This window comes from Dyadobacter sp. HNCC25DJ185 (genome assembly GCF_056895195.1).
This window is the reverse complement of sequence record NZ_JBXHAR010000009.1, coordinates 1-115,343: the sequence shown is the minus strand read 5'-3', so window position 1 is coordinate 115,343 and position 115,343 is coordinate 1. Positions and strand designations below refer to the sequence as shown.

Sequence of the window (115,343 nt, the reverse complement as noted above, 5' to 3'; positions counted from 1 at the left end):
TTTCCCTGAATTTCGATGCGACTGGATATGCTGTTATTTTCCGAGAACAAGTAGGGAACTGATTGATTCGGATCAAAATAAATCAGATTGAGCTTTTGTAGATAATTTGGTTTATTGTCATATGTATGATAGATAGAAGCCGCCAGAGACGCCTTTCCGGTAGTGCCTGAGTTATAGGTCTCCTGCTTGATGAGGTTACTTCTATTGTCATAGAAAAACTTATCTGACCGCAACGGCAGAATAACATGTTCAATTCCCGAAGGGTCCACGCGGGTTTTGACAACCTGCATTGAATCGGGATTTTTATTTTTGCTGTAAAAAATTTACAAGCTAAAATCAGTTTATCACTTGGACCTCCATTAATGTCGTACTGGCGACCGTAAGATTTTATCGTCTGCAGATGGTCTCCATCATAGCCATATTCGGCAAACAATGTGTCACCGAAGGTGTATTTTTCATTACCAACTACTCTGGTTAGACGTCCCTGACCGTCGTGATCATACTTCACTTGAATTTCTTTGGAGCCAGCTGTTGTGGCGCCGATAAGGCTTTTAGTATTGTCGTATACAAAATATATCGGTACTGAGTTTTCCATAAACGAAAGAAGCCGACACTTTTCAGAGCCGTTGGACGGAGCGGTTTCATTAGTGCAGGATATTGCACAGACTGACAATAAAGCTGTTGCAATAACAGACACGGACAGAATTGTTTTCATCTTATTCATAGTGTGAATTATTATTTGAAGTTTATTTCTAATTAGTTATTTGCTGTTTGAATAAGTATTTTCCCTATAAGGACCTTTCGTTAATAGCTCACTTAGGAAATCGAAGTTTGAATGTGCCCATAGCGCGGTCAAATGATCGTTTATTTTGGTCTGGTATATTATAGTATCCAAATCTTAGATCTCCTATTCTTGTTTCTTTCCAATTCTTTCCCGCGTTAGTTTTCGAAAAAACAGTTGTGTCGGAAGGAAAAAGAGATTTATTTTTGCCTTGTAGCCCTATTGCATGATAATTAATTGATGCTATACCGATCGCACTTGAAAGATAAATCATAGAAGAATCTCGATACCAGTAGCGATGCTCTTCCCCTTCTCCACCTGTGGAAATTCGCACTAGCTTGGAGCTTGACGGGATAGTCATTGATGCAAGATATGTCCCACGAATCGAGTGGTACCTGAATTTTACTTTGTGATCCCTTTGAACTTGAATGCAGGAGACCATTATGATTATCAGGGAAATAGAAGCTGAAATTTTCATATAGGGAGCAATTTTATTTTTTTAATGTTAAAGTAACTATTCAAATTTGCCCTCTGTTTTCAAGTCTTTTATTGAATATTGTATGCTATCAAGAGGCGACTCTATTTTTGTTTTATACCAATTTTTCCAGGACCATTTTATGACTTTTATTGAATCACCTACTACTTTTGATTTATATATTTCATCTTCATCGCAATACCCAATATATTTCCTGAATTTGGAGGAATCTGTAAGATAATAGGTTTGTATGCTACCCATTAAAACGCCGCCATCGAAGGGTTCAAATCGTTCTTCATATATCCCACCTCCCACTAAGTGCGTTTTTAATGAATTTTTCTTCCCGAAGAAGAAATAGGTATGGCATTGCTTCGCCAAAAAGCAAAAAGAAATAAATAAGAGAGTATTAATGATTATTTTTTTCATGTTCGGCGTAGTTCATCCCAAAAGTCGTGTATTGATAATCGTCAGGTTCATCTCCGTATGGAGCTTTTAAGCCAAAATAAGAGCTATATTCTCGGGTTGCCTTACTCCACTCTCCTATAACGTAGTCCTTCCCATACTGTAAAATGCCTGCTGCATACCAGAGTGTATTACTAGAGTAGCCGTCACCTCCTACATATTTTCCTGTATATCCATAATTTAAATTGCCAATATCTGAACCATCCTTGAACCTGATTTGTCTTTGAGCTCCTCCCATGGAATAATTAAATGTGAAGGATGTCTTTGTATTATTGTCTTTTTCGTATGCTGCAGTGGATCCAAAAATATTGCCTTTTTGAGCATTTGCATTTTTGTAATCCCACTTTCCACCAGGCCTTACCGCGTTTGCAAAACCGAATGCCCCCATCGCCTGTGCAGCTCGTTTATTATGATTTAGTAAATTAGGCAGTATTTGACTAATGTCTATTGATTTTCCAAACTCGCCTATTTGGGTGAGTTTCCCCTTTCTTCCCTGCTGATAAATGATATTATCGCCACCATACTGTCTCTGAACAACGCCTCTATTATTGACAATCGTAGTATCTCCCAATGGATCGGTAAAGCGGACAGGATTGTTGTTCATAGCCACATATAGGCTCATGGACTGATCTGGCTTAGGGTCGATTTGCATCCAACGGCCAATAAGCGGATCGAATCCTCTGAAATGCGCCTGATAAATTCCGGTTTCTGTCTGTCGCTCGATGCCATTATACAAATACCGGTTCACCCAATTCTGCACCTTCGGCAAAGCCCCGTCGCGATTGATACTTAACCCAAACGGATAATAGTCCGTCCCCTGCAAAACCTGTCCTTTGTCGTCAAAAACTACCCTGACATTCCCGAGATGATCTTTAAGAGTATATTCAAACTTCAAAACTCCCTTCCTGAAAACCGCCTGGCCTTCACTCAAACTTACACGGTCTAAAACATGAGCAGCCCCAACTTGCCGATATTCGAAGTGGCCTGCATATTTGAATGTGACCGTATCGGCAATGTACTTATGCTTCGTTCCCGCCGCATCATAATCGTAAGTCAATGTCTTGCCTCCAATGGTGACCGTCTTGGGCAAATTCAGGTAATTATAAGTGAAAGTCGCGTTTCTATTTCCATCGCTGGTCATATTTCCATTTGCATCGTAGCTATAATTGCTAAGTCCACTTTTCGCACCCAGATTGCTGCCGGAGCCATCATTCAGGGACGACAGCCGGTTGCCGAGGTAACCATAAACCAGATTATCTACTACCGCGCCGCTTCTGGTCAATGTCTTCAGGTTTCCATTTTTGTCGTAGGTAATGCTTTTCTCGGTTTCCAGATAACCATTAAGGCCTGTAGAGCCTAGTAACCTGTTTGCTCCGTCATAGCTGAAGCTCAGCCCCTTTGTAAATGCTGCTTCATCTTTGTCGCGCCATTGCATTTGGCTAATGTTTCCATTTGTGTAACTGTTCCCGTTGTCATAAGCCAGTCCGTACCCAAAGAATGGGAGATCGGCCCCGTTCGCTTCTTTTTTGTAAACGGTTTTCCCGTCAGTGACCCAGCCACGAATGTTATAGGTGTAGTCAGTTCGTCTGAGGTAATTGGTGCCGTCAGCGGAATGAAACCACTTACTCTTCAATTGTCCCAATGCATTGTAGCGTTGCGCAAGTGTAAAAGCCTCCGCGACGTTCGCTCCACTGGTAACTTTTTCCTTGATGCTCAAAAGCCGGTCGGCATGGTCGTAAGCAAAGGTTGCCAAATGGACATTGGTAATATTGCCAGGTAAAAGTTGCTCCGTTTTCTGCTCATCGGTTACCGGCGCAAGGTCGTATCTGTATTTCGTCGAAACCCGTTCAATCGCGCCTGCGCCCAGATCGTACAGTTCACGGGTTGTCTGGATGGTCCTATACTCGGCGTCATAATAAGTGACGGCCGTGAGCCAGCTTCCTGCTCCGCCGCTCCCCGGGAGCATTCTCGTCCGTCCACCGGTGGTTTGGCCCTTCACATTCAGGTTATTGGAGGGGTAGTACATTGAAGTATAAGACAGGTTTCCGGCCTTGGAAAAAGCATAGTCATCATAAAATGCAATGGTCAGGAGATTTGCTTCTGCAGCATTTTTGGGAGCAGTTTTATCCAGGGTATAACCCGCCGTGACACTATCGCTCCTTTCCTCATGATGTTGTGTATTGGCATCCACGACAACGGACCAGCCCGTCCGGGTAGCGGCTGATGTGATTTCACCTGTTATCACAGGCCTGTCCAGTGCATCGTATTTCGTAAATGCCCAGACACCGCGCTGCTGCTGGTTGGGGTCGCGGGACAGAGCTTGTCTGCCGTACTGATCATAAACGTATTCTGTTTTGCCACCTCCCGGAATGTTCTTAGCGATCATTCTGCCACGGTCGTCGTAATCATAGGTGAAAGCATGGTCTGTGAGCGAAGCAGCGTCCTGATAGTTAGGCTGCAACACTGCGCGGAGCAGGCCCAGATCATCGTAAACATAATAAGTTGAAAGTGTGGCCTGGCCGGAAGCGATAACCTGCCTGCAGATCATTTGGCCCAGCATGTCGGTGTATTCGCTGGAAACATTGCCTTGTTCGTCGGTAAATTGTGTGTGGATGAGTGCACCCGCTGCGTAATTGCCAATCAATGCAATGGTGTTGCCTGCCGGGTCATAGTCATATCGTTTTACCTCCGAAGCGGTGTTGACCTTGTATTTGACCGTGGAATTGGCACTTTTATTCCCAGGTTCCCGCTGGTTCGATACCCGGCTCAATGATGAGGGTTCGAAAAATGTTTCATGATAGGGTTTTCCCAAATCAGCCGCTTCAAGACCTGCATTGTTGGCCGTGTACCAACTGGCAGCCGCGGAAGGTGCATTGGACTGATACGCCCCATTTCCACCGGAAACATACGGCAGATATTTCTTGATAATCCTTCCCGCTGCATCATATTCAACTGGTTCTACGAAATCCTGGCCTGATGGGCTCTGACCGACAGTCACGGTTTGAACAGGCCTGCCCAAGCCGTCAAAGTACCGGACCTGGGTAACCACTTTGCTGATATCGTCGGGATTGGCACCGGATTGTTTGTAGGTTTTCTTGATGATATAGTTACGGGTATTGGTCTGCTGTGCGTGTACATACGGGAAGAAGATGCAAAGTATGCATGCGAAAAGGGTATTTTTCATCTCTGTGATTTTAGTGTGCAAATGTTTACTGTTTTACAATGCGATGGCTGCTGATGCTGCCGTCCGAGTAAGTGATCTGTACCATGTACAAGCCCGATGCGATCGATCTGATGTCGATACTTGCTTTCCAAGGTGTATGCAATACCTGCTTTCCACTGACATCATAAATGGAGATACCGGCGATTCTTTCGGGAGCTTCCGTACTGATATTCAGTTCGTTGGTTACCGAAAGCGGGTTAGGATATAGCGTAACCTTGCCACCCTGCCCGAAAACCACGTTTCGGATACGGCTGAACGCATAAGTGCTATCCAGGCGGTCCGCCGCGCGGTCGACCATCTTCAGCCTGTAAAGATTTTCTCCTTGTAAGGGATGCTCGTCCACGAAGGAGTAAGTCTGCTCTTCCTTGCTTTCCCGATGGGACGGGACAGAACCGATCTGCTGCCATTGCTTTCCATCGGAGCTGCGCTGAATATCGAAGCGGTCGCTATTGGTTTCATTGGTCGTTACCCAGGATAGATAGGCCTGCTTTTCCCGGGCTGCTGCGAGGAATTCAACCAGCGTGACCGGCAAAGCCGATTCGGCTATGAGCAACAATGGCGGCGGTGAAACAGCGCCAGTGGCGCCAATGGACGGGCACTCAACAACCTGACCTGCATCATTATAGCAATAGTAAACACGCACAGGACCAGCAGCATTATTAGAGCGCTGATTTTTGAGCCGGTTGAAATTATCGTATTCGTAAAAGACCAGCTTGCCATTCGCGTCCTGCATGGTTTCAGCACCAATGGCGGGCTTGTAGTCGTAGACGGCTGACTGACTGATCGCCGCACCATCGGCAACTGTGCTCTTTTTTAGCATATCTGCCTTTCCAGCATCTGCCAGGCCATAGTATTCCAGCTTATTTACCAGCCCGTTCTGCTGTTTGTAGGTAAGCAGGTTGCCCCGCGCATCGTAGGAAAGGAATTCAATATCGGTATTGAAAAAAGATGCGCTGGCCAGCTTGGTCTGTACTTTTTGCGGTTGATACGATCCCGAGAAAAGGTCATATGCAATAGAAGTCGTTTTGATAGCCATCGGCGCTGCTTCGGTGCCCGTATACTTGAATATCTCCCGGACCGGGCCAATGATATTTTTGGCAACCATGGCTGTGCTGATCGGATCGGCTAGGTTGGGAGGGTACTTGTACCAGCTCTTAATGTTGCGCCCGCGACTATCATTTTGGCTGGTAATATAAAGTTGTCCATTGGGCCAGTAGGTGTAACCTAGCACAGAAGGGGCAACTGCCGCTGCATTGTCCTGATCGTAAACGTAATTTACAGTTTCTGTTGTAAGATACTTGCGGCAATCGATCAGATAGGCTGTGCCTTCAAATACGGCGTTCTGCGTGCCGCACAGAAACGTAACTTGAGTCTTTACGGACCTTGCCGAGTATTCAGGTAGTCCGCCAACCAGATTATATATATGGGTGGTTTTAGAGGCAATGTTTCCGTTTTGAAAAAAATGCTCTTCTGACAATTCTTTCCCCCGCATGAAAGCCTTGTTATTGTAAGGCTGATAAGGTGTTGTACTTGGTTGTAGGAAACCTGCCGGTGCTTCATCGCGGTAGCCGTTGTCGAAGTTAGAATATTCATGTACAGTCCACCCCTCTGTTGACGACCGCTCAATGACCTTGGAATAACCAATGTGCGATCCCATGGAGTTTTCGGAAGCGGGCAATACAGACTGGGTGGAGAATATCTCCTGCTCAACGGTGATGTTGTCCGCATCTGGCAGCGGTTTGTAATCAGGCCAATAGTATTGCGCCTTTCCCCCTAAAATACCGCTTGATAGTGCAGTTGCCGAAGTGTCCGGACTGGCGGGATTAAAGGACGCTAAATAGTAATACTTTTTAATGACCATCGGGTTTGCCAGACCTGGATCGTAACTGTGAATTTCCTTGATCCGTAATCCGCCTGCCATCTGATTAGATGCATAAGAATCTTCTCCTTCCCATCTTCTCAATTTCACTTCTTTTGCATACTTGTGCGGCTCAAAACGAAATTTTGTGATTCCACCGGTAGGGTATTTGATCTGTAACAATGATCCGACCCTGTACATATCTTCATTTGGGTCAGGGCTACGGTAAGTGCTTCCATAGGTGCCCATGGCATTGAAGTCGTTGCCGGTATTGATCAATTTGCCATTGTTGAAGCCCCAATGATCGGTGTGCGATTTGCAATATCCTGGAAGGGTAAAGCCATTGGTAAAGTAGGTAAATTCATAGGGAGGGAGCTTAGTCAAATTGTATCCGGACTTTTCCTGGACTTTCTGAAGCATCAGCCTTTCGGTTGCAAGGTTGTTGTAAGTCAGTTCAAATTCCTTAATGGTAACGCCGCCACCATTTTGAATCTGAATTTTATCCAGCTTCCGCCATTTGAGTTTGGAAAGCAGCTGCGTCAGTGTAGGATTTCCGCAACCGTTGGGGTAATTATTGGGAGCTGGATAGTAGCAGTCATATAAGAATGTCAGGAAATCCAGCTTGGAATAATTATCAAGAATTTTTTTGTTTACGTAAGTCGTGAACAGGTCATCAGTGAAGCGCAGTTCGGTGCTTTCGCTGGATAGGAACTTTACCTTAAAATTGTCTGCTGCGATCTCTTTGAGATAGATCGGTGAAATCAGTTTTCCATTATAAGGGCCATATTGTCCTATCAGTGAAGACCAGTTTTCGCAACCAAACCATTGACCTCCATTAATTCTGGATAGCTTGTTATATACGGAGAAGTACATTTGATTCACCAAATCCCCTCTTTCATAAGTGAAGTTGATGGTTTGTCCGGTTTGGCGTTTGATTGATTTCAAATACCATCCATTACAAACCCAGGTATCTGTGCCCTGCTCAAAAAAGTCGATGCTGTATTCCATATACGCCACGTCGCTTCCTCCAAAAGTGTATTCGGTACCATACTCATCTGTAATTGTGAATCCCTGAAAGTGCTCCATATAATGGCCCAAAACAGACCATGGATTACCGTTTTTGACGCTTCCGGGTGGTGTAAACGGCGTGAACAAATGAATGTTCTGGGTTGCAATGCGTTCTACTTTTACATGTCGTTCACACTGAACTTTCCATTTCCCGTCGCTTCCCAGATAAAATTTACCTGACAAGCCCGGGAGATTAAAAACGTACTCGTCCGGTTCCGTATCGATGAAGCTGCCTGTCTGAGAATTCGGGTCTACTTTGGAGATGGTGAGGGCCGTTTTTTTGATGGTGTCGGGTAAAGCCCAGTTCGGCCCATTGTTAACAGGATAGTTGAAGCGATAACCCAGCTGCTCGAGCGCAGTGCCGGGAATGTTAAACTCGTCGGGGCCATCCTTGATGGTCCTGGTAATGGAATAGTTTGTCGATAATCCAAAGTTGAGACCCGTCCACCCGGGATGAATATCGGGCCTGATCCCTGCAGCATCATAATTTAGAGAAATAGGGATTTGAACATTGCCATCGGAAATACTATAAAGATCAATATTGATGGATGCCTTACCAGTGTACGGAGACACTGCGATTTCACCGTATGAGCCCAATGTTGCAGCATTAGGGCTTTGGACCGTTTTAGGCGCTTTGGGGATATTTTCCTGAGCTAAAAGTGTGAATACAGGGCTGTCGGGAGCCTTGATACTGTCGATTACGGGTGATTTTATCTGGGCGAAACTCTGGCTTGTAATGATTAAAAGAAGGCAAATTCTGACATGGGATTTTGTTTTCATGCTGATGACATTCGGATAGAGTTGGGACATAGAACAACTATCCTGACCTGAAAGCCAATGCGTTTAAGCGATGAAGAACGTGAGCAGAGGTACCTCTTTATAGTTTCCTGATAATGATACTAGCAGTAATGCTTTCGGAGCTGTCGCCGTACCCGAGGGAAAGGTGCACGGCAATGGCCGATTCGCTGTTTGCTGGCTCGTGCGTGATCTCGGCAAACCTATGTATTTTGTTTTCTGAAGATTGTAGTACAAAAGGTGTATTTATTTAAAGGAATTTTAATTGGCTGATAAGCAGTAAGGTAGAAGAATGTTGTCCGTTCAATAAATGATTTCGCCCTGTCGATCGCTGGTTCTGTTGGCGGCACATGCCTGCAACTTTTAGTAACCCCAGCTAAACCGTTTAAATTTATTCACGTTTTGTATGTATAATAAAAACCATTTTACATACATTTACGTAATTAATGCCGGATATGAAGGATCCAAAACAGCAGCATCATCCGCCCGACTGGGCGCAGCGATTTGTGGAATGGTATTGCAAGCCCGGGCTCGTGGAGGACCTGACAGGGGACCTCAACGAATATTTTGACCGGAATGTACGGTCCGTCGGCCCGCGTCGTGCGAAGCTGATCTATGTGATCGATGCCTTGAAGTTCTTCAGAATTTATACCGTGCGAAAACCAACATTAGCCGACCTTTTTATCAACTGGATCATGATCGGAAACTATATCAAAACGTCGGGGCGCAGCCTGATGCGCAACAAAATGTTCTCGTCCATCAATATAGTGGGCCTGTCCATCAGTATGTCTGTCGGGTTACTGCTGATTGCGTTCGTGCTGGACCTGCGTTCGTACGACAGGTTCAACAAACATGGTGACAGGATTTATCGTATCACCAACGTAGCGACTTTCAAGGGCGAACAGGGAGGTAAATATGGGTCCACATCGATAAAGACAGGTAAAGTGATCCGGGAGAAGGTTTCCGGTATCGAAGAAGTGGCTATTATGCGCAGTGATTTTTCGCAGGATGCAAAAGTGGGTGACCATGTTCTTCCCGTCAAGGGTTTCTGGGCAGAACCGTCGCTGTTCAGGATGTTTACCCTTCCAATGCTGGAAGGAAATCCAGAAACAGCTTTGCGCGATCCCTATTCGGTCGTTCTTACCGAGACGGCCGCGAAAAAGCTGTTTGGCAATCAGTCGGCGCTCGGCAAGTCGGTCAGGTTCGATACGCTCGATTACCAGGTAACCGGTATCATGAAGGATGTTCCCTTCTTCTCGCATATCAAGTTTGAAGCGCTGGTATCGTTGTCGACGGCCCGGCAACTCAACAAGGATGACAAGAATTTTGAGAAATGGGGCAGCATGTGGTCCAACTACGTATATCTCCTGTTACCCGAAAATGCCGATCGAGCTTCCACTCTGGCTTCTATCCAATCGCAGCTCGACACGATTGCAAAAGAGGAAAATCTTGCCGAGGAAAACATAGAGATTCAGCTCGAACTTCTGCCTTTGTATGATATTGTTGTCGGAGAAACTCTCCATTCCGGCTCCATGAGTGGCTCCGTGAACCCTCACGTGTCAACAGTGGTACTGTGGGTACTGGGCGGGCTTGCTTTGGTTGTGATATTGTCGGCGTGTTTCAATTATACCAATCTTTCGATCGCGCGCGGCATGCGCCGCTTCAAGGAAGTAGGTCTTCGTAAGGCAATCGGTGCCGGGAAGGGCCAGGTACGTCAGCAGTTCCTCGCGGAGGCGGTCATGATCTCCCTGGCAGCGCTTTTTCTTTCATTCTTCCTGTTTCTTGCCCTGCGGCCGCAGCTGATCAGGATGGCCCCGGAGCTGCAGCGCACAGTGAAACTCGACCTCACGCCCGCTACGGTCGTCGCTTTTATCGTCTTGGCGATCCTCGTCGGGATGATTGCCGGCTTCATGCCTGCCACATTCTTTTCGAAAACCAGCGCGATCCATGCGCTTAAGAATGTTTCGACAGTTAAAGTATTCAAACATGTAACACTCAGACGCGCCCTGGCCGTAATCCAATACACGGTCACATTGATCTTTATCACAACAACCGCCATCGGCTATGTGCAATACAAAAACATACTTGCATTTGACCTGGGGTTCAGCACAGAAAATATCCTGAACATTGATACGCAGGGTAATAAACCCGATGCATTTCTCAAGGAACTGAGCGAAATCCCCGAAGTAACCGCACTTTCCCGATCCTTAATCATCACCAGCGTAGGGAATGCCTGGGGCGGTTATATAAAGTACAAAGATTCCCGCGACTCAGCGCTGGTTATGACCAATCATGTAGATGAAAACTATTTGCCGCTGCATGGGTACAAACTCATTGCCGGGGAGAATTTTATCGCACGGCCCGCTACGGCCGAGGCTGCCAGCGAAGTGATTGTGAACCAGCAGTTTTTGAAACGGTTCAACATTGCCAACGGAGATCCCGCGAAAGCGATCGGGCAGGTCGTATCATTCAGTAACTTCAAAGTACATGGACGTAAGATGAGCATCGTTGGTGTGATCAAAGACTTTCACTATGGCAAGGTCGACAATCTGATCGGGCCGGTTGCATTGATGCCCTGGGCGCCAGGGGACAGGGCAATTATCAATGCCAAAATACAGAGTTCCGATATGCCGGCGACATTGGCCAGGATCGGGTCGATATGGAAAAAGATCGATCGGGTTCACCCACTTGAGGCCGAATTCTATGACGAAGCCATAGCAGACGCTTACAGCGAGTTTTCCTCCATGATCAAGATCATAGGTTTCCTGTCGCTCCTCGCGATTTCTATTGCCTCGATGGGTTTGTTCGGGATGGTGGTGTTCACTACCGAGACAAGACTGAAAGAGATCGGTATCCGTAAAGTGATGGGTGCCAGCTCAGGCAGTCTTATCTATTTATTGAGTCGCGGTTTTCTGTTGCTCCTGTCGCTATCGGCATGCATAGCCCTGCCGGTAACTTATCTTTTTTTCAATCAATTCGTGCTCACAAAATTCCCTTATCATACACCTGTGCAAATCGGTGAGCTATTCATTGGGTTGCTGGCGGTGCTGGTCATCGCAATCATGATGATCGGGTCTCAGACACTGAGGGCTGCGCGGAGTAATCCTGTGGAGGTTCTTAAGAGCGAGTAGGGGAGCAGCCGATCTGTATAGCTTTTGCCGACATTATCTGAACAGGTCGATTACATTCGAAATCCATTCTCTTTTTTCATCATTTTTATTGCCATTCAGCTTCTTCAAGTCGGTAATCAGGTTCAGATCAATTGTCGTCCATGTAAGGCTTCCAAAGGACGAGGTTGACCTCTACTGGTTTATTTCCGCTAAAACGGCCCGGGTTCATGAACGTTGTTTTTCTAAGTTCCGGAAAATTCGGTCACCGATTTTTATCCAGCCCTTATTCATCACCAGATAAGGAATAAAGTTGCGCAAACCCTTAAATCCACTGTGTTCCAGGATCAGCGAAGTTCCCCCGTCTTCCGGTTTTAGCGTCCAGGTTACCTTCGAATCCAGGCTGATCTTCCCCTTCCAGCCGCCTTTCCAGCTATAACTTAGGCGCTCAAAAGGAACAACTTCCAGCACCTGGCAGTAAATTTTTCCATCAAACCCGAACTTCGGGCGCGGTAATGCGGTGAAGGTAAAACGGTGACCAACCACTGGCTGAAAATCGTTTGGCATCAGCCATTCCGTTAACAACACCGGATCGGTAAGGTAATTCCAGACGACCTCCGGCGAATGGATGTAGAACCATTCGTGATGTATTGTACGCTGCATGATAGGTAACTTTTAGGTTACGCAAATGTAATGTGTAACTTTCGAATTACCTATTGGGGGATGATATTTTTGAGTCGCCCGTGTTTATTGGTTGGCATTAAAATCATTTGGATACGGAAAACCTGCTCTGCAGGCTGTAAAGCTGAACTGCATTCAGGAGGTATCGACGAATCGGATTTGCTCATAGTCGTTGCTGAATATCCGGTGTATGTGTATATTTTGGGAAAAGTCCAGCCCTTGCTATCCTTTGAAATATGGTGTGGTCAAATGATAAACTGACAATAGCATCACAAACAGAAATTTTCTTGGATTCTGTCAAAGAAGTTTGCCCTTCATTTACCGAACCTGAGCTTTCACTCTTTGCATCAAAGCTTAGGTTCACCGAATTACGCAGAAAGGACCTTTTCTTGAAATCCGGCGAAACTCAAAAACTGCTGGGCTTTGTCACAAAAGGGTTGATCCGCTCTTTCTATATCGACCAGGATGGAAATGAAAGGACTGTGGGTTTTTATCCAGAGGGGGACTATGCCACGCATTACCCTGCTTTTATTACCCAGCAACCCAGCCGGTATTCTATCCAGTGCTTAGAGCCAACTACATTTGCCTGCCTGTCGTTTGAAGACCTACAATGGATTTACGGGCAATCTCAAAACTTTGAAAAATATGGACGGTTAGTCGCCGAAGAAGTCCTCGCGCGGCAGCAGGCCCGTATCGAGAGTTTTGTTTTTCAGACCGCTGAGGAGCGTTATCTTGGCTTTATAAAGCATTACCCTTCCTTATTCAACAGGATTTCGCTGTCCCATCTTTGCAGCTATCTCGGCATAGAGCGACAATCCCTTACCCGTATTCGTCAGAAAATTACCCACAAGTAGTTTTTGACACATTTGTGTCAGGCACGCCTTCCCTTTGCAGTCCACCTTTGTAGTGTCAAAATCAATATGATACTGCAATGGAAAAGAAAATATCACCTGCACTCGGACTGGCAAACCAGGCCGCTGCACTCATTAACTCAAAAAGGAGTTTCAAGATCCACTTAGTTGTTTTCGTCGTCACAACCCCGGTTATCTGGCTCGTGTGGTACCTCACAGGCAGCCATGATCCATGGCACATCTGGGCAGTAGCGGTATGGACAAAAGGACTGCAGATGCATTTCTTACGAGCCGTCTTGCTCAAATCGAAAATTTTTCTAAACCTGAAATTATGGATCAGCAAAAGATATTCAGGCGCGTGGTGACCGTGATTTTCCTCACACTTTTTTAGTGATTTACTTCCTTCTCCTGCGGCTGCCGGCCGTGGTAAATTTGGCTTAGAAAACAGCATAACTATTTTAATATAAGTATAAAAATGACAACCTCTATTTTCGAACCGGCGCCAGTCGGTTTGCTGCAATTGAAAAACCGCATAGCTATGGCCCCGATGACAAGGGCGAGAAATGCGGATGGCATTCCTGATGACAGTAATGCCTTGTACTATGCGCAACGTTCGGGTGCAGGACTGATCATTACCGAAGGAACGGCGATTTCGGATACGGCAAAAGGCGTGCTGTACATTCCCGGATTATATACACAGGAACAAGTGGAAGGCTGGAAAAAAGTAACCAGGGCGGTACATGAAAATGGCAGTACGATATTTACGCAGCTCTGGCATGTAGGAAGGGTGTCCCATACATCGAACCAGCCCGGTGGTGCGGCACCTGTCGGCCCCTCCGAAATTCAGGCAGCCACTTCTTTTGCCTGGGGATATGATGAGAAAGGAAACGAAGGATTCGTGCTTTCTTCAAAACCTCGGGCCCTTTTGACCGATGAAGTGAAGCAGGTGGTGAAAGATTTTGCCAATGCAGCCAAAAATGCGATGAAAGCTGGTTTTGACGGTGTAGAGCTGCATGGTGCCAATGGTTATCTGATCGAGCAGTTCCTGAATCCATTTGTAAACAACCGTACGGATGAATACGGCGGAAACATAGAAAACCGGTCGAGGTTCTTATTGGAAGCCGTTGATGCAAGCATAGCGGCTATTGGTAACGACAAAGTGGGCATCAGGCTTACCCCTTATGGCGGCCTGGGTGATTTGCCTCACTATGACGAAATAGAGGCTACATATCAGTATCTGGCAAAAGAGCTAGCAAAAAGGAATATCGTTTATATCCACCTCATGGATCAGCAGTCTAAGGGCAGCCATGCGCTGCCGGAAGGTTTTATAGAGCGTTTTCGCTCCTGGTATGATGGGGTGATCATTCTCGCAGGCAGTATGGACCGAAAAAAATCTGAGCAGCTGATCAATGCTGGAACGATTGATATCGCCGGATTCGGAGAGCCGTTTATCGCCAACCCGGATTTGGTTGACCGTTTGCAAAACAATTGGGAACTAACCCCGCCGGACCGCAGCCTGCATTATGGCTTAGGTAACCATGGCTACACGGACTGGGAAACATATCAGCAAGCTGCCCTGGTCTAAACAGAAATCAAACCAGTTAACATGAATCAACAATGATGAAATACAGAAAATTGTACACTGGGAGCTGCCTGACCGCAGCTTCCTTGTGTGTTTCACACCTGTCTATGGCACAGGTATCATCCGGTGCGGGCGAGTCGCCCAAACAAGCTACTACCTATTTGTTGCCTGATGGTAAAGTATTTCCCGGCGAAAAACTGGACAGTTTGAACAAAGCCTGGGGCGGGGTTTCGTTTTCACATAACGCGGAGGATGATGCGAAGGGCATTGTTCACCTGGTCAGGATAACCGAAGAAATGAAGCGACAGTTTGAAGAAGCAAATACCCGAAGAGAGCAGGCCAAAGCATCTATGCTGAATAAACCGGCTCCTGACTTTAAATTGAAAGATCTTCAAGGAAATCTCTGGAATTTACAGGAGTTGCGTAGTAAAATCGTGGTACTCAATTTCTGGTTTACATCCTGTGCCCCGTGTGTCCAGGAAATGCCGGAATTAAACGAATTGGTGAAGGCTTATGAGGGCAAAGATGTCGTCTTTCTGGCTTTGACTTTTAACAGTGAGGACCAGGTCAGGACATTTCAAAAGAAACGCAACTTCAACTATGCATTGTTGCCGAATTCAGGCGAGGTCGATCAAAAGTACCAGGTCGGCTCATGGCCAACCAGCATGGTAATTGACCAGGCTGGTGATATAAAAATGATCATGAATTCGAGTCCGAAAGTACGGGAAGAGATCGCGTCTGCTGTCAATTCTCTGCTGTAAAATCCAGACACGTAAACAAGAGAGGCGTATAACGGTAGTTGTTATACGCCTCTCTTCGATTGGGTATTCACTTACCTGGCAAGCTGATCATGGATAAAGCTTAACTCTTCTTTGCTTAGGCTGATCTCGGCAGCGTGGGCGTTGCTGATCGCCTGTTCTTTGTTTCTCGCTCCTGCCAATACCGCGGTGATGCCCGGCTGCAGGGTTGTCCACCTCAGTACCAATTGGGAAAGCGATACTCCTTTTTCCAGGGCAATTGGCTCGATCCGTTCCAACAGGTATCTTACTTTTTCAAGGTCGAATTGAGCAAAGTAGTCGTTACGGTGGTCGCCGGATTTCAAGGTATCTCCCTTAAAAAATTTACCCGTCAGCAAGCCTCTTTCCAGCGGGCTGTAAGCGATAATACCGATATTGGCTTTGATGGCGGTCGGGATCACTTCCGATTCAATTTCCCTTTTCAGCATGCTGTAAGGCAGCTGATTGGACGCCAGTTGGATGGTTTTCTGAGCTTCCAGCATCTGAGCATTGCTATAGTTGCTTACACCAGCCGCCAGGATTTTCCCCTGATCGATCAGAAGCTGTAAAGCCTCCATCGTTTCGTCGATAGGCGTCGAGGAATCAAACCAATGAAGTTGTAACAGATCGACATAGTCAGTCCCCAGCCGCTTTAAGCTCTCTTCGGCTTCCTTGATCACATTGGCTTTTGAGGCAAACTTGTAGATAGGATAAATTTTACCTTCATTTTCAATGTCGAACATAAAATCCCCTTTACCGTTGTTACTGCCATCCCAGACCATCCCGAATTTGGTCAGTATCTGTATTTTCGAGCGGTCCATTCCTTTGATCGTTTCGCCAATCAGTTTTTCGCTGAGGCCAAGCCCGTAGAAAGGTGCCGTGTCCAGGGTGGTAACGCCGTGGCTTAGTGAAGCCGTGATCGCCTCCTGCGCTTCTTTTTTCTCTGTTCCGGCCCACATGGTGCCACCGATTGCGAAGCTGCCGTAGGTTATTACTGATAAATGAAGATCAGTGTTTCCCAATTTTCTGTATTCCATACGATTGAATTTCTATTGTTGGTATTTGACTTTTAATATCCGGTTCGATCAACGTTTTACGAGCCATTGTTCCACCGCTCTCGAGAAGTCGGCTACGTCAATGGGGTGTCTGCTGGTGATCAGGTTACCATCCGTCACCACCGGTGCTTCCTCTACGATACCGCCGGCGTTTTTCAGATCGACCTGGATATTCCAGTAGCCGGTCAGTTTCTTCCCTTTCAGAATGTCCGCAGATGCCAGCACAACAGGAGCATGGCAAATGGCAGCAATGAGCTTCCCGGATTTATTGAAATCCTGGATGAAGCGGATCACGTCTTTGTCGTAGCGAAGGTTATCCGGGTTCCAGGCACCGCCTGGAATAAATACCGCATCGTAGTCGCCTACTTTGACCTGGTCCGCCGTGCGATCCACTTTTACCCAACCCACAGGTTGCAGGTACTGTATCGCCATGATATGTGTTTGGGCCATTTCTGGTTGGATAAGGCCATATCTTGCAGGCGCGGGGTTGTATTTGGGAGCAACAATGTCGACCTGGGCGCCCAGTTCCCGGAAGTACCACACCGGCCCAAGCAATTCGATTTCCTCAAAACCATCTGCGGCGATTACCGCGATCTTTTTGCCCTTCAAAGCCGACTTGTCTTTTACCGGGGTAAAAAAGAAGGCCCTGAGTGCTTCGTTTCCAGGCGCATTGAGTAGTTGCGATACCGGCATGTTGACAACTTCCGTGTGGGATGCCAATTGATTTAATACTTCCAGTTCATGTGATTTGATTTGCCCGGCACTTACTTTAACCTGGGCATTGGCGTTCAACAGAGCAAGCGTGCTGATGACACCTGTCAGTACAATTTGATTAACCGTTTTCATTTTTGAGTTTTTGATTGTTTGTAGTATTTATGAATTGTTTTACCCTGTTATTCCCGGGTAAGGGGTGCAAATTCGATCAGTCTGTGAATGCCGGCTTGGAAGGGTTGTTTTTTGATACTGGTTTCCAGATAGTCAATCACCGGCAGTATGGGAGGGAATTTCAAATGGTATTGAAAAGCATCTTCGCCCCTGAACTTTTCATACGTCACAAATTGGGTGCTGTCTTCTTCAAGCTGGGAAAGCTGATAGGTGACGACACCGGGCTCACCACGGAATTGCGGCATGGCGGTATGATATACCTTTTTAAAGTTATCCTCCGTCCCGGCTCTGGCATCCACGAAAAGCATGATCGTGATCGGCTTATCATTCTTCTTCGGAACAGTGCGCCACTGCTGTTTGGAAAGTGGTTCCAGGTCTTTCGCATAAATGACTTTTGCAGGTTGGACCAGCACTTTTTTCGACATTGATTCGATTATTCTGAACGGTGGTCTTTTGCTGTTTTCTTCGAATTCATTCCTATTTTCCCACCTTTCGATGATCCACATGACGGAACGATTTTCCTCCTCATAATATGCCTCAGATAATATATTGCCTTTCTGACGCAGGGAGTGACGAACGTACTTCCTTGCCATTTTGCGGAATGCAGCCCGATGTTGCCGTTTCACTTCATATCGGGTTAATCTCGCCACTGTTTCAGAATGCTTCGCAATCGGTTCTGCTGCTGAAGCGCCCTTTAAATCCTGTGCTACCAGACCCGCATGGATCATGCAGCATAACATGGCTATACCGAGCACGACGGGCATTTTTGCAATTGAAAATATTTCTGTTGTTTTCATGGGTGTTTTATTTCTATCGAGGGATTTAGCGCGACCAGTCGTAGGGCCAACTGGTCGTGCTAACTTTTGCGCTATTGCTTAACACCCGTTTCCTGTCCGATTTGGAGCAAAAGATCAGACACTGCGTGAGGCTGAGCCAGAAAGGGAGAATGGCTTGTATTCACCTGATAAACTTTCTTAATGCCCGCCGCGGCAATCATTTTGTCCTGAAACCCTGGCGTAATCACGATGTCCTGCAGGGTTTTGATGTACACCTTTTCTACCGATCCGAAACCTGCGCTGGTCAGTGTTACCGTGTTGCCAAATGGAATCGCCGGCTCTGCCCGATAGTTCGCAAGAACCTGATCTTTTGCGGCTTGGCTGCCATCATTAATGAAAAGGTAAGTCAGTTGATCGCGTTTTACATCGAGTGTTAGTTTGTCGTCGGATTGAGTCAGCTGAGGTCCAAGTTTCGAATTTGGGTCGCCCATCGAAAGTTCGCCAAGGCTTTGTCCGGAGGCAGGTACAAATGCGCCTATATATACCAGCCGGCTGATTTTCTGAGGAATCTTCTCGGCGACACTGGTTACGACCATTCCGCCCATGCTGTGTCCTACCAGGATTACTTTGCCATCCATTTTTGAGATCGCCTCGATCACTTTATCGCGGTAAACATCCAATGACAGCTGATATGTCGGCGTTTTGTCGGCGCCGTGACCAGGGAGTTCAACGACCACCACTTTGTTACCCTTATTGGTCAGGTCCGACTTCACAGCGTCCCATACGTAAGGGGCTTGCCATGCGCCGTGTACCAGCACGTAGGTGTTTGGATTTGCAATCACATTGTCGTCATCAGTGGAACATGATGCAATGGCAGATACTGCGAACGCTGCAGATAGCAGCGATAAAATTGTTTTTTTCATTTTGTTTTTAAATTGAGTTGTTACATAAAATGGTTAAAGCAACCTCCTGATCGACTTGGGTTAATGGAGGTTGATGATGCAAAGTTGGGCTATGAAAGGAAGGTATACCTGACACAAATGTGTCAAAATGAGTACGGGCATTTTTGAAAAAATCAATAATTCTGGTGGGATTTTAACATGAAGACAAAAGGTAACCCTACCCATTAGACGTTGGGTCGAGTATGCACTTGGCGGTCAAATTTGTTTATGCTATTTCTTAAAATAGTCGGCTGTGCCATTGATCCAATCTTCCCGACGGGGTGCAAAGAAATCGAGGTCAATGGTCCCTTCTTCCAGACTTGTAAAACTATGGGGAACATTTGACGGAATGAGCACAGTTTCACCGGCCTTAATAATCATCGCGGTATCTCCGATAGAAGCTTTTACGCTGCCTTTCAATATAAACGAGTATTGCTCATTTGGGTGACTATGCACAGGGACTGATGCGCCCTTTTTCATGACGAAATAACCAAACGTACCATTGGATCCGGACTCGGACCGCAGTGTAATTCCATCGGAAATTGCTTTTGCTTCCATACGTTCAATAACCAGGTGTTTCAGCTGCTGGGCTTTTGCATTTACCCGCCCGAATAAAAGGCAAAACAGACAGGCTGGTACTGTTAAATTTGCTTTCATAAGCATTCATATTTAGGTGAGAAAAAGATAAGCTAATGCAATGCGACGAGCGGAATGATCGCTAAAATTCAAAGATTTCGTCCAGCTCAACGATATGTACTCCTTGTGTGAGCGTCTTGGGTGCCTTAGCCATTTTTCCGGCGAGCGTCGACGTCGATATAGGCCGGTATTTCCTGAACAAACCCAAGCGGCTTAGAAAATTCAACGGGCCGGCAATGAGGCGTTCTCCCATCCGATCGGTATGTTTCCGCAACAAGAACCCCGGCTTAAAAATGATATACTGATCAAATGCAAGACTGGCAATTTGCTCTTCCAACTGACCTTTGATCCTCAAATAAGACACATTACTTTTTGACAAAGCGCCGTAGGAGGAAAGCAGTACCACCCTGGAAATTCCATTTCTTTTAGCAATGTGCGCGAACTTGACCGGGATTTCATAATCGATATGCCAGTGTTTCTCCTTAGAGCCAGCTGCTTTGAGGGTGGTCCCCAGGCACGAGAACCATACATCTCCCCGGATTGCCGCCGCCGCCTCTTCGATCTTCTCAAAATCAACAATGAGCTCGGATAGCTTGGCATGAATCACACCGGTAGGCCGCCGTACGAACGCCACCACTTCTTTGTACTCAGGATCCTGCAATAAGACATTCAGGAGATCCATACCGGTGGCCCCCGTTGCTCCAATGATCAACGCTTTCATATTTTACCAATTTTTGCTTTACAAACTGAATGGACAGGGTGTTTCAGAATTTCACATGGACGCAGGCCGGTGGCTCATCGGGTAGAGTCTGCTCAGCGTTTCGCGGCTGATACCAAGATATTCCGCGATATATTTTTTGGGGACCTTTTTTACGATATTGGGATAGAGGCTTTCGAATTCTTCATAGCGTTGACGTGGGTTATTGGAAAGTAAAGAGATAATCCTGTGCTGCTGCACCGAATAGCCTCTGGTTACCTTCATCCTGAAAAAGTGCTCCATTTTGTGCAGTTGTGAAGCCAGCTTTTCCTTTGCCGAAAGCGTAAGGCAAAGCACTTCGGCGTCCTCCATGCAAACAATATTGATCTTTGATTCTGCATGATCGAAAAAGGCATTGTAATCCGAAAGCCATGAATTTTCCGGTGCAAATTGTAGAATGTGTTCCTTACCTGCGCCGTCGACGTAAAAAGCCCTGAAAATTCCTTTGGTAATCCAGTAATCACAGGTTACAATATCCCCGACCTGTATCAGGTATTGGTGTTTCCTGACTCTTTTTCTGGTCAGGAATGTCTTGACGTATTCAAACTCATCGTCACTTACCGGTACGATTTCTTCGATATGCTTTCGCAATGTGTCCATGATTTCAAGTTTAACTGTTCGTTTAGCAGGGTTGATTTTATACCGTCAAAGAGGTACGCTTTCACCTTTATTAATCAAATGCTATGCCAAACATCAAAACATTGAAAATCAAAACTTTAAATATTATCCTAAGGGAATTCTAACACGATATTTCGCCATTTACTGAGAACTGAAAAGTAATAAAGCAAGTCTGTTTGAGTGCCTTCGAGAAGATTGTAATTTAAAGATACTCAATACAAAATCAGCCGCTTAGGAAGCTCACAACAACATTACTATCCGGCATTTCTTCTTCGTGATCCATTGGGCCGGCCCATCCGACGAAAGTCCGTTTGGGGGTAGAGATAGAGCAGCTCTCTATCCAAATGGCTGCAAAGGCCATATCAAGGTGCCAGACTTTTTCGGATCGGCCACTCAAGTCTTTTTCTGCGATCTCGATCATAGTGGTGGGCGCTAGGATCAACACGATGTCTTTCTGAAGAGCGTCTGCTCCAACTCCTCGTCGCGTTGCTTGAGAGCCCGTTGCGGTGCTAACCACAAGTATACCATCAATTCATACGTTGTTGTTCGGCTTCGAAAGCTGTGGTGCGTGCCTTTGACGACTTCATTTTGGTGTTGCCCAACGTGACTGTATAAGATACACGTAGCACTCTAGGCTCATTGTAATACGAGGTCTTTTGAATCTGGCCTAGCAGTGGATTGTCGGATACATAAATGGAATTGCGCGTCCAGAAAATGTCGGTGATCGTCAGGTTTAATTTACTGTACTCGTTGATTGCTTTTTGCACACCGGCCGACACTACACCGGCAGCCTTGCGAACGCTTAAGCCAACTGTTACAGGAGAAGCATACACGCCCGATACTTCAACCGTAATTTTTCCCGGCAACGTAAAGGTCTGGTTCAGAGTAAGCCTGGCCGAGAACTGTTTCAGTTCGATAGGTATACCAGCATATACATGGTTGGTCTTTTGGTAGGTGAGCAGGGCGTTACTTTGCGTACGCCACCAGGAAGTGACTTTCCAGGGCCAGCTTGCAGTGAAGGCGTACAGTTGGAGCAGATCTACATTGTCGGAGTAGATGTATGTTTTACCCTCCTCGCTGTTGTAACGGCTTTGATTGCCAGCAATGGCATTCCGGTCCCTGCTATACTTGAGCGTGAGCAGCAGGTCGTTATAGGCATAGGAGGCCTGCACCCCATCACTGATAGTGGGTTTGAGTTGCAGGTTGCCCCAGTAATAGGTAAAGGGGTCCATAAAAATAACAAATGGAGCGACGCTGGTGTAAGCGGGCCGGGTGATGCGCCGGCCATACGAAACTTGTAACGAGCTGTTGGGCGTAGCCTTCCATGTATAAAAAAAGGTCGGGAATAGTTTCCAGAAGTTGAGGTGGAATAATCGCTGATCGCTGGCGGTCATTTCCATATCGGTGCTTTCAATTCTGAGTCCTGCCTGAAACTGGCCTTTCGGTCCCGCTTTGCCACGGGCGTTCACATAGACCGCGTGGGCTTCATCGTGCAGCCGATAGTTCTGGGTAAACCAAGCATCGGCTATCCATGCGTCGCCTACCTTGTTTTCGAGCGACACTTCATTGCTCAGGTGCGAGAAGGTAGACTTGCCCCCCAGCTCCAGTTGCAGCTCGTTCCACTTCTTTTCATAGTCAACTTTGATTACCCCCATGCGTATGGGCGTTTCCTTGCCTGTACGTACCAACTCCTGCACTTCTTGATTTGCGGCCGCATAGTGATAGGTGTTGATAAAATCATTTGGGTTATGATCATGGTAGTAGAGATAGTCCAGATCAAGGTTAAGCCGCCCGCCCTTGGTAAACCGATGATTCAAGTTCACATTGCCCATCAAATGCTTCCAGTGATTCACTTCTCTGTCGTATAAATGGATATTTGCTGAATCCCGTCCGTTGAGCGTCACACGTGACTGATTGAACGATTCCATCCGCCAGTAATCGCTGAAACCAGTTACCAGCACATTGATTGACGTCTTTTTGGTCATGTTCCAATCAACCCCTAGGCTGGCCCGGTGTAACGGCCACCTGGCATACCGGTCGGTAATAGTGTTAGAATACAGATTGGGCGTAAGTAACTGCCGTTCGTAGTTCCATTGCTGCCACCGGTTGTCTTGAACCAGCGAGTAGTTGGCTGTAAGTAATAGGTTTTGGCGTTTATGGTTGATGGCAAACGAACCGGTCGGTTTCCAGAAACCACTTACGTCGGCGTAGCCGATACCAACCATAGCCGTGCCGTTGGTGCCCAGTTCTGTCTTTTGCTTTGTCACGATGTTGATGATGCCCGCATCACCTTCTGCATCGAACCGGGACGACGGATTACTGATAAGCTCTATTTTTTCAACCCCGGCCGCGGTGAGGCCCTCCAGTTGCTGCACCACTATATTTAGCGGTAGTCGTTGCAGCTTGCCGTTGATCATTACCTGCACGCCCTGTTTACCATTCATGCTCAGGCTACCACTTTGCCGGTCTACAGAAATGCCGGGCGAACGCTCCAGCACATCCAGCACCGTATTGCCAGCCGAAACAACATTATTTTTCAGGTTGATCACCAACTTATCGAGTTGCTGTTCAAACAGCGGTTTATCAGCCTTAATGATCACTTCGTTCAAGGCCGTAGCGGTTTCGGTTAACACAATGGTTTCCAGCTTTTTGGTCTGAACGATGTCCTGACGCAACATTGCTCCCGAGTAGCCCACCATGCGTACCGAAAGCAGATACGAACCTGCCGTTAGCCCCTCCATCTGAAAGCTTCCCTCGCTGTTGGTGACGGTTCCTGTTATCATCGTCGAATCGGTCGGTGCTAACAGCAGCACATTAGCGTATGGCAGTGGCCGGTTCCGGTTATCCGTAATCTTACCCGACAGCTTGATCTGGGCATACAGAAGGCCCGGCAAGAAGCATAGAAAAAGTATGCATTTAATTTTCATGATACTTATGCTTACTGCTTTTGAAATACTGTTCTTGAATACACATCTTCCACAATCAGCCATTGGTCTTTTACCTTGAGCAGCACCAGGTTGTCATGGTAAGCATGTGTTGTGTAGGTAAACGTGACCTGTGCGATGGTCGTGGTGGCCGTATAGTCGAGCAGTCGCACTTTAGTGACATAATCATGCGTTTGCCCTGGTTTATTCCGGGCGATGTAGTCAGCATTAGGCGTGGTTGTGATGTCTTTTGTTTTTTCATCAACACTCTTGATATTAGCCATCGGATGAAAAGCACTTTTCATTTTGTCGATGTTTCCGCTGTTACGCCCTTCTATGTAATTGTTTATCGCTAATAGGATTTGTGCTGGTTCGGAGGGTGATTCAGGGCGGCTGCTGATGATTGCTAACATTTGCTCGGCCACCCACGGGGCCGAAGAGGCAAATGAGCCGGTAACCAGTCGGTTGGGAATATCGGCAACTAAGGTCAGCTCCTTATCCGAAGCCGTTTCTTTGGTGCTCACCACCAGGTTGGCCCCGCGCCTGGCTAGTACTTCCTGCATGTCAAAAGCGAGCAGCTTGCCATAGTTGGAAATAGTCATCCAGGCCAGTTCTGCCCAGTGCGGAAAACAGGTTATCCGTTTTCCGGCGACCAAGTAATTGCCGGAGCTGAGTTTGACATCGATAAGTGACGCTACCCCATGCCCGGCGGTACCGATAGTACCTCCGTTTTCATAAATAGTAGCTGTAAGATTAGCTATCCGCTCATCAGGGACAACATCAAAGTATTGCCCATGACCACCCGGATAAAAGACAGCAGCATAGGCGTCGGCCTGCACCTCGCCCGGCTTCAGTGTGGCACTTGTCTTCGCTACGAACAGCTCACTTTGCTGGATGGAACGCAGGACTTCAGGCACCTCACCCGCCCAATAAATAGCCGCCTTGCCGCCTTTGGGGGTAACAATGTCCACCTCAAAACCTTTGTCGATAAAATACTGGAACGGATACGCGATTTCCTTTAGAAAGGTGCCGCTAACGTTGGTACCTACGGTATCTCGGTTAGTCGATACAATAAGTATTTTCTTCGGCTGGGCATGGCTTACCATTGACGTTACTATTATTAGCACGACCAGCAGCGTTGTGTTCAACTTTAAATTTTGGTTCATCGTTTTTTGTTATTTTTGGACAAAAGTCGATGAGTCTCAGGAGTCAGTATACTATTTTAGCTGAGCCGTAAGTTTAACAAGACCAACGACTTGGCAAAGGCGTTTTGCTGGTTGTCGTGCAAACGTGCCGTTCGTCGGAAATCGCCGCCGGTTGCGCGAAAAAATTGATTGATTAAGTTGCCCTTTTATCATCTTTGGTGTATGACGACATTCGTTCCTTCATTACCAACCCAGCAGTCTATCTTATCCCCTGATCTTACTGTCGGCTGGATAGCCCGTCTGCTGGCCCACCGTATTGCCTATCATGTAGTTTTTTGGGCGTTCGTGTTCGGATTCAATGCGGCCTATATTGCGTTTATCGGTGAGGATCGTGACACGGCCTTATACAACCTCGGTCTGCGCCTTCCGTTTATTTTGGCCTGTTGCTATATCAACCTGTATTACCTGATGCCGCGCTTTTACAACACCGGCAATTTCGGGGTGTATGCTTTACTGGTTTTCGGGCTGCTCTTCTCGCTGAACGCCGTCAACCTGTACATATTAGAGTTGTTTGTCGACACGCCTATTTGTCCGACAACTTTCGAGGCCGATGCAACCTTCAATGGAAGTAATTATATCTACAAGGGTTTCTACCTGGTGAGTATTGTGGGATTAACCAGTGGTATCAAACTATCGAAGAATCAGCTAACAGAACAACAAAAGGCGGAAGCCATCCAAAAAGAAAAATTGCAAACCGAATTGTCGCTGCTGAAGTCGCAGATCAATCCACATTTCTTTTTTAATACACTAAACAACCTGTATGCGCTCACCCTGAAGAAGTCGGAGCAGGCCCCTGACATGGTGTTGAAGCTCTCGGATTTGATGAGTTACAGTCTGTACGAGTCTGATGGACTGACGGTGAGCCTTGACAAAGAAATCGGCCATATCCGTAACTATATCGAACTGGAAACAATGAGGCTGGCCACGAAGCTGAAGCTGAATTTTATGGTGAATGGATCCGTGGAGCATCAGGTGATTCCGCCGCTGCTGTTCCTGCCCATTATTGAAAACTGCTTTAAACATGCGGCTACCAACGTGCCCGGCGGGGTAATTACTGTGTCGATCACCATTACACCCGACACGATCCTGCTGGAGACCCGAAACCCCGGCGGTCCAATGGCTACTGCACTGACCCAAAAAGGAGGTTTGGGCTTGTGGAATGTGCATCGCCGATTGCAGTTGCTGTATGGTTCCAACTATCGTTTCGAAACAGGTTTCCAAAGCGAAACATTTTCAGCCACTCTCCAAATCCCGCTGGTATGGCACGTTGTGTAATTGTCGATGATGAGCCATTGGCTATCGGCATCCTGGAAACGTACCTGAGTCAGCTTAAAGAAGCCACTTTGGTAGCTACGTTTACCGATTCGGTGGAGGCATTCTCTTTTTTACAGCGTAACCAGGTCGATGTTGTCTTTCTGGACCTGAATATGCCCATGCTTAATGGTATGGAGTTGGTCAAGAGCCTCACCACCAAACCAGCTTTTATCATCACCACGGCCTATCGCGAATATGCCGTAGAAGGCTTTGAACTGGATGTGGTGGATTACTTGGTAAAGCCCATTGCGTTTTCCCGCTTCCTGAAAGCTATCAACAAGGTGATGCAAAGCCGTGCACCTGTCGACCCCGTATCAATTCCGATGCCCGTAGATACTTGTCATACCCTTTGGTTGAAAGTAGATAAGAAACTGATGCCAGTCACCGTCGACAGTATTCTGTACATTGAAAGTTTGAAGGATTACATCCGTGTGGTGACTCCCTCACAAAAATTAGTCAGTTACCATTCGCTGCAGGCCATTCTGGATAAGCTCACGGCAGCCCAGTTTGTGCGTATACATAAATCGTATATAGTACAAGTGAGAAAAGTTAACTCTATCGAAGGAAACATGGTTCACATCGCAAATGAGGTACTACCTATCGGCAGAAGCTTTCGGAGCGATCTACTTGCAAGGATTGAGGGAAAACGTTAAGCAGTCAGCGTATGCTACGGGGCCGCCGTACGAACGCCACCACTTCTTTGTACTCAGGATCCTGCAATAAGACATTCAGGAGATCCATACCGGTGGCCCCCGTTGCTCCAATGATCAACGCTTTCATATTTTACCAATTTTTGCTCTACAAACTGAATGGACAGGGTATTTCAGAATTTCACATGGACGCAGGCCGGTGGCTCATCGGGTAGAGTCTGCTCAGCGTTTCGCGGCTGATACCGAGATATTCGGCTATGTATTTTTTGGGGACCTTTTTTACGATATTGGGATAGAGGCTTTCAAATTCTTCATAGCGTTGCCTCGGATTATTGGAAAGTAAAGAGATAATCCTGTGCTGCTGCACCGAATAGCCTCTGGTTACCTTCATCCTGAAAAAGTGCTCCATTTTGTGCAGTTGTGAAGCCAGCTTTTCCTTTGCCGAAAGCGTAAGGCAAAGCACTTCCGCGTCCTCCATGCAAACAATATTGATCTTTGATTCTGCATGATCGAAAAAGGCATTGTAATCCGAAAGCCATGAATTTTCCGGTGCAAATTGCAGAATGTGTTCCTTACCTGCGCCGTCGACGTAAAAAGCCCTGAAAATGCCTTTGGTAATCCAGTAATCACAGGTTACGATATCCCCTACCTGGATCAGGTATTGGTGTTTCCTGACTCTTTTTCTGGTCAGGAATGTCTTGACGTATTCAAACTCATCGTCACTTACCGGTACGATTTCTTCGATATGCTTTCGCAATGTGTCCATGATTTCAAGTTTTAATTTTTGCTGAATGCGGAATGAATTGCCACGTATGATACATTGCTGCTATAAATATCTCAGATTCAGTGGCGCCGTCAGCAGAACCTCAACTTCTTCCAGCATCGGGGCAATTTCGTCGATCACGATACGCTGAAAATGTTCTGAATTCTGGTGACTGTTTAGCGATGCTTTGTCGGCATAACCTTCACAAAATATCAGCATATCCGGGTTGGTCTGACTTTGATATAAGTCGTAAAACAGGTTTCCGGTTTCATTTTCAATCTTTTGGGAAACTTCTGTCAACAAATGTAGCACGGAATCTAAATGGCCTTTTTTGACTTGCCATTTGGCGAACAGGATGATTGGGTTCGTATTCATTTTTTTTAAGGGTGAGTGGTTTATGTGATAGATAGTACTCTTAACAATCAAATGCCATACCATATACTAACCATCTCATTATTAATATATTATATGTATCTCTAAGGCGATTCTAATACGATATATCGCCATTTTGTGAGTGCATTTTTATAAATCCAAACAAGAATCTAAAAACCAAGTTGCTTTCCATAATGCTTAATATCAATTAGAATCGATGAATTAGAATATTGCGCCAAATTATCAATGAAAAATCCAGTTTATCTATTTGACCTATTTTAAGAAGATTGTAATTTAGAGAGGGATATCATTCTATTCATTAACTGGCAATTTGAAATACATAATTCATAAACACGCGGAAAAAATTGAGAATGCGAATTGGGTATTAGTTTAATATTCTTTGTTTTCAGTCACCAAAATTTTCTTTTCGAAAACATATTCAACAGTAATTCTTAGGATTATGACTTTCAGGAGAACTTTATTAATTGGTATTTTCTGCACCCTGATAAAATGGGCTGGTGCACAACCGACAACAGAAGGCCTGGGTGTAAAGGCGCATGACTCCTATGATCTTCCATCTCTTTTAAATGATTTAGATAAGGTGAAAGAGGACACGGCGAAAATTGAATTGCTTTTGAAAATTAGCAGTAAGTATCATTTACGAGGTTTGAAGCTTACACTGGACAGCGCATTGATATATAGCCGCAAGGCCGCTCTTCTTAGTAAAACCCTGAATTATACCAAGGGATATAACGAGGCAACTTTCCTGACCTGCAAATCGCTTTTAAACAAGAAGGACTTCGATGCTGCAAAGCAAATACTTCGGGAAGTTTGGGGTGAGCAATACATCCGATTACTTTTGGTCTTAACTGAATTTTATATCAATGATAAGGATGCTTCACCGAAAGTGTTACGCAATGCGGCACCATACCTGGAAAAGGCATCTAGTTTGAGTGCACGTTACCAATCCAGACATTGGATGACAGAGAGCAGCATTGCTGAAGCCAAGTACCATTTTCGATTAGGCGAGATAACCAAGGGCACGAATTGTTTCAAGCGTGTCATCAGGGAATATGAAAAAATAGGTGATAAGGCGGCACAAGCACACTGGTGGCAAGAATTAGGTCGGTACATGCCAGCTATGGATAGTACATACACAATACAAATTACCGCATATTCAAGAGCGGCTGCACTTTTTCGGGCGGTTGGAAATAAGGAAGAGGAAGCTGAGAGTGAGTATCTCGAAGCATTTGTTCATTCTTGTTATAACCGGCCTGACCTTGCAGAGAAATTATACCTGTTGTCGATGAAAAAGCTTCAGGCTGCCAACGTTAAAAAGTTCTATAAGCACTATCAGGTAATTTCCCGATTTTATCAGCAACAAGGCAATTTGGGGGAGGCGTTGCGGTACGCTTTACAGAGTTTGGATAACCTGAATTCTTACAAAGACAGCAGCCAACTGATTAGGCTGTATTTGTATATCGGAAATGTCTATGCCAGTATGGGCGACTTCAACAATAGTGTCAAATACTACCACAAACTCGCGCTTTCTGAAAGACTTTTACATGGACAGCCCACTTATGGCTATTTAAAACTTTTGATAGATGCTCAGATTAAAGTGGGGAAAGCAGCAGAGGGACTCCAATTCCTTAAATATTTTTTAAAAACTGTAAAATCTCCGGATTTAGCATTTCACAAACAATTGGTAGCAGTGATGTTTGGAGATTGTTATGTCGCTCTGAAGGACTTTAAGAAAGCAGAACATTATTACCTTGAAATGATACGTCTGAACAAACAAGTCGAATCCTCAGAACAATTTTATTGGGCAAACCATAAATCGGTTGCCGGTGCTGAAGCTTACCTGACCATTGGAAGGTTTTATACAACTATAGGGAAATTTGATCTTGCTGATCATTATCTCAGAACTGCTTTAGTTTCCAAGGGCCTGACTCCCGAGTTCGAGATGGATTGCAGACGCCTGATCTTCAAGGTAGATTCAACGAATGGCAATTACTTTGCATCCATTGGGAACTATCAGCGATATGTATCGATCAAAGATTCAATAGCGCGAGCTACCAAGGATAAAGATTTTTCTATCTTAAAAGCCAATTTTAAGACCGCTCAGAAGGAAAGCGAAAATAAACTGTTACAAAAAGAAGCCTTATTGCAAAAGAGGCAACTGGAATTCTCAGCCCGCACCGAAAAATTCACATACGCCGGACTTGCCGCTCTATTTTGTCTTCTCGGACTATTGTATAATGGTTACCGACTCAAGCAAAATAAAAATTTGCAACTCGAAGAACAGCAGAAAACCATCAACATCAAAAATGCCTCGCTTATCCGGCTGGTCAATGAAAAAGAATGGCTGCTCAAAGAAGTACACCACCGTGTCAAAAATAATCTGCAGGTTGTCATCAGCCTTTTGAATTCCCAATCCGCTTACCTTAAGGAAGATGTGGCCGTCAATGCGATATTAGAAAGCCGCCACCGGATCCAGGCGATGTCTATGCTGCATCAGAGAATTTACCAATCCCAGAATATGAGCGGTATTGCAATGCCCAGTTATATCCATGAACTCGTGCAGTACCTGGACGACAGCTTTCATTTGGGCAAGCGCATTATTTTCGCTGTGAGCGTCGAGGATATCCAATTGGATCTGGTGCAGGCGGTGCCGGTCGGGCTAATCTTAAATGAAGCCATTACCAATTCGCTTAAATATGCTTTTCCCGATCGGCGGGAAGGAGAAATCAAGGTTAGCCTGAAAAAAATCTGTGAGGGAAGCCTGCTGCTCTCCGTTGCTGATAATGGCATTGGGCTCTGCCAGGATTTTAATATCGAGGAAATCAAATCTTTTGGTTTAAAACTGATCAAGGGCCTTACTGAAGACCTGGAAGGCGATTTCACCATCATAGGTCAGCCTGGTACAACGCTGCTGATTGAATTTGACTACAAATTGGTCATGGGGAAATACCAGGAAGAATCATTAGGAGTCTAACATTAGATCAGAAAATATTCAGCATAACTCATCGGCTTATGACGCTCAAAGCAACACTGCTATCCGGTATTTTTTTCGCCCTGATCCAAGGGGTCGGGGCCCAACCGACGCCTGTCAGGGTTGGGGCCGAGCTGGATCCGGTTTATCATCTTTCTTCCTATCTGGATCAGATCAAAAAAGCAAAGGAGGACACGTCAAAAGTCAATTTACTTTTGAAAGCTGGGGCCATCTATTTCAGAAACGAATCACGAGGTTCCATCGACAGTGCGCTGATATTTGCCCGTCTGGCGATCATTCTCAGTAAATCCCTGAAATATGCGAAGGGATATAACAATGCAACTTACCTGGCTTTTGTATCTCATTTGAAAAAGAAAGACTTCGCCGCCGCGAAACGGATGTTCAATGACGTATATGGCGAAATGAAAGTCTGCCTGCTTGCAACTTTCGGTGAATCTTTGCTTGATAACAAGGATGCCAAACCAGAAGAATTACGCAAAGCATATCCGTACCTCCAAATGGCAAACAGCCTGAGTACACAGCTGAAGTCAAGACAATGGATGAATGGGGTTTCGATTGCCGGAGGTAAGTATCATTTTCGGTTGGGCGAAATAACCCTGGGGACGAAATGTTTTTATCGTGTGATTCGATACCATCAACAAATTGGCGACAAAGCCGGGCTGGCCCATTGGTGGGATGAACTCGGCCGTAATTTACCCGATTCCGACAGTTCTTACGCAATGGAAATCCACAGTTACGCTCAGGCTGCTAAGCTTTACCAGGAGCTCGGGGACTACAAGGCCGCGGGAGATTGCCAGTCGAATACCGCATATATATACGCTCAACATAACCGATTTGACCTGACGGAAAAGTTTTACCTGGCTGCCCTGGAAACCTATAAGTCCGCGGGTATTACAAAGAGGTTGCCTGTGGCATATCGTAGACTATCCCAATTTTACCAGCAGCAGGCTAATCTGGATAAGGCGCTGCAGTATGCCCTACTAGATTTAAGCGCCTCGAAAACCATGGGAGACAGTACCCAGATCGATTTCTCTTATGCGGCCATTGGACATTTGTATTATAACCTGGGCGACCTGCCTGCCAGCATCCGGTATTTCAAATTATCTTTCTCGAAAATGTACATCGATAACGGTCACATTTACACGGTATTAAAATCCTTGACAGATGCTCAAATCAAGGTCGGAAATGCAAAAGAAGCGCTTCAATTTCTTCAATCCTTCCTAAAAAACGAGCACTCCCCGGACTTTGCAAAAAGTAAGCAGTTGGTGGCAGCGATGTTTGGAGATTGCTACACCGCTTTGAAAAATTTCAGAGCGGCAGAACAGTACTATCTTGAAATGATCCGGCTAAATAATGATGTTGAGTATGCGGAAAAGTATGCCCCACAAAAAATTCTGACAATTGCAGGTGCAGAAGCATTTTTAACAATCGGCAGGTTCTACACCGAAAGAGGAAAATTCGCCCAGGCAGATCCATACCTGCAAAAAGCACTGGCTTCGAGAAACCTGACCCCTGCTTTGGAAATAGATAGTCGACGGCTGCTTTTCAAGGTGGATTCAGCAGCCGGTAATTACCTTGCCTCGATCGGCCATTACCAGCGCTATGTATTTCTCAAAGACTCTATCGCAAAGAGTACCAAAGACAAAGAATTTACGATTTTGAAAGCCAATTTCAGGACCGCCCAAAAGGAAAAGGATTTCAAAATCCTGCAAAAAGAGGCAACGCTGCAAAAGCAGAAATTGGAATTATCGGCACGTACAGAAAAATTCACCTACGCCGGACTTGTTGCGCTGCTTTGTCTGTTGGGTCTGTTGTATAACCGTTACCGGCTCAAGCAAAATAAAAACCTGCAACTGGAAGAGCAGCAGAAAACGATCAACATTAAAAATTCCTCCCTCATCCGGTTGGTCAATGAAAAAGAATGGCTGCTCAGAGAGGTACACCACCGCGTTAAAAATAACCTGCAGATTGTCATCAGCCTTTTGAATTCCCAATCCGCTTATCTTAAAGAAGATGTGGCAGTCAATGCCATATTGGAAAGCCGCCACCGGATCCAGGCGATGTCGATGCTGCATCAGAGAATTTATCAATCCCAGAATACAAGCGGTATTTCCATGTCCAGCTATATCCATGAACTGGTACATTACCTGGATGATAGTTTTAATCTGGGTAAGCGCATTATTTTCAAAGTCAGCATTGAGGACATTCAGCTAGACCTGGTGCAGGCGGTGCCGGTCGGTTTGATCTTAAATGAAGCCATTACTAATTCGCTCAAATATGCATTTCCGGGTCAGCGGGAAGGAGAAATTAGGGTCAGTTTAAATAAAATCCAGGAAGGAACCCTCTTGCTTTCCATTACCGATGATGGAATCGGGCTCCCAGAAGATTTTAATGTAGAGGAAATTAAATCTTTTGGTCTGAAACTGATCAAAGGCCTTACAGAAGATCTGGAAGGGGATTTTACCATGAGAGGAACCCCTGGAACAACGCTGCATATCGAATTTGACTATAAACTGGTTATGGGGTCGCACCAGGAAGCGTTGCAGGAAATAGCCATTTAGGCTTGCATTATCCGGAGACAAAACTCCAGCTGATCCCCAGTTTTTTCATTTTTGAAACCAGTGTCGCAGCGGGCAGGTTGAGGATCTCTGCCGCTCCGCCTTTGCCGGAAACCTTTCCATTGCTTTTGGTCAGCGCTGCCAGAATGTATTGTTTTTCATTCTCAGCAAGGGATTTGTTCTTCGAAACATCACCCAGTTTTTGATTTTCAGCTGTTTCGTCTTCCGGAAGGTCGATGGATGAGATTGTACCGAATGGGGTCATAATAACATGCCGCTCAATGACATTTTCAAGCTCCCTGATATTTCCCGGCCAGGAGTAGGCCAGCAGCTTTTCAAGGGCCTGCGGGCTCACCCTCTTGGGCTGGTTATAAGATAGTTTAGCATGTTTTTTCAGGAAATAGTCTACCAGACCGGGAATATCTTCCTTTCGCTCGCGCAGAGGCGCAAGCGTGATCGTAAACACATTGATCCGGTAGTACAGATCGATCCGGAACTTTCCTGCTGCGACTTCCTTGTACAGATTGCGGTTTGTCGCCGTAATGAACCGGATATCGAGCTTGATCGTGGTTCTGCCGCCAATCCGTTCCAATTCTTTTTCCTGGATTACCCGGAGCAACTTGGTTTGAGTTTCCAAAGGCATTTCACCGATTTCATCCAAAAAAATCGTCCCGCCCTGGGCCTGCTCAAATTTCCCGATCCGTCTGTCGGAAGCACCGGAAAACGCGCCCTTTTCATGCCCGAATAACTCCGATTCAATCAGGCTGGGCGGGATCGCCCCGCAATTGACCTTGATGAGCGGCTTGTTTTTTCTTTTTGAAAGTTGGTGAATCGCCTTCGCGATGCCCTCTTTACCAACCCCGGTCTCTCCCAAAATCAGCACAGACGTATCCAATGGCGCTACCTGGCTGACCAGTTCCAGGGCCTGCATTAATTTGGGACTACGCCCGACGATCTGATTAAATTCAGCCCTTGCCTCGTGTTGCCCAGGAGAAACATTGCTTTTTCTCTGCCATTGATCCTGGTGAAGGGCATGCTCGGTTGCATACTCATGCCGATAAATGGCGATATCCAGCGCCACCAGGATGTCCAGTTTTCGGAACGGCTTGATCAGGAAGCCGTCGGGCCTTGTTGCTTTGGCGGCGTCAAAGGTTGAAGGTTCAGAATTGGCGGAAATAAAAATGAAAGGGATGTTTTCGGCCGTGAGACTAGGGGCGAGGTCAATACCCGTCTGAGGTCCTTTCAGGAATATATCCAGCAAAACGATATCAGGCTTGTTTGTTTTCAGAAACTCAATGGCCGCGGTCACGGATTTTGCGACGCCGCAAACAACATGACCGGCACTTTCCAAAATCAGCTGCAGGTCATTTGCTTCAATGAATTGGTCTTCTACTATCAATACTTTCAGGCCCATGTTACCTATTCTTGTGAACATTCTAGGTACAATAAAAATACGCAATTGGCGAGGTTTTCTTTTTATCTGACAGAAGATATATTTACCTTATTTGTAGCAAAACTCCAGCGTGAATCATCCTGACAACGACAGCGGCGCCATGCTCGTCAGCTTTTGTACAGATATTGCGAAAATCACCACCCGGGCTGAGTTAGCTGCGGTGGTCGGCGAGGGACTGAGAAAGCTCGGCATAGGCAAGTACCTGCTTTCCGAGGTGAATGACGACCATGTCGCAAGTGTAACAGACGATTTATCAGGCATTCCGCTTCGGGCTGGAACCAGGAATATCGGTGTTTTGTGGACTGAACCCCATACCGTTGACGCTGAACTCCTGCAAGCCATCACATCACAGATTAGCATCGCATTCGCCTGTATCATTGCAAACGAAGAGACTGAAAAGCAGGCCGCGCAAATCGAAAACCTGAAAAAAGAACTGCTCGAAAGTCGCTCCTCGCCGGATAAAGCGTCAGAAGCCACCAGCAATGATTCGAAGATCATTGGTACAAGTGAGTCAATGCAAAAGGTGCTTAAATTGGTTTCCCAGGTGTCAAAAACACAAAGTACTGTTCTGCTTCTCGGAGAAACCGGCACGGGAAAGGAAGTGATAGCCAAAGCAATTCATCAAAACTCATGGAGGAAAGATGAGGTAATGGTAACCGTAAACTGCGCCGCGCTTCCTGCAAATTTAATTGAAAGTGAGTTGTTTGGACATGAAAAAGGGAGCTTTACCGGCGCAGCTGAGCGCAGGATCGGCAAATGGGAGCTTGCCCATAACGGCACTTTGTTCCTCGATGAAATAGGGGATATGCCCCTGGATCTGCAGGTGAAATTGCTCCGGGCCCTGCAGGAAAAGGAGATCGAAAGGGTCGGAGGCAGGACTCCTATCAAAACGGATGTGCGCGTCATTGCAGCCACCAATAAAGATCTCCAGAAGGAAGTAAATCAGGGCCATTTCCGGAGTGACCTCTTTTTCAGGCTAAATATTTTTCCCATTAACATTCCTCCGTTGCGTGAAAGAAGACAGGATATTCCCGCTCTGGCGCTCCATTTTATGGAGAAATATGCAAAGAGAAGCGGAAGAAAAATTTCCGGCATTTCCAGCAAAGTCCTTAAAAAACTTTCAGCGTATCGTTGGCCTGGCAATGTCCGGGAGCTCGAAAACCTGATGGAAAGAAGCGTGTTGTTATCATCAAAACCCATCATCAACCAGCTGCATCTGCCTGTGGGTGAGGAAAATATAGCATCGCTTTTGGAAAACACCCGGGTGAAAACAATAGACGAAGTGGACAGAGAGCATATCATGCGCGTGCTCAAATCCTGTAAAGGAAAAGTAGCCGGCCCGGGCGGTGCGGCAGAAGCATTAAAGATGCCTCCCACCACATTACACTCGATGATCAAAAGGCTTGGAATAAGAAAACAGTATCCCAAATAATGCAGGCCTCGTCCGATTGCAGACAGAAAAGGCTAACAGCGCTAATCGCCACTTAGGGACAGGTAAGTGATCAGATAGTACAACGACCAGCCTGCAAAACCAATAAGCAGTATCCAGAACAAAGCGGGAATGCTTTGCGGCGACTCGCTGCCCGTGATCAGAAATTTCTTTTGGTCCCCTTTTCCGTAAGCATTGATCATCATCGGGACAACCCCGTCGACAACCGCATTTTCTCGCATTCCTTCTATGGCAATGGCCGGCCCGTTTCTTACTTCAAAAGGAATGAGCCTGATCCCTTCCTTACCAGTCGGATCTTTGCTGACTATTTTCATAATATGCTTACCGTCAGCGATTTTTCGCGTATCTAATTCAAAATTCACAGGAGAGGCGAACACTCCGATGGGCTTTTCGTCATCATCTATAAAAATGATCACAGTGCTTTTATCTTCCATTTCAAGGGTTGGTCAAAATGAATCTTTTGATATGGTCGTTCCCGGACTCGCCCGGTTTGATCAGCCATTTTACCGAAAAGAAAAGTGTGAAAATAACAATGGCGATCGCGGTCATGATGATCACATAATCCCAATAGCTTTCCGGACCAGTGCCGTGTGTGATCCCTTTTAAAACCTTGGGCTGCCGCTGGTCGCAGACCGGGCAGGCCAGGGAAACCAGCCTGATCAAAATCAGCAAAAGGGTGAGGACGGGTTTTTTCATTGTAAAATCATTTATTGTTTATTGAACCGGCATTTGTTTGATCGCATCCATGAGCTTGCCGATTTCCTGCCCGCTGACTTTCCTGGCATTGTTGCCCCAGGAAGTCCGTTCGTGGTTCATAATGGCCGCGATTTCGTCGGGCGTCAGTCCTGCATTTTTTCCAATCGCAGGCATCACACCGTATTCCTGACGGGCATCGTATCCGTTGACGATGATGTTCAGCATGATTTCGGGATTGTCGTTCAGTACAATTTCACTGCCTTTCAACGCTGGAAATGCACCCTTAAGTCCTTCTCCCGTTGGTTGGTGACAGGCCTGGCAATGCGTTGCGTATAAGGCAGAACCGTCCGGGCCGACATTTACATGCGTTTCTTCTGCCCCTGCCTTTACTTCTTTTTTGTATAAAAATGGAGGAACTGCTCCACCAGGCAATTCGGTTTGTTTCAAAGATTGGAGGTAAGCCACAAGCTGTAACGCTTCTTTTTTTGCGACCCAGGTACCTTCCGGTTTTGTGTATTTCTCCGGCAAGGTCACAATCACGTCTTCCGGGGAAGGTTCTTTTTTTACTTCAAAAAGCCAGGGATAAGCCGGCATAATGGATTCCTTCATCACAATGCGCGGATTGAGTAAATGTACCAGATTCCATTCCTTGCTCGGCTGACGGGTGCCAATAGACGTAAGGTCCGGCCCGGTGCGTTCCGTCCCCATCAAGGTAGCCGTGTTGCGCCAAAAATCCGTCCTTTCGTTGGCAGCATAATCCGCCGCCACGCTCGGCCGCTTCCCCCACATTTGATCCATATCCACATTCCTGACCTGCTGGGTATGGCAGGCCACACAACCATTGGCCACAAAAATCGCTTTCCCTTTCACGGCATCATCGCTCAACGGCTCGAATCCCGGAAGCGGCGCATTGTTTTTCTCGTTATTGATGGCCGGTACCAGCGCTACAAATACCGTCAAAACCAAAAACAGCAAAAAGGCTGCACCAAATAATTTAGTATGGTTATCAAAAAAATCCATGTTACGGAGTGTAAAAGTAGGGGGTTTGTCAAGCGTGATTTTCCTGGGGCAGGGCTTCCAGTATGGTTTCGTGCATGTCGCTCTGGACGATCATGCGGTACATATTGTAAGCAAAAAACAAATGAGAGAGCCACATCAGGCTGCCGCCGATGGCGCGCCATAGCCAGAACGGCGCCATGAAAACGACACTGTCGATAAAAGGTTTTCCCTCCATCCACATCAGTCCGCGCAACGTGCTCCCGTACATGAGCGGAATGGTGTAAAACATCAGCCCGATCAGCGACAGCCAGAAATGCGCCCCGACTGTTATTTGCGGAGGTTCAAGGCCCGTCAGCCGGGGTACCACAGCGTAAATACCGGCCCAGAGAAAAAAGCAGATGATCCCGTACATCGTCAGGTGCGAATGTGCCACGGTGAAATCGGTAAAATGCCAGAGCAGGTTGGTGGACCGGAATGCTTCCGCCGTACCCTGCAATGAACCTGTGAAATAGAATACAATGCCGGTCAGGAAAAATGGCAGCGTGTAGCTGTCCGGCACTTTGAACCAGGCGCCTTTGAAAGTCATCACGAAGTTGGTCGTGCCGGCCACCACCGGAATAATCATGCCCGCACTGCCGACAATGGCGACGGTTTGCAGCCACCACGCAATGGAACTGAAAACGAAATGGTGCGTGCCAATGGTCGTGTAAAACAGGACCTGCGCCCAGAAAGCCAATATGCCCAAACTGTATGAATATATGGGTTTATTGAGCTGCTGCGGCAGAAAATAGTAAACAATGCCCAATGTGAAAAGCATAAACCACATGCCCACGCCTTGATGCATATAGTAACCCTGAATGATGGTTTCGCCCAGGCCATTTTGCCAAAATGGTAAGTAAGCGACAACTGTGATCGTGATCGCGAAAATGATGGAGGCCACAATGTACCAGTTCGAAATATAGATTTCTTTGGTAGTCCGGCGGGCGATGGTTTTGAGAAAATTGTATAGCGTGAGCACCAGGCCCATGGCAAAAGGCAGCATCACCGGCCAGATATATTCTCGATACTCCCCGCCGCCATTGTTGATACCCGCCATCAAACACAGCGTGCCGGAAAACACCGTGAGATTGATCAAAACCAGCGCATACCAGCCAAGATCAGTACTGAAAAGCGGCGCATTACTGACCCTCGGCACCACATAATGCCCCAGTCCCAGCATTGCCAGGGAAGCCCAGCCCCAGAAAACCGCATTGGTATGTACAGGCCGAAGCCTTCCAAAACTCAGCCAGCTCACCTGGTCCGCATCGGGCGCTACAAATTTGATCCCGACATATTCCCCGACCGTGGTGCCGAAAACAAGCCAGCATGCGGCGCAGCCGATATACCAGAGAATCAGCCGGGATAATTCCGGGTCTATTTTGGGGCGTACTTGCGCGCTCTTTTTACGGGCAACAAAGGGTAAAGCGGCATGATGCGCTACATGGGTGATGAGACCTCTTGCATCTTCCGGCAACAGCAAACCTGACAGCTCCGAATGCGTGAGCCGGTAGTCCTGCTGATTTGACGAGGTATCTTTGGCAGCGGCTACCACCAGGGCCTTGTTGCTTTTTAGTGCTTTCAGAATCTTATACACCAGCAACAGCATTCCGCAGATGATGGGAATTTCGATCAGGACAATGGTGATGATAATTCCGGTATGGCTCAATAGTGATCCCATGATTCTCAAAAATCTTGTGTCTAAAACTTGCTATTTCCAGCCACCGCCGAGCGCTACATATAAATCCGTAACGGCGTGAAACCGGTCTCTTTTGATATTAGTCAGCGTAAGCTCGCTTTGGAGTACATTGCCCTGGGCGGTGATGACTTCCAGATAATTGGCCATGCCGTTTTGAAAAAGCATCCGGGCATTTTGGGTGGCCTGCCGAAGGTTTTGTGAGCGTAGCCGGGCGGTGTTTTCCTGCTCTTTTAATTTCTCGATCCTGACCAATGCGTCGGAGGTCTCTCCAATGGCATTCAAAACCGATTTTCTGAATTCGGCTACGGCCCGCTGCTGCTCCACCTGCGCCACTTCATATTGGGTACGTAGCCTTTTTTGCTGGAAAACCGGCTGGATCACGCTGCCCGCAACCGCGCCAAACAATGACGCCGGTATGTTGAACCAGTTGCTGGCCAAGAAGGAATTGACACCGCCACTTGCCGTAATTCTTAGCGCTGGGTACATATTTGCCTTGGTCATGCCGATGTTGGCGCTGGCGGTAACCAATGCCAGCTCACGGCTTTTTACATCGGGCCGCCGGCTGACGATACCAGACGGAATTCCGGCTGATAATTGCTCAGGAAGCGCCATTTGATCAAATGTCCGATACCGTTCGATACGCCCGGGAAGTTCTCCTGTGAGTATTTTCAAAGCATTTTCCTGCATGTGGATACCCTGCTCAAACTGCGGGACCAGTTGTATGGCAAGCTGCTGCTGTGCCTGCGCCTGCTGAACTGCCAGTGAACTCACCTGGCCTGCATTGAATTGCAACGTGATCATTTCCAGTGTGCTGTCGTTTAGCGCGACGTTTTTTCGGGCAATTGCCAGTTGGGCATCCAGCATCAGCAGGTTATAAAATCCTTTGGTTACCGAGGCTACAATGTATGTCTGTACCGCATTCCGGGCCTCTTTGCTTTGCAGATAACCCGCCAGCGCAGCCTTCTGCTGGTTTCTGATCTTGCCCCAGATATCCGCCTCCCACGACAAGTTCACTGCCGCACTGTAATCCTCAATGTGGCTCGTCCCCAGAAATTTATCAAGGCTTAAACCATTCAAACTATTGTCCGACGGCCGGCTGCTATTGGAGCTGATTTGCAATGTAGCCTGTGGGAGATAATTGAACCGGACCTGTGCAGAAATCAACTGCGCGGCCTCTATGTTTTTTAGCGCAATCTGCATGTCGTAATTCTTTTCAATGGCGCTGGCGATCAGTTTCTGAAGGGTTGTATCGGTGAAAAGCGCGTCCCAGGGAAGTTCTGCGATGCTGGTTGTATCGTGATCGGGCTGGTCGCGAAAATGATCCGGCAGGGCTGTGGTGGTTTTGGGGGTATCCCTGGAAATTTTGCAGCTGCTTGCGACCAGCACAATCAGAAACAGTAGGGTTGTAATGCTTCTTTTCATCTGATTGGTTTTACAGCGCTTAATTCAAATTGATCTGCAGACGCATCGATAACACTTACAGGCTTTCCTGAAATTTTCTCCTGCAAAGCCTGGAAAACGACAAACAGTACCGGGATGATCAGAAGCCCCAGCATCACACCGGATAGCATCCCGCCTGCGGCTCCAATGCTGATCGAATGGTTACCCTGGGCGGAGGGGCCGCTTGCCGACATCATCGGAATCAGTCCAGCCACAAATGCAATAGAGGTCATCACAATCGGCCTGATGCGGAGCCGTGCTGCTTCCATGGCGGAAGTTTTCAAAGACAACCCGGCAGCCCTGCGCTGGACGGCAAATTCTACGATCAGGATGGCGTTTTTGGCCAATAAACCAATCAGCATGATCAGTGCCACCTGCACATAAATGTTGTTTTCAATGCCGGCCAGCCCAATGGATAAAAATACGCCGAGGATGCCCGTTGGAATAGAAAGAATGACGGCCAGAGGAAGAATATAACTTTCGTATTGAGCGGAAAGCAGGAAATATATAAACAGCAGGCTTAAACCAAAGATCACGGCAGACTGCCCTCCGGACGCGATTTCCTCCCGGGTTTGTCCTGAAAATTCGAAGGAATAACCGGCAGGCAACTGCTCAGACGCTACCTTCTGAATGGCTTTAATGGCGTCGCCCGAACTTTGCCCAGGCTTGGGAATGGCTGTTACGCTGATGGAATTGAACAGGTTATACCGCGAAGCGGTTTCGGAGCCGTAAACCCTTTTAAACCTGACCAATGTATTGAGCGGGACCATATTTCCCAGCTTGTTTTTGACCAATATCCCGTCCATGGAAGAGAGCTCGGCGCGGTCTTTTTTGTCTGCCTGTACCATTACGCGGTAATATTTGCCAAAGCGGTTGAAATCCGAAGCCTGTGCACTACCGAAATAACCCTGCATGGTGGCCAGGATGTCTTTGGTACCCACACTCAATTGTTCCGCTTTCATATTGTCAATTTCCATTTCAAACTGCGGGTAGTCGGCACGGAAAGTGGTAAATGCCACGCCGATTTCGGGTTGTTTCATCAACTCGCCGATGAATTGCCTGCTGATGCCGCTGAATTTGTCGAGCCTGCCGCCCGTCTTGTCCTGCAGGACGAGGTCAAGACCATCCACGTTGCTGAAACCGGGTACCGTTGGAAAGGTGAACACAAAGAAATCGGCCCCTTTGATGGTAGCTAATTTTTGGCGGACCGTATCGACAACGGCGTTGATATCTTTGACATTTCCCCGCTGGTCGGTTGGTTTCAAAAGTACAAAAGAGATACCTGCGGATGGACTGATGGATAATGTCAGGAAATTAAATCCGCCTACGACCAGTACCTCCTTCGTCGCCTCGACAGACGCTAATAATTTCTCAGCTTCGGCCATTACTTTATCGGTCCTGTCCAATGAAGCACCGGCTGGCATGGAGAGCGATATAGCAATAAACCCCTGATCTTCTGCGGGAATAAAGCCCGAGGGTGTCCGGTTTACCATCCACACCGTCGCCGCCACCACCAGCAAAAGTCCGCTCATACTTGCCCATTTGTACCGGATCAGGTAATCCAGACTCGCGGTATACCTGGAAGTAAGTTTGTCGAAACCGCAGTTAAATCCCGCAAAAAACTTTTCCTTGAATGTTACCTTCCTGACTGTTTCATTGGTTTGCGGATGACTGGATTTCAGAAAGAGAGCAGCCAGGGCGGGACTGAGCGTTAAAGCATTCACCGCGGAAATAACGATCGCGATCGCCAGCGTAAATGCAAACTGCCGGTAAAAAACGCCCGTAGAGCCTTCCAGAAACCCGACCGGCAAAAATACGGCTGCCATCACCAATGTGATGGAGATAATCGCGCCGGTAATCTCGCTCATGGCCGAGACGGTTGCCGCTTTGGGTGACAGGTGTTCATATTGCATTTTGGCATGCACGGCTTCGACGACCACAATCGCGTCATCCACGACAATCCCAATGGCGAGGATCAATGCAAACAAGGTGAGCAGATTGATGGTAAACCCAAAAAAGGACATAAAAAAGAACGTTCCCAGAATGGCGACGGGCACTGCAATGGCAGGTATGAGTGTGGACCGGAAATCCTGAAGGAAGAGGAAAACAACAATGAAGACGAGTACAAAAGCTTCCAGCAAAGTATGCTCCACTTGCGCAATGGATTGGTCCAAAGAATCTTTGGTGTTATAAATGACCATGTACCTGACATCTTTGGGGAAATCCTTGGAAGACTTTTCCAAAAAGGCCTTGACCGCAATCTGGATCTCACTGGAATTCGAGCCCGGCAGCTGAAATATGCCGATGGGGAGTGCTGTACGGCCTTTGACGCGTGATTTGCTGCCATAGGAGTATGAACCGAATTCTATTCTGGCGACATCTTTCAGTCGGAGCATGGAGCCGTCGGCATGGGCACGAATTGCAATGTTTTCGTATTCTTCCGGCTTATTCAGCTTGCCTTTGTATTTGATCACGTACTCGAAAGATTCCTCGCTGCTTTCGCCGAACTTGCCTGGGGCCGATTCCAGACTTTTGTCCTGAATGGCCGCATTGACATCGCCTGGCGTCAGATAATAGGTGGCCATTTGAGTCGGATCCAGCCATACCCGCATGGAATAATCCTGATTGGAACCAAGTATGAATGTTTGCCCCACGCCCGGTATCCGTTTAATGGCGGGTATCAGGTTGATCTGCGCATAGTTGGCCAGAAAGGTCTGATCATAGGATTTACTGTTTTCGGAATACAGCGTGAGCACCATGATCAGGCTGTTTTGTTGTTTGGCCGTGTTAATGCCTTGCTGAATCACTTCTGCCGGTAATTTGCTGGTCGCCTGCGCTACCCGGTTTTGCACATTCACGGCCGCCTGATCAGGGTCCGTTCCCAGCTTGAAATAAACCGTGATGGCGAGCGAGCCGTCATTGCTGGCCGTCGAGCTCATGTAAGTCATTCCTTCGACACCATTGATGGATTCTTCAATCGCCGGGGCAACTGATCTGAGGACCGTTTCTGCATTGGCGCCTGGGTAAACCGCGTTAACCCGAACTGCGGGCGGTGCGATATCCGGGAATTGCTGAAGGGGCAGGCTTTTGAGTCCGAGTAACCCAAGAATAACCAGGATCACCGAAATGACGGTAGCAAGTACAGGCCGGTCTATCAGTTTTGCGATCATGATGCGTCTATTTGAGTACCGAACGAGGGTTGTTATACGTCACCAACATTTCCGGATTGATGGTTTGACCTTCCTGCAAATGGTCCATGCCACGCATCACGATCCGGTCGCCCGCCTTGAGTCCTTCCTTCACCAGGTAACTGCTGCCGCTTTTGCCCACAATCTGAATGGCTAACCTGCTCACTTTGTTTTTGTCATCCAATGCAAATACAAATACTTTGTCCTGCATTTCCAGCGTCGCCGCCGAAGGGACCAGCACCGCATCGCGATGATTGAGACCAAGCCTGACCTTGCCCGTATTACCGGACCGGAGTAATCCCTGTTGGTTCGGGAAACTCGCCCTGACCGTGATCGAACCGGTATTTTTATCAAACTGACCGTCAAAAACGTCTATTTTCCCTTTTTGGCTAAAGATGCTATCGTCACTGAGAATAAGATCCACTTCTGGTACATGTTTGATTTTTTCGCTTAACGAATTACCCGGGTATTGTGCTTTGAAATGGACAAAATCCTGCTCGCTCAGCGAAAAGTAAACGTGCAGCTGAGAAACATCCGATAGTTCGGTCAAAGGAGCGGGATCGGATGGCGCTACCAGTGTGCCCTGCTTTTTCATTAACCGGCCCACATATCCGTTCACAGGCGCTCGTATCGTGGTGTATCCCAGATTGATTTTGGTCGATGCAATGGCGGTCTGTGACTGTTCGAGCCGGGCTTTGGCCATTTGCAATGCAGCTTCTGCGATTTTGAGCTGATAATCTGATATGACCTTGTTTTGTACCAATGGTTTGAGTTTATCCGTCTCGATCTGCGCATTGATCAGCGATGCTTCGGCAAGGTGCATACCCGCGATCGCGGCATTTAGCTGCTCGCGATAAGGCAGCTCATTGATCTTAAAAAGCATTTGCCCCTTCCTGACAAAAGCGCCTTCATCCACCAAAACACGATCGATATAACCATTCACCTGCGGCCTGATCTGGACGTTTGCGACGGCTTCAATGCTTGCGGGATAATCATGATAGGTCGTGACTTGACCGGCACTCAGGCTTACAACCGGTACACTTGTCGGAGGCTGCGCCGTTTGAGGTTTTTCATTACCGGAGCAGGCCACCAAAAAGGCAACTGACAAACAAGTGACGATGTCAGCTAATTTGAATATGAACCGCTTTCCCATTTCCTGACTGGATTACAGATTTTCGTTGAGTACGTAAGAAGCCACTGAATGTTTTGTCATGATACACTCCTCTCGGGAGCGGGCATGTCGAATCCGTTTAAAATCACGGCGATCAGGCAGTAGCCGCTGATCAAAAATAGGAGTTCGCCTACACCGTCTTTTCCAAGCAGCTGCACCGCATGGTTATAAGTTGAATCGGGAATAATGCGGCTGTTGACGAGCGCATAAGCCATGTCATGCGCAATGGTTTCCTGCTCGGTTAACCCGTTGGGGTGACTACCGGCTGCAAGTGAGGCGATAATGCCGGGCGAAAGGCCAAAAGCTTCGGCCATGATCTCGTGGGCATATAGCTCAAACCGCGAACCAAAAGCACCGCCGACTGTCAGGATTGCCACTTCTCGCACCGTCTTCCCAAGCGTTGCGTGGGTGTCCAGGGTCCGGAGAAAACTTAAAGCCGGGATACCAAACTGCGGAAAATGCAGCATCGGGGCAAAAGGCCCCAATAATGCACCCTGCTCGTCGATCATCACGACCTGACTCTGGCTTCTACCCACTAAACCGGCGATCTCATCATGCACGTAGCGGAGCTCAGCATTGAGTGTTTCTGGTGGTAAAGGTTTGATACGCATATAGGGTGTTAACTTATTGTAATTCATTGGTAAACTGGCCGTCAATCAGAATAAAGGCCACGCGGCAGGGTTCGCCCGACCGGTTGGCCCAGGCGTGGTTGGTACCGCGCTGGATGATGATGTCACCGGCTTTGGCCGTTGTTTCGCCCCGGTCGACGATCAATGTCAGCTCACCTTCCAGCACAATCCCGTAGTCGATGGTTTGGGTTCGGTGCATCAAAGGGTGTGCAGCTCCCTCTCCGGATGTGGACGCTTTCTCACCGCCCATAGATTTGAATTTAGCTGCCGCTTCCTCTTTGCTAAGATTCCGGATCTCTTCCCCTTCGGGTGGGAAATCAATAACCCTGATGCGCGTGCCGCCTTTGGGTGGGGCCAATACCAGGCTGGTTTCATCGGGATCTTCCGGCCTGCTGCCGACCAATGCCGGTGACTGCCAGGTACTCCAAACCTCATGAAACCTGGCACCATGCGGGCCGCCGATCATATAGGTCCGCTCAGGCGAAGCTTCCGACAGGATAATGGCTTTCCCGTCCGCATCGTGACCTGTCACAATGCGCTTGAATGTTTTTTGCTGCTCCATGCTTGTTACTTTTTAACTATTCTTTTCTTGAAAACATATACCCCCAGGTAATGGAACAATATGCCTATCGCCCAGGCGGGTGTAGACCACAACGGCCAGGGATAGGACCTGTCCGTCAAGTACCATACTGCCCATATAGCCGGAGTGACGAGGAGGAAAACGAGCAAATGGATCCTGAAACCCTTCCTCGGATCGACAGGTGCAGGTGCATCCAGGTTAGTTTGATTTCTCATAAATCTCAGTTTTTTTGGTTAACGGTGTTCCATCGGTTTGGTTTGCCTGCTTTCGAAATTTTGTCTGTACCGGCGAATGATCCATTTATACGCATCGTTTTGTTCCGGCGGGTTGATGCTGAAATGCTCCATGAACCAGGCACAGCTTCCGGTATCATGCAACATTTATAGCTAATCTTGCCTTGCAGTTACAGAAATAAATGCGGGTGATCTGACCCAATCGGAACCCAGGATTTTGGGGGTAAGAAACTTCATTCCGGTATGAATCAACTTCCTGTACAAATTTACGACATCGCACACCGTCTGGAAAAGGACGTAAATCACAAAAAAAGTGTGACCGGACTCACACTTGAGGTATTCAGATATGCATGGCAAAAGATGACGGAATTGAGGCAGCCCGATGGAAACTGTCACCTGGGCGTCAGAAAGCATTAAACGGGGTCGAAAACATTTCGACCCCGTCTAATGGCGGCTTTTATATAGTTCCCGAGATTGCTGACTAAAGATCAGTAACCGGGATTTTGCACCAGTGCGGGATTCAAAAGCATGGCCGAATTGGGGATTGGAAAAATACGTTTGTTTATGTCGGCATCCGTTTTATATCCCCATTTATTTTCAAATTTTCCATAGCGGATCATGTCGTTTCTATGCCACATTTCTGAGGCAAACTCGCGTGCCCTTTCCTCATAAATCGTTTCAAGCGTTACAGCCGAAAACGGCGTTGCCTGCCTCGCTGTCCTGATCGAATTAACCAGAGATAATGCGGTTGCCCCGGAAGTGGCGGTGCCACCTCTTTGGATCGCCTCCGCCTTCATGAGGATGGCATCGGAATAACGGAAAATGGGTACGTCGTTGTTCTGGTTTCTGTTAAGGGAAGTAGCATCCGGATGGAACTTTATATTGCGGTAACCCATATTCCAGGCAAGCTCGTCGTTTCCGACATCGAAAGAAGCAACGTCCTGTCTCAAAATAACTTCCGGCGTAATGTTGATCTGATAAGTATAGGGAGCGGAAGGATCCGAACCGGCATAAAACTGGTCATAGCCTTTCTTCGTAGTCGTCACGGTTACAGGCCTGCCGTCGTCGTAATACTGCAGACCTGTGAGCCATTCCTTATTCCTGATATCGGTTGCGTCGTTGAAATATTTGTAAAATTCCGGCAGCGTGCTTACCGCCGCATCAGGCGTAAACGGCATCTTGAATTTTGCAACCATGCCTCTCGGGACGTCATAGCGCGAATGCAGGTTAGTAGCCCTGAAAGGGAAACTATTGGTAGCCGTTGCGTCAAAAGGAATTGCAAAAATGAATTCCTTCATGGCAGGACCGTTGTCGGGATAAAACATTTTCAGATATGAAGAGGCGGGTTCCAGCGCGAATTTACCGGAATTGATGATTTCGTCACAGGCGGCGATGCACTCTGCATAACGGGAAGTTCCTGTGTATACTTCGGCATTGAGATACATCTTGGCCAGCAAAGCCTGGGCAAGGTATTTGGTTGGACGTCCGTAAGTCGAAATATCCACTGCGTCGCTCAAATCAGGAAGCGCAGCTTTGATCTCGGTTTCAAGAAATGTAAAGACTTCTGCACGTTTTGCGTTGGGGTGCGCGCTGTAATCTCCGTAAGTCGTGATAATGGGCACGTTTCCAAAACTGTCCATCATCCAGAAATAGGCAAGTGCGCGCACCATTTTGAGTTCGGCCAGGCTCTGGCTTTTGGATGTCCCTTCGGGCATATTGGTTTCCAGGATTGCAAGTGATTGGTTAACTGTCCCGATGATGGTGCTCAGCCATGTCCAGTTTCCTGTTACTGTACTGTGGTCTTTTGTCCAGGTATGCAAATGCAGGTCCTTAAACTCCGCGCCATTATACCAGTTACCGCCCTTGGCAGGAAATATGGCTTCGTCGGTACTTAAAGTTTGTAAGTGAAAAAATTCGACCGAAATATTCCCGCGGAGTGCTACATAAGCCGGACCGGCCGCGCTGATAAACTGCGATACGTCAGTAGGGAAAACATCGGGTGTCAACTCGGACGTTACGGGTACATCCAGGTCATGGCAGGAAACCAAGGTTCCCAGCAAAATCGCCGAAAGGATTGTTTTGATATATGTCTTTTTCATGAGATCTAAATTTTTGAAAATCAGAATGATACATTCACTCCTAAAAGGAAAGTTCTTGTTTTAGGATAGAAGTTGTTCGAATCTACGCCTGGAGCAAGTCCGCCCTGATTAATTTCAGGATCTACGCCAGTGTACTTCGTAATCACAAACAGGTTGTTTACGGAAGTATAGATACGCAGGTTTTTCATGCCTGAACCGATGTTTTTGAAGTTATAACCCAGAGTAGCATTGTCAAATCGCAGATAGCTTCCGCTTTCGACAAACCTGGAAGAGTACTGATACGAGTTATAGTCGGCCATGGATTCGCCTGCCGCGTCAGCCAGTATGTTGGTGTATTGCGCGGTGTTTGGCCTGAACAAATCCGCACGTGTGGCGTTGAATATCTTATTCCCAAAAGCGCCCCGCAGGAAAACATTCAGGTCAAAGTTTTTGTAACGGAAGTTGTTTGTCCAGCCGGCCAGCAGTTTTGGCTGTGCATTGCCAATGTACTTGTAGTCAACCCCGATGGAGGGGGTCGTCGTCAATTGACCATCTCCCCCGACAAACTGTGAAACGCCATCTGCGTTTTTACCAGCATATTGCAGAGAGAAAAACTGACCAAGCGGTTTTCCTGCTTTAAGGATTTCAAGCGAATGGCTCGACTGCCCCAAACCTTCCGGATAAGCAAGTAACACGGAATCACCCCCTGCAAAAAGCGGGTTTGAAAGGCTTGTTACCGTATTTTTGTTGTGGGCCAAATTCAATCCCGTCGACCATTTGAACGGGCCTTTATCGGAAACAACTACGCTCAGGCTCAGCTCTATCCCTTTGTTATTGATACTTCCCCCATTGGTCGTGATTTTGCCCGTAGGTACCAGGATCGGATCCACGCTATAGGAATAAATCATACCAGTCGTGTTTTTATTGTATAATTCCAAAGTACCGCTCAGCCGGCCGTTCAGCACAGCAAAGTCCAGTCCGAGATTGCTGGTCGCTGTTTTCTCCCACTTCAAATCCGCGTTGGCTGCCTGCGTTGGCCCAAGGGCTGCTGTAAGTGTCCCGTTGTAATAGTAAGTCCCAAGGCTTCCCGACAAAAATTTGGTTGTATATGCTCCAAAGCCTGTGGCATTACCAGTCACGCCATAACTCGCACGCAACTTAAGGTCACTGAAAATTTTCTGTCCGCCCATGAATTCTTCTTCGCTGACCCTCCATGCTGCGCCCACCGACGGGAAATAGCCCCATTGGTTGTTTTTCCCAAAAACCGAGCTGCCATCCCTTCTTACGGATCCCTGCAAAAGGTATTTGTTTCTGAAATTGTAATTAAGCCGCGCGAAGTCGGAGATCAAACGTGTCTGCTGGTAAATTCCGTCCACTCCAAAACCGATCTGGAAACCTGAAATGCCATACGGGTTGCTCAATGCCAGGTTGTTATAACTGATGTTATCAACCGGCAAATTACTGGTTGTAACCTGAAAACCTTCACCGATAATGTAATCCTGCCATGAATAACCGACAACGGCGTTTAGCGAATGATCGCCAAATTCCTTATTCCAGGTCAGGAATGTTTCAAGGATTTTACTTGAATTACGATATGAACTCCTGTTTGCCTGTCCGTTGGCGCCAAATGATTGCTGGGTATGATATCCCAATCCAGGTTCGGGATTGTCATACATGTTATTGTAATGATCCGTGAAGTATTTGTTATAATAAGTGCCTCCCAGTGAGGTAGTATTCAGGTAGGATAAATTCAGGTTATAGAGTAAACCGAACGGCAACTTCACCTCGGTAGTGAAACTTCCGGTCAGGTTATTGGTTTTGGTACTGTTCTCGCTGTTGTGGATCATGGACACAGGATTGTAATAATCTGTGTGGTCCAGATTTTCAAAATAACTTCCATCTGCATTTTTAACGGGGGAAACCGGTAAATGAAGCGCAGATTGAAGCAGAACAGTGTTACGGAAAGGAATATCCCTGGCTGTACTATTTGAGTTTGTAACAGTCAGTCCGAACTTGATTTTGTCTTTGAATGCGTATTGTTGGAGCGATAAACGTCCTATGAAGCGTTTTAAAGAGCTATTCAACATAATGCCTTCCTTGTTTACGTAGTTCAAACTGGCGCTGTAAGTGCTATGGTCATTCCCGCCGCTGAATGAAATGTTGTGATTTGTAGAAACCGCGGTTTTCCGTTGGACTGCCGATTGCCAGTCTGTGTCAGCTCCCAGGTCGTCTTTGGGAGACAGGCCAACGCCATTGTTGTCAAGAAACGTCCGCAGCTGCGCGCCCGTCATCATATCCAGTTTATTAGAAACCTTCTCAATTCCTACAAAACCATTATAAGTAACCTTCGACTCCCCTTTTTTGCCTCTTTTTGTCGTCACCATAATCACGCCGTTCGCGGCACGGTTTCCATAAATTGCCGTCGCGGCGGCATCTTTGAGAATATCGATCGAAGCGATATCGTCTGGTGCAATGGTTGCGATATCGGCACCCGGGATATTGTCGATCACATAAAACGGTCCCTGCGAACTGTTAATGGTAGACGCGCCGCGAAGTACGACAGCAGCGGGTTTGTTCGGGTCGCCATTGGCCGTGATGTTCAACCCCGGCACTTTGCCTTGCAAAAGCTGGCCTACATCTGTGATGGCCCCTTTGTTCATTTCTTCCGCTTTAACCGTAGTCACAGCACTGGTAAGTGTCTTCCGTGACTGGGTACCGTAACCCACTACGGCAACCTCGCCCAAAGTGGTGTTACTTTCTGAAAGCGAAACGGAAATGTTGCTTTGCTTGCCTACCAATACTTCCTTCGTGTCAAAACCAATGTAAGAGAAAACGAGCACGTCGGTTTCGGCAGCGTTCACCGAGAAGTTCCCGTCTGCATCGGTGGTTGTACCCAATTTACTGGCCTTAACAACCACAGTAACACCGATCAAAGGTTTGCCGTCGGAGCCGAGCACCTGGCCTTTGATGATTTCCAGGACCTGCTTTACCGGCGGGACTACCTTTGGCAGCTTTCGGGGTTGAAGTACAACCGTTTGATCTACAATCGAATAATCGAAGGGCTGGTTTTTCAGGACTTTCTTGAGTGCCTCTTCCAGATCGCTGTCTTTGATTGAAACGGTAATCCTCTCGGCCTTCGACATCAGCTCGGTTTTATACCAGAAAGAATAACCGCTCTGCCTTTCGATGTCTTTCAAAACCCTTTCCAGGGAGGCATTTTGTGCCACCAGCGTGATTTTCTGGGCCGAGCTGCTGGCGCTCACCTGTATGCAAAATCCCAGACAAAAAGTGAAGATTAATTTCATAACCAAAATGGTTTTGGTTGCCAGGAGGCGATGGTAACCGTCGGCTATATACGACGGCCTTCCCCTCTTTTGGAAAAAAGAGTTGTGATTCATAATTTTGATTTGAGTTGTTACTGAACGGTTTGAGACAATTGCGAAGTAATGCCGGCTCTTTTGAGCGGGAGCGCGCCAACGTTCCCGCTCTTTTTTAGAGGCAGCACCTTTTTTCCTACATGCTGCTGGTGCTATTTTGCCATATATTTACGGGTTGGTTTTACGGTGTCACAATAATTGATTTTCCTTCAATTCTGAATTTCACGCCACTTAGCGTCAGTATTTTCAAGACTTTGGAAACATTCCCGTTTCGCGGCAAACGCCCCGTAAAGGTTTCTTTCCCAGGGTCTCCTTCATAGGTCACCTCCACATCGTACCATCTGGAAATCTGCCGCATGATATTTTCCAGATTGTCGTCCTGGAATTGAAAGTAGCCGTTTTTCCAGGCCATTTCTTTATCGGTATCCACGTCGGCGACGACACGAATGTTGCCGGAAATGTTCCTGATCCGCGCCTGCTGCCCCGGCGACAACATGGCTGACCTGCCAGCCCGGCTTACTTTCACCGAGCCCTCTAGAAGCGTCGTTTTCAAGACATTTTCATCCGCATAGGCCATTACATTGAAGTGAGTACCCAATACGGCGATCTCCGTACTGCCTGCCTGTACCAGGAAAGGAATCGCGGCATTGTGCGCGACTTCGAAATAGACTTCTCCGGTGATTTCCACTTTACGCTCCCTGCCGGTAAAAACAGTCGGGAACCTTAAACTCGACGCAGCATTGAGCCATACTTTCGAACCGTCGGGCAACACCACGTGGTACTGCCCACCCTTCGGCGTGGTGACGGTATTAAAAACAACCGCCCCGTCGTTGCGTCCCGAAGGATCATAAATGAGCTCGTCTTTGCCGGATTTACTGATCCGGGTATTTCCCTGACTGGCCAGGCTCCCATTTTTCGCATTGTCGAGCACAATGCTCGATCCATCGCTGAGTGTAAGGATCGCCTTATTCCCGCCAGGAGGGATGTCTGCAAGCTGAACTTTGGCCGCCGGTTGTTGAGCGAGCCGTTTTTCGGACCTTTCCAGCCACCAGTATAACCCGAGCGAGAGAACCACGATTGCGGCCGCAGCCATTTTGTACCAGAGAAAACGCGCTGGTATGTTTTCCTGCGCTTCTTCTTCCATGGAAGATGCGGGAAGGATGTTTGCCAGGATCCTGTCGGAAACTTGCCCGGGCATTCTGATCCCGCTTTCAAATGTATCCCATTCGTTTTCCAGCGCGCCAGCGAGTACGTGATCAGGATTTTCTTTTATCCAGCGTGCGAGCTCTTGCTTCTCGGCTTCGCTGCACGTGCCTTCAAAAAATTTGCTCGTCAGATCACGTATCCTTTCCGTATACATCAATTATTCTAAATTATGCCAGGTCGCTTATTTTGTATTCGGCTGATGGTCGTTTTTGCCAATGCTTTATACGTCGATTTGACGTATCGCCAAATAAAAGACAAATGGGAGGTTCCGGGGGACTAGTGGGGATTAAAAAAAATAAAAATTATTTCATGAACGCCGCCGCGCATGCGAGGAAGATGAATGCATCCGCGTGGCTGCGAAGCTGCGTGCGGATTGTGGACATAGCCTGAACCAGGTGATTTTTGACGGTATTCGGGGAAATTTTGAGGAGGCTTGCTATTTCTTCGTGGGTTTTGCCTTCCTCACGACTCAGGCGGTAGATCAGTTTTTGCTGCGCCGGAAGTTTGTCAATGAGCTCACCGATCAATTTTTCGGTTTCCCTCATCGCCACCATATCCTCTGTGTGATTATGCGATGGATCGACCTGAAACATTTCGGCAATGATCAGCGTCTCGTGCGACATTCTGCGAAAATGGTTGATCACATGGTTTTTCGACATCCGAAAGAGATAGCTTCCGAAATTATCAATGTGGGCCAGCGCCTGACGATCGTTCCAGAGCTTCATAAATACATCCTGCACGATGTCCTCCGCCAGCATTTCCGCTTTGGTGAGGCCGAGCAAGTAGGCGTAGAGCTTGTGTTTGTAAAGATGAAAAAGCGAAGCAAAAGCCTGCTGATCCGCTTCAGATGAAGCCAGCAGCAACGATTTCTCTGTACTTATACTTTTTTCTGGCACACCCAATACGGAATAGAAAAACAGTAAAATACAAAATAGCAGAATTTTATTCTAAAAATGGAAGATTATTACAAATAAACCGCAGCGGATCCGGTTCTTGCCACTGGGTAGTCCGGTCTCGGGGCCTGTCCCTCACGGTCCGCTGCGTGCTTATCATAACCGTCCTGGATTTGGCATCATTAAGTTTGCCTGGCATACCGACAAGTGCGGTACCAATTCTGATGTGTTCGTAACAGAATTGATATGGAGGAATGCAAAACGGTTTCACCGAATACTTCTTCTTATCCTGCTAAGTGAGGATTGCGTGATTCCGAGATAGGAAGCCAGATAAGAAAGCGGCACACGGTGAGCCAGGCCTGGGAATTTTTCAAGAAAGGAGAGATAGCGCTCTTTCGCGTCCTCCGACATCATGGGGCTGATCTTATTCACTTTATCTGCCAAACCCTTGGCGGTTATTTTCGCAATGATGTGATCCCATTCGATGATCGTCATCGACAACTCCCTCATTGCATTTTTGGAAAAAACGATGTACGAGCAATCTGTAACAGCCTGGATATATTCAGTCGATGGGATTTCCTGATTGTAGCTATTGATGTCAGCCAAAAAATGGTTTTCCTCCATGAAATACTTTGTAATCTCATCGCCCTTGTTATTGTAATAACAAATTCTCATGATCCCTTCAGTCAAGAAAATAATCTCACGGGGTATTTTCCCGGCTTCCTGAAAATATTCGTCTTTTTTGATTTCTTTAAACACAACTTTACTGCTGATCAAGTCAATTTGCGTGGTGTTCAGATTGCCGAATTGCAGTAAATGCTTGATAAGTGCGTCCATGGCGACTATTTCATTTGGCTCATTACCATTCTGTCAAATAGTTTATCCGACAACATTTTCCTGAAAAACAGCATCAGTTTTGCTCCCGAGCCACCCACATATCTGGTTTTTGGGTTGTGCGCCTCGATCCCCTCTCTGATGAGTTTTGCAATGACGGCCGGTTCGGCAGCGTCCTTTTCGATCGTGGCGTACATTTTACTTACGCCTTTGGCCAATGGACCGTATGCCGTGTTTCCCGAAACGCTCATCATGTATTCGGAACCAAGTGCCACCATTTCTGATTTTGTGCCTCCCGGCTCGATGACAATCACATCGATCCCGAAGGGTTTTACTTCTTTGCGAAGTGCATCGCTCAAACCCTCAATGGCAAATTTACTTGCGTGATACCACCCGCCCAGGGGCAACGTTACCTTACCACCCACCGATGAAATATTGACGATTTTCCCGAAGTGATTTTTCCGCATGGTTGGCAGCACCAATTGCGTCAGGCGGGCGACACCAAAAAGGTTTACTTCCAGCTGATATTTCGCGTCGGATATCGGCATATCTTCCAGCGCACCATAATAGCCCGATCCCGCATTGTTGACCAGGATGTCTATGCTTCCTGTCTCTCCCAAAATTTGTTCAACACACGCGATAAGACTTTCTTCCCTGGTAACATCCAAAGAAATTGGCTTTATTCCGTATGCCTTCAAATCCTGCATTTTTTCAATTCTGCGGGCCGCACCATACACTTGGTAGCCATTTTGTGCCAGATCTACGGCTGTTGCTCTCCCTATTCCTGCCGAGGCCCCTGTAACTAAGACTGTCTTTCCCATTTTTTCGATTTTTATATCAGATATAGGGCAAAGGTGCCGCTATAGGAAATGGAATAATTTGTCATTTGACAAAAAGCGATCCGGTGTGTCAGCCCAGAGGTGAACGGATCATCCCTGGCATTCGGGCACTCGTTTCGTCAGGGGCCTATCAGGAGTCAACGGGTGGTATAATGTAATGTAACGACACCCGAGCCCAGCGTTTTTGATTCCAGCAATTTCAAATTACTCCTCCTTGTATTGGTGTCGAACAAACTGATCCCTTCTCCCATGATCACAGGATGCAGGGTCAGCTTGTACTCGTCTATCAGCCCGAGGTTCATCAAACTTTTGGCGAGACCGGGGCTGCCGAATATCACCAGGTCTTTGCCCGGCTGCTGTTTCAGTTTGTTCACCTCTTCTACGATGTTGTCTTTGATCAATGTCGTATTATTCCAATCCGCACTTTCCAATGTTGTCGAGAAGACAATTTTGGGAATTTCGTGCACCCATTTCGCATGTGCTGATTCATGCCCGCCTGCATTGGGGTCGTTTAAGATGGTGGGCCAGTAACCTGCCATTAAGTGGTAAGTGTTTTTGCCGTACACAGGAGCGCCCACTGTTTCTACTAGCTCCCCTGCATATTGTTGCAGCTCCCCATCATATGTCAAAAACCCAAGGCCGCCGTTGATGTCTCCGGCAAAACCATCAAGGGAAATGTGGGCAAATAAAACCAGCTTTCTCATTTTGGAATGTATTGTGTTTGTTTTGAAAGGAAATTCAGGCACAAAACTATCGCCTGAGCAACAGAATATTTATGGGGTTTCGGGACAACCAAGGGGGGCTATGGAGCCAATTATGGATGGATCTCTGCCACCTGAGCGGGGCCTGCCTGTCCCACGGCAGGCATATCACGAGACGACCAGGTGAACAACCAAAGAAATACAGATGGAGGATCATACCCTGAAACACCTGGCAGAAACAAACCCGGTACCATCCACCACGCGCAATGGAAACCCGACTAAAAAGATTCATGCCATGTCATAAAAAAAACCAATGGCTGATCAAGCGCCGCGCATTGGTCTTTCGCGGAATCACCGCGGAATTAATGGGATTTACTTTACTACCTCACTCACCAAAATGACGGGACTGATATTGGTGTAATTTGCAAAATCCGCACGGATGGCGTCCCTGTTGGGCGCAATTGCTGCTTGGTATTCGCTCAGGCTTTTTACATAAAATGTACCAATGGCCATAAAAGGCAGTGGTTGGTTGGGGATACCGCTGGCGACGCCTTTTTCAATGGTGTATTTAATCAAATTGGATCCCAAAAACCCTGCTACCATAGGCATATGCCTGGTTTCATAATATTCCATATTGAAGGTTATGCCTTCGGCATAAGGGTACATGACAGATACTTTGATGAGGCCTTTTTCAACAACAGCCGCGTTCTGTTTTTCCTGGCTAAATGCAGTTGAACAAGTGGTTAAAAGGAAAAGCGATACAAGTAGTTTCAATTTCATGGTTGGTTTATTTAAGTGATAAAATTATATCCGGCGAATTTATCTGAGGTTTCTAAATGTTGGCAGCGTATTATGCATCAGTGACTTAAATGTCGCAAATGTGTTTCAATCAACAGCCAAATATAAATTTTAGCGGGCTATTCCCGCGAGGCCAGATTCTTTTTAATGCGGCTCAGGGTTTCCGGAGCAATACCCAGGTAAGAAGCGATCAGGTTTTGAGGGACGCGCTCGATCATCTTTGGGTTTGATTCAGCCAATTGAACATACTTTTGTTCGGCAGAATGGGTAATCGAACTCATCAGTCGCCGCTCCTTTGTAACAATACTATTTTGGTAAAGTATACGGAAATAGCGATCCATAATTGGGACAGTCTCCGTTAATGCTTCATAATTTTCCCGGGATATCAGCAACAACTCCGAATCTTCGATGGCATCAATGTTAAAAACCGCTGGTTCGCCCGACAGGAAGCTGTTGAAATCGGACAACCACCATCCCTCCCAACCGAAGACACTCATGTGCTCGTCGCCTTTGTCATCTACATTGTAAGTACGAAGCAATCCTCTCGATACAAAGGCCAAATGTTTGCACACATCGCCCTCCTGCAACAAATACTGCCGTTTTCTTAGTTTTTTGGAAACAAAAAAGGCCTTTATCGCTTCTTTATCAGGGTCTGAAAGCGAAACTTTTTTCTGAATGTGCTGAAAAAGTACATCAATCATGGCTAAACTGTTTGTTGCTGGCAAAGATATGAACGCTTGATTTAGATCAAGTGCATGAGTTGACACAGGTCAATTTCCATCGCTTTCGCAACTGGTACCTTTGTGACAACAGATTAAGCTTTTCAAAATTTAATATAGATGACAAATGTTGCATTGGTGGTGGGCGCTACCGGTATTACCGGAAGTAACCTCGCCGAAAAATTGATTGAAAAAGGCTGGATTACCTATGGCCTCTCCCGTAATCCCAATCCCAATATTGCAGGCTTGAAACCTATTGCAGCCGACTTGCTCAGTACCGTCGATTTGGCAGCTAAGCTGGCCGGCGTCACGCCGACCCACGTTTTCCTTACGAGCTGGATGCGCCATGATACGGAGGCCGAAAATATCCGTGTCAACAGCGCGATGGTCAGAAATTTGCTGGCATGTCTTTCTCCCAAAAAGTCGGTGCAGCATGTTGCATTGGTAACCGGACTAAAACATTATCTGGGACCTTTTGAAGCGTATGCAAAGGCGGGTACTTTGCCCGAAACACCTGTTCGTGAGGAGCATCCGAGACTGGATCTCGAAAACTTCTATTATGCGCAGGAAGATGAAGTTTACGCGGCTGCGGACCGGGACGGTTTCAGCTGGAGTATTCACAGGCCGCATTCGGTGGTGGGCAAAGCGGTTGGCAATTTGATGAATATGGGCACTACGCTTGCCGTTTATGCGAGCATTTGTAAGGAAACGGGAAGACGATTTCAATTCCCGGGATCGGCTGTGCAATGGAACGGGTTATCGGATGTGACGGACGCGCAGCTTCTTGCCGAACATATGATCTGGGCGGCCACCACTGAGGCCGCTCACAATGAGGCATTCAATGTTGCCAACGGGGATGTTTTCCGCTGGAAGTGGCTTTGGGAACAAATTGCAGATTGGTTTGCAATCGAATCCGCCGGTTTTGATGATGTTATCCATCCTTTGGAAGAAGAAATGGCGGGCGACGCTCCGGCCTGGAAAGAGATTGCGGACAGATACAGCCTGAAAGAATCCGATATCAATCGTCTGGCTTCCGCCTGGCACACCGATCTTGACCTGGGCCGGCCGATGGAGGTCATGACGGATATGTCCAAAAGCCGCAAGCTTGGTTTCAAGGAGTACCAGGATACACGTGACTCTTTTTTTAATTTATTCGAAAAGCTGAGATCGGAGCATTTGATTCCCTAGGATTTCGTAAACCTCAGAGAGCATTGCGGAAAATAACCAGGCGTAAGGGTTGTTAAAATCAAATGCCCTTACGCCACATAAAACTTCACGCACAATAAGGTGGAAATTGCCCCATGGCCAATTAGCCCTTGGTGCGGTATAACGTCCCGTTTTCGACGACGTACAACATACCATCCAAAGCCACGATGAGCGTTACATCCTTTAAGAGCCCGCGCTCGCCCACTTGCTCATACTTACCGCTCATATCCGTTTTGTAGAGCGTGCCGTCCTTTTCGACACTCCACAGAAACCCCCGGTCGGCCACCATCGCTACCGTGCTTTCCCAATCCCCTTTTGCGCCAACCTGCTGCCAGCGCATGGCCGCGATGCTGGTTTTGTACAGCGTACCATTTTCAACGGTCCACAGGTAATCGCCCATGGACTCCAGCATGTCGGCATTGGTAAATTCGCCGTCGCCGCCAATTTGTTTCCAGGTGCCGCTTTTAGCCGTTTCGTAGAGGGTGCCACTGGTTTCGATGCTATATAGTTTTCCCTTCAGAGCAACCATTGCTTCGGTATCTTTCCAATCGCCGGTTGTGCCAACCTGCTTCCAGGCTACCGTAGTGGGGTTAGTCCGGTACAAAGAGCCATCTTCAACAGTCCATATTTCGCCGTCCATCGTTACCAATACATCGGCGTTATCAAAATCGCCTTTCTTGCCTAACTGCTCGTAGGTGCCCTGTTTATCCGTCTGGAATAAGGTCCCGTCCTTTTCGATACTGTAGAGATGACTGTTCAGGGCAACCACCGCTACGGTACTTTCCCAGTCTCCTTTTTTACCGACTTGCTCCCATCGCTGGGCATTCACTATTTGAAATACAGAGCCGATAGCGATGATCAGCAGGCTAAATGAAAGTTTTTTCAATGTGTTTGGGAGTACAGTTTGAAAGGACACCTCGGCATGAGGCAGCAAATAGTTGCACGGGCGGCAATGTAGGTAATTTTAGTTGGATGCGCTATCAGTGTCAAAAACTACTGGTTAGCTTTCACGTTATGGGGAAACCGGCCGGGCCGGGCTTTCTCCGGCTTCTCCGGCTTCTCCGGATTGAAATCCGGAGATATGAAATCGGGCGAGCCTCTGGCTCTCGCATATCCCAGGAGCCAGAGGCTTGCCCGATTTCCCTGGGGATAGTTTTTAATCTCTCACAACCATATTGCCCCGGGTCTTTCTGCTCTCACCTTATATCTGTTGCGTAACTTGCATTGCAAAGCCTGTAAATTATACGACGACTTCCCTGTGGATTTATATAAATTGCTTTTTCAAATGGGCCGGTTGCAGGTGCAATTGAGGTAAGTGATTATTTAATGAGCAATAACAGTCCCGGCAGAAAGCCGCATGATTTTACGTGTCATGGGTGAGTATAACAACGGGAGGGGCGATCGGGTTGGTTTTTGTGAGTTGGAAGTGGTATGATGAACCGGTGAGGGGTTGGTTACAAAGGAAGCTGAAATAGCGAAAATGGGCGGTCTGCGTACTAACAAAAAACAGAAAATCAATGGTATTGGGCCGGTGCAAACAGAACAAATGTTGATACTATATTAATCAAAAATTTGGGCTTTGAAGGATAATTTTCTGGCAAAATTGATGCCAGATTTTGTGTGTGAAGTAGCATTTTATTGGCTTATCCTGACAGATATAACATGGAAACCCGATTTGAAACAAGGGTTTTTTTGGAGTTAGAATATTCTAATATATTCTCAAATATTATTATTTAATTGGAAGGAGTGAGTTGTATACCAATTCTATATAGTGTCTTCTACTTGATTCGAAATTATCACGATTTAGTGCAAAAAAATCATTGTAGTATTGGCAAACTGTCGCAATGACTGATTTATTTCATCTGGATTCTCCCAGTTCAGCAAGTGGCCGGCTTTGGGGATTGATTTGTAAGTTGCTGTCGGAATTCTTGATTTGAAAATGTCAAGGTATGCCAATGCATGAATCTGATCTTCTGACCCGACCACAATGAGTACTGGCACTTTCGCTTGCTTAATTATTTCGATTTCATCTTTGTAGTCACCTCTTATAATTCCCGATAAAATTCCATCATGAATCAAGGAATCTGCTTGATAGAACGCATTGCGGACAAGATCCGGAACTTCTTTTACTGACGGACGAAATAGCATTGAAAGATAATCCTCAACGTGCTTCGAAATTGGTTTATCACAGTATGCTTTATTGAGCACATCCTGATTCCGGTACATTAGATCCGGCCGCATCGGCTTTTCAATTGGCATTGTCATACAAAAAACACCGCGGCAATGATCCAATTCCGGCAGTGCATTTAAAACAATATGTCCACCAATCGACAAACCAGCTAGAATAAAGTTTCGCAGTTCCAATTTCCAAATAGCTTCCACAATAATATTTACAAATTCCTGAAAGCAATAAGAATCATTTTTATCGGATAGGCCATGACCCGGTAAATCAATTGCAATGAGACGAAAATCAGAAAGTGCATCACTTTCAAATTGTTTTTCCCAACATTCCGAAGACATCATTCTGCCATGAATGAAGACGATTGTTTTTTCTGTTTCGCCTTTCCTGTCGAGATAATGCAGCTTCCTGCCATTAATTGTCAGTTTATGATGAACCGCAGACAATTCAGTCATAGAAGTATTTGTGACTATATAAGTTTATTTTCAATTGCGTACCGAAGTAGTTCCATTGAATTTAGGCAGTTCGTTTTTCGAAGCATGTTACGCCTGTGGGTATTCACAGTATTGAAACTTAAAAACAATTTATCCGCAATCTGCTTGCTCCCCAGCCCTTCCACTACCCACTTCAATATTTCTATTTCCCTTTTACTGAGAAGAAGTTTCTGGTCAATATCGGGATAATATTCTTTGGAAAGCAGCATTGTCCATTCTCTACTTTCTTTTTCGTATTTCTCTATCTGATGAATCACCTTCCCATTTTCCGTATAGTCAGTAATATCCCAGGTAAAACCGAAAATGGCGACAGGAAATTTTCCATCTTTCGTACTGACCATTGAATGCCTTTGCAATATCGTTCTATAAACGCCCTGGGCATTCCTGAACCGATAACTTTTGGAGAATCTCAAATGTGAAAGATTTTCTGAACCGTGCTGATCGATAATTCTCACCTGATCTGGAAAGATATGCTTGTTAAGTATATCAAAATCAAGGTATTGATTCAGCATGAACTCTAGGCCACCTTCTAAAAAGGCATCCCTAGAATGTCCCATAACCTGTTTTATACTTTGCCCGAGCATCGGATAAGTTTTGGTAGTGTAATCTAGCAAGAAAATTGATGTTGAAGAAACCTCGGCAAAAGATTGAAGAATTTGCGTTTCCTGTAGATACAAGCCATAGTCCCAAGCGCTGCTTTGAGGCTGCTTTGTCAAAATATCCAAATGATCCTGGTAAGTCAAGAGTAGTTTATTTTTCATAGGGGCGTAAGCTCGAGGTGACGAGCGGAGACAACTACAAATTACTTATAAATGAGTATTGTGGCAAGGCTACTGGTCGATTAATTTCGTCAGCTCAGAGTTGAGACTTGTATGAAAGTCTGTAATCTAAATATCATAGAATTCAATTAAAAACAAGACTAATTTTTTAGAACGAGATTTGTGTATTAAATAATTGATTATCAAGTAGTTAAATTGCGGTTTTTATAGAACATTCAGTATGCTGAATATCTGAAAACTTATCAATTGCGAATATTCAGTGAGCTGCCTCCTGTTAAAATTTTAACCGAATTTTAACCCATTTGATAGGGAAGTTTATAGTAGCCTTGGGACGGCTTGGGGATGGAAACTGAATAATGGGCCACTTTTTTTACGCCATAAGCTCACGGTGCATAGCTGACGTAGACCTCGATTATTCGAGCAGGAGTGCCCAGAGAATAATTAATGATTGCAGGATGAACCGATTGAAGCTTTGATCACCGGATGAGATCCATTTTTAGTGAAAGCAGATAGCGTTTTACCGTGTCGATCCTTTAGAAAAGTCATGACGCTCCCTCGAAATCCATAAAGTACTTGATCGAAAGACCTTGTTTGCGGTATCAAAGTGGAACCACGGTAAATTTTGTCTCTTCGAAGAGCGTGCTCTGCACACTAACAATATATACTCACGGAATTATTTTTAACATTGACTAATTGTATGAAGCTGCTCGCCATAATTATTTTATCAATCTTTTTAACCACGAGGATCTTTGGTCAGACAACTACTACTGCACAAAATACTAACTCTTTAACCAGTAATATCGATGACCCCTTCGGATTTAAGCAAAAAAAACTCATTCTGAGCCGGCTATTCGACGAGGTTCCTAAAAAGGGAATGCCTTCTGCAGCTAACCCGGCACATAGTAACAAGGTCTATGTATTTTTAGTAGGTAAAAAGAATGTAAGTACCTACGTGACAGATGTTCTTACTGCCTGTATGTATTCTGATAGCACATGGCCTTCAACCAAAGATATTAAGCAGCGTTTTGCCAATTCATTGGGCATGCAAATCGAAAAAATTGCTTTGGCTGGTTACTTTAGGGATTCTCTGGAAGCACGCAAGGCATGGATTAATTACAAAGATAAGACCTCCGCCTACAGCATTAGATTCATTCCGGTGACGTTTGACCTTGAACCTACATTTAATACTAAAAACATGTTGGACCCCACGATTTTGCCCGGAGCCATCATCTCAAAATCGGAAGTTCGGGAAACCCAAGTATTTAACTTGCCGTTCGTTGAGATTACCGAGAAATACCGTCCTAGCTTAGGAGTCATGCCAATCATTGATACTAAGACCAATTTAAACGAGCAATTTCTAATTTATCAGTATCTGAAAGACAATCCACTTATTGTAAATAGTAAAGATACAGTGATATCTACACTTACTGATTATAGAGCCTATACGCAATACGCTTTAGGGGGGGTAATGGATGGAAAATCTTATATTCTAAAACTTTGGCAAAAGGAAAAGCTACTGGCTGAAATTGTCGTTAATTTAGAAAAAGACATCCGACTGGAAGAACGAATGACTCGTCTGGCTCATCAAGTTGGCAGAATCCTAAGCGGCAACACTGGCAATTATCATATTCACAAGGAAATGAATATTGGTAATTTGATAGATGAAATGGACATTATAAAAAAAGAAATTAGAAAAAGCACTGAGATAAGTAATCTTTTCCCAAATGTTACAACACATTATGTCCCTCCCGGCTTCAGAGTTCCTTCTGGACTAATGGATCTTACTGATAGAATTAGTATTAAGCCATACTTGGAAACACCAAGTGCCAATATAATGGGGGAAAAAGTGAGGGCAATTTATCAACAAACTGACTCCAAACAGTTTTTCTTTAGTAATATCAACATCCCAAGTGAAATGAAAGAAGCTGTTGGCAAAATAACGCAGCCTACTTCCCGGCGAATTGGCTCAGCGATGAGTTACATTGCGGTAGGTGATGTATTTAAGAACAATGAAAACAATCTCGATGGAGCGGGATGCGCTTACTATTCTGCACTATTGCTCTCTCATAACTTGGCTGCGAGCCCGCTCGAAAAAGCTATTATAAAGCAATTGATTTACCAACGTCTAAAACTGATCGCTGAGGCACGTGAACAGCCATATTTGGTTACTTTGTTTGAATTGGTGTCTGATCTGAACACATCCTTTATAAACAGTACATTCGGTCAAGAAAGCCATAAAGAGTATTACAATACTCTTCGAAAAACTTCTGTTCTTTGTTTAGATGCAGAAAGTAAAGCCCGTTCCATTCGCGCAGAAAAAATAGTGGGAGCCTTACTAACAATAGCGACCGTGGCAAATGCTGCTGCTGAGGCAAGCGCAAACAAGTCTAATTATATTGATAACCAAGAGTTGACGAATCAAATAAATAATTTAAATGCTCCTTCTCAACAGTCGCAATCGATTTTCGCCGAATCTTTGAAGGATTTAAAATATGAAAATTTCGAAATAAATGATGAAAGCGGCAACGAAGTTGAACTTAACAAATTATACCTTACAATTGAAGTATTGTGGCATTTAGGGCTACGTAAGGATCAAGCCATCGTTGGAAAAAGGCTCATAGAATATGCTACCGACAAGCCTAATCTAAAACTAGCACTGGAAGAATATCTATCCGAAGGAGATGTGAATGAGCAGGCGTCTGCAATCATTGAATTTAGGGATAATTTTCAAAATATTGAGGCTCAAATAAATAGATACGAGTCATGGGGAAAAAAATTACCTAAAAAAGTACTAGCGAAATTTTGAGAATAAAATGAAAATTAAATATTTTTTTTTAATCATTATCTCATTTTTGGCAAAACCAATTTTTGGGCAACAGGATGCTTACAATGAGGCTGCTAAGGCAACAGAGGAACAAGCAAACATCACTAAATGCCCTGAACGAGCAAGATATTTGAGAGACGTTGCAAAACAATTTCGTAATGGGACTCCCCCCAAGGTTATGAATGTACCGCCTTGTCCAGAGGATGCTAACAATACTTCTGCCACTGTGGCAGCAAATCGAACGATTGCTGAACAGTTGAGCTCACAGGATAGGCTAACACGAGAGCATTTAGCCAACTTGGAAACGATGAAAGGATTAGGTTTCGACGTTCTATCAAATATCGGAAAGAATGCACAAGATAGTTTTAACAAACAGATGGAAGGAACGCAGGAGAAGGTAGATGCTATAAATAATCACGGCGATGCTGAAAATCAGCTAAGGGATACGAAGGGCATTATACGAGATGCGAAAAGTAATAATATAAGCATTGATGATTTAGGCCCTGGTAAAGAGGAAGATGATAATCGACCTTTAACCGACTTTAGAATTGAAGGTGGGAAGGTTAATGAGAATATGGAGAAAATTTTACCGGTTGACAATTCGAATGTAAGCCTCGAAAACCCAGACCTTGCTAATTCTGAGACAACTTGGAAGCTGATTACCCAATCTGATGGTACAAGTCGAATTGACTATTCAGATGGTAGAATTCAGTTTCTAGGTAATTCTGGCTCTGGTACCTATCTATCTAGCTCTCCTGAAAATGTTGTAAATATTGATACATCGATCACTGTTGGCAATAAAGGATATACAAAGAATGTTGGTCAAGTAAGCACTCCCCCTAATTTTGACCATCAAACAGGAAGTATACATTTTATCATTAAGGCAAAAATCCCACCTTGTAATATATTTGTTTCACGCGAAGGAATCCCATTAAAAGGTTGGGGGCAATATTTATTTAATACGCAAAAATCCGTAGAGTTTGATAGTAACGATTTGCCGATCGGTGTACAAACTATCAAATTTAAGGTCGAATACGCGGAAAAAGTTTCAACAAGTAATCAGGTGCTAGGCGATAAGCAGCAAAAATTGACAAATAAAGATGGCAGTGTTTTAGTAACAGAGCCTGATGGTAGTCAAAAAATAATAAGACCTGATGGAAGTATTCAATATTTAGGCAATTCCGGGCTGGGTACCTACTCGGCACAATGGAAAACCACTTCAGAAGAAACAATGATACATTACCTTGTGAGGAAGGGTGAAAATAATATTTTTGTTACCTTATAAATCAATCTTTAATTCGATAGATTATCTATGAAATTGTACCTCCTCCCCATCGTTCTATTTTTTATCATATCTCCACTTACGAGCTTTTCTCAAACAAGTAACTCAGCTGCTGTAATGGAACAGTATCAAAAGGCTTCGCAATTGTATGAAGAGAACAAACTTGCCGACTGCCTCCTACTTTTGGAACGTGCTGAAATACTAGCAAATACACAAGATTCTAAGATTCTGTATTTGAAAATAAAAGTATTGTATTCCATGTTTCTACAAGACGGTAAATATAAGAGTAATTTGGAACAGGCAATTCCTACTTTTATGGAAATCAGCAAAACTCAAAATTATCCCAGTATTAAAATTCGTGAGATTGGTGCCTTAGAACAGGAAATGAAGAATATAATAGCTTTAAAAGAAAAGCAAAAGGAAAAGAATACTAATGCTATAACAGAATTGGTAAGCGAGATAGAAAAACAAATGGTATTTGTGAAAGGTGGGAAATTTAGAATGTATTGGATACATGATATCGATTCGGGCCCCAATTTATCGATAGGAAGTAAGGTCAATATGGATCCTTTTTATATTGGAGGTTTCGAGATCACAAACAGGCAATGGGAAATTGTAATGGGTAATATTCCAAGCAAGAATAGTGAATGCATGAATTGTCCTGTCGAAAACGTAAGTTGGGATGATACTCAGGAGTTTATTGAAAAAATTAATCAAGTATCTGGCAAAATGTACAAACTTCCAACAGAAGCACAGTGGGAGTGTGTTCTAAAACGTGGAAAATCTTATTTAGCTAGTGGCAATTTAAATAAAATAGCTTGGCATATGGATAATAGCGGAAATCACACTCAGGAAGTAGGTAGCCAAGAAGCGTATCCGTTAAAAGGTATTTTTGATATTGTCGGGAATGTACGTGAATGGTGCCTAGATACATTTGATCTAGATTATTTTGGTCGGGGTCAAAAGCGAACCAGAAGGAATCCGGTAAATCTATCAAATTCAGGCAAATACTCTGTTCGGTCGTCAAGTTTTAAGACGAGTCTTAGAAGACCTGGTCTTTTTGATGAAAAAAAAATTGTTATACAGCAAATGGTTGGTCGCTCAGGACTCGAACCATCGCAAAGGGAAAGTGATTTGGGATTTCGACTTTGCCGAAATCAATAGCCGTTTGAGGCGACTTGGTGGCTAATAGCTTGTGGCTCTCCGAAATTAATCTGCCACAGGAGGATCCCATACGCATTTTCGACTTGCATTCAGACTAAATGTAAACCTATTGGCAGAACAAGTCATTAGGTCTAGTCCTCTCTCCTGGGTAAGATACGGCTGTTGTTTCAGTACCTCTGATATTTTTCAGATATGGAAAGGCCTAGTCTGAGAAAGCGAGCGATTTAGGTTTTCGACTACGTTTGGGTAAAATAGAGTTAACCAGAACTGATTTGCCATTAGTTGAAATATCAAGACCTTATAGGCCAAAAATTACTTCGTAACCCCACACCAGAACCTCATCAGATCCACAGAACTGTATCAACTGAATTGGCTATGACTTGGCTTGTCAGACGCCTATTGAGCTGTTTTAGCCAAAATGTCATTTCGTGTCTCGGCTTTTACATAACATCTTAAATTGTTATTCCTTTCAGCTAGGAATTCAATGTCATCGCTAAGTACTTTGGAGCGGAATATCTTGTTCTAAGTTTTCGCGGCCGTGCAAGGATATTGCTCACTAAAATCGTTGATTTTCAAACAGCTCATCTTTCGTACAATTATTTTTGGTACACCTCCTTTTCCATACCAAGCGTCTATTACCAGTCTATTACCTAAATGACTAGTAGTAAAGCTTTCTGCTCTCCGCTTTCAGTTACCTGAACTTTCGTGTTATGCGCAGTGAAGAAACTACGCCGCTGTGCAAGTCGTTTAATCGGGTTAGGAGTGACAACAATGAAGCTCGAGGGCTTATGACAGATGGTGCTCAATTTCAGGGCATGGTTGACAGCGTACCAAAAGGTGTGGCGGGGGTTTGGGCGTTTCTCAGAATCTTTACCACTCGGTATTATAAATCGGGGTCGAAGAAGGAGATGTTCTGTCATAGGATGACATGGAGATCGCCCGGCATGTTATTTCTGCCATATATGCAGAATCCAGAAACGAGTAGTCCTACCGGCCTCTGCATGAACGGGGTCGAATCCGGAAAAATTGCGCAGGCCTGTAACACCTGTGGCTTCGAGTCAGTACATGAGCAGACTGGAAACAAAAAAGGACCATAAAACATAGAAGTCCAAAAAAAGTGTTTGTCGGTGTTCACCCCTAAAGTTGTCGTTTTTGCACCGCGTAGAATCGTAAAATGCTTCTGATTTTTGTATTGTCACTACTTAAACTAAACCGGGCAACTTTATGAAAAACATATTACACCTCAGATATCTTATCAAACTTCTCCTAATCGCAATCATTATGACCATGGCATCTCAGTCCAATGCACAGCAAATCAAACCTACCGGCAGTGGCTACGCACCGGCTAATGGTACCAAAGTTTATTATGAAGTGTACGGCGAGGGCAAGCCTATCGTTTTGCTACATGGCGCTTACTATACCATTGAGCTGAATTGGGGGGAACTAATACCTGAATTGGCAAAAACAAGAAAAGTAATTGCTTTGGAGTTGCAGGGACATGGACATACCCCCTATTCAGACAGAAAGTTATCGAGGGCCACTTTGGCTAGCGATGTCGAGAAAGTAATGGACTACCTGAAAATTGACAGCGCTGATGTCGCAGGATACAGTTTTGGCGGTCAGGTCGCTTACCAGTTTGCGATACAAAGTCCTAAGAGGTTGAGAAAACTGGTTATTATTTCTTCTGTTTATAAAAGTGAAGGCTGGGTAACCGGAGTAACCGATGTTTTTAAAATAATGAAGCCTGAACTTTTTGCGAATTCGCCCCTGCAGGCCGCCTACGATGCAGTAGCGCCGGATAAAACAAAATGGAATCAGTTTCTGGAACAGATGATTGCCTCGGCTGGGGAGCCTTTTAATTTGGGTGACGACAATATCGCAAAAATCACTGCACCTGTGTTAATCATATCAGGCGACAATGATGGCATGGATAAAATCGAATTGGCAAAAACGTATAAATTGTTGGGAGGTGGTGTTTCTGCTGGTTTGCAACCAATGCCCAAATCACACCTGGCCATTATTCCCAATGAAAGCCATGTTAGCCTGATGAATCAGACAAAAACAATATTCAGTTATTTAGATAGTTTTTTACAATAGCCTGTGCAACTGGACTTTTGCCAGTCGGGCGAAATACGATGTGCGGAAATGCTCAATGCGCTATATTCAGGGGAAAGACAGTGCTAGAAAATCACCGGCATATCGAAAAGTATTCTTTTCGATATGCCTTACGTCGACAATTTCCTGAGCATTATTTTGTCGTAAAAAGAGAGCTAACCGGGTCGGGTTTTCTAAAACAATCTTTCGCAATCAGGTTATAATACCGTTTAGCCAGATTATAGTTTAATGATTTTCCGGACAAAAGTCTCATCGGTTTCTGTGAATACTTCGATGTAATAAGTCCCTTTTGCAGCGGGCATCTCAATTTCAAGCGGACCGATGATGTTCTTATAGTCGGCAGACCTGACTGTCTGGCCGAGGGAATTGGTGATTTTTATGGACGCATTGTTAGCAGCCTGGCGCGACATTTCCAGATAAACGTGTCGGCCAGTCAGCGGGTTTGGGTACATTTTCGCGGTCAGCTCCACCCCGTTTGTTACTTTGACATTCCGCAGCCCGGAGTAGGTAAAGCTCTGATCGGTATCGATGATTTTCAGGCGGAAATAGTACATGCCCGGCGCCAGGTCTGTGACAACGGTTTGGTAATGATGATCAGTGCTGGTTGTGCCACTGCCCGCAATAAAGCCCATTTTTTGGTAGGTCTTATCCTCCCGGAGCATCTCAAGCTCGAAGCCCTCGTTGTGAAGCTCCGATGCAGTGCTCCATCGCAGCAGCACATTGTTTTCTTCCTGCAAAGAAGCGGTAAAGCTGACGAGTGTGACTGGTAAAACGCTTTGCGGTGCCTCAAAAGCACCCATATCGATGCTGGAACCTACCAGCCGGGAATTGCCTGCGATATCTTTGTCTGTGCTGATACTGCCCGAATATGGCGCATACAGGGCGTTGCTTGCTGCATTCAAAGCCACACTGCCTGCTTTGAGCGTATAGTCCCCAACGGCAGGATCGGTGAAAATCTGAACAGGTGTATATTTTGAAGCATCGATGTTATTGGCGAAACGCTGGCCGTCCAGCAGGCTATAGCTTGCCTCCACGGCAGCATCGTATTGAAGCCCTACTGCATTTGCGCCCGAACCGATGATAATACTGTTTTGAATGCGTATGGAACCATCTGCCAGGTGCAGCTCACTACCACCATCGGCGGCCACATTGCCACTGATCGTCGTATTGGTAAGCCAGGACCCTGAATAGAAACAATACATTCCGCCTCCATCCGCTGAGGAATTGTTTCCGCTGATCAACACGTTGTTAAGTACGGACTGGGAGCTGTTATCACCCATGCCCCCTCCATGAGAGACGGCATAATTGTTGTTCAGTACCAAATTGTAAAGGATCGGATAGGCCGTGGAATTCATCATTCCGCCTCCTATCATAGCACTGTTCTCCATGATGATCAGGTTGGCGATTCTTGAACCCGAAGATACATTGGCGATGCCGCCCCCAATGCCAGAACTGAGATTTAGTCCGTTGACAGTGATTGAGCTGGCCAGATTGGCGTTGCCACCGGTTATTGTGAAGCCGTCCAGTTCCGCCGAGCCTTCCCCTGCTACGGAAACTACTACATGATAAGCGTTTTCCGTGTTGCCCGAAAAACTCAGGGTGGCACCAGAGCCGGTTACCACATCGTCCCCATTGAAATCTCCACTTAATATGCTTTTGTTTGCCGCTAAGGTTAAGTCCCTTTGGTTCAGTGTACTTTCCGCACCTGCAAAGCCACCATAGACCGGTATGTAGCTAACCAGCGAAAAGGTATTGTTCCTTCCGTCGGCAATGCCAAAATTATTGTCTGCCGGGCTGTACAAAGGTTTGTAAACACCACCAGCCACCCAGATTTGTGTAATGGCATGATTGATTTTTGCGGCTACAAGCACATCCGCGAGTTCGGCAGACGCATTGGCCCAGCTGTCGCCTTTAACATGACCTGCGCCATGCTTTTTTACGTAAACAATCCCATTGGCATCAGGTAAAACGGTCACATAGGGGCTTTCGTAAGCGCCCAGATCTACCGAGCCTTTGATACGCGGGTTCCCAGCCAGATCGGTTTTTATTGCTGAAAGGTCTGGTGATTGCCCGGTGGCATAAAAAGCATTGCTGCCCGCGTGTATGGCGGGGCTGTTGGTCCTAAGTGTATATTCACCAGGTAGTTGATTAAAAATATTACTGGCCAGGCTGGTAAAAATACTGCCGGCATTCCCCGAATAATTCACCATGTTAGCACCGGCAGGATTATCCTGGACCAGACTATTTTGATATACAGGGTTCGATACATAATTTCTGACCCCATTGTCGCTGGTACCTGCGGTGTTATTATAGATGATGCTGTTGATGATTTTTGGATACGAAAGACTATTAAACATCCCGCCGCCTGGTCCGTCCGACCAATTATCGACGATGGTCACATTCGTCAGGACAGGGGATGAGGAAGAAGAGTTAAACATCCCGCCGCCGTAATATGCGATGTTGGTGCTGATGATTACATTGGTCAGCACAGGGGAAGAGGATGCATCATTAAACATCCCACTGCCATAATTAGCCTTATTGGCACTGATGATCACATTGGTAAGTATCGGTGAAGAAGCAGCCAGAGACACGCCACCGCCATTGTCGACCAATACTTTCCTTCCGTTTACGAGGTTATATGCGTCGTAACTGAATTTACCGCTGTTGTAATAAAAATCAAAAGCACGTCCCCCGCTGATGGTAAAACCGTTCAACTCGGCCGTGCCTACATTCCCAGCAGAGATGACAACGTGGTAGACATCGTTGTCCGATATGGAATTGGTGTTATCTATGTCGCCGCTTAAAGTGCATTTGTTGATGGCCAGGCTTAGGTCGCGTTCGGCCAGCGTGTTTTCAGTACCGGCGAACCCACCATAGATTTTTAAATTATTTACCATTAAAAATGCATTGTTTTTGCGATAGCTGGGAAGGCTGTGATTGGTACCAAAGTTGTTATCGATTGCACTGTAGGTCGGTTTGTAGGTGCCCCCGGCCACCCAGATCTGTTCAATTGTATTATTGCGCTTGGCCTCAACCAGCGCATCGGCCAGCTCGCCTACTGCATTTGCCCAACTGTTGCCGTTGCCTGTTGACCCTTTTTTAACATACACGATGCCGTTTACAGGTGTAATTTGAGCGATGATCTGTTGCGAAAAACTGATGGCAAACAGCATTGCGAGAAGCAGAAATTTCTTCATGGGAAACGTTGCGTTGAAACTGTGAAAGTTAATACTGGTCTATCTGACTGTATGCCAGGCAGGGAAAAGGATTTTTTGGGAAAACACGCCTCTGCCATTTCTGGCAGAAGCTGTCTCCGGCCTCAGAATTTCAGCATAAAAAAATGCCTCAGGCAGGTTTCACATTGAAAATAGCGGGAAGGAAAAAAGAAATTCCTGAAAAGAATTGGCCGGATGCGGCGCGACGTATCCCTGGACCCGCAATATGGGCAGGTTCTTTTGAAAGTGAGCATGTTAACGTTGAGAATAGAGGATAATTAACCGGAAGGTACAAAGATATCAACCGGTTCGTCCTATACTTATAAAATTAAAACGGAAGCAGCCTTTGGCTTAACGGAGGTCAACTTCAATTGTGGCTGACTTAGCAGCGTATATGCCAGCAACAGGCGGCAGCTCAGCCAGAGGATACCTATTTTAATCGGACGTGTTACTCAACCGTATCCAGGTGCTGGTGAAATGCCCGAAAACGGGCTTTTTCAGAGGTATTTTTTCCTTCTATTTTGCAATTGAACAACAGTTGTGGTATCGATCTCATATTGCAAATGCCTTTTGAGAGATTTGCCTTATGATGTCATCCAATTCCACGGCAGTCACCAAAATCTGGTTTAGCATGGTCTGCTTGTCGGCCTCCGAATTTTCATGATCTTGCAAAAGGCCAACAATAGCCATCAATCTTGCAACCGGCGACCGCAGTACATGGGATTGCATGTAGGAAATATCCTTCAGCGCCTTGTTTTGTTTTTCAATCGCGTCGATATATTTCAGTCGTTCTGTTATGTCTGAGGCCAGGATAACTTTCGCTTTTTTACCCTTGAACAAAATGAAATTGCTCTGAATATCGACGTTTATAATCCTTCCGTCTTTTGTCAGGTGCCTGAATATCCCCTCAAAATGTCTTCTGCCATGGGTTTTAGAAGATGATATTACTTCGAGCAAAAGCGGGATATCCTCTGGTGGCCTGATTTCCTTAATAGTCATTTCCAGGAATTCTTCCGCGCGGTAGCCATACTGGCGGACTGCAGCCTCGTTTACATCAAGAAACCGGAGCGTTTCCATTTCGTATACCCACATGGGCTGCGGGCTTAAATGGAAAAGGTCGCTGTACCGCTTTTCGGATTCTGTCAGTTCCATAGACCGTTTTTTCCGTTCCAGGCTGTAAAGAATACTTTTATGCAAGGCAGAGGCCGACAATTCGTCTTTCAAAAGATAATCGCTGATGCCGAGCGCAAGGGATTTAATACTGAATGGGATGTCGTCGTAACCCGTCAACACAATCACCGGGATCGTTTCGCACAGGGACAGCATTTCCTGGATCAGTGTTTCCCCGCTCTTATCCGGGAGGGACAGGTCGAGCAGGACAACATCAAAGCCGGCATTTTCATCGGAGAACACCTTCCGACAGTTATTGAAATCACGGGCATGAAATATTTGGGGGAAACCGATCAGTTCTTCCAGATACTCATTGATAAGTTCAAGGTCGCCGGGATTATCCTCGACGATCAGGATGCGGTAGGTTTGTGTATCCTTGATCATGTTTGCTTAATCGTCTGATGGTAGAGGGTAATTGGGCCGTGTTGTTGTCAGAATCCTGGACGTCTAACAGTGCATTCCGCAGAAGTTCAGGGTCTATAGGTTTGGTGATATAGCCGTCTGCATAGTTCCTGTAGGCCCGCCCGATATCTGAATCAGACAATGATGTTGACAGCATGACAACGGGTATGTGCGCAAGAAGTTCGTGGGTTTTGATGAATGAGAGAACTTCATGGCCGTTCTTTCTGGGCAGGTTGATGTCCAGCAAAATCAGGTCCGGTAAGTCGGAGCCGGAGTAAATGCCTCTTTGGCACAAGAAGTCAATTGCCTGCTGACCGTCTTTGACGACACTCAGCAGGTTTGCAAAATTTACTTCTTCAAGAGCTTCTGTTGTGAGCAATACGTCTCCTTCATTATCCTCCACCAAGAGAATGTGCACTGCCTTCATGAGCTGGTTTTCTAATGGTAAAATAAAAGGTGCTGCCCTCTCCCGGCTTGGACTCGACCCAGATCCTGCCTCCAAGATTTTCCACGATTTTCTTGGTGACAGCCAGGCCCATTCCCGTTCCGGAAAATTCTTCCCGGCTGTGCAATCTTTGGAAAATAATGAAGATTTTGTCGAAATATTCTTCTTCAATCCCAATTCCATTATCCCTGACGGAAAATTGCCAGTACGACTCTGAATCTTCATAATCAATTTGGATCGTCACCGGTTTGTCCCCTGTATTGTATTTTAATGCATTTCCGATCAGGTTTTGAAATACCTGGCGAAGCTGCGTCCTGAATCCGGTGATTGTGGGAAGTTTTACAGTGTAAATAGTGGCCCGTTTTTCCGCGATCTGTTTCTTGAACAAGGGTTTGATTTCATCGACAATATCATTGAGGTTCAGGGTATCACCATCTTCATTAACTCTGCCGACCCTCGAAAATTCGAGCAGGTCCAGGATGATCTGTTTCATCCTCTGGGCGCCATCGACCGCAAAGTGAATGTAACGTTTTCCTTTTTCATCGATAATCCCACTATATTTCTTCTCCAGCAAAGTCAGAAAGCTGGACACCATGCGCAATGGTTCCTGCAGATCGTGCGATGCCACAAAGGCAAACTGCTCCAGGTCTGCATTGGATATGGCCAGTTCCTTGGCCTGCATTTGTTGTTTGTCATACAAGTCTTTGAGCCGTATTTCTGTTGTTTTCCGTTCCGTCACATCTTTCAGATAAATCGACAGACCCTTTTCAGAGGGGTAAACGCTGATCGCATACCAGCTGGACAAGGGCTCGTAGTAAATCTCAAACTGCGCAGTCTGATTTGTATCAATGGCTTCCTGATATCTTTGAAAAGTGTAAGACCCGATACTTTTTGGGAACCCGCTCCAAAGTGGTTTTCCGACAATGTCTGATTTCGGGATCCCGAATAATTTCTCCGCCTTGTTGTTCCAATAGGTAACCGTCCATTGTTTATCCATGGCAAAAAACGCATCGCCAATGCTTTCCAGAATGACCTTTTTTTCGGCAAGCGTGTTCATAAAGGCGATTTCCGCGTTTTTCCGGTCATCTATATCCTGAAAGCTGCCATAGATGCGATGGCAGCTGCCATTGACGTTTTCGGCCTCACCAATAATCCTTACCCAACGTTCATTTCCTCTTCCGGTAATGATTTTGACCTCGGTGTCTATAGGGGCACCTTCCTGGACGCACCGCTCCATCATCCGCAAGATCGTGTCTCTGTCCGTACCTTCTTTATAAAAATCCGTTGCGGAGTCAAAATCAGGAATGAAGTCGTCGGCCACCTCATGAATGATGCGTGTGATTTTGGACCAATAAACGGTACCGTTCATCAAATCTACCTCCCAACTGCCGATTCGCGCGAGTTGATTCGTCTTATCCAGCAGGTTCTCAAGTTCCTTTTTGTCAGAAATATCTTTTCCGACACAAAACAAAAACCCGGCTTCGCTGGACTTGCTGGCAGTCCAGGCAAGCCATTTGGTTTTACCTGATTTGGTGACATATCTGTTTTCAAAGTACAAAGTGATGCCGTCATTAAAATTTTGCATCCTGAGCTTGCTGGCTTCCAGATCATCCGGGTGCAGAAATGCGTCTATTGGCATTGACAGGAGCTCTTCCTCGGTGTAGCCGAGCAAAACAGACATGGCAGGATTCACTTTTCTTAAATAACGGTCGGTGCCTGTCACACAAATGATGTCGGGAGCCGAATTGAAGATCTGATAGTACTCCTCTTCCAGACGTTTACGCTTCACTTCTGCACCGACATGTGTTCCAAGAGCCCCCAGAATATTTGAAACGACATTTTCCAGTCCTTTTCGAGATCTAAGGCCAAGTAGCATAACCCCAATTACCTCATTGTTGAATGTCAGCGGAATACCGTAAGCCGACGAGATCGCTGCTTTTTCGTAACAAAAATAAGTATTGCCTTTCAGGTCATCCCAGTACCGGACAATCTTGCTGTCCCATGTGATGCCCGGAAGGCCTTCTCCTTTTTTCAGGTAAAGGTCACTGTCAAAGTCGCTCGTAAACCCGGATGTGCCGGCAACCTGCATACGTCGGGAAGATAGGGCGATCTCTTTTCGTCCGGTCGTAATCAGCCACGCTTCCCCCAAGGCAAAATCCCCGAATTCCATCACAGCACTCAGCATCAGGTCGAGCATATTTGCCAGACTGATGTCCTTATTGAAAATATGGCTGATATCTGACAGCAGTGTTTTACGTAGCTCTTCGTTCTTACGTTCAGTAATGTCAATGTACGAACCGAGCAGTCGGAGAGGTTGCTGGTTGTCATCGCAAACCACAAAAGCCTTGCCCAGCAAAGTTCCGGTAGAGTCGTCGTCTTTGAAGTAGAAAATCTCATTTTGCCAGCTTGTTAAGCCCGAAAACCGGATGTTGCTGATTGCCTCCTCCATCAACTTTCTGCTTTCAGGACGGATTTTGTTGAAAAATTCGTCCTGTGGTGGTATAGCGAGTGCTGGGTCGAACCCGAACATCACAAAGTGGCTTTCGTTCCACCAGATTTCATTGGTTGCTAAGTTCCATTCGAATAATGCCTCCTCAGTCGTTTTCGCGATAAGTGTAAATCTTTCGTTCAGCTGGTTGATCTGTGCCTCCGCTTTTTTCCGGTCCGATATGTCGCTGATAAAAATGGACAGGCCGCCGTTTGAGGGAAATATCCGGTTTTCCTGCCAAAGGTCCAGGGGCTCGTAATAATCCTCGTTTTTGATGTAGCGTTCTTCGGTAAAAGCCTGCATGATCGCTTCATAGGTTGCTGAGCCTACCGCTTCGGGAAACAACTCCCAGATCTGCTTCCCGATAATCGATTTTTCATCCATATCCAGGATTTGCCCAATCCGCTTGTTGGCATACAGATAGCGCAGGTTACGATCCAGCGCGATAAAACCATCGGTAATGCTTCCCAGCAAATCCTCCATCTGGTTGGTTTTGCTCTTTAGTTCCAGGGCCGAATTTTTCGCATCCGTAATGTCATAAATGAAGGTGTAGAAACCTGCGACCACTTGGTGTTTGGTATCCGGCAGAAAATGGATTCGAAAATATTGAATCGTGTCATCGGGTCGGTCCACCTGGGTTTCAAATACCTGGATCTGCCCGCCCAGCACTCCCTGAATATACTTTTCATCTCCGGAATACCCGAATTGGTCTGTACTCAGTAAAACAGAGTAGGGGCTTCCGATCACTTCTTCGGTGGCTTTGCCGAGCTTGTCCAGGTAAGGCTGGTTAATAAACTGGCAACGCAGATCGGACGAGCAATAAGCGACCAGGGCAGGTAAGTTATCGGTAAGCGTTTTGATAAAGCGTGCATGTTCGGCCACAAGCTCTTCGCCCGCTTTTCTTTCCGTGATATCCGAACGGATCGCCACATACTGGTATGGCTTGCCTTTATCATTCACGAAAGGGACAATGGTTGTATCCACCCAGTAAAAGCTCCCGTCCTTGGCTTTATTTTTTAATTCACCTTTCCAGACCTTTCCCCCGGAAATGGTTTGCCATAGCTCGCGGAAAAAAGCCTTGTCGTGAAAAGAAGAGTTGATGATACGGTGGTCCCGGCCGATCAGCTCTTGCCGACTGTATTTTGAAATCCTGCAGAAGTTATCATTGACATGCTTGATGATGCCTTTGTGGTCAGTTATCGCGACGATAGCCGATTCGTTAATGGCATATTTGTAGGCAGACAATTCCTGGACCGTATCCCGAAGCAAATGCTCTGATCCTTTTTCGGAAGTAGCCTCCCTGAAAGTCAGTAAGATTGCTTCCGCTTCCCTGTCCTGCAGCATATTGGTAAGAGCACATTGAAGCGTGACGAAGCCTCCGTCAAAATGCCTTGCCCGAAATTCAAACGACTTTTGCAGACCGGGATATTTCACTATCTCATCAAACTGGCGCCTGACCTTCATGAGGTCGTCCGGATGTACCATATCTTCGACCGCGCTGAATGAGCGCATGGCGGTTGTCCACCCTGTAATGCGTTCCGAAGCAGGGTTACGATAAATGAGGTTCAGGTCCCGGTCGAACAGTGAGATCCCGGAATAACTGTTTTCGGCTAATTTCTGAAAAAAGGAACTATTGAGAACCGCCCGGCCATTGCGTTTCTCCCGGTCATGGGTTTGCGGCAACTGTCCGTTTATCTTACCAGAAAACTCAACAATGCTGACGGTATAGCCCATAAGACTGTTGGCATCGTGCAATCCGGCGATTATGACGTCCGCTAAAAAGGTAGAACCGTCTTTTTTAGTTAATGGGCAGGTTGTCAGTATCTTGTGGGTAGCGGTTTCATTTTGCAGGAGGACGGAGAAAATGTCGGTTTTGTTTTCGGCAGGGCCGCACAACACCGACGCAGATTGACCAATCATATCTGTATTTGAGTAGCCGAAAAGTTGCTCAGAGTCCTGGCTCCAGCCACTGATGAGGCCCAGTTCGTTTATGAGGAAGGAGACATGCATTGGCTTCATATTTGTCCGAACACCCTTTGAGCCGATTACTCCAATTTCATTATGGAGTATCTGTTCACCTGGTAAATCTGATGCAGAGGGTGCTAGTGAATTTCGATTAGTTTGTGCGAAAAGGACTTTTTTAATTGGAATTACTCCTTATAAAATTTCATTTTTCCGGGCAAAATAAGCCGGGCCTTTAAGCAACCTGCAAGGTTGTATTCCGATACCTCATAGCCCCACCGGCGATGCGTTGCGTTCTGCCTGAGAAAGTTGGGCCACTCCGATAGCCAATATGAGCATATCTGGTCTTACCCCGTAGGCAGTGAAACAGCACAAAAGCCAGTGTGGGCGATGTCTGGCCACATCTTGCCCGGAGCATATGGACCAGCGTGAAAACACTTTTAAATTCGTTGAGCTTTAGTCTGGGCGTTTGCTCGAATCATTAACCTGGGCGAAGGCCAAAAGTTGATCCCGCCAATGTCCTCTGGGATAGTTCAGCGGCGTAAAACCTTTGCGTTCTTGCGTGAGAGGCGCAACTACGCTGTCTGTAAAAGCATCATGTAGGAAAACAGTATCTATGCCACAAAATTCCACTTCTTCGGTAAGCCACAAAATCCTTCAGATTATACTCGCCGTACTGGCTACATTCATCGGACTGTATCCATTGTTCTATTTTTTCCAGGGTAACTTTGGGCTGTTGGCAAGAAGGACAGCGAGCTATTGGCCAGTGCGATATGGAGCTCAGCTTTCTACATGCACATTACTGCCGGTGGCCTGGCCCTGTTGTTAGGCTGGGTTCAGTTTAGTCAAAGGATCAGAATAGCAGCTCCTGCCCTGCACCGCAACCTTGGGAAACTGTATCTGTTATTTGCGCTTTGCAGTTCGGTTTCTGCTGCATATCTGGCACTGCACGCAGACGGGGGATTGATCGCCACAATGGGATTTCTATGCCTTGCCATTGTGTGGTTTACCAGCACATTCATGGGTTACTCCAGCATTTTGAAGGGGCGAGTTAGTCGGCACCGGCAATTCATGATTTTCAGCTACGCAGCGTGCTTTGCTGCGGTAACACTGCGCATATTGCTACCCTTGCTGGTCGCTATTTGCCAGGATTTTATCAAAGCTTATGTTCTTGTGGCATGGTTGTGCTGGCTCCCCAATATGTTTGTTGCGTATTGGTTAACCCGAAATATGAAACAATCTGACAGCGGGAGGGCTTGAAGCAATTGCATGATCAATGCAGAATCCATTTTTGATTCGGTTTGCTGGCACATTAAGCTGGTGAATAAAAAAGAAAAGCTGCAAATGTGGTACCGGTGAGCCGCAGTGCGGTTGCAAAAGGACCTTGTGTCAGTCTGGTTACCGCTGACTTGACTACCTTTGTTTTATTTTTCAAGATATGTTTAGGCATAAGGGCAAAAACAGAAGGCCGGTCCATAATTTGAAGCTCGCATCTTTGTTATCATTCGTGGCAGGAATCGTAAATGTGACGGGCTTCTTCGCGCTTGCTGTGCTTACGACAAACGTCACCGGCCACTTTGCCTATTTCGCTGATAGGGTAATCAAGCAGGACTTTTCCGGAGCATGGGTCTTTTTAATCTAAATTCTCTGTTACCTGGCAGGCGCTTTCGTCTCAAACACGATTTTGGAGGCCGGGTTTCGCCTCGCGCCGCGCTACGCGCATACTATTCCGGTGTTTATTGAAATTTTGTTGTTGTCCGCCATTGCTTTTCCCGGCGTTGATGCGATCCATCGAGCTGCCTCGCTGACAGCCTGCATTTTGCTGTTTGCGATGGGGCTCCAAAATGCGACGGTGACGCGCATTTCAAACGCCGTTGTCCGGACCACTCACCTGACGGGATTATTTACCGATCTGGGAATCGATTTGTCGCAGCTGCTGTTTGATGGTCGGTCGGCGCAACGCAAAAAGCTGATCACATCGATCGTATTGCGGCTTTCGATCATTGTCTTTTTCTTTTTAGGCTGTATGGTTGGCGGGCTGGGGTATAGCTACTACCGGAATAAGATACTTGTTGTTGCCATTGTCTGCCTTGCCATAGGTGCTGCGTACAGCACGCTGCGCTACCATATACTCGTTGTGCAAAAGAATTGGCCACATAGGTCCCATCCACAAACTGAACGGGCGGGAGAGTAACCCTGGCGCGACCTGGAACAGCGCCCGATCACTGCAGCTTCGCTGATCGCTGACGAAGCGCTATATTCTACCGGAGCTACGATCAACGGTAGTCTTTCTCTGTCTGCCCTGAATCCATCGGGAGCGTCAGTACAGATGTGCAGCCTTTGCCATGTATACTCTCAATACTCAGATCACCGCCGTTGCCCAATGCAAATTCCCTGCAGAGTTTCAATCCGATGCCATTCCCTCTTTCGTTGTTTGTCCCGTAACTCGAATGAACGGTACCCGGATCAAAGAGTTTGTCCAATACAAAGGGCTCAATACCCTTTCCAGTATCGCGAATCCTGATGATAGCCGAAGGTCCATGCACCTGGGAAGATATGTGGACGACCGAATCGGGATAGCTGAACTTGACAGCATTGCTCAACAGGTTCCTCAGGATCACTTCCAGTTGCCTTTTGTCCACATATAGCCGTACGGCCGCAAGGCTGCTTTTACTCAGATCGATAGACTTATCCTCGAACTGGGGTTTGAGAAACCGGTAAACTGTTTCGACTACCGCCACCAGGTCAACTGTTTCCCTTCGGGGCAAGGGATCTGTGAACTGCGTTTTGCTCCATTCGAGCAGCGAGGAGATATTGCTTTGCAGGTTGTTGACCTGGGCCAGCAACTGGCCCGAGATCCGGTTGAATTCAACTCTGTCCAAATGATCATCGGCCAGCATCGACAGCGCCGTGTAAACAGTTGCTACGGGTGATTGGATGTCGTGGGCAACGACGGACATGATCTTGCTGTTGTTCGCATTCAGGTTTTCCAGCTCCTTGTTTTGCTGCTCGATCCGGTTCTGATAAGTGGTGGTCTGGCGCTTGAAGTAGTGCAAGAAATAGAGGTACAGGCATAAGCTGATGGCGATGACCATATTCTTGTTCCAATCCGGGATAGCTGTGGCAAGCGGCGGGAGTTTATTAATCTGCACAATGAAAAACAAAAGGCCGTTGAGTATACCGCAAGCCATGGCGATCCAGTTGCTTTTCCAGATGATAAAATTCACCCCTAAGAACAGCAGCAGGAAATACTCAGCGTTGTTGTGATAGTAAAACGTGCTGACCGTGCAGCAAACCGAGAAAACCGTACTTACGATCAGCGGCGGAACTACTTTCTGGCCGTAGCGATGGAAAACAGGGACACTGAATCCAGCCAGCATAGCCAACAAGTCCAGCCAGCACAACAGAAAATAGCCGTGCAGGTAGTTGGAGACAAGAAAGGCGGCCGAGCAGCAGCCTGCGGACATACCGGCAATGTTCGTCACAACGATCCGTCGGTGTTCCTGGTAGGGCATGGAAGGCAAGACGCCTGTCCTGATCAAACTTTTCCACCAAAGCAAGTATCCAGGCGTAGAAAGCATTTATGGGTAATTTAAGGCGTCACATCGGATGCTGCCAGAGGTTGGTATAACGTGAGTATGAATGACAAAGGTCTGAAATAATTCGAAATGGTTGTAGTAGCCCAGGTGTATTAATAAACATAACGTGCGACTGAAGGATCCGTGGCGTTATCGGGATTCTTGATTGCGGCCTCAAAAGAATGGGTATATCAGCGAAAGGGGGATCACTGCGTCCCCCTGGATACGGGGTATAGGTTATACGGTGAATGCGACTAGAGCGAGAGCCCGCAGCGCCGTCTTAAAGTGCTCTTGTTCAAGAGCCGCCTGATCCGGTTGGTAGAGGCAATTACCCGATCAGGCGGAATGCATCGGGCCGATAACGCGGGTATAAAGCGTAAATTCAGCAAACAGACGTGCCTTCATAAATCCAGGTCCGACCCCAGCCTGCCTCCGCCTTGCAGAAATGAAAGCGTCAGGTGTGCCGGGGTCGAACAGGAGTTTTCGCCCTTGCTCTCACGCGTGAGCTGGTCGCCCATCCCAGCAAGGTAACAACGGACTACCAATTCGCCCCTTCTTCCTAGTGATATGCTGCGTCTTTTTCAACTCCTGATTTCTCTCCGCATGAACAAATAATAAGAATATGCAAAACAAAGAAAAGTTGCGGCTATTAGCCCCGTCAGTTGGGGCCAGACCACCATCAGGCTTTCTTTGAACGGAAGTGGCGAAGGAATAGCGCCCGCCATCTGCTCCATTGTCAGGGGGCCCAAGCTACGCACTGATGGCATCAGCAATGTGGTTGTCGCATCGGAAAACAACTGGCTTGGTGCCAGGCGGAGTATGTTCAGCATGATTTCATTGTATTTGACGAGGTTCGTCTGGGTCAACATGGCCTGTCTGGGAACGAATGCCCCGATTACCAAATTGGCAACAATCTGATAAAATACGGTAAAAAATAACCACAGGCCGATCGATGCGAGCGCAGAAGTGGCCGTATGTCTGAACGCAATGGAAAGCAGTATTGACAAGCTCAGCCAAAACCCTACATAAACGACAGTCAGGCTGGCAAACGTGAAGATCCGGAGTACTTCGACCGGCTCGATCCAGACGCCCGTAATGCACAAACCCGCACCTATCATGAGCAGGATCAGGGTAAAAAAAAGGGTACCGACAAGGATCAGTGCGCTCACAAATTTTGCCAGGATCAGGTTGTCGCGATACACCGGCTGAGCCATTAGGCGGATCAGGGTGCCGTTATTCTGCTCGGAATTGATCGCATCAAAGCCCAGCGCAATACCGAGCAATGGACAGAGGAAGTTCAGGAATACATGAAACGGGGGCATCGTGCCATCTGTACCGGTAAGCAGTTTTAAATAAACAAACGTGTTGTCTGGATCCTGTGCATTTGAAACGGCATCCCTGATATTGCTCAGCGACACATACAAAGCCCCCAAAAATGTGAGGATCAGCAAGGCCAGCAACAGGATGAGCCGCCAGCTCCGGATATGGTCCGCCACTTCCTTGGCAACCATCACCCTGAATGTACCGGACGAATCTGCGGCGGCTTTACTTTTTATTGAGATACCTTTGGAAAATACCGCGAGACTTTTCATTGGCATTGTTTTCGGTTAAATTGTTATCAAAGTATTTTTGATAAATTTCATCAAGTCCGAACTCTCTCTTTTGAACGCCCATCACATCAAGGCCTTTAGCGACAAAGAAACGGACCATATCGGGCGTTACATCCGAAGAACAGGTGATCTGCACGAGGTTTTCGGAAATTTGCAACTCTTGCACGTCTCTCATGTTTCGCAGTTCGGCAGCATGCTCCCAAGAAGCAGACAGGGGCTCTCTCACCGTGATGCTCACCGAATAGGATTCGTCGGCGAAAAGATGCTGCGAAAGCTGATGGATATTGCCCTCCATCTGCATTTTACCCGCAGCGAAAATACCAACACGGTCACAGACCTGCTGCACCTGATGCAAATGGTGAGAGGATAGCAAGACGGTCAGTCCCTGTTCGCGGCTCAGCTGTCGGATCAAGACAAGGAACTCCCTCACACCCGCGGGATCGATGCCGAGCGTGGGTTCGTCCAGGATAATGACTTCAGGTTGTTTGATCAGCACTTCGGCAAGACCCAGCCTTTGTTTCATACCCCGAGAAAAAACGGAAGTTCTTTTATGCGCCGAAGCGCCCAGTCCTAGCAGGTCCATCAGATCCAACGCACGCTTGTGTGCCTTTTCACCCGGGATGTTATTCAGTTTGCCGGTGTATACCAGGTTTTCAAGGGCTGTCATGCTGTCGTAGAAGCCAATGCTGTCGGGCATATAACCTACTTTCCTTTTCACCGGGATAGGATGGGTCGTTGCGTCGATTCCGCAGACAAGCGCTTTGCCCGAAGTGGGTTCAGTAAGCCCGAGCATCATCAGGATGGTAGTAGTTTTCCCTGCCCCGTTCGGGCCTAACAATCCGAATATTTCGCCTTTGCCGATTTTCAGGTTCAGGTTATCAACTGCTTTCAGAGAACCGTAGCATTTGGTCAACCCCTTCAAATCAATGACAGGATTTTCCATATTGCTTATCGTCTACCGTATTTTTTGATTAATCTGTATATCAAACCGGTGGCAAGCAAAATCACCAGGATGCCGAGCCAGCCAGATAGTAAGGACGTTTTGACGGTGATCCTGAAGGCGGCATCAGCACTGGCATTCTGACTTCTGGCCGTCAGCGTGGAGACGTAATCCCCGGCTATTGTTTTGTCGGGGACATGCACCTTAGCCGTCACCTCGATAGAACCGGATGGGTCTATACGTTCCACTTTGGCCGGTTCAAACGTGACCTGCCATTTAGGGGGTGTCTGGGCCGTCAGTTCCACATTTGCAAGCGGCAGGGTTCCTGTGTTCTTGATTTTGCACACGATCTCCTCCACAGTGCCTTCTGTAACATCTTCACTTAGTCGCCCCGAAGGAGTGGTCAGTTCAATCTTGTAAGCTCCTTTGAGGACTGCTTCAAGATTGAGCCTAAGCGTGTCTGCTGCCGAAACCGCTGTTACAGGAATTGTATACTTCTGCGGCTTGGAATAAGGGTTCGCGCTGAGTTCTACCGATACCTCCTGCGTCGCTCCCGGTTCGACATGGACCGAGGTGACCTGGCTGCCCAGGGTGCGAAAGGATACGAACCAGCCGGGAGGCACTTTCGCGTCCAGTGCATAATTCTTTGCCTGGCCTGACCCGTTTTTCAGCGTTGCCGAATACCGGAACGGCTCGTTGGCGCTGGCTTCCAGATTAAACAAATTGGTTTGAAAAGAAGAAATTTCGATTGGCTTGCCTGGAGTCTGGGCCTGTGAATTTGCAGAGAGTCCGGCCATGAAAAGCAAACCGCAGATGGAATGAGTGTTGTACTTTTTGAAAGTGGAACAAAAAAGGGACATAATCTAACAAACAAAAGTTATTACTAATTTTCATTCATTAAAGAGTCGTCGCAAAGGTGTTGTTCGCCCTTCGCATACTAATTTCCGGTGAAAATAAATAATGGCGGAGTTTTTCAAAAATCTTGTCAAGAAAATTTCTGTGCGGAATAATTAGCTATCGACAATAACCTTGCGTGCTGTTGCGCCGCCACATGGCTGTCCCGGTAACTTACACCGCAAAGCCCGACGTGGGCCGCCCTACGCGGGGCGCCCGTAAATTACCCGAAAACTTCCCGCCGGATTTATATAAATTGCTTTTTTAACCAAAACCGCTCCGTATGACACCCACTACCTCCAATCCGAAGATCCACGAAGGCCGCAACCTGAAACGCTTCCGCGAACTTTTGGGCATCAAACAGGAATTCCTTGCTTTCGAGCTCGGCGAGGACTGGAACCAGCAGAAGGTTTCTTTGCTCGAACAGAGGGAAAAGATCGATTCTGGCATTTTGGAGCAAGTTTCGGCGATTCTTAAAATCCCTGCTGAGGCGATTCGGAATTTTGATGAGGAGAAAGCAATGAATGTGATTTCTAACACATTTCACAGCGGATCATTTGTAGCGAACTCAGTTGAGACCTATCATAATAATCCGATTGATAAATTGCTGCAGTTGCACGAGGAGAAGATTGCGCTTTATGAGCGGATGTTGAAGGAGAAGGATGAGATGATGGGGCGGTTGGAGCGGTTGATTGGGACTAAATAGGTTACGTTCGTAAAGTCCATATTTTGATATTATTTTTGCACTCATTATACACATACCACCTGACACAGCCATGGAAAGATTCAGAACTGATAAAGCACTTCAAGCCCTTGTTCGCTTCGGCAATCTTGGTGGCGGCAGCCTGAACAAAATGAAAGCGCTGAAACTGATTTGGCTCTCCGACAGATATCATTTAAGACAGTACGGCCGCACAATCACAGGAGACCAATATTTCGCCATGAAAAATGGCCCCGTAGCTTCCTGCACATTTGATTTATTGAAAGGCTCCGGCGTCGCCTTTGACACAGAAGTAATCCAAAACATTGCTAAGTATTTAACATCCAGCCAATATAACTACTCCGTTCACGGAGAGGCTGACATGGATGTTTTTTCTGAAACAGATATAGAAGTAATGGATCTGACTTGGGAAAAGTACAAACAATATGATCATTTCGCTCTATCAGAACTGTCCCACAATTTTCCGGAATGGATTCGCTACAAAGCAAATTTCGAAATCGCTGAAAAAGGCAGGTATGAAATCATCATGGATGATTTCTTCGTGAATGTGAGCGATAAGATAGGCTTGTTCAACGACAGCGAAGAATTCCTAAATGAATCCAGAGAAATTTTCCTGGAATACTCTGCTTAATCGGCCCGATGGAAGTTAGTTTTGAGGCCTTCTATCAGGTACTTAAGGAAAAAAGCATCCTCTATTTTTCGCTTAACTACCAAGGCAATCCCGATCCGCATTATTATGTATTGCTTGACAAGGGCACAGAAATCCTGTTGTTTTCGGTATGCACTTCCAAGCTTGATACGATATTGAATTTTGTCAAAAAGCGTAACCTCGATTATGACACGATTGTCTTTATCGAGAGCGAGCCGGATAATCCTTTCAGCAAGAATACCTACATTAATTGTAATAGCCCGGTTTCAATTCCTTATGGCGAGTTTAAGAAAATGTTTGAGGAAGGGAAGGTAAAGTATAAGGATCAATTGGATGATGAGCATTTTGACCAAATTATCAGTGGGATTTTGAAGAGTCGATTGGTGGAGAGGAAGATTAAGAAGCTTTTTTTGTGAAATTTGGTAGTTTAATTTTAGAAGAAGATGACGGAGCGTGATAAAATTAAAGAAAAGCTTGTTAATAGGGTAATTGCCGAGAATGTTGGTAAGGTAAATCTTCCAATTGATCCTAAAATTGCTAAACGTGTCTATGCATACTTCTATATAAATACTGACATTAAGTTTTTGTTGCAATCAGCCACAAAGCTTCAGTCTCTTCTAAAACAAAACAACCCAAATGAAAACGAAGAGCGATTTGACCAAGATGCGCTGTGGTATGGAATCATTGCAATTTATGGGCGCTGTTTCACAAGCAACTCCGGAAATGCTTCGCTAAAGGAAAAGGATGTCTTCAAGGGAAACGAGGAGATGCTCGAACTGCACCTGGAAATAATGAGATTGCGGCATAAGTTCATTGCTCACAGAGAGGAAACGGAATTTGAGGTTGGAGTAATGGTTCTATCCATAGATCGCATTTTTCGCGATGGTCGGTTGGAGGCAAGTTTACACACACCGTTTCAAAGAAAATCAATTCATCCGCAGGAACTAGATGATTATCTGAGGTTATTCACATTTGTAGGCGAATATGCTATGTCAGTCTTGATGAAGCGTTGCGATCATTTGCTGTCTTTCATTCAAATCAAATCGGGAGTACCGCCAACAGAAGAGGATATTTTAAACATTTTTCTTACCCACAGGGACGAACTATGAACTTTCTAATTCCATTTTCTACCTCTGGAAAGGGAATTGATTTAATTTAATGTTATGATAATTATTAAACGATAGGAAGTTCTTGCCTTTTGGCTCACTATTAATTCCTCCTCTAATAGTTTTCTGTTGTTGGTACGGGATACTTTATTAGTAACTTAGCTTTCCTTCGGAATGCTCTATACTCGGGTGATGCAAATTTCTACAGTCTTTGTATGATACGGCATTATAGATTTAAATTGCTTATGAAGCCTCTTTTACCGTTATTATGTTTATTATGATCCAATGATTACCAAATAAATCCCTAGCGCATGCCAGTTGAAGATTTTACCTCTGCCAGACAGCTATTCAACTATTTGAGGCTTTCTAATGATCAATGGCGTGGCAGCGGGAATTTTATTTTCCGTTCGCAGTACGAGTCTACTAATAAAACCTTTCCTCTTTTACCAACATTGTTCCGCGAAAGAGAAGAGGGGACTTTCCTTGCAAAAGAATTCAATGAAACTGAAAACTGGTTTGTCACGGGACCGAAGGCTGATCAAGCACAATATGGAAACTTGCAGTACCAGTACCCTACATTTTTCAAAGGAATGGTGTTACATGGTACAGAGAAGAGGATCTTAAAAAGGTTTGTAAGTATTGCTAATGGGCTTGGAATCCACATTCCTCAGGCAGAGACAATTTTGAATACCAATATTGGTAAACGGAATATATTAGGCGGCACATTGTCAGGATTTCACAAATTCGAGTCTAACGATTCTTATATGAAAAGTGATGATTTTGACACAAATTACAATAGTCTGACCAATGCGTTCACCAGTGACTTACCAATCTACACTGGCTTAGCTCAACATCACGGTTGTCCTACAAGACTCCTTGACTTTTCATTCAATCCCCTTAAATCGTTATTTCACGCTATAAACAGACCCTTTGTGCCAGACGACGACGCATTTATTATAGTATATGCATTGAGCTATGAGGCAATTGCAACCCAATGGGTGCTCGAAAGATATCGGTACAACGGGATAAACAATATGGAAAAATTGGCGATTTATTCTTCTTTTTTAGTCCCAGCCAGCTCAAACCATTATTTACATCAACAAGAAGGAATGTTTCTCTATCCTCTTTTTCCATTCGATTTCCTGTTGGCATTTAAACGCTATCCGTCGATCGAAGATTTTGTAAAATCAGTTTGGCCATCAGAAGAACAGTCAGATCATTACTATAAAAAATTAAGAATCCCAAGTAGCGAGCTACCAGTAATCTCCGCATATTTAAAGCAGGAGAACATCTCGCTTTCAAAAATGATGCCTACACTCGACAATGTTGTAAAGGAAATAATTTCTTAGCGAATGTTCAGAGTCCCCAAACTTTCATTTTGATTTGCTATCCTTCATTTGCTTATAAGAAAAATTTAGGCGGAACAAGATATCATTGCAAGGTTACGTATTTAGGAATTTTCAGGATGCTAACTTACAAGCGTAAGCTCCACAGGGAATTTAAAGTGAGCAGGTTGAAGTGTAGCAAAGAAAAAAGCACTTACAAGTTTTACCTCATAAGTGCTTGATAATCCGTGGTCTCGTAGGGATTCGAACCCCAAACCTCCTGATCCGTAGTCAGGTGCTCTATCCAATTGAGCTACGAAACCAATTCCCGAACGGGACTGCAAAGATAGGAAAAGAGGCTCTTTTCGCAAGCAATCCACTTTAAAAATTTAAGTTAAGTCCTCATTTCCCTTGAAAATCAGGCTTTTTCTTTTGTAAAAAAGATGAAATCCCTTCCCGGGCGTCGCGGGTTTCGAATAAAATATTCTGATTTACCCGCTCTAATTCCTGCATTCGGGGCAGATCCGATTGGAAAGATTGGTTCAAAACCTTCTTCATGACGCCGATTGCCAGGGTCGGGGCGGTTTGGTAGAAGTGGGTGAGTTTGGCTATCTCGTTGTCCAGTTCTGCTGCGGGAACTGCTTTATTGATCAACCCTATTTGTACTGCTTCCGTTGCGAATACTTTTCGGCCGGTCGAGGATAGTTCGAATGCTTTGGCTATGCCGATTAATCTGGGCAGGAAAAATGTCGCGCCAGCGTCCGGCATTAAGCCAATTTGTACAAAAAGTAAACTCAGGTAGGCATCTTCGCTGGCGATGATCAGGTCGCAGGCCAGTGCCAATGAACAGCCCGCCCCGACAGCCAGACCATTTAACCGGCAAATCACCGGCTTGGGGATTTCACGGATCGCATTGATCATGGGTTCGTAATATTCTTCCAATGTTTCCGCCGCCGTTTTTTTGCTTTCAAGCGCTTCCTTCAAATCCGCTCCGGAACAAAATGCTTTGTCGCCTGCGCCGGTGATGACCACAACGCGGACGGTTTCGTCGGCATGCGCGGCATTGACGGCCTGCGTGATTTCGGAAATCAGCTCCGGATTTAATGCGTGGTAAACCTGAGGACGGTTGAGCGTGATGCGGGCAACTCCCTGTTGGTTTTCGAAAATGAGGTTTTGATACATGGCATGCAATGTTTGTATCAAAAGAAAAAGTAAACGGCCATACTACTTACCAATACGCCCGACACGAAACCAGCCAGAATTTGGGCGGGGTTGTGGGCGTTTAAATGCAGTCGGGCACTCAAAATCCAGCCGCCAGCCAGTATTGTGCCCAGCAGCGGCGCCAGGAGGGCCACTTCGTCAAAGCGCATCAAAAGTCCCGTGAGCATCCCTAGCGCACCACCTATGCCAGTGGCATGGGCGCTGATTTTCCAGAAATAACTGATCATGGTGACCACGGCCAGCGAAACCGTCGCGCTGGCGAGGATTACCGAAATCTGTGGCGCAAGCTCGCCGATTGGTTGCAGTTGCCATCCGAACAGATAGGTGGCCAATGCGTAAATCATCACGCAGGTCAGAAAAGGCAGCCGACGTTCTTTCACATTATCCACGTGAAAACTGCTTATAACCCCCATTTTCCTGAAATAGTAGATGACCAGCGCAGGGGCTAAAAAGGTATTGAGAAACAGCAATAGCAGCAGGCTTCCCAATGCGGGTAAATCAAAAGCACTTACACCCACCAGGTCGGGCGAAAGAAAAAATAGCAATGCAAAAAGATAAGTGGTAAGGATCAGCGGATGAAAAATCACTGACAATATGATGGCAAGTCGGTTATTCAAAACAGAAGTCGTTAAGCTTTAGATCAGCGCAAAATTAAACCGAAATCCAGCGTGTACAACGCTGGCTGAGAGCATAAAAGTAAGTTACCGGTCGCCGATAGGTTTTAAAGGGGTAATTTGTAATTTTGCGCCTCGTTCGAAAAACGCGGAAGGAGTTTATTTATTGACATTAAGATTGAATTGACAAGAAAAATGGGACCGTTGCAAATCAAAGAAATATTACAAACTGCTCCTGAAAGCCAGGCTGTCACTTTAAAAGGCTGGGTAAGAACTAAAAGGGAAAGCAAGAATGCAATTTTCATCGCACTCAACGACGGATCGACCATTCATAATATCCAGGCAGTAGCCGAACCAGGCCAGTTTTCACCTGAATTGCTGCAAACTGTGACGACAGGCGCATGTTTGAAAATCGAGGGTCAACTCGTCGAGTCCCTGGGTTCTGGACAAACTGTTGAAGTAAAAATTACAGATATTTTGGTTTATGGTATCGCCGATCCGGAGGCATATCCTTTGCAGCCTAAGAAACATTCCCTGGAATTTTTGCGTGAGATCGCCCACTTGCGTCCGCGCACCAATACATTCAGCGCAATACTCCGCATTCGCCACGCTTTGGCTTTTGCAGTGCATCAATATTATAATGATAACGGTTTCTTCTATCTGCATACGCCGGTGATTACAGCTTCGGACGCGGAAGGTGCAGGCGAGATGTTCCGAGTAACCACATTGGACCTGAACAAATTACCAAGAACAGAAGAAGGAGCGATCAACTTTAAAGAAGACTTTTTTGGCCGCGAAGCTAACCTGACCGTCTCCGGCCAATTGGAAGGGGAGTTGGGCGCGATGGCGCTTTCGAAGATATATACTTTTGGTCCAACTTTCCGGGCTGAGAATTCCAATACCACTCGCCACTTAGCCGAATTCTGGATGATTGAGCCGGAAATGGCGTTTTTCGAGCTGGAAGATAACATGAACCTCGCGGAGGATTTTGTGAAAAACGTGATCACTTATGCATTGGAAAATTGCAAGGATGATCTCAACTTTTTGCAAAACAGGCTGGCGGAAGAAGAAAAGAACAAGCCACAAAACGAACGTTCGATCCCACTTTTGGAAAAGCTCAGCTTTGTAGTCGATAATCCTTTCGAGCGTCTGACTTACACCGAAGCCATTGATATTTTATTAAAATCAAAACCGCACAAAGAAAAGAAATTCCAATATCCGGTAGGGTGGGGAATTGACCTTTCCAGTGAGCATGAGCGGTATCTCGTCGAAAAACATTTCAAAAAACCGGTGATCCTGACCAACTATCCTCGTGAGATCAAATCATTTTATATGAAGCTCGACGAAGATGGGAAAACGGTTCGCGCGATGGACGTACTTTTCCCGGGCATTGGAGAAATCATCGGAGGCAGCCAGCGTGAAGATAACTACGAGAAATTGCTGGAACGTGTTCACGAAGTAGGTATCGATCCGCAAACGATCTGGTGGTACCTGGAAACCCGCAAGTTTGGCACTGCGCCTCACTCCGGCTTTGGACTGGGCTTTGAACGTCTAGTCCAATTTGTGACGGGCATGGGGAATATCCGGGACGTGATTCCTTTCCCGAGGTATCCGAAGAGCGCGGAGTTTTAACCGGCAAATAAATGCGTTCATCATTCAGGTAAGTTCCTATAAAAAAGGCCAGGCTATAATTTTATCGACTGGCCTTTTTATCAATACCTAATCTTTATTCCTACGCCGCCTTCATCGCCGCCACATTCTGGCAGAAATGCACGAGATCGCGAAAAGTGTAGAAGATGTCCAACTTGCGCGGATTGTGACCGGCTTGTTGTTCATATAGCTCAAAACCGCTGTAAATCTCCCAAAGATGCTCGGCCATCTCGGCGGGCGTATTGAGTTCAAATAATTGTTGCACTTGCTGGCCGTAAGCCGCGCACATCGAGTCCGGAGACTCGGCAGAGTGTGTTTGTTTGTTCATTGTACTATATTTTAGGATAAATGGGGCGCCCTGTTTTAGGTGTCCTAATGCTACAGTACGTGCATCCGGGGGCTTTCGCCGGCCCGCACCATGACAGGGCAGATCGTGTAAGTTTTTCATTTGAGCTGTATTAATAGGAATGCGAATATGCAGATTTTGTGACGAGAAATGCAAATTGGGGTGGGGGAGATTTTGGGGTACAGATACAATTGAGAAAAGCTCATTGTAAATTGTAAGGGAAGAAGTACCTTTTGATTGTTATTGAATATCAGATAATTAAATGATGTATAGATAATTAGGCCGCCTGCCCCAACGTCTATAAATAAATGTCGACCCTTCTTGTCCTTTATGTAATAACCTTTACGCAAATAATTAATGGAACCCTTAGAGATAATCAGCACCTCGCATACAATAGACATAGAAATCGATCCTACGAGTGCTGATATAGCAATTGTCTCGATTGATAGTCGGGGGACAGCAGGAGTGTTAAACTCATTAGTCTTGACAGCATATGGATATTCTGAAACAAACTTACCGACTGAATCACAGCTAAAAGATGGCTTTAGTCAACTGTCATCTAACGATAGAAAGACAATAATTTTTGTGGTCACTTTAAATAGTGAAACCGGCAATACAAGCAAGAACCTTAGGGACAATTTTCTAGCAGCACTCCGGCATTTTAAGAGTTTGATCAAAGGCAAGAAAGTTTGGGTTCCTTTGATGGGATCTGGGGCGGCGGGATTGGGCTTAATCGAAAGCTATTCCATCACAGCAAATGTCATAAACATATTTAGTCGAACGAATTCATCAACATCTACATTTCTAATCTCAGTGCCAGAAAGTCGTGCTGGTCGGACAATTATTCGGGAAGTTGGTTCATCTGAGACTAATTCGCTCTATGAGGCCGAGAATTTCGTCGATAATCTCAAATCTAAATGGTACTTAGTTGGATCAATTTGGGGGCGAGACGATCAATTAGAAAGGTTCATCAAAAGTGAAATTTGGGAGAAGGGGCAAGACGATGAGAGTTATTCTGACGTAATCAACAAAGTTGAGAAAGACGATGTGTTAATAATTAAATCAAGTTTTGCGTCCTCTGCCGATTCGGTTAGCTATCTCCGTATTAAAGCCTTAGGACTGGTGAAGTCAAACCCCCAAGATGGATCGAAACTCATGGTTGATTGGAGGATTAGTAAAATCTCTTTGGATATCGAAAATTTGGGATTTTACAGGAGTACAATAGCGGAAATGTCACTTTCAGATGCGGTTACAATAATTTCTAAGATTGATAAGCAATTGTGGGGTCATCTTCTTTTGGATCAAAAAATCTATTCAAAAAAGGAAAGAGTAGCAGGAATATTAAGCGATTCTGATAGTGGCGTAGATTATTTGAATATTTCAGCGGATGTAAATGCATTTGCAAATGTCATTGCCGCGAGGGCATTTGAACCACCACTAGCTGTCGCACTATTTGGCCAATGGGGCTCAGGCAAGAGCATTTTTATGAGAAAGTTAAAAGAGAAGATCTTGCAGCTTTCTGATACTAACTCAGCATACTGTGAGGGAATAGTGCATATTCATTTCAATGCTTGGTCATACATAGATTCAAATTTATGGGCAAGTATTGTGACCAGAATTTTTGAGCATTTGGAAGAATATATTACAGAGAATAGTAGCTCCGATGAACAAAAAAATGAAATACACAAGCAGCTAACAAGCAAATTAACAATTGCAAAGGAGGAGGTTATTATTTTAGAAAATAGGAAAGAATTAGAAATTGAAATTATTGAGAATCTATCTATTAAGAAAGACGCTTTAGCCAAGGAAATAGATGATAAGATAGCCAAACTTAGGAAAGAAACATTGTGGGAAGCGTTAAAAAAAGTTGAAGAAGAATTTGATGTCAGAGCGGAAATTTTAAATAAGATAGATGCAAATAAAGGTCAGCATAAAGTAGTAGGTCAGCTACGCGAGATAGTTCCGGAAAAATACTGGAAAGATCCAAATATGGCTTATGAGATTGCCAAATCTAAATATACATTCCTAAAATCATTTTTTAGGAAGGATAAGGTGGCTGGGAACTTCATCACACTGATTTGTATCCTTATCACCATCTCACTACTTCCCTATTTAATTGGATTTTTGAGCTCAAAAATAGAATCTTCTAGCTTTATCATTCCTCAGATGATGCTTTGTTTTCTCGCATCAGGAAAAATATTATGGCAAAGGGCGGCTGATGTTTACACTCATCTACAACCGGTAGTTGCATCGTTTTGGGAAATTAAAGAAAATTATGATAAACGGGTTCAAGAAGCAACATCGAATTTTCAACAAGAAGAAAAGGTTTTAAAATTAGAAATCGAAAAACGTGAGGCGGAGCTTTTATTAGTTAATGATCAGATACAGAAATCCGAATCGGTTAAGGCTGATTTACAGTTCAAAATAGACAATGCACTTGCAACTGAGGCTTTATATTCATTTATCGATAGGAGGTCAAAAAGTGAGGATTATAAAAAGCATTTGGGCCTAATTTCTATTATTAGAAAAGATTTTGAAGTTTTAAACAATTTGTTTATCGAACATAATCAGGAAGCTGGAAACAAGAAGAATTATCAAGAGTTTAGACAGAAATTTAAAAAACCTTTGGAAAGGATAATTCTTTACATCGATGATCTAGATAGATGCCCTACTGAAAATGTCGTACAAGTATTGGAAGCCGTGAATCTTCTTATGGCTTTTCCGTTGTTTGTGGTGGTTGTTGGAGTTGATTATCGTTGGATTAAGAATGCACTTGTTGCCAAACATTCAGTTCACTTTTCAAGTCAAATGGAGGGAAATCGCAAGAACAATGACATGTTGGAACTCATAAATCCTGCTGGCTACCTAGAAAAGATATTTCAAATTCCATTTCATTTGCAAAATTCAGAAGATGGGGTAGTGAAATATATGATAAAATCACTAGCGGAAGGTAAGAATAACGTAGAATCGAATCTGATGGCAGTTGAGGATGCCCATACTAATAATGTCCTTTCGGATAAGCCAGGGACCGACAGCGAAATACTAGTTGAAAGTAATAATGAAAAGTTGGTAACTAGTAATTCTATGATTCCTATTGAATCTGAGGCATTAACCTTTTCAGAAGAAGAAATAAGGCTTATGCAAGCGATGTCGGTACTAGTTGGAACCAGCCTAAGATCAGTTAAGCGTTTCGTCAATGTTTACAGGATTGTGAAAGTCCATGAAGGATTTGCGGGTGAAGCGCAAATAACAAAGCAGGAGCGTGCGGTAGTTCTATTTCTTTTAGCACTGCCCTTAGGTCGTTACAGGACACTATTGCCGTCTTTAAAAAAGTTCATGTTTGAGGGTGTTGGATCGTTTTTTACTTTTTCTACTTATTCTGTTTTTAACCATCCCGATGAAGAAATAAATCGATTGAAAGGAGAAATAGGCTTCATTTTGTCCAAAAATGAGGATAGTAGAGTTTTGGATGATGCGTCCGCGGAGCTTTTTGCGAAGCACTACGATTTTTTGTCAAGATTTTCATTTGAACATCTATGACGTGGTTCCGTTTTGGTTTACACTTTTTGCGGATTAGTAAATATTTAAAGTCTCAATTCTCATCCAGTTTGCCGATAGTATTCAGCCTCGAAGGCAGCCGGATTCAGATAGTTTAAAGAGGAATGCAGCCTTCTTGTATTATAGTATCCGTCAATGTATTCGAATAGGGCGGCCTTCAATTTTTCTAGGCTCTCATATCCACCTTTCGGCATATTCAGCTCCGCCTTGAGCCTGCTCCAGAACGACTCGGCCCACGCATTGTCGTAGGGATCATCGGCCCGGGACATACTCTGTTTCAGCTTAAAAGTCCTAATCAGTTTTTTCATCTTGTGCGACAGATATTGGCCTCCACGATCCGAATGTACAATCATACCTGGCTTTACCCTTCGTCTCAGGAGAGCCCTTTCCAATGGCTCCCGGACAAGGCTTTCCTGCATATTATCCTCCAACTGCCAGCCAATCACCTGCCTTGAGAATAGATCAATCCAGACACATAAATACGACCATTTACCGCCTTTTAGAGGCATGTAAGTGATATCGGAGACCCACACACAATTGGGTTTGCTTGGCATGGGCTGACCCAATAAAAGATTAGGGCACACCCGTTCTCCATGCTTACTATCCGTGGTCCTTGGAACAAATTTCGGCGGCTGAATGGCTCTTAAACCCTCTTTACGCATGATTTCAACAACTTTCCTGCGACCTATTTTTATACCCTTTTGCTTCAAGGATTCCTTAATGCGTCGGCTACCATATCGCTTAAAATTCCGGATAAACTCAATCCGTACCTCATGCTTTGGCCGATTGTATTTTTTGTCCGCATTATGGCTTTTTCCCCGGCGATAGCGATAATAAGCTGTCCTGCTGACTTCAAAAAGTGAGCACAAATAATTGATCTTTTGCGTCCGAGAAAATGAGTGTATCAGCTCATAGACGTCCCTGAGTCGGACTGGCTCAAAAGACCTAAGGCTTTTTTTAAGATTTCGCGGTCGGTTTTTAGCCGTTCATTTTCCGCCCGTAGTTTAGCAACTTCCGCAGCTAGTGTCGCTGATTTATCGTTGCTATTTGCGCCGCTATTCGATTTCGTCTTTTTTGTTGCCATCCTTCTCCAACGATAGAGAACATTCTCGGCAATTCCAAATGCCTCCGAGATTTCCTTAGCGCTTCTGCCGGAAGCCAGCATTCTGGTCATTTCCTGCTTGAAATCAGCATCGTAGCTCCTACGAGTTTTTACCAATTTTTGGTCTTTCATTTTGCATCATGTTGTGCAAAAATGTGTGCCGATTTTCGGAGCCACCTCACTATAGGCTAATGTAGCAAAAGCGAAAAATCCAGACACCGGCTTAGTCAGCCCCTTGAAGTGCTGAAAAAACCCACAGAGAAATTTTAATAAAAACCCCTACTACACCGCGTTACCTTTTCAACAGCTTACCGTATTACGTAAAGTAACTACCGTAAAACTGTCAGGAACATGAAAAGGAAACATACTTACTTTTTGAACAGCACCTTATCTACCATGGTAACGGTGCTGTTTTTTGTTTTTGAAGCCAATGCTCAGAAAAATTTCGAGGTTAAATGGGCGATGGACCTTAACCGGACCGGGGTGTCCAGCCATCCCAACTTTTCCCCGATCGATGCGACGCTTTTTGGTGGATCCAATACCTATGCATTGAATGGCGGCTATGGCTTCGGGGATGCTGTAGTCGCCGGATATGTAGCCCGGCCGTGGCCGACTGCTTTTTCTAATGGTCGGTATGTCGAATTCAAATTCACCGCTAATTCATTCAAATACGACATTACCTCCATTACATTCCGGCTGCGTCGCTCGGCGGATGGTCCGACGCAAGTTAAAGTCAGGACGAGCATTGACAATTTTTCGGCAGACCTCGGCGCATATACGTTGAAAGATGTCGCGAAGTTCAACTCCTACAACATTCCGGTCAGTTTTAACAGCCTATCGTTCAACACATTTGCGTTGCGGATTTACGGCTATGCTCCCAGCACCATTTATGGGACCCTCTGGTTCGATGAAATCATCATCAATGGCCAGGTACTTGCCATTATTCTTCCCATTGACCTTACTTACTTCAAAGCAGAGCCGCAGGAAAAAAAAGTACGACTGGCGTGGGAAACAGCCTGGGAGAAGAACAGCAAAATGTTCATTGTAGAACGCAGTGCCGATTTAAAAAAATTCGAAGCGATCGGGAAGCTGGAAGCGGGTGGCGAAGCAACCGGACGTCTCCAATATCAATTCATGGATGAAAACCCGCTGGCCGGAGCTGGTTACTACCGGTTACGGATGGTGGACAGGGACGAGAGCTTTTCGTTTTCCGCAACTTTGGATGTGATTATGCGGGATGAGGCGGGCGCGATGAGAGCGGCGCCTAACCCGGCTTCACCTGAAAAAATTACAATTGCAGGCGAAAATATTGATCCAGACTTTCTTTTGCTTGCGGGCTTATCAGGTTTGCCGATTTCCTTCCATTCTGAGCGGATTCGCGGAAATTTGATCAATTTATATCCCGATCGATCGCTTGTTTCCGGTTTATATTTCTTAACTTATCAGAAAAATGGCCGCAAAGAACATGTAAAAATACTAGTTCCATAAGTCATTCTGAGTTTAATTTGTAGAGAGTAAGTATAAAAAGGGCCGGCTTTCTGCCGGGAACCTTTCAACGTTCTGGAAAATTTAAGGCCACAAGCCTATGTTGAAAAAAGTGCAGCCGAAAGTGTGGTGGATGGCAGCTGCTATCCTGGTAATTCTGGTGGTTTCGTGGGGATTGGTAAGAAAGAGCAAGTCGGAAACCGAACGGAGGATGGTGAATGGCAAGGTGATTTCAAACCTGGACCCTGTTTCCATTCAAAATCCTGATGCCGAAACGGTACTCAAAATTTCCAAAATCGAAGAGATCTTTCAGAAAAAGAAACGCGCAGGCTTCAATGGCAATGTGCTGATCGTACAGAAAGGACAGCTGCTTTACCAGAATTCTTTCGGGTTTGCGCACATCAAAGAGAAGGACTCACTTACCAGTTCTTCGCGGTTCCAGCTGGCTTCGCTTTCCAAACCTTTTACGGCGGTCGCTGTTTTGAAACTGATCCAGGAGGGGCGCGTCAACCTGGACGATTCGGTGCAAAGATTTTTTCCGGATTTTCCCTATCATGGCGTTAAAGTGGACATGCTGCTCAGCCACCGCAGCGGGCTCCCCAATTACATTTATTCGTTTGACGATAGCGTCCGGCATGGTCACAAATATCCGGATAACATGGATATCATGAACTGGTACGCCAAAGTAGTGCCTACTCCAACACCCTATAACCGCCCTGGCAGGTCATTTAATTATTGCAATACCAATTTCTGCGTGCTGGCGGCCATTGTCGAAAAGGTAACCGGCGATAAGTTCGGGAAGTTTTTGAACGACCAGATTTTCGCCCCGCTCGGGATGCTCAATACTTTTTTGGTGACAGATACGTCCAAGGCCGCCACAACAGGCCGTACTGCGGGCCACCAGTTTGGTCGACGGCTTGAAAAGGATTATTATGACGATGTAGTGGGGGATAAGGGCCTGTATTCGACTACGGGGGATATTTACCGTTTTTATAACGGGTTGACGAAAGGCCTTTTGCTGGATAAAAAACTGCTTGACGAAGCGTTCAAGCCAAGAAGTTTTGAGCGCGCGGGGATTCGTAACTATGGTTATGGCTTCCGGATGCACATTAAGGAAGACAATTCGCCCCGGTTTATTTACCATGGCGGGTGGTGGAAAGGTTACAATACCATGCTTTGGGTATGTCCCGAAGACGAAGCAGTGATCATTGTTTTAGGAAATACCTACAACCGTTCCACTTATGATCTCAAAGAATTGCTGCAGGTGGTGCATGGTCCGTCCAAGATCGAGGAAATCGAGAAAGACATCTAGCTTTGTTTGAATTCGGCCATGAATTCAGGATATTTGCCGAACCATCGTTTTCCAGCACCACATGCCCGATTCCGCATACGTACTACCTGCTTATCTGCTGCTGGGCTTGCCGTTTTTCATGTTTTTATTGCTCTGGCTGGGTGGGAAAACTCTGAATCAATTCGCTGGCTGGATCGGTGCAATAGCTACTGCGGCCGGTCTTCTTATCAGCATACAATACGCTGAGCCTGGGATTCTGCATATTGTCCGCTTTGATTGGCTCGCGATCGGCGACACTTCCATAACACTCTCATTCCGCTTTGACACGCTGACTTGCATTATGCTGGCCGTGGTGCATTTTGTGGCCCTGTTGGTCCAACTGTACTCTACGGCTTACATGCATGATGATAAAAATCTGCATCGATACTTCGCGTTCATCCAGCTTTTTCTTTTTTCAATGATCGGCATTGTGCTGGCTGGCAGCTTGCTGGTCATGTACATCTTTTGGGAATTGGTGGGACTATCCTCGTATCTGCTCATTGGCTTTTGGTATTTCAAGTCAAGGGCTGTATGGGCTGCGCAAAAGGCATTTGTACTCAATAGAATTGGTGATGCCGCATTCCTGACCGGTATTTTGATGCTGTTTTACTATACAGGTTCTACCGACTTTGAGGTACTTTCATTGGAAATCAGTTCAATCAGCCCTGGAATTCTGACTGCAATCGGACTATGTCTTTTTGGGGGTTGTATGGGGAAATCGGCCCAATTCCCACTATCAGGCTGGCTGCCCGATGCCATGGAGGGACCCACGCCGGTGTCGGCACTGATTCATGCTGCTACCATGGTGGCGGCAGGTATTTTTCTTTTGGCAAGAATATCCTTTTTGCTAACCATCGATGCGCGATTGATCATTACTATTATTGGTACTATTACCATGTTGTCGGGTGCATTCCAGGCGATGAAAGCGTGGGACATCAAGCGGGTCCTGGCTTTTTCGACCATGTCGCAACTGGGACTAATGGTCATGGCGGTTGGTTTCGGTAGCTGGCAAACTGCATTGTTCCATTTGGTAACGCATGCTTTTTTCAAAGCCGGATTGTTTCTTTCAGCGGGTTCGGTCATTCACGCGGTAACACCTTCCCAAATGGACACTTCGTTCGATCCCCAGGACATGCGGACGATGGGCGGATTGAGAAAAAGGCTGCCGATCACTTTCATTTGTTTTTCGATTTGTGCGGCTGCATTGGCTGGCCTGCCCCTTTTTTCCGGCTTTTTGTCGAAAGACGCAATCATCACTTCTGGTTTTTTGCGGGCTGCGGAATTCGGGCCAATTGGATACGCTTTTCCAGTGATCATTATTTTTTCGGCAGGGCTTACTGCCTACTATATGGGCAGGCAGGTCTGGCTGGTATTTTTTGGAGAAAAGCGGTTTGAAATTTCACCTTCGGTACGCCCGCATGAATCTCCGGCGGCAATGTGGCTGCCTATGGCTTTATTGTCAGCTTTATCCCTGTTCTTCTGGTTTTCATTTAGTCCTTTCGAGGCGTCAGGATGGCTCTTGGGCTTGATTGGGAAAGCTGAAGCGGAACATTTAGTGTGGGTGCCGGTCGCAGCAACTGCTACTACCGTACTTGCGATACTCCTGGCTTACCGACAGATAAAGACCAGCGATCCATTCCTGGTAAATGCTTCACAATCACGAATCTCTCAGGCCGAAAAACCGGGAATAAATTGGTTAAGGGATTATTCTCAGGAACAATACTTCATTATTCCATTTGCCTTCCTCGCGAAGTATTTAAAGATATTTGAAAAACGGGTCGTCGACGCTTTCGTCAATTTCATAGCGAAGTGGAGTGTGATCCTGGCGCATGTGATTGGCTGGATTGATCAAACATTTGTAGACGGCGGTGTACATCTGACTGTTTTTTCCATCCGCTCGGCGGGCCAGTTGGTCCGGAATACCCAGAACGGGAAGATCCAGTCCTACTATATCGTCACAGCGATGGGCGTTTTTTTATTGATTTTGTGGCTGTTAATGATTTGATTTTGGAGCAGCCGCATTTAACTAAATATTGAATGATTGACCATATACTTTCTTTATTGATTGCCATACCCTTGCTGGGTGCCCTGGCCGTGGCTGCCTGGCCGTCCGAGCGCAGTGAAAATTTCAGGGTTATTGCGGCCGTCGCGTTGGTATTGGATTTGATACTTGGCGGGTTTGTTTATATTTCTTTTCAAAATCAGAATCCAGGATTTCAGTTCAGCGAAGTTTCGGATTGGATTACGCTTCCGATCGGCTCGTTGGGAATTGTTTCCATTGATTATGCATTGGCGGTGGATGGTATCAGTTTGCCCTTGGTATTGCTGGCGGTCGTGGTTCTTTTGGTAGGCGTGGTCAGTTCATGGAATATTATTCAGAAAACGCGTGGCTACTTTGCATTGTACCTGCTTTTGAGCGGTAGTGTGATTGGCTGCTTTCTCGCCCAGGATTTTTTTCTATTCTATCTTTTCTTCGAATTCATGCTGCTGCCCATGTATTTCCTGATCGGCCTTTGGGGCGGTCCAAGAAGGGAATATGCGGCCTTGAAATTTTTCATCTACACATTTTTCGGCTCGTTACTGATCCTGATCGTCATGATCGGCCTGTATTTGTCGGTGATTGATCCTTTGGAAACGGCCAGGGCAGTAGGTATTTTGGGTATGGATGACGCGGTCCATCCCGACCTGATCCCGCAAATCCAGCAGTGGCTGGTCGACGGAAAAATCGCTCCGGAGCAGCTTGTCCACACTTTCCGGTTCGCCTATCTGGCCGATGCCGGTAATTACATTCCGGGTTCTTTGCTTCATCTCGCTTCCAATTACTTCATTGCTGACATACCGTTGCGTTTGCTGGCTTTCTGGTTTTTGTTCATTGGATTTGCGGTCAAATTGCCCGTTGTTCCGGTGCATACCTGGCTGCCCGACGCGCACGTAGAAGCGCCGACACCCATTTCCGTTGTGCTGGCAGGTATTCTTTTAAAAATCGGAGGTTACGGTTTCATCCGGATCGTCCACGGTTTCTTTCCGCTTGAAGCGCGATACAGCCTAATTCCGTTGGCCATTCTCGGAATGATTTCCATTGTGTATGGCGGTTTTAATGCATTGGGGCAAAGCGACTTGAAGAAAATGATTGCCTATTCCTCCGTCTCCCACATGGGTTTCGTATTATTGGGGATCGCAGCTTTCACCGCCGAAGGTATCAATGGGGCGATTTACCAAATGGTCAGCCACGGCGTACTTTCCGCCATGCTGTTCCTGCTCACCGGCGTTATTTATGACCGTACGCACGACCGCCGGATCGACCATTATCGCGGTTTAATTGGAGTAATGCCGCATTTCACCATCATTACCGGCATCGCATTCTTTGCTTCGCTAGGATTACCCGGCTTTTCCGGATTTGTAGGAGAGCTTTTCACGTTAATGGGTGCATTCCAATCTGATGCTTTGCCCGTCTGGATTCCGGCAGTTTCTACATTGGGAATCGTGCTTGCGGCCGCCTACTTCCTCTGGACCTACCAGCGCATGTTCTTCGGTGCATTTTGGTACAAAAACCAAAACGCCCAGGTATTGAACGACTTAACCCTTAGGGAAAAAAGCATGCTGTTTCCGCTGGTAGCGCTGACTATTTTATTGGGTGTTTTACCAGGTATTCTGTTCAATGTAACAGGCCCGACAGTGCAGGCCTGGCTGGAAGGATTGAAGTGACGGGACCGGATTATGGTTTAGTCAAAAAATCGTCTCTGTTTTCCGGCGTAACGATCCGAACTTCTGCTTTTGGATAAGCACTTAAAAATGTGGAAGGTACTCTTTTTTTTGCGGCGGGGTTCCATTTAAATTCAACTGCATTTAGCTGGTTTCCAATCTGTTCTATGTAGTCTACTTCTTGTTGCTGGGTAGTGCGCCAGAAATAGATCTTTGCATCTTTTTCTTTTTCATTCAACAGCTTTTTGCGCTCGCTGATCATATAGTTTTCCCATAAAGCGCCCGTGTCGTTTCTGCTGTTTAAAGCATTAAAGTTGTTGGTAACCGCATTGATGATGCCGTTATCATAAAAATAGATCTTCCTCCCTTTTTTAATTTCATTTCGGAGATTTCCTGAAAATGCCGGTACCGTAAATACCACAAAGGCTTTTTCAAGCAGGTCGAGATATTTGTCAACCGTCTTATTATCAGCCTGTACCAGTCTCCCAATCTCAGTCATATTCACTTCGCTTCCAACCTGCAGGGCAACTGCCTTGACGATCTTTTCCAATAAAACTGGTTTCTTAATTTGTTCTAAAATCAGCAAGTCTCTGTAGAGATAGCTGTTTGCAATCAATTTGAGGTGCTTTTCAGCATTGTCCGGATCTACCACAATTTCAGGGTAAGAACCGTAAATAAGCCGTTGTTCCAGAAGCCTTTGCTCAATAAGAAACCCATTATTCCCGACCAATTCACGATATGAAAGAGGCAGTAACTGCATTTCATAACGCCTGCCGGTCAGCGGTTCGTTAATGCTGCCCGCCAATTCAAACGAAGACGAGCCGGTCGCAATAACCTGGACTGACTTTAACTGGTCAACGATGATTTTGATTGCAATCCCAATCTCCGAAATTCGTTGAGCCTCGTCTATAAATACGATCTCATTGTCTCCAATGATTCTTTCCAATAGGGTAGCATTGGGTCTGGAAAGCAACTCCCGGATATCGGCATCGTCGCCATTCAGCCTAAGTATCTTTTTGTTGACGGATTGAAGTAGTTGCTCTGAAAATGTAGTCTTTCCCGCTTGTCTCGGCCCATAAATGATGAGTGCCTTTCCTTTAAAAAGTTGATTTAGAGCAAATTGAAGTTGGTTTCTAACTATCATAATGGATTAAATGACCATTAAAATACGATACGTTTGAATCAAAATCCATTTTAATTATAATAGACAGGGATTTAAATCCATTTTAATCATAATATTTAAGGATTTGAATCCATTTGTATTATGTTTTCCAAGGATTCAAATCCCATAATAGAAGTTTTGAGATTTACTTCCCAAAGATCTGGTCCAGGCTGAAACGGTTTTTCTTGGCTAAGACTTCCAGTTTTTGTTGCTGATCCGGGGTCAGGACGGCGATTTTTTCGATTCTTTTTTCTTCTGCCAGTCGTTTGCGGTCGCGGCGTTTGGCGTCGTCGTTCCGGGAAAGTTTCCGTTCGAGACGGTTATATCGCCTGTCTATTTTTCTGAATTGCTTTTGCTGCCGTTTGCTCAGGTTCAACTCCTCAGCGAACTTGTCCAGGTTCTTTTCCAGGCGACGGTTGTTCAGCTTACTGTTAGCAACCTGTTCCTCAGTCTGATAGCGCTCATCATTATCGGTATTGCCGGCGGTATTGGAAGTTGCACAACCGGCGAACCACCATGCAGCCACCACAAAATACAGCATCAGAAATTTTTTCATTGGGCGAGTCATTTGTAGAGATTAATAATGAGTTAAATGTTGGTGCTTATAACGCGGAGGGGTGGTTCAGAAATATAAAAAAATGTATTATTACAGGACTTTCACCCCGGCGCCGTCAACGTTATGGAGAAACCTTTGATCGCCTGTAAAAATTGTGGGAACCAGTTTTCCGGAAAGTATTGCAGTCATTGCGGCGAGAAGGTTTATGGGGAGCATGACCGGTCCGTACTGCATTTTTTAGAAGAAGAGTTCTGGTAAAATCCGGGCGACTTATATGTATATTCAAATAAATGTGGATTTGCTGAAACTTATAAATAGTATTTTTTAGCATCTTTGCAGTACATAGAATTAGCTTTTTATTTTAATGTCCGCCTATTTTCCCAAATTTTATTTCCCTTCACTCTCCTTATCAAATGAAAGATAGTGCTCCTTCGCAAAGGTTATTATCACTGGACACGCTACGTGGTTTTGACATGTTTTGGATTTCAGGCGGCGAGGATATTTTCGCCGTTCTCGCCAAAGTTACAGGGTGGTCGTGGGCAGTATTGATAGCCCATCAGTTAACCCATCCCGATTGGAACGGCTTCCGTGCCTACGATCTGATCTTCCCGACATTTTTGTTCATGGCCGGCGTTTCCACCCCATTTTCTCTTGGAAGCCGCCTCGAAAAAGGAGTACCACCCTCCGACCTGATCCGTAAGGTCATCCAAAGAGGAATTATTCTCGTGTTCCTGGGCATTATCTATAACAATGGAATTTTCCAGACTGAGTGGCATAACATGCGCTATCCAAGCGTATTGGCCCGGATCGGTTTGGCGGGGATGTTTGCGCAGATCATTTATTTATACACGGGGAAAAAGGCAAGATGGATCTGGTTTGCAGGCTTGCTGATCGGCTACTATCTTTTTATGATGTTTTATCCCGTACCGGGTTGCGGGGCAGGGTTGCTGACGATTGAGTGTAACCCAGCCAGCTATATCGATAAAATGATTATCCCGGGCCGTTTACACCTGACTATTCATGACCCAGAAGGGCTCGTTTCAACGATCCCGGCCATAGGCACCGGGCTAATGGGGATTTTTGCAGGAGAACTGTTGCGGACCAGCGAAGAAGTAATCTCTAAAAACAACAAGGTGGTGTACCTGGTTTTTGCGGGGATCGTAAGCCTTCTGATATGCGTAGTCTGGGATTACTTCTTTCCAATCAACAAGAATCTCTGGACGAGTTCGTTTGTGCTTTGCGCGGGAGGTTTCAGTACCTTGCTGCTGGCATTTTTCTATTGGATTGTAGACGTACTCAACTATCGCAAATGGACTTTGTTTTTCGTCGTGATCGGTATGAATTCAATTGTGATCTACATGATCGGCAGGTTCATTTCTTTCGGATATACCGCGGAAGCGCTTTTTGGAGGCATATTGAGCTATTTCCCCGAGCCGGTTGCCGCAGTGGGAGAAGCAATTGCATTCATTGCAGTGGAGTGGGCGTTTATGTATTTGCTTTATAGAAACAAACTATTCCTGAAAGTCTAAAATTAATCGTCCACTCACTCAGCCATTTTCTAGATGTCAATCGAAGTTACCAATCTTACCAAGGTTTATGGAGCGCAGCGGGCGATAGATCGGATCTCATTTACATTGAAAAAGGGTGAAATCGTCGGTTTTCTTGGACCGAATGGGGCAGGGAAATCCACGACGATGAAAATTCTGACGGGTTACCTGAAACCTACGGAAGGATTGGCAAAGGTTTCGGATTTTGATGTCGTTAACCAGCCTATGCCGGCCAGAAAATCGATCGGTTATTTGCCGGAACACAATCCGCTGTACCTGGATATGTATGTCAAAGAATTCCTGCTTTTCTCGGGAAAACTATACGGAATGGGCGGCGCTGCATTGAGCGCGCGCATTGACGAAGTAATTGCCATGTGCGGACTGGAACCGGAAAAGAGGAAAAAGATCGGCCAGCTTTCCAAAGGTTACCGCCAGCGGGTAGGACTTGCGCAATCGTTTCTGCACCATCCGGAGGTGCTGATCCTGGACGAACCTACGACCGGTTTGGATCCCAATCAGATCCAGGAGATCAGAGAGGTGATACGTACGGCCGGAAAGGATAAAACGGTCCTTTTTTCAACCCATATCATGCAGGAAGTGGAGGCTTTGTGCGACCGGGTTATCATCATCAATAAGGGTAAGGTGGTGAGCGACAGCTCACTGGACGAACTTCGGGCGATGGGAAATTCTTTGGAAGAAATTTTCAGGCATTTGACAAATTAAGTATATTCAATGGGTTTAGTTGTCTAAATCATAATCGTCCAAGCAATTATTAGAATTGTATTAAAAACCATAACCGGCTGCATTTAAAGCAATCGTAAATTGTTATCATTGTAACCAACGATAAACTTTGAATGCCTGTGTTGAGTCTGATTAACCTCATATTTCCCTCGTTAAAGTCAGTGATTTGGATATGAAAAGTTGGTTTCTTAGCCGGTTTAGTCTTGTAGTAAGTGTGGTCGTGCTGGTTATTTTGACTTCAATGGTTTCCGTTGCCTGGAAGCGACTGACCGTCAGAACGGAGCCGGTAATAACCGAAGCCAAGGTTGCTAAAAAACAATCCGTCAAAGTCGCCAGAAGAAGACCCGATCCGGTACTGGTTTTACCGGAGAACGAATGGGTCGACAGTACCCTCAAATCCCTGAGCATTGAGCAAAAGATCGGCCAGCTTTTTATGGTCGCCACATTCTCCAACCGCGACGAGTCCCATTACAAATATATCGACCGCCTGATCACGGATTTCCACATCGGTGGGCTGATCTTTTTCCAGGGTGGCCCGGTAGGGCAGGCCCTCCTGACCAATCGTTATCAATCACAGTCCAACGTCCCGCTTTTCATAGGCATTGATGGCGAATGGGGACTGGGCATGCGGCTCGACAGTACCATTTCTTTTCCCAAACAAATGGTGCTCGGCGCGATCCAGGATAACCAGCTGGTGTACCGCATGGGGGCCGACATTGCCAGCCAATGCAGCCGCCTGGGTGTACAGATCAACTTCGCGCCGGTTTCCGATATCAACAGCAATCCCGCCAACCCGGTGATCGGTATACGTTCCTTCGGCGAAGACCGGGACAATGTTACCCGCAAGGCGATTGCCTACATGAAGGGTTTGCAGCACAACAGGATCATCGCGACAGCCAAACATTTCCCCGGCCATGGCGATACCGATGCCGACTCGCATTTTACATTGCCTTCCCTGTCGCATTCCCGTGAGCAGATGAATGAAACCGATCTGTACCCTTACCGGGAAATGATCGCCGACAGTCTGATAGGTGTTTTGAATGGACATTTGAATATTCCTGCGCTGGACGATACGCCCAACCAGGCCAGCTCGCTTTCCGAAAAAGTGGTAAATGGTCTTTTGCGCAAAGAACTCGGTTTCCGCGGACTGGTATTTACCGACGCGATGAACATGAAAGGTGTTTTGAAAAACGGTAAAGCTGCGGAAGTCAATCTGAAAGCGATTGTGGCGGGTAATGATATCCTGCTTTACCCCGAAAGCATAGCCGAAACCGTAGCGAAAATCAAGGAGGCGATCGATAAAAAGAGCATCAGCGAGAAGATCATCGACGACAAGGTGAAGCGGATTTTGCAGGCCAAATACTGGGCTGGGCTGAGCAAATATGCACCGGTCGATGTCAGCAATCTTTATGCGGATTTAAATAAAGAAACCAGCAAGGAACTGTACCGCGAGCTTTGCGAGGCTTCTGTAACCGTGGTCAAAAACGACAATAACATGCTGCCGATCGGCTCGGTGATTGACCAGAATATGGCTTCGGTAAGTATAGGGGAGGGTAGTGGAGTGGCTTTTCAGAAAATGCTTTCTACCTACAAGCCAATGCGTTCTTATACATTCTATGAGGGGCCATCGTCGCAGGAGCAGATTTCGGAAATGCTGAATTATCTGCAGCCTTACCATACAGTGATCGTCGATGTGCACGGCATTGCTTCCAGTCCGAAACGGAATTACGGCATTACTACCGGTATGGCGGATTTTGTCAACCAGTTGAAACAACAAAACAAAAAGGTGATCCTTTGCCTTTTTGGCTCACCTTACAGCATTCAGTTTTTTCCTGAAACCGATGTGCTGATCTGCGCCAATCAGGATGGCCAGGACCAGCAGGAAATCGTTCCTCAGATTATTTTCGGCGCCCTGAGCTCGCAGGGCAAGTTACCGGTTTCGGTTCTTTCTTACAAATCAGGTACCGGGGTAACAACCACATCGATCAACCGCATTGCTTTTGGAACGCCGGAAAGTGTGGGGATGAACGGAAGCTGGCTGAAACGGATCGATGAGGTCGCGAACGCCGCTGTGAATGATCGTGTTTTTCCGGGATGTGAAGTATTGGTGGCCAGAAAAGGCAAGATTGTTTATGACAAACAATTTGGCGGCCTCAACTACCGCACCGCGGAAAGGGTTACTTCCGAGACGATTTATGATCTCGCATCTGTAACCAAGGTTTCGGCTACCTTGCAGGCTGTAATGTTACTGTACGACCGCAAGCAAATCGATCTGGACGCCAAAGCTTCTTCCTATTTGCCGGAGTTAGCGGGAACAAATAAGCAGAATTTCACAATCCGAGATATATTGTTGCACCGATCCGGGCTTGTTTCATTTTACCCCTCACTCTGGGAGAGGACCAAGACGAGTGCAGGTGGATTGCTTCCCGAATATTATAGTTCCAGATCGGATACGGCTTATTACTTACAGGTTGCCCCCAAACTTTTTGCCAAAGGAGCCTTACGCGACTCTGTTTGGAAATGGGTAGTAGAATCACCCATGAACAACCGTAAAGACAGGGCTGGCAACTACGGTTTTCTTTACAGCGACCTTGGATTTTTGACGCTTCAAAAGGTCGTCGAAAGGATCACTGGCCAACCTCTGGACATTTTTGTGGCCGCCAACATTTATGAGCCTCTTGGATTAGCTTATCTGGGTTTCAACCCACTGAGGCGCTTTCCCGAAAAACAGATAGCGCCTACCGAAAACGACTACCGTTTCCGGGGTCAGTTGCTGCAAGGTACCGTTCATGATCAAATGGCCGCCATCGCAGGCGGGGTCGCCGGGCATGCAGGTTTGTTCGGTACGGCGAGGGATTTGGCTGTTTTGTTCCAGATGAACCTTTGGAAAGGCAGTTACGCCGGGAAACGATATTTCGAGCAGCCCACCGTGCCCCTATTTTCACGGGTTTATGACGAGTCGCATCACCGGGGGCTCGGCTGGGATAAGGCTCCCGCAGATGGCAACAGCTCGTATGTGTCGCCGCAGGCTTCTGTAAACTCTTTTGGACATACCGGATTCACCGGGACCATGGTGTGGATGGATCCTGAAGAGGATTTGCTCTTTATATTCCTTTCAAACCGCGTCAATCCCGACGCTGAAAACGCCAGTATCACTACCCAGAGAACCCGGAGGAAAATCCAGGACATTGTATACAGTTCGTTACTGGAAAGGAAAAGCCAGCTTCCATAACCGGTTGGAAGTGTATTTGAAAAATATCTCTAACTTTACCAGTCAAACTGGTTAGCGGAAAGATATTTAGACGATTACATGAAACAATCATTTACTAAAAAAGCCTTTTTTACCACACTTTTGGCCACTTTCTTCTCCGTGGCAATTTCATTTGGACAAACCATTACCGCGGTTACGGTAAGTCCAGCCTCCATCTGCCCAGGCAATCCCGTGTCGGTTGCATTTACGCCAACTGATGTTCCTGCCGGGACAACTTTCACAGTTCAGTTGTCGGACGCAACAGGCGCATTTACTACACCGCTGGCAACAGCAACGGGGACTGCCAGTCCAATCAGCGTCGCAGTTCCGGCCGGTGCAGCAGCTGGAACAGGTTATAAAGCCAAAGTTCTTTCTGTCACTCCTGCCATTGCAGGTTCCGAGAGTGCGGCATTCACAATCAATGCAATACCAGCCGCTCCCACGGTAACTTCCCCCATACCTTATACGCAAGGCGCAACCGCAGTCGCATTGGAAGCAACAGGTGCAGGTCTGCTTTGGTACGCAGCTGCCGATGGCGGCGCAGGCTCAGGCACTGCTCCAATACCATCGACGACTACGGTTGGTACAACCAGCTATTATGTAAGTCAAACCGTGACCGGCTGCGAAAGTCCCCGTGCCAAGATCGACGTGACGATCAGCGCATGTACACCGCCAGCGGCTCCAACGGTTGCTCCAAAAAACTATACAGTCGGCGATGCCGCGACGCCTTTAACCGCAACACCCAATACGGGATTGCTTTGGTATGATACTGCTACTGGCGGTACAGGTTCTGCAACCGCACCGACACCTTCTACCGCTGCGGCTGGCACCAAAAGTTATTTTGTTTCTCAAACCGTTGGAGGATGCGAAAGTGCGAGAGCCGAAATCGTAGTAACAGTTGTAGCTTGTACGCCACCAGCGGCTCCTACGGTTGCCAATAAAAATTATACAGTCGGCGATGCCGCGACGCCTTTAACCGCAACACCCAATACGGGGTTGCTTTGGTATGATGCTTCAACCGGAGGCACAGGATCTGCAACAGCACCAACACCTTCCACCGCTACGGCTGGTACCAAAAGTTATTTTGTATCCCAAACAGTAGGAGGCTGCGAAAGCGCGCGGGCGGAAATCGTGGTAACAGTCGCAGCTTGTACGCCACCAGCGGCTCCTACGGTTGCCAATAAAAGCTATACGGTTGGCGATGCCGCTACTCCTTTAACCGCAACACCCAATACCGGGTTGCTTTGGTATGATGCTTCCACCGGTGGTACAGGATCTGCGACAGCCCCAACACCTTCTACCGCCGCTGCCGGGACAAAAAGCTATTTTGTTTCTCAAACCGTAGGAGGCTGCGAAAGTGCGAGGGCGGAAATTGTAGTAACCGTC

88 protein-coding genes, 1 tRNA gene and 1 pseudogene (1 of these 90 running past the window's edge) are annotated in these 115,343 nt (G+C 46.1%); 33 read left to right on the top strand and 57 right to left on the bottom strand.

Annotated elements, in window-relative coordinates; translation table 11 throughout:
* The 4 genes from AC1XUF_RS24490 to AC1XUF_RS24475 all read right to left on the bottom strand — a co-directional run.
* On the bottom strand, positions 1–290 hold the 5' portion of the coding sequence (locus tag AC1XUF_RS24490; RefSeq protein ID WP_483344490.1) for a hypothetical protein. The gene continues 97 nt to the left of window position 1, outside the view; only the first 290 of its 387 coding nucleotides appear in the window; its start codon is at positions 288–290; its stop codon lies beyond the left edge, outside the window.
* A gap of 1,005 nt (positions 291–1,295) precedes the next feature.
* Positions 1,296–1,682 (bottom strand): hypothetical protein, encoded by a 387-nt coding sequence (locus AC1XUF_RS24485; protein WP_483344489.1) that lies wholly within the window; start codon positions 1,680–1,682, stop codon positions 1,296–1,298.
* A complete protein-coding gene (locus tag AC1XUF_RS24480; protein WP_483344488.1) occupies positions 1,663–4,902 on the bottom strand; it encodes a DUF6443 domain-containing protein in 3,240 nt (1,079 codons plus the stop codon). The genes AC1XUF_RS24485 and AC1XUF_RS24480 overlap by 20 nt, the downstream gene beginning before the upstream one ends.
* A 25-nt stretch (positions 4,903–4,927) precedes the next feature.
* Complete coding sequence (locus AC1XUF_RS24475; RefSeq protein WP_483344487.1) at positions 4,928–8,647, bottom strand: T9SS type A sorting domain-containing protein; 3,720 nt, start codon at positions 8,645–8,647, stop codon at positions 4,928–4,930.
* Between the two features lie 470 nt (positions 8,648–9,117).
* On the opposite strand from AC1XUF_RS24475, the gene AC1XUF_RS24470 reads away from it, so the two are divergent.
* Positions 9,118–11,793, top strand: a complete 2,676-nt coding sequence (locus AC1XUF_RS24470) for an ABC transporter permease (RefSeq protein ID WP_483344486.1) — start codon at positions 9,118–9,120, stop codon at positions 11,791–11,793.
* Between the two features lie 204 nt (positions 11,794–11,997).
* Here the strand turns inward: AC1XUF_RS24470 and AC1XUF_RS24465 are convergent, their stop codons facing one another.
* Positions 11,998–12,432, bottom strand: a complete 435-nt coding sequence (locus AC1XUF_RS24465; protein WP_483344485.1) for an SRPBCC family protein — start codon at positions 12,430–12,432, stop codon at positions 11,998–12,000.
* A 305-nt stretch (positions 12,433–12,737) separates the two neighbouring features.
* Between AC1XUF_RS24465 and AC1XUF_RS24460 the strand changes: the two genes are divergently transcribed.
* The 4 genes from AC1XUF_RS24460 (at position 12,738) to AC1XUF_RS24445 (ending at position 15,644) form a co-directional block, all read left to right on the top strand.
* Entirely contained in the window at positions 12,738–13,304 is a 567-nt protein-coding gene (locus AC1XUF_RS24460) for a Crp/Fnr family transcriptional regulator (protein WP_483344484.1), read from the top strand.
* Positions 13,305–13,381: 77 nt separating this feature from the next.
* Positions 13,382–13,666, top strand: coding sequence for a 2TM domain-containing protein (locus AC1XUF_RS24455; RefSeq protein WP_483344483.1), 285 nt, complete (start codon positions 13,382–13,384; stop codon positions 13,664–13,666).
* Between the two features lie 110 nt (positions 13,667–13,776).
* Positions 13,777–14,886 (top strand): alkene reductase, encoded by a 1,110-nt coding sequence (locus tag AC1XUF_RS24450; RefSeq protein ID WP_483344482.1) that lies wholly within the window; start codon positions 13,777–13,779, stop codon positions 14,884–14,886.
* A gap of 32 nt (positions 14,887–14,918) precedes the next feature.
* Positions 14,919–15,644, top strand: a complete 726-nt coding sequence (locus AC1XUF_RS24445) for a peroxiredoxin family protein (RefSeq protein ID WP_483344481.1) — start codon at positions 14,919–14,921, stop codon at positions 15,642–15,644.
* Positions 15,645–15,715: 71 nt separating this feature from the next.
* On the opposite strand, the gene AC1XUF_RS24440 is transcribed toward AC1XUF_RS24445, so the two are convergent.
* From AC1XUF_RS24440 to AC1XUF_RS24400, 9 genes are all read right to left on the bottom strand, one after another.
* Positions 15,716–16,696, bottom strand: coding sequence for an aldo/keto reductase (locus AC1XUF_RS24440; protein ID WP_483344480.1), 981 nt, complete (start codon positions 16,694–16,696; stop codon positions 15,716–15,718).
* A gap of 48 nt (positions 16,697–16,744) precedes the next feature.
* Positions 16,745–17,560, bottom strand: a complete 816-nt coding sequence (locus tag AC1XUF_RS24435) for a DJ-1/PfpI/YhbO family deglycase/protease (RefSeq protein ID WP_483344479.1) — start codon at positions 17,558–17,560, stop codon at positions 16,745–16,747.
* A gap of 47 nt (positions 17,561–17,607) precedes the next feature.
* Positions 17,608–18,396, bottom strand: a complete 789-nt coding sequence (locus AC1XUF_RS24430; RefSeq protein ID WP_483344478.1) for an antibiotic biosynthesis monooxygenase — start codon at positions 18,394–18,396, stop codon at positions 17,608–17,610.
* A gap of 71 nt (positions 18,397–18,467) precedes the next feature.
* A complete protein-coding gene (locus tag AC1XUF_RS24425) occupies positions 18,468–19,298 on the bottom strand; it encodes an alpha/beta fold hydrolase (RefSeq protein WP_483344477.1) in 831 nt (276 codons plus the stop codon).
* Positions 19,299–19,547: 249 nt separating this feature from the next.
* Positions 19,548–19,973: a cupin domain-containing protein gene (locus AC1XUF_RS24420; protein WP_483344476.1), complete on the bottom strand. Its 426-nt coding sequence runs from the start codon at positions 19,971–19,973 to the stop codon at positions 19,548–19,550.
* A gap of 61 nt (positions 19,974–20,034) precedes the next feature.
* Entirely contained in the window at positions 20,035–20,673 is a 639-nt protein-coding gene (locus AC1XUF_RS24415; RefSeq protein ID WP_483344475.1) for an NAD(P)H-binding protein, read from the bottom strand.
* Positions 20,674–20,724: 51 nt separating this feature from the next.
* Complete coding sequence (locus AC1XUF_RS24410) at positions 20,725–21,309, bottom strand: Crp/Fnr family transcriptional regulator (protein ID WP_483344469.1); 585 nt, start codon at positions 21,307–21,309, stop codon at positions 20,725–20,727.
* A 545-nt stretch (positions 21,310–21,854) separates the two neighbouring features.
* On the bottom strand, positions 21,855–24,254 hold the full coding sequence (locus AC1XUF_RS24405) for a TonB-dependent receptor (RefSeq protein WP_483344474.1): 2,400 nt from the start codon (positions 24,252–24,254) through the stop codon (positions 21,855–21,857).
* 11 nt (positions 24,255–24,265) lie between these two features.
* A complete protein-coding gene (locus AC1XUF_RS24400) occupies positions 24,266–25,357 on the bottom strand; it encodes a nuclear transport factor 2 family protein (RefSeq protein ID WP_483344473.1) in 1,092 nt (363 codons plus the stop codon).
* A 261-nt stretch (positions 25,358–25,618) separates the two neighbouring features.
* On the opposite strand from AC1XUF_RS24400, the gene AC1XUF_RS24395 reads away from it, so the two are divergent.
* Together AC1XUF_RS24395 and AC1XUF_RS24390 are read left to right on the top strand one after the other, a co-directional pair.
* Positions 25,619–26,731, top strand: a complete 1,113-nt coding sequence (locus AC1XUF_RS24395) for a sensor histidine kinase (protein ID WP_483344472.1) — start codon at positions 25,619–25,621, stop codon at positions 26,729–26,731.
* Complete coding sequence (locus tag AC1XUF_RS24390) at positions 26,716–27,423, top strand: LytR/AlgR family response regulator transcription factor (protein WP_483344471.1); 708 nt, start codon at positions 26,716–26,718, stop codon at positions 27,421–27,423. Before AC1XUF_RS24395 ends, AC1XUF_RS24390 begins: the two co-directional genes overlap by 16 nt.
* 4 nt (positions 27,424–27,427) lie before the next feature.
* Here AC1XUF_RS24390 and AC1XUF_RS24385 read toward each other — a convergent pair whose 3' ends face one another.
* Genes AC1XUF_RS24385 through AC1XUF_RS24375 form a run of 3 tightly spaced genes read right to left on the bottom strand, consistent with a single transcriptional unit; the run spans position 27,428 to position 28,558 of the window.
* Entirely contained in the window at positions 27,428–27,550 is a 123-nt protein-coding gene (locus AC1XUF_RS24385) for a hypothetical protein (RefSeq protein WP_483344470.1), read from the bottom strand.
* Positions 27,551–27,601: 51 nt separating this feature from the next.
* Complete coding sequence (locus AC1XUF_RS24380; RefSeq protein ID WP_483344469.1) at positions 27,602–28,186, bottom strand: Crp/Fnr family transcriptional regulator; 585 nt, start codon at positions 28,184–28,186, stop codon at positions 27,602–27,604.
* A gap of 60 nt (positions 28,187–28,246) precedes the next feature.
* Positions 28,247–28,558, bottom strand: a complete 312-nt coding sequence (locus AC1XUF_RS24375; RefSeq protein WP_483344468.1) for a putative quinol monooxygenase — start codon at positions 28,556–28,558, stop codon at positions 28,247–28,249.
* 457 nt (positions 28,559–29,015) lie between these two features.
* Between AC1XUF_RS24375 and AC1XUF_RS24370 the strand changes: the two genes are divergently transcribed.
* Positions 29,016–31,550: a tetratricopeptide repeat-containing sensor histidine kinase gene (locus AC1XUF_RS24370; RefSeq protein WP_483344467.1), complete on the top strand. Its 2,535-nt coding sequence runs from the start codon at positions 29,016–29,018 to the stop codon at positions 31,548–31,550.
* Positions 31,551–31,588: 38 nt separating this feature from the next.
* The gene (locus AC1XUF_RS24365) at positions 31,589–34,129 is read left to right on the top strand and encodes a tetratricopeptide repeat-containing sensor histidine kinase (protein ID WP_483344466.1); all 2,541 of its coding nucleotides are present in this window, start codon (positions 31,589–31,591) and stop codon (positions 34,127–34,129) included.
* Positions 34,130–34,136: 7 nt separating this feature from the next.
* On the opposite strand, the gene AC1XUF_RS24360 is transcribed toward AC1XUF_RS24365, so the two are convergent.
* A complete protein-coding gene (locus tag AC1XUF_RS24360; RefSeq protein WP_483344465.1) occupies positions 34,137–35,561 on the bottom strand; it encodes a sigma-54-dependent transcriptional regulator in 1,425 nt (474 codons plus the stop codon).
* An 88-nt stretch (positions 35,562–35,649) separates the two neighbouring features.
* Here AC1XUF_RS24360 and AC1XUF_RS24355 point away from each other — a divergent pair, with 88 nt between their 5' ends.
* On the top strand, positions 35,650–37,011 hold the full coding sequence (locus tag AC1XUF_RS24355; RefSeq protein ID WP_483344464.1) for a sigma-54 interaction domain-containing protein: 1,362 nt from the start codon (positions 35,650–35,652) through the stop codon (positions 37,009–37,011).
* A gap of 41 nt (positions 37,012–37,052) precedes the next feature.
* On the opposite strand, the gene AC1XUF_RS24350 is transcribed toward AC1XUF_RS24355, so the two are convergent.
* Genes AC1XUF_RS24350 through AC1XUF_RS24300 form a run of 11 tightly spaced genes read right to left on the bottom strand, consistent with a single transcriptional unit; the run spans position 37,053 to position 47,847 of the window.
* Positions 37,053–37,463 (bottom strand): cytochrome C, encoded by a 411-nt coding sequence (locus AC1XUF_RS24350; RefSeq protein WP_483344463.1) that lies wholly within the window; start codon positions 37,461–37,463, stop codon positions 37,053–37,055.
* A 1-nt stretch (position 37,464) separates the two neighbouring features.
* Positions 37,465–37,725 carry a hypothetical protein gene (locus tag AC1XUF_RS24345; RefSeq protein WP_483344462.1) on the bottom strand — a complete coding sequence of 87 codons (261 nt, stop codon included), beginning with the start codon at positions 37,723–37,725 and terminating at the stop codon, positions 37,465–37,467.
* Between the two features lie 18 nt (positions 37,726–37,743).
* Positions 37,744–38,745: a cbb3-type cytochrome c oxidase subunit II gene (locus AC1XUF_RS24340; protein ID WP_483344461.1), complete on the bottom strand. Its 1,002-nt coding sequence runs from the start codon at positions 38,743–38,745 to the stop codon at positions 37,744–37,746.
* A gap of 28 nt (positions 38,746–38,773) precedes the next feature.
* Entirely contained in the window at positions 38,774–40,441 is a 1,668-nt protein-coding gene (locus AC1XUF_RS24335) for a cbb3-type cytochrome c oxidase subunit I (RefSeq protein ID WP_483344460.1), read from the bottom strand.
* A 30-nt stretch (positions 40,442–40,471) separates the two neighbouring features.
* Positions 40,472–41,881, bottom strand: a complete 1,410-nt coding sequence (locus AC1XUF_RS24330) for a TolC family protein (protein ID WP_483344459.1) — start codon at positions 41,879–41,881, stop codon at positions 40,472–40,474.
* Positions 41,878–45,069: an efflux RND transporter permease subunit gene (locus AC1XUF_RS24325; protein WP_483344458.1), complete on the bottom strand. Its 3,192-nt coding sequence runs from the start codon at positions 45,067–45,069 to the stop codon at positions 41,878–41,880. The genes AC1XUF_RS24330 and AC1XUF_RS24325 overlap by 4 nt, the downstream gene beginning before the upstream one ends.
* Before the next feature lie 7 nt (positions 45,070–45,076).
* A complete protein-coding gene (locus AC1XUF_RS24320; RefSeq protein WP_483344457.1) occupies positions 45,077–46,240 on the bottom strand; it encodes an efflux RND transporter periplasmic adaptor subunit in 1,164 nt (387 codons plus the stop codon).
* Positions 46,241–46,296: 56 nt separating this feature from the next.
* Positions 46,297–46,869 (bottom strand): carboxymuconolactone decarboxylase family protein, encoded by a 573-nt coding sequence (locus tag AC1XUF_RS24315; RefSeq protein WP_483344456.1) that lies wholly within the window; start codon positions 46,867–46,869, stop codon positions 46,297–46,299.
* A gap of 13 nt (positions 46,870–46,882) precedes the next feature.
* Complete coding sequence (locus tag AC1XUF_RS24310) at positions 46,883–47,449, bottom strand: cupin domain-containing protein (RefSeq protein ID WP_483344455.1); 567 nt, start codon at positions 47,447–47,449, stop codon at positions 46,883–46,885.
* Between the two features lie 5 nt (positions 47,450–47,454).
* Positions 47,455–47,682, bottom strand: coding sequence for a 2TM domain-containing protein (locus AC1XUF_RS24305; RefSeq protein ID WP_483344454.1), 228 nt, complete (start codon positions 47,680–47,682; stop codon positions 47,455–47,457).
* Positions 47,683–47,700: 18 nt separating this feature from the next.
* A complete protein-coding gene (locus AC1XUF_RS24300) occupies positions 47,701–47,847 on the bottom strand; it encodes a hypothetical protein (protein WP_483344453.1) in 147 nt (48 codons plus the stop codon).
* A 96-nt stretch (positions 47,848–47,943) separates the two neighbouring features.
* On the opposite strand from AC1XUF_RS24300, the gene AC1XUF_RS24295 reads away from it, so the two are divergent.
* Positions 47,944–48,117: a hypothetical protein gene (locus tag AC1XUF_RS24295; protein ID WP_483344452.1), complete on the top strand. Its 174-nt coding sequence runs from the start codon at positions 47,944–47,946 to the stop codon at positions 48,115–48,117.
* Between the two features lie 71 nt (positions 48,118–48,188).
* Here AC1XUF_RS24295 and AC1XUF_RS24290 read toward each other — a convergent pair whose 3' ends face one another.
* The 9 genes from AC1XUF_RS24290 to AC1XUF_RS24250 form a co-directional block, all read right to left on the bottom strand.
* Positions 48,189–49,799, bottom strand: coding sequence for a RagB/SusD family nutrient uptake outer membrane protein (locus AC1XUF_RS24290; protein ID WP_483344451.1), 1,611 nt, complete (start codon positions 49,797–49,799; stop codon positions 48,189–48,191).
* Positions 49,800–49,819: 20 nt separating this feature from the next.
* Positions 49,820–53,083, bottom strand: coding sequence for a TonB-dependent receptor (locus AC1XUF_RS24285; protein ID WP_483344450.1), 3,264 nt, complete (start codon positions 53,081–53,083; stop codon positions 49,820–49,822).
* Positions 53,084–53,336: 253 nt separating this feature from the next.
* A complete protein-coding gene (locus AC1XUF_RS24280; protein WP_483344449.1) occupies positions 53,337–54,515 on the bottom strand; it encodes a FecR family protein in 1,179 nt (392 codons plus the stop codon).
* Positions 54,516–54,663: 148 nt separating this feature from the next.
* A complete protein-coding gene (locus AC1XUF_RS24275; RefSeq protein WP_483344448.1) occupies positions 54,664–55,257 on the bottom strand; it encodes an RNA polymerase sigma-70 factor in 594 nt (197 codons plus the stop codon).
* Between the two features lie 264 nt (positions 55,258–55,521).
* Positions 55,522–56,091 (bottom strand): Crp/Fnr family transcriptional regulator, encoded by a 570-nt coding sequence (locus AC1XUF_RS24270; protein ID WP_483344447.1) that lies wholly within the window; start codon positions 56,089–56,091, stop codon positions 55,522–55,524.
* 5 nt (positions 56,092–56,096) lie between these two features.
* Positions 56,097–56,909 (bottom strand): oxidoreductase, encoded by an 813-nt coding sequence (locus tag AC1XUF_RS24265; protein WP_483344446.1) that lies wholly within the window; start codon positions 56,907–56,909, stop codon positions 56,097–56,099.
* 155 nt (positions 56,910–57,064) lie between these two features.
* A complete protein-coding gene (locus AC1XUF_RS24260) occupies positions 57,065–57,631 on the bottom strand; it encodes a dihydrofolate reductase family protein (protein ID WP_483344445.1) in 567 nt (188 codons plus the stop codon).
* A gap of 369 nt (positions 57,632–58,000) precedes the next feature.
* Positions 58,001–58,408 (bottom strand): EthD family reductase, encoded by a 408-nt coding sequence (locus AC1XUF_RS24255; protein WP_483344444.1) that lies wholly within the window; start codon positions 58,406–58,408, stop codon positions 58,001–58,003.
* 137 nt (positions 58,409–58,545) lie between these two features.
* The gene (locus AC1XUF_RS24250) at positions 58,546–59,127 is read right to left on the bottom strand and encodes a Crp/Fnr family transcriptional regulator (RefSeq protein WP_483344443.1); all 582 of its coding nucleotides are present in this window, start codon (positions 59,125–59,127) and stop codon (positions 58,546–58,548) included.
* Positions 59,128–59,265: 138 nt separating this feature from the next.
* Here AC1XUF_RS24250 and AC1XUF_RS24245 point away from each other — a divergent pair, with 138 nt between their 5' ends.
* A complete protein-coding gene (locus AC1XUF_RS24245; protein ID WP_483344442.1) occupies positions 59,266–60,333 on the top strand; it encodes an SDR family oxidoreductase in 1,068 nt (355 codons plus the stop codon).
* Between the two features lie 121 nt (positions 60,334–60,454).
* Here the strand turns inward: AC1XUF_RS24245 and AC1XUF_RS24240 are convergent, their stop codons facing one another.
* From AC1XUF_RS24240 to AC1XUF_RS24230, 3 genes are all read right to left on the bottom strand, one after another.
* Positions 60,455–61,237 (bottom strand): hypothetical protein, encoded by a 783-nt coding sequence (locus AC1XUF_RS24240; protein ID WP_483344441.1) that lies wholly within the window; start codon positions 61,235–61,237, stop codon positions 60,455–60,457.
* Between the two features lie 917 nt (positions 61,238–62,154).
* Positions 62,155–62,985: an alpha/beta fold hydrolase gene (locus AC1XUF_RS24235; protein WP_483344440.1), complete on the bottom strand. Its 831-nt coding sequence runs from the start codon at positions 62,983–62,985 to the stop codon at positions 62,155–62,157.
* 14 nt (positions 62,986–62,999) lie between these two features.
* Positions 63,000–63,785: a response regulator transcription factor gene (locus AC1XUF_RS24230; RefSeq protein ID WP_483344439.1), complete on the bottom strand. Its 786-nt coding sequence runs from the start codon at positions 63,783–63,785 to the stop codon at positions 63,000–63,002.
* Positions 63,786–64,500: 715 nt separating this feature from the next.
* On the opposite strand from AC1XUF_RS24230, the gene AC1XUF_RS24225 reads away from it, so the two are divergent.
* The 4 genes from AC1XUF_RS24225 (at position 64,501) to AC1XUF_RS24210 (ending at position 71,170) form a co-directional block, all read left to right on the top strand.
* Positions 64,501–66,609 carry a hypothetical protein gene (locus tag AC1XUF_RS24225; protein ID WP_483344438.1) on the top strand — a complete coding sequence of 703 codons (2,109 nt, stop codon included), beginning with the start codon at positions 64,501–64,503 and terminating at the stop codon, positions 66,607–66,609.
* A 7-nt stretch (positions 66,610–66,616) separates the two neighbouring features.
* Positions 66,617–67,912, top strand: a complete 1,296-nt coding sequence (locus AC1XUF_RS24220; RefSeq protein WP_483344437.1) for a hypothetical protein — start codon at positions 66,617–66,619, stop codon at positions 67,910–67,912.
* Between the two features lie 114 nt (positions 67,913–68,026).
* Positions 68,027–69,073, top strand: a complete 1,047-nt coding sequence (locus AC1XUF_RS24215; protein ID WP_483344436.1) for a formylglycine-generating enzyme family protein — start codon at positions 68,027–68,029, stop codon at positions 69,071–69,073.
* A 1,224-nt stretch (positions 69,074–70,297) separates the two neighbouring features.
* Positions 70,298–71,170 carry an alpha/beta fold hydrolase gene (locus AC1XUF_RS24210; protein ID WP_483344435.1) on the top strand — a complete coding sequence of 291 codons (873 nt, stop codon included), beginning with the start codon at positions 70,298–70,300 and terminating at the stop codon, positions 71,168–71,170.
* A gap of 236 nt (positions 71,171–71,406) precedes the next feature.
* Here AC1XUF_RS24210 and AC1XUF_RS24205 read toward each other — a convergent pair whose 3' ends face one another.
* The 4 genes from AC1XUF_RS24205 to AC1XUF_RS24190 form a co-directional block, all read right to left on the bottom strand.
* Positions 71,407–74,385, bottom strand: a complete 2,979-nt coding sequence (locus tag AC1XUF_RS24205; protein WP_483344434.1) for a choice-of-anchor Q domain-containing protein — start codon at positions 74,383–74,385, stop codon at positions 71,407–71,409.
* Between the two features lie 570 nt (positions 74,386–74,955).
* Positions 74,956–75,957 (bottom strand): PAS domain S-box protein, encoded by a 1,002-nt coding sequence (locus AC1XUF_RS24200; RefSeq protein WP_483344433.1) that lies wholly within the window; start codon positions 75,955–75,957, stop codon positions 74,956–74,958.
* Complete coding sequence (locus tag AC1XUF_RS24195) at positions 75,911–76,402, bottom strand: response regulator (protein ID WP_483344432.1); 492 nt, start codon at positions 76,400–76,402, stop codon at positions 75,911–75,913. The genes AC1XUF_RS24200 and AC1XUF_RS24195 overlap by 47 nt, the downstream gene beginning before the upstream one ends.
* A complete protein-coding gene (locus AC1XUF_RS24190; RefSeq protein ID WP_483344431.1) occupies positions 76,368–80,918 on the bottom strand; it encodes a PAS domain S-box protein in 4,551 nt (1,516 codons plus the stop codon). Before AC1XUF_RS24190 ends, AC1XUF_RS24195 begins: the two co-directional genes overlap by 35 nt.
* A 744-nt stretch (positions 80,919–81,662) precedes the next feature.
* Between AC1XUF_RS24190 and AC1XUF_RS24185 the strand changes: the two genes are divergently transcribed.
* Both AC1XUF_RS24185 and AC1XUF_RS24180 read left to right on the top strand, forming a co-directional pair.
* Entirely contained in the window at positions 81,663–82,130 is a 468-nt protein-coding gene (locus AC1XUF_RS24185; RefSeq protein WP_483344430.1) for a DUF2306 domain-containing protein, read from the top strand.
* 178 nt (positions 82,131–82,308) lie between these two features.
* A pseudogene (locus AC1XUF_RS24180) lies at positions 82,309–83,064 on the top strand (YoaK family protein).
* An 82-nt stretch (positions 83,065–83,146) separates the two neighbouring features.
* Here the strand turns inward: AC1XUF_RS24180 and AC1XUF_RS24175 are convergent.
* The 4 genes from AC1XUF_RS24175 to AC1XUF_RS24160 all read right to left on the bottom strand — a co-directional run bounded on the left by AC1XUF_RS24175 (position 83,147) and on the right by AC1XUF_RS24160 (position 87,795).
* Positions 83,147–84,451 (bottom strand): sensor histidine kinase, encoded by a 1,305-nt coding sequence (locus tag AC1XUF_RS24175; protein ID WP_483344429.1) that lies wholly within the window; start codon positions 84,449–84,451, stop codon positions 83,147–83,149.
* Positions 84,452–85,029: 578 nt separating this feature from the next.
* Complete coding sequence (locus AC1XUF_RS24170; protein ID WP_483344428.1) at positions 85,030–86,040, bottom strand: ABC transporter permease; 1,011 nt, start codon at positions 86,038–86,040, stop codon at positions 85,030–85,032.
* On the bottom strand, positions 85,994–87,001 hold the full coding sequence (locus tag AC1XUF_RS24165) for an ABC transporter ATP-binding protein (RefSeq protein ID WP_483344427.1): 1,008 nt from the start codon (positions 86,999–87,001) through the stop codon (positions 85,994–85,996). The genes AC1XUF_RS24170 and AC1XUF_RS24165 overlap by 47 nt, the downstream gene beginning before the upstream one ends.
* 5 nt (positions 87,002–87,006) lie before the next feature.
* Positions 87,007–87,795: a COG1470 family protein gene (locus AC1XUF_RS24160; RefSeq protein WP_483344426.1), complete on the bottom strand. Its 789-nt coding sequence runs from the start codon at positions 87,793–87,795 to the stop codon at positions 87,007–87,009.
* A 380-nt stretch (positions 87,796–88,175) separates the two neighbouring features.
* Between AC1XUF_RS24160 and AC1XUF_RS24155 the strand changes: the two genes are divergently transcribed.
* The 5 genes from AC1XUF_RS24155 (at position 88,176) to AC1XUF_RS24135 (ending at position 91,717) form a co-directional block, all read left to right on the top strand.
* Positions 88,176–88,598: a helix-turn-helix domain-containing protein gene (locus AC1XUF_RS24155; protein ID WP_483344425.1), complete on the top strand. Its 423-nt coding sequence runs from the start codon at positions 88,176–88,178 to the stop codon at positions 88,596–88,598.
* 70 nt (positions 88,599–88,668) lie between these two features.
* Positions 88,669–89,244: a Panacea domain-containing protein gene (locus AC1XUF_RS24150; RefSeq protein ID WP_483344424.1), complete on the top strand. Its 576-nt coding sequence runs from the start codon at positions 88,669–88,671 to the stop codon at positions 89,242–89,244.
* Positions 89,245–89,252: 8 nt separating this feature from the next.
* Positions 89,253–89,678: a hypothetical protein gene (locus tag AC1XUF_RS24145; RefSeq protein WP_483344423.1), complete on the top strand. Its 426-nt coding sequence runs from the start codon at positions 89,253–89,255 to the stop codon at positions 89,676–89,678.
* 27 nt (positions 89,679–89,705) lie between these two features.
* Complete coding sequence (locus AC1XUF_RS24140; protein WP_483344422.1) at positions 89,706–90,371, top strand: hypothetical protein; 666 nt, start codon at positions 89,706–89,708, stop codon at positions 90,369–90,371.
* 308 nt (positions 90,372–90,679) lie between these two features.
* Positions 90,680–91,717, top strand: coding sequence for an FRG domain-containing protein (locus AC1XUF_RS24135; protein ID WP_483344421.1), 1,038 nt, complete (start codon positions 90,680–90,682; stop codon positions 91,715–91,717).
* A gap of 225 nt (positions 91,718–91,942) precedes the next feature.
* Here AC1XUF_RS24135 and AC1XUF_RS24130 read toward each other — a convergent pair.
* From AC1XUF_RS24130 to AC1XUF_RS24120, 3 genes are all read right to left on the bottom strand, one after another.
* Positions 91,943–92,016: transfer RNA gene (locus tag AC1XUF_RS24130), tRNA-Arg, on the bottom strand.
* A gap of 79 nt (positions 92,017–92,095) precedes the next feature.
* Complete coding sequence (locus tag AC1XUF_RS24125; RefSeq protein ID WP_483344420.1) at positions 92,096–92,875, bottom strand: enoyl-CoA hydratase/isomerase family protein; 780 nt, start codon at positions 92,873–92,875, stop codon at positions 92,096–92,098.
* 17 nt (positions 92,876–92,892) lie between these two features.
* Entirely contained in the window at positions 92,893–93,531 is a 639-nt protein-coding gene (locus tag AC1XUF_RS24120; protein WP_483344419.1) for a hypothetical protein, read from the bottom strand.
* 192 nt (positions 93,532–93,723) lie between these two features.
* Between AC1XUF_RS24120 and asnS the strand changes: the two genes are divergently transcribed.
* Positions 93,724–95,160 (top strand): asparagine--tRNA ligase, encoded by a 1,437-nt coding sequence (asnS, locus tag AC1XUF_RS24115; RefSeq protein WP_483344418.1) that lies wholly within the window; start codon positions 93,724–93,726, stop codon positions 95,158–95,160.
* A 100-nt stretch (positions 95,161–95,260) separates the two neighbouring features.
* Here asnS and AC1XUF_RS24110 read toward each other — a convergent pair whose 3' ends face one another.
* Positions 95,261–95,506, bottom strand: a complete 246-nt coding sequence (locus tag AC1XUF_RS24110) for a hypothetical protein (protein ID WP_483344417.1) — start codon at positions 95,504–95,506, stop codon at positions 95,261–95,263.
* A 375-nt stretch (positions 95,507–95,881) separates the two neighbouring features.
* Between AC1XUF_RS24110 and AC1XUF_RS24105 the strand changes: the two genes are divergently transcribed.
* A complete protein-coding gene (locus AC1XUF_RS24105; protein ID WP_483344416.1) occupies positions 95,882–99,064 on the top strand; it encodes a P-loop NTPase fold protein in 3,183 nt (1,060 codons plus the stop codon).
* Between the two features lie 59 nt (positions 99,065–99,123).
* Here the strand turns inward: AC1XUF_RS24105 and AC1XUF_RS24100 are convergent, their stop codons facing one another.
* Both AC1XUF_RS24100 and AC1XUF_RS24095 read right to left on the bottom strand, forming a co-directional pair.
* Positions 99,124–99,987 carry an IS3 family transposase gene (locus AC1XUF_RS24100; RefSeq protein WP_483344672.1) on the bottom strand — a complete coding sequence of 288 codons (864 nt, stop codon included), beginning with the start codon at positions 99,985–99,987 and terminating at the stop codon, positions 99,124–99,126.
* Positions 99,987–100,316 carry a transposase gene (locus tag AC1XUF_RS24095; RefSeq protein WP_483344415.1) on the bottom strand — a complete coding sequence of 110 codons (330 nt, stop codon included), beginning with the start codon at positions 100,314–100,316 and terminating at the stop codon, positions 99,987–99,989. The genes AC1XUF_RS24100 and AC1XUF_RS24095 overlap by 1 nt, the downstream gene beginning before the upstream one ends.
* A gap of 219 nt (positions 100,317–100,535) precedes the next feature.
* Here AC1XUF_RS24095 and AC1XUF_RS24090 point away from each other — a divergent pair, with 219 nt between their 5' ends.
* The 4 genes from AC1XUF_RS24090 to AC1XUF_RS24075 all read left to right on the top strand — a co-directional run bounded on the left by AC1XUF_RS24090 (position 100,536) and on the right by AC1XUF_RS24075 (position 106,704).
* The gene (locus tag AC1XUF_RS24090) at positions 100,536–101,672 is read left to right on the top strand and encodes a hypothetical protein (RefSeq protein ID WP_483344414.1); all 1,137 of its coding nucleotides are present in this window, start codon (positions 100,536–100,538) and stop codon (positions 101,670–101,672) included.
* Positions 101,673–101,769: 97 nt separating this feature from the next.
* Complete coding sequence (locus AC1XUF_RS24085) at positions 101,770–102,981, top strand: serine hydrolase domain-containing protein (RefSeq protein WP_483344413.1); 1,212 nt, start codon at positions 101,770–101,772, stop codon at positions 102,979–102,981.
* Between the two features lie 61 nt (positions 102,982–103,042).
* Positions 103,043–105,004 (top strand): NADH-quinone oxidoreductase subunit L, encoded by a 1,962-nt coding sequence (gene nuoL / locus AC1XUF_RS24080; protein WP_483344412.1) that lies wholly within the window; start codon positions 103,043–103,045, stop codon positions 105,002–105,004.
* 32 nt (positions 105,005–105,036) lie between these two features.
* Positions 105,037–106,704, top strand: coding sequence for a complex I subunit 4 family protein (locus tag AC1XUF_RS24075; protein ID WP_483344411.1), 1,668 nt, complete (start codon positions 105,037–105,039; stop codon positions 106,702–106,704).
* Between the two features lie 10 nt (positions 106,705–106,714).
* Here the strand turns inward: AC1XUF_RS24075 and AC1XUF_RS24070 are convergent, their stop codons facing one another.
* Together AC1XUF_RS24070 and AC1XUF_RS24065 are read right to left on the bottom strand one after the other, a co-directional pair.
* Positions 106,715–107,845: an ATP-binding protein gene (locus tag AC1XUF_RS24070; protein WP_483344410.1), complete on the bottom strand. Its 1,131-nt coding sequence runs from the start codon at positions 107,843–107,845 to the stop codon at positions 106,715–106,717.
* A gap of 163 nt (positions 107,846–108,008) precedes the next feature.
* Positions 108,009–108,419 carry a hypothetical protein gene (locus AC1XUF_RS24065; protein WP_483344409.1) on the bottom strand — a complete coding sequence of 137 codons (411 nt, stop codon included), beginning with the start codon at positions 108,417–108,419 and terminating at the stop codon, positions 108,009–108,011.
* Positions 108,420–108,832: 413 nt separating this feature from the next.
* Between AC1XUF_RS24065 and AC1XUF_RS24060 the strand changes: the two genes are divergently transcribed.
* From AC1XUF_RS24060 to AC1XUF_RS24045, 4 genes are all read left to right on the top strand, one after another.
* Positions 108,833–109,948 (top strand): acyltransferase family protein, encoded by a 1,116-nt coding sequence (locus tag AC1XUF_RS24060; protein ID WP_483344408.1) that lies wholly within the window; start codon positions 108,833–108,835, stop codon positions 109,946–109,948.
* 33 nt (positions 109,949–109,981) lie between these two features.
* Complete coding sequence (locus AC1XUF_RS24055) at positions 109,982–110,689, top strand: ATP-binding cassette domain-containing protein (protein WP_483344407.1); 708 nt, start codon at positions 109,982–109,984, stop codon at positions 110,687–110,689.
* 190 nt (positions 110,690–110,879) lie between these two features.
* A complete protein-coding gene (locus tag AC1XUF_RS24050) occupies positions 110,880–113,939 on the top strand; it encodes a serine hydrolase domain-containing protein (RefSeq protein ID WP_483344406.1) in 3,060 nt (1,019 codons plus the stop codon).
* A 78-nt stretch (positions 113,940–114,017) separates the two neighbouring features.
* Positions 114,018–115,343: Ig-like domain-containing protein (locus AC1XUF_RS24045; RefSeq protein ID WP_483344405.1), on the top strand; the 1,326-nt coding region annotated here is incomplete at its 3' end.

Excerpts from the sequence above, each read along its gene's own strand:
- AC1XUF_RS24385 (WP_483344470.1), bottom strand. The coding sequence starts at position 27,550 with ATGAAAGCGTTGATCATTGGAGCAACGGGGGCCACCGGTATGGATCTC.
- AC1XUF_RS24400 (WP_483344473.1), bottom strand. The coding sequence starts at position 25,357 with ATGGTAAGCCATGCCCAGCCGAAGAAAATACTTATTGTATCGACTAAC.
- AC1XUF_RS24310 (WP_483344455.1), bottom strand. The coding sequence starts at position 47,449 with ATGGAGCAGCAAAAAACATTCAAGCGCATTGTGACAGGTCACGATGCG.
- AC1XUF_RS24425 (WP_483344477.1), bottom strand. The coding sequence starts at position 19,298 with ATGAAAAAAACAATTTTATCGCTGCTATCTGCAGCGTTCGCAGTATCT.
- AC1XUF_RS24395 (WP_483344472.1), top strand. The coding sequence starts at position 25,619 with ATGACGACATTCGTTCCTTCATTACCAACCCAGCAGTCTATCTTATCC.
- AC1XUF_RS24135 (WP_483344421.1), top strand. The coding sequence starts at position 90,680 with ATGCCAGTTGAAGATTTTACCTCTGCCAGACAGCTATTCAACTATTTG.
- AC1XUF_RS24065 (WP_483344409.1), bottom strand. The coding sequence starts at position 108,419 with ATGAAAAAATTTCTGATGCTGTATTTTGTGGTGGCTGCATGGTGGTTC.
- AC1XUF_RS24360 (WP_483344465.1), bottom strand. The coding sequence starts at position 35,561 with ATGTTCACAAGAATAGGTAACATGGGCCTGAAAGTATTGATAGTAGAA.
- AC1XUF_RS24345 (WP_483344462.1), bottom strand. The coding sequence starts at position 37,725 with ATGAAAAAACCCGTCCTCACCCTTTTGCTGATTTTGATCAGGCTGGTT.
- AC1XUF_RS24330 (WP_483344459.1), bottom strand. The coding sequence starts at position 41,881 with ATGAAAAGAAGCATTACAACCCTACTGTTTCTGATTGTGCTGGTCGCA.
- AC1XUF_RS24170 (WP_483344428.1), bottom strand. The coding sequence starts at position 86,040 with ATGAAAAGTCTCGCGGTATTTTCCAAAGGTATCTCAATAAAAAGTAAA.
- AC1XUF_RS24270 (WP_483344447.1), bottom strand. The coding sequence starts at position 56,091 with ATGGACGCACTTATCAAGCATTTACTGCAATTCGGCAATCTGAACACC.
- AC1XUF_RS24410 (WP_483344469.1), bottom strand. The coding sequence starts at position 21,309 with ATGGACACATTGCGAAAGCATATCGAAGAAATCGTACCGGTAAGTGAC.
- AC1XUF_RS24380 (WP_483344469.1), bottom strand. The coding sequence starts at position 28,186 with ATGGACACATTGCGAAAGCATATCGAAGAAATCGTACCGGTAAGTGAC.
- AC1XUF_RS24155 (WP_483344425.1), top strand. The coding sequence starts at position 88,176 with ATGACACCCACTACCTCCAATCCGAAGATCCACGAAGGCCGCAACCTG.
- AC1XUF_RS24055 (WP_483344407.1), top strand. The coding sequence starts at position 109,982 with ATGTCAATCGAAGTTACCAATCTTACCAAGGTTTATGGAGCGCAGCGG.
- AC1XUF_RS24470 (WP_483344486.1), top strand. The coding sequence starts at position 9,118 with ATGAAGGATCCAAAACAGCAGCATCATCCGCCCGACTGGGCGCAGCGA.
- AC1XUF_RS24105 (WP_483344416.1), top strand. The coding sequence starts at position 95,882 with ATGGAACCCTTAGAGATAATCAGCACCTCGCATACAATAGACATAGAA.
- AC1XUF_RS24210 (WP_483344435.1), top strand. The coding sequence starts at position 70,298 with ATGAAAAACATATTACACCTCAGATATCTTATCAAACTTCTCCTAATC.
- AC1XUF_RS24125 (WP_483344420.1), bottom strand. The coding sequence starts at position 92,875 with ATGTATCAAAACCTCATTTTCGAAAACCAACAGGGAGTTGCCCGCATC.
- AC1XUF_RS24305 (WP_483344454.1), bottom strand. The coding sequence starts at position 47,682 with ATGAGAAATCAAACTAACCTGGATGCACCTGCACCTGTCGATCCGAGG.
- AC1XUF_RS24060 (WP_483344408.1), top strand. The coding sequence starts at position 108,833 with ATGAAAGATAGTGCTCCTTCGCAAAGGTTATTATCACTGGACACGCTA.
- AC1XUF_RS24195 (WP_483344432.1), bottom strand. The coding sequence starts at position 76,402 with ATGAAGGCAGTGCACATTCTCTTGGTGGAGGATAATGAAGGAGACGTA.
- AC1XUF_RS24190 (WP_483344431.1), bottom strand. The coding sequence starts at position 80,918 with ATGCATGTCTCCTTCCTCATAAACGAACTGGGCCTCATCAGTGGCTGG.
- AC1XUF_RS24455 (WP_483344483.1), top strand. The coding sequence starts at position 13,382 with ATGGAAAAGAAAATATCACCTGCACTCGGACTGGCAAACCAGGCCGCT.
- AC1XUF_RS24090 (WP_483344414.1), top strand. The coding sequence starts at position 100,536 with ATGAAAAGGAAACATACTTACTTTTTGAACAGCACCTTATCTACCATG.
- AC1XUF_RS24280 (WP_483344449.1), bottom strand. The coding sequence starts at position 54,515 with ATGTATACGGAAAGGATACGTGATCTGACGAGCAAATTTTTTGAAGGC.
- AC1XUF_RS24165 (WP_483344427.1), bottom strand. The coding sequence starts at position 87,001 with ATGGAAAATCCTGTCATTGATTTGAAGGGGTTGACCAAATGCTACGGT.
- AC1XUF_RS24085 (WP_483344413.1), top strand. The coding sequence starts at position 101,770 with ATGTTGAAAAAAGTGCAGCCGAAAGTGTGGTGGATGGCAGCTGCTATC.
- AC1XUF_RS24260 (WP_483344445.1), bottom strand. The coding sequence starts at position 57,631 with ATGAGAAAGCTGGTTTTATTTGCCCACATTTCCCTTGATGGTTTTGCC.
- AC1XUF_RS24290 (WP_483344451.1), bottom strand. The coding sequence starts at position 49,799 with ATGAAAAAGACATATATCAAAACAATCCTTTCGGCGATTTTGCTGGGA.
- AC1XUF_RS24365 (WP_483344466.1), top strand. The coding sequence starts at position 31,589 with ATGACGCTCAAAGCAACACTGCTATCCGGTATTTTTTTCGCCCTGATC.
- AC1XUF_RS24265 (WP_483344446.1), bottom strand. The coding sequence starts at position 56,909 with ATGGGAAAGACAGTCTTAGTTACAGGGGCCTCGGCAGGAATAGGGAGA.
- AC1XUF_RS24465 (WP_483344485.1), bottom strand. The coding sequence starts at position 12,432 with ATGCAGCGTACAATACATCACGAATGGTTCTACATCCATTCGCCGGAG.
- AC1XUF_RS24315 (WP_483344456.1), bottom strand. The coding sequence starts at position 46,869 with ATGCGTATCAAACCTTTACCACCAGAAACACTCAATGCTGAGCTCCGC.
- AC1XUF_RS24235 (WP_483344440.1), bottom strand. The coding sequence starts at position 62,985 with ATGACTGAATTGTCTGCGGTTCATCATAAACTGACAATTAATGGCAGG.
- AC1XUF_RS24450 (WP_483344482.1), top strand. The coding sequence starts at position 13,777 with ATGACAACCTCTATTTTCGAACCGGCGCCAGTCGGTTTGCTGCAATTG.
- AC1XUF_RS24405 (WP_483344474.1), bottom strand. The coding sequence starts at position 24,254 with ATGAAAATTAAATGCATACTTTTTCTATGCTTCTTGCCGGGCCTTCTG.
- AC1XUF_RS24205 (WP_483344434.1), bottom strand. The coding sequence starts at position 74,385 with ATGAAGAAATTTCTGCTTCTCGCAATGCTGTTTGCCATCAGTTTTTCG.
- AC1XUF_RS24215 (WP_483344436.1), top strand. The coding sequence starts at position 68,027 with ATGGAACAGTATCAAAAGGCTTCGCAATTGTATGAAGAGAACAAACTT.
- AC1XUF_RS24140 (WP_483344422.1), top strand. The coding sequence starts at position 89,706 with ATGACGGAGCGTGATAAAATTAAAGAAAAGCTTGTTAATAGGGTAATT.
- AC1XUF_RS24415 (WP_483344475.1), bottom strand. The coding sequence starts at position 20,673 with ATGAAAGCGTTGATCATTGGAGCAACGGGGGCCACCGGTATGGATCTC.
- AC1XUF_RS24110 (WP_483344417.1), bottom strand. The coding sequence starts at position 95,506 with ATGAACAAACAAACACACTCTGCCGAGTCTCCGGACTCGATGTGCGCG.
- AC1XUF_RS24375 (WP_483344468.1), bottom strand. The coding sequence starts at position 28,558 with ATGAATACGAACCCAATCATCCTGTTCGCCAAATGGCAAGTCAAAAAA.
- AC1XUF_RS24220 (WP_483344437.1), top strand. The coding sequence starts at position 66,617 with ATGAAAATTAAATATTTTTTTTTAATCATTATCTCATTTTTGGCAAAA.
- AC1XUF_RS24250 (WP_483344443.1), bottom strand. The coding sequence starts at position 59,127 with ATGATTGATGTACTTTTTCAGCACATTCAGAAAAAAGTTTCGCTTTCA.
- AC1XUF_RS24225 (WP_483344438.1), top strand. The coding sequence starts at position 64,501 with ATGAAGCTGCTCGCCATAATTATTTTATCAATCTTTTTAACCACGAGG.
- AC1XUF_RS24335 (WP_483344460.1), bottom strand. The coding sequence starts at position 40,441 with ATGGGATCACTATTGAGCCATACCGGAATTATCATCACCATTGTCCTG.
- AC1XUF_RS24175 (WP_483344429.1), bottom strand. The coding sequence starts at position 84,451 with ATGCTTTCTACGCCTGGATACTTGCTTTGGTGGAAAAGTTTGATCAGG.
- AC1XUF_RS24350 (WP_483344463.1), bottom strand. The coding sequence starts at position 37,463 with ATGGAAGATAAAAGCACTGTGATCATTTTTATAGATGATGACGAAAAG.
- AC1XUF_RS24255 (WP_483344444.1), bottom strand. The coding sequence starts at position 58,408 with ATGAAATTGAAACTACTTGTATCGCTTTTCCTTTTAACCACTTGTTCA.
- AC1XUF_RS24440 (WP_483344480.1), bottom strand. The coding sequence starts at position 16,696 with ATGGAATACAGAAAATTGGGAAACACTGATCTTCATTTATCAGTAATA.
- AC1XUF_RS24245 (WP_483344442.1), top strand. The coding sequence starts at position 59,266 with ATGACAAATGTTGCATTGGTGGTGGGCGCTACCGGTATTACCGGAAGT.
- AC1XUF_RS24475 (WP_483344487.1), bottom strand. The coding sequence starts at position 8,647 with ATGAAAACAAAATCCCATGTCAGAATTTGCCTTCTTTTAATCATTACA.
- AC1XUF_RS24075 (WP_483344411.1), top strand. The coding sequence starts at position 105,037 with ATGATTGACCATATACTTTCTTTATTGATTGCCATACCCTTGCTGGGT.
- AC1XUF_RS24095 (WP_483344415.1), bottom strand. The coding sequence starts at position 100,316 with ATGAAAGACCAAAAATTGGTAAAAACTCGTAGGAGCTACGATGCTGAT.
- AC1XUF_RS24485 (WP_483344489.1), bottom strand. The coding sequence starts at position 1,682 with ATGAAAAAAATAATCATTAATACTCTCTTATTTATTTCTTTTTGCTTT.
- AC1XUF_RS24295 (WP_483344452.1), top strand. The coding sequence starts at position 47,944 with ATGAATCAACTTCCTGTACAAATTTACGACATCGCACACCGTCTGGAA.
- AC1XUF_RS24230 (WP_483344439.1), bottom strand. The coding sequence starts at position 63,785 with ATGAAAAATAAACTACTCTTGACTTACCAGGATCATTTGGATATTTTG.
- asnS (WP_483344418.1), top strand. The coding sequence starts at position 93,724 with ATGGGACCGTTGCAAATCAAAGAAATATTACAAACTGCTCCTGAAAGC.
- AC1XUF_RS24320 (WP_483344457.1), bottom strand. The coding sequence starts at position 46,240 with ATGGGAAAGCGGTTCATATTCAAATTAGCTGACATCGTCACTTGTTTG.
- AC1XUF_RS24325 (WP_483344458.1), bottom strand. The coding sequence starts at position 45,069 with ATGATCGCAAAACTGATAGACCGGCCTGTACTTGCTACCGTCATTTCG.
- AC1XUF_RS24390 (WP_483344471.1), top strand. The coding sequence starts at position 26,716 with ATGGCACGTTGTGTAATTGTCGATGATGAGCCATTGGCTATCGGCATC.
- AC1XUF_RS24200 (WP_483344433.1), bottom strand. The coding sequence starts at position 75,957 with ATGATCAAGGATACACAAACCTACCGCATCCTGATCGTCGAGGATAAT.
- AC1XUF_RS24340 (WP_483344461.1), bottom strand. The coding sequence starts at position 38,745 with ATGGATTTTTTTGATAACCATACTAAATTATTTGGTGCAGCCTTTTTG.
- AC1XUF_RS24145 (WP_483344423.1), top strand. The coding sequence starts at position 89,253 with ATGGAAGTTAGTTTTGAGGCCTTCTATCAGGTACTTAAGGAAAAAAGC.
- nuoL (WP_483344412.1), top strand. The coding sequence starts at position 103,043 with ATGCCCGATTCCGCATACGTACTACCTGCTTATCTGCTGCTGGGCTTG.
- AC1XUF_RS24160 (WP_483344426.1), bottom strand. The coding sequence starts at position 87,795 with ATGGCCGGACTCTCTGCAAATTCACAGGCCCAGACTCCAGGCAAGCCA.
- AC1XUF_RS24435 (WP_483344479.1), bottom strand. The coding sequence starts at position 17,560 with ATGAAAACGGTTAATCAAATTGTACTGACAGGTGTCATCAGCACGCTT.
- AC1XUF_RS24445 (WP_483344481.1), top strand. The coding sequence starts at position 14,919 with ATGATGAAATACAGAAAATTGTACACTGGGAGCTGCCTGACCGCAGCT.
- AC1XUF_RS24185 (WP_483344430.1), top strand. The coding sequence starts at position 81,663 with ATGCACATTACTGCCGGTGGCCTGGCCCTGTTGTTAGGCTGGGTTCAG.
- AC1XUF_RS24150 (WP_483344424.1), top strand. The coding sequence starts at position 88,669 with ATGGAAAGATTCAGAACTGATAAAGCACTTCAAGCCCTTGTTCGCTTC.
- AC1XUF_RS24480 (WP_483344488.1), bottom strand. The coding sequence starts at position 4,902 with ATGAAAAATACCCTTTTCGCATGCATACTTTGCATCTTCTTCCCGTAT.
- AC1XUF_RS24285 (WP_483344450.1), bottom strand. The coding sequence starts at position 53,083 with ATGAAATTAATCTTCACTTTTTGTCTGGGATTTTGCATACAGGTGAGC.
- AC1XUF_RS24070 (WP_483344410.1), bottom strand. The coding sequence starts at position 107,845 with ATGATAGTTAGAAACCAACTTCAATTTGCTCTAAATCAACTTTTTAAA.
- AC1XUF_RS24050 (WP_483344406.1), top strand. The coding sequence starts at position 110,880 with ATGAAAAGTTGGTTTCTTAGCCGGTTTAGTCTTGTAGTAAGTGTGGTC.
- AC1XUF_RS24430 (WP_483344478.1), bottom strand. The coding sequence starts at position 18,396 with ATGAAAACAACAGAAATATTTTCAATTGCAAAAATGCCCGTCGTGCTC.
- AC1XUF_RS24370 (WP_483344467.1), top strand. The coding sequence starts at position 29,016 with ATGACTTTCAGGAGAACTTTATTAATTGGTATTTTCTGCACCCTGATA.
- AC1XUF_RS24420 (WP_483344476.1), bottom strand. The coding sequence starts at position 19,973 with ATGAAAGCAAATTTAACAGTACCAGCCTGTCTGTTTTGCCTTTTATTC.
- AC1XUF_RS24300 (WP_483344453.1), bottom strand. The coding sequence starts at position 47,847 with ATGTTGCATGATACCGGAAGCTGTGCCTGGTTCATGGAGCATTTCAGC.